Origin of the sequence: Shewanella sp. HN-41 (assembly GCF_000217915.1) — a bacterium.
Classification (GTDB): domain Bacteria; phylum Pseudomonadota; class Gammaproteobacteria; order Enterobacterales; family Shewanellaceae; genus Shewanella.
The window spans coordinates 1-100,455 of the sequence record NZ_AFOZ01000028.1 but is presented as its reverse complement, the minus strand read 5'-3'; the positions used below and the strand labels follow the sequence as shown (position 1 = coordinate 100,455).

Sequence of the window (100,455 nt, the reverse complement as noted above, 5' to 3'; positions counted from 1 at the left end):
AGTAAGAGTTTAAACATTGCAGTACCAAATAGATGGGTCGTTAGCTCAGTCGGTAGAGCAGTTGGCTTTTAACCAATTGGTCGAAGGTTCGAATCCTTCACGACCCACCACTCTTTATATCCCCAAGTAAAAATTCCCTTTCGCTATACATTCACTAAGCATTGCTAATTTGTTTCACGGCATTTTCTACTTTTGTCTCATAGACTTATTGCCAATGTTACTCCTTTGTTAAATTGTCCATATTGGCTGCGGACAAATAATAACAACTGGGGAGATAGAAAATGAAACAAGTAAAACTTAACTTGCTCTACACTGCAACTTTATTGGCACTTGCAAGCTCGGCCAATGCAGCTTCGTTAAAAGATACCGATATTGAATTTGGTGGCTATATTAAAGCGGACATCATGTTTAGTGATTATGGCAATGGTGCGCCGGATTCTGGCGATTTATCCCGCCAGTTTTATGTGCCAGGTACTATTTACGGTAAAGAGGGTAATGGCAATCAAGTCGTTGACTTTCAAGCCCGTGAAACCCGTTTCAACTTTAAAGCTGCGACGGATTTAGATGGCCATAAACTCTCTGGTTTTATCGAGTTGGATTTTATGACGCACACCGATGGTAATGAGCGCGTCTCCAATAGTTACTCGCCCCGTATTCGCCATGCTTTTGTTTCCTATGATAATTGGACCGTCGGTCAAACGTGGTCCACATTCCAAAATCCTGCTGCTTTGCCTGAAAACCTCGATTTTGTTGGTGCCGCCGATGGTACTCCCTTTGTGCGCCAATCTTTATTGCGTTATACCCAAGGTAATTTCCAAGTCGCGATTGAAAACCCTGAAACCACAATAACACCGTATCAGGGCGGGGCGCGTATCACCAGTGGTAATGGTGTGATCCCAGATGTGGTTGCTCGTTATAACCTTAAAACTGAAGGTGGCGCTTCTTTCTCCTTTGCGGGCATTGCTCGCCAGCTGGATTTAGAGACTAAAATCGGTGCAACTGAAATCGACAGTTCGGCACTGGGATATGGTGCGAGTGTGGCGGGTATTATTCCGGTTGGCAAAGATGATATTCGTTTTACTGCGACTTATGGTGAGGGATTAGGTCGTTATATGGCACTTAATTATATCAATGCGGGCGTGCTGGATGCCGATGGCGATATAGAATCCATTCGTACCTTTGGTGGCTTTGTCTCTTACCGTCACTGGTGGAATGAACAGTGGCGCACGAGTGTGACACTATCGGGGATGCAGGCGGACAATGATGTGACATTAACGGGGACTGGGGTGAATAAGGATGCTTATTCTGGCTATATCAACCTATTGTATTCTCCAAGTAAGCCGCTGACTTTCGGGGTCGAATATATTTATGCGAAAAATAGCAAAGAGAATGGTGATGACGGTGATCTAAGCCGCATTATGTTCTCTGCCAAATATGTGCTGTAAGTTTATTATTTCGCTAAACAAGAAGGAGACCTAGGTCTCCTTCAATTTATGGGATAGGCTTATTGATGTTACTTAGCCTAACAGATTGTTATCTCGAACATATTGTTCGAAGTCTGTACAGCCGCCCACGTGCTTTTCATCAACGAAAATCTGTGGAACGGTTTCCACTGGCTTACCCACTGTTTTTTCAAGATCCGCTTTAGAAATGCCTTCGGCGTGGATATCGACATATCTAAATTTGAAGTCATCACGTTTTTCAACGAGTTGCTCAGACAGTTGTACCGCTCGCACGCAATAAGGACAGCCGGGACGGCCAAAGATAACAACGAACATAATAGCTCCTTAGGATTACTTTATGCGTTTTATACCATAGGCATAGGGGAATTGATAATGTCAGCTCAGTTTATTTTCAGTTTGATAGCGGCCTTGATAATCAAAATAGCTTTCGACTAAATCCCAGCCTTTTTTATGCTTCTTTAACAGCAAAAGATCGGGCAGGCGGAATGTATCCGCATCGCGGATTAATTCGGTCACCTTAGTGTACTTTTTCGGTTTTAATCCCGGTGTACGGCTATGGGGAAAAATAAACAGCGCATACAGTGCCCGCCACTGGGCTGGCGTTTGCAGCTTAAAGCGACGAATAAAGCTATTACCATCGATATCAAGGTACTGGATCTTGAGATTGCCATCATCGTCAATGAGCAGCATATCTTGGCAGCGAAATAGGTGATGATGCTGCTTATTCAACACTTGCTTAAGGCGTTTATCTGGATCGATTAATGTGGACTGACAATGCTGACAAATACGCGCAGCGATATCATTCTCCCCACCGCAATCAGGGCAAGATTTAGCGCGAAATCGAAAATCACACTGCCGCTTTTGACCTTGGACCTCGACTATACCCTGACAGCGGCGACCATAGTGTTCGATAATGTCACCCTCATTATCCGTCAGTCCCCAGAAAATATTGGCAAAATGACATTCAGGGCAGTGAACTTGGACAGGGACCGACTTGCTATTTGGCTTAACTTGGCCGACCTCGGGGAAATATAAATCATAGCCATTTGCCGCATAATCAATGACTAAACAGTCTTTTTTCCCTTCGCTTATTCTGAGTCCTCGGCCAATCATCTGTTGAAACAAGCCCACTGAGGCCGTAGGGCGTAATATGGCGATGAGATCAACATGGGGAGCATCGAAGCCTGTCGTCAATACGGCTACATTGACCAGAAATTTAAGCGTTTGCGTCTTAAAGCGTTCGATTAAACGATCACGCTCACTATCTGGGGTTTGCGCCGTCACTATGGCGCTCTGTTGGCTATGTTCCTTGCAAAGCAGGGCGAAGATTTCTTCGGCATGGCGCACCGTGGCTGCAAAGATAATAATGCCCCTACGATGATGACTCAGTTCTATCAGTTGTTGCACGATAGCCGTTGTCGCTCGCCCTGCATGGTCAAGCAAGTCATTGACTTGAGTTTCGGGATATTCACCATTTTCATTGGGCTTAATGCGGCTGAAGTCATACTGGGCACTCAGACCATCAAATAATGTTGGTGGTGTTAAGTAACCTTGTTTTATCAACGGTCTTAGCGGCAATTCAAAAATACACTGTTCAAATACACCCAGTTCAGGGGAACCGACCTTGCCGTGGTAATGCTGCTTATAAATCCAACCTGTGCCAAGACGATAGGGGGTTGCCGTTAGGCCTAACAAGCGCAGCTGTGGATTTTGTTGGCGTAAATGTGTGAGCAGTTGTTGGTACTGACTGGTTTTTTCTAAACTGACCCTGTGGCATTCATCGATAATCACTAGGGAAAAAGCCCCATCAAATTGAGATAACGCCCTCGCCGCCGATTGAATACTGGCGACCACGGTTTTGCCATCGCTGGCTTTTTGATTGAGCCCTGCGGCATAGATGCTGGCCTCGGTAGTGAGCAAGCCAACTTTCTGAGCGTTTTGTGCGACGAGTTCCTTCACATGGGTGAGCACTAGCACTCGCCCTTTAGCAATGCGTGCAAGTTCGGCGATCACTATGCTCTTACCCGCACCTGTAGGCAATACTAATACGGCAGAATCAGTGCTTTGCCTAAAATGCTTAAGGGCAGCATCGACCGCTTGTTGTTGATAGTCTCTCAGTGTGACTGACATGCTGGGTTTGATGGACACGCTGGCGAAAAATCTATGTTGAAGATGAGTGAGTTGCCAAGCTTAGCATATAAGGTAAAAAAAATGCCCCTTGGTTGGAGGGGCAAGCGAGAGAAAGGGGCAATCAGCACTTTCTCAACAGGGTTGGATTAACTCAAGGTTACCCATGGAAATAGGCTGCGCTTAATCAAAAATGGTGAACGATTAAGCGCAGAGTTTGCTTGGTTACTCGGTACGATTTAAACGGGTTTCAATCAAGGTTTCGATAACCGCTGGATCGGCTAAAGTGGATGCATCCCCTAAATTGGTCACCTCGTTTGCAGCAATTTTACGCAGGAAGCGGCGCATAATTTTGCCTGAACGTGTCTTAGGTAAACCGCTTGCCCATTGAATGAGATCCGGCGTCGCCAGTGCGCCAATTTCTTTACGAACCCATTGACGCAGCTCCTGACGAAGCTCTTCACTCTCTTCGGTGCCACGGGTTAACGTCACATAGGCATAAATACCTTGACCTTTAATATCATGGGGATAGCCCACAACGGCGGCCTCTGCAACTAACTCGTGTGAAACGAGTGCACTTTCAACCTCTGCGGTACCCAATCTGTGGCCGGAGACGTTAATCACATCATCCACACGGCCAGTAATCCAGTAGTAACCGTCTTCATCCCTGCGGGCACCGTCACCGGTGAAATACATACCGCGGAAGGTTTTAAAGTAGGTCAGCACGAATCTGTCATGGTCACCATAAACAGTGCGCATTTGGCCCGGCCAAGAGTCGAGTAATACTAAGTTGCCCTCGGTCGCGCCCTCTAAAATATTCCCCATATTGTCCACGAGAGCGGGTTGCACGCCAAAGAAGGGGCGGGTCGCCGAGCCGGGTTTAGTATCGGTCGCGCCGGGCAGTGGGGTAATTAAAATACCGCCAGTTTCTGTTTGCCACCAAGTATCGACGATAGGGCAATGATCATGGCCAATGACTTCATGATACCAACGCCAAGCTTCAGGGTTGATGGGCTCACCGACCGATCCCATGATGCGTAAACTACTGCCATCAAACTTGTCGAAGTGCTGTTTGCCCTCCGCCATTAATGCGCGGATAAGGGTGGGGGCGGTATAAAGAATGTTAACTTTATGGCGGTCAATCATCTCGCCTAGACGAGCAGGGCTTGGATGATTGGGTACGCCCTCATGGATAAGCACTGTGGCGCCATTGGCGAGTGGGCCGTAGACCATATAGGAATGACCTGTGATCCAACCCACGTCGGCAGTGCACCAATACACTTCGCCGGGCCTGTAATCAAACACATATTCATGGGTCATAGAGGCATACACCATATAACCGCCGGTAGTATGCAGTACACCCTTTGGATTACCCGTTGAACCAGAGGTGTATAGTAAGAACAGCGGATCTTCTGCGCCCATTTCCTCTGCGGTGCAATGCTCCGATGCGGTTTCAACTAAAGAATGCCACCAGACATCACGGCCTTCAACCCAGTCAATTTTGCCGCCAGTACGTTTTAGTACAATCACTTTCTCAACGCTAGTCACATCGGGGTGTTTAAGTGCATCATCGATATTGCGTTTAAGTGGAATAGCACGGCCACCGCGCATCCCTTCATCGGAGGTGATGACTACCTTCGACTTACCATCGATCACGCGCGAAGCGATAGAGTCTGGAGAAAAACCGCCAAAGACCACAGAGTGAACCGCACCGATACGGGCACAGGCCAACATTGCCACGGCGGCCTCAGGGACCATTGGCATATAAATAGTTACTATATCACCACGGCGAACACCTTGACTGCGCAGGGCGTTAGCAAATTTGCATACTTGAGTATGTAGCTCGCCGTAGGTAATTTTACGTTGCTCGCTGGCATTATCGCCTTCCCAAATGATGGCGACACGGTCACTGTGCTCACCCAGATGGCGATCGAGACAGTTAGCGGATGCGTTGAGCGTGCCATCGTAAAACCAGTTGATGGAAAGGTTGTGATCGTCGAATGAGGTTTTTTTGATTTTAGTGTAAGGCTTTATCCAATCGATGCGTTTGCCCTGTTCCCTCCAGAAACCCTCTGGATTGACAATCGACTCTTGGTACATTTTTTTATATTGTTCGTTGTTTACAAGTGCATTGGCAGCGATATTGCCGGAGACTTTGTAGAGAGACTGCGAGCTCATAGGGCTTCCCTTTTGAAAAATTGCGTGGTCTGAGTATGGTATGCAAGGGGGAGACAACTCCATTAGACCTTGGTCTAGTTTTAAAATTTCCTTTATATTTAGACTGTTGCAGTTTAAATTCTGGCTAGATTTCAGCCATTTTTTATCGCACAATAACGGAAAAAAGAGCAAAATATGAATTTAACCTTAGTTGTTTCCGTTATTGCTGTTTGTTATGTATCACTTTTATTCCTACTCGCTTGGGGGGCTGAACGTTGGTTCAGTGGCGTAACCAAGAAACTGCAAGTGGGAATTTACGGCCTAAGCCTTGCCGTTTATTGCTCATCCTGGAGCTTTTTAGGCACAGTGGGGCAGTCGGCTAAGGATTTGTGGTCTTTCTTGCCGATTTTTATTGGCCCCATTCTGATCTTTACCTTAGGTTTTGGCATGTTGCGCAAGATGGTATTAGTGTCAAAGGCACAAAATATCACCTCTGTTGCTGACTTTATCGCCGCCCGTTACGGTAAATCGCAAACCCTAGCGGCCTTGGTCACTTTGATCGCGCTATTTGGCATCATGCCCTACATAGCGCTGCAGCTTAAGGCCATGGTCTTCAGTTTAAACCTCTTTCAACCCGCGGATGATCCCCTCGATGGTGTGACGGTTCCATTGTTGATCACTGCGTTGTTGGCTATTTTTGCTATTTTATTTGGTACCCGTAAGCTCGATGCCACCGAACATAATCCCGGTATGATGCTGGCGATCGCCTTCGAGTCTTTGGTTAAACTGGCGGCGTTTCTATTGGTAGGTATAGTCATCAGCTTTGGGGTGTTTGATGGTTTTGGCGATATCTGGCAACAGGCCAGCGCTAAGTCCTTAATCAATTATCCCAATCCGCGTATCGAAGCCTTAATGCCGGAGTTATTGGTCGGCATGGCGGCATTTTTATGTATGCCCCGCCAGTTCCATGTGATGGTGGTGGAGTGCGCCGATGAGTCTGTGCTTGCTAAGGGACGCTGGTTATTTCCGCTTTACCTGGCGCTGTTTGGATTATTTGTTGGGCCACTCGCCTTGGCAGGACAGATCATTCTTGGGGATACCGTTGCCGCCGATACCTATGTGATTAATCTTCCACTCACTTTAGAGCAACCGCTATTGGCGGTTATCGCGCTGCTGGGAACGTTATCCGCCGCCACAGGGATGGTAATAGTAGCTGTGGTGACCATCAGTGTGATGGTCAGTAATGAATGGCTCGTGCCTGTGATGCTGCGAACAGGGTATATCCGTGAGAAAAATTTTAGCCAGTTTTCCCAGTTGTTACTCAATGCGCGCCGTTTGGCGATTGTGATCATCCTCGGATTGGGTTATGGCAGTTATCTGGCGCTGGCTGACAGTGATTCACTGTCGCACCTTGGGATGTTGTCCTTTGGTGCGTTTGCCCAGCTTGCCCCTGCGCTGGTTGGTGGACTCTATTGGAAGCACGGTAATCGTGCCGGCGTCTTTTTAGGGCTTGGCGTCGGTTTTAGCCTGTGGTTTTACATCATGCTTCAAGGTATGACGGATAGCCATAGTGCGGCGGCGTTAGTTTCAAATGATTTTGATCTATTAGATGCCATTACCCCCAATGTGCGCGATGCTCTGACGGCATTATTGGCCAATATAGTCTGTTATGTTTTGGGGTCAATTTGGTTTAGGGCCGGGGTGGCTGAGCGTATTCAAGCCAGTGCATTTGTCAGCCCCGGTAAGTTAAGAAACAGTGCGAATAAAAAGAATGGCCCTATTTCCCAGCAGGATCTGCTGATCCTTGCTAGTCGCTTTGTGAGCCCAAGTCGCGCCTATGAAAGTTTTAGCCACTTTTCCAGCGATGCGGTGAAGAGTGATAGCTGGCATAAGGCGGCGCCACCGGAACTGATTTCCCATACTGAACGCTTACTCGCTGGGGTACTTGGAGCTTCAAGCGCGGCTTTGGTGATGGACTCTGTGCTGCAGGGGCGGGATTTAGCCTTGGATGAGGTCTTTAGTCTGGTCGATGAAGCCTCATCCAAAATTATGCTTAGCCAAGATATGCTGCGGGGCGCGATTGAGCATGCCTATGAGGGCATGAGCGTTATCGACAGCGATTTAAATTTGGTGGCATGGAATTATAAATATGTGGAGTTATATCAATATCCTGAAGGATTTTTACAGCAAGGAATGCCCATTAGCGAAGTGATCCGTTTTAACGCCGCTCGGGGGTATTGCGGCCAAGGCGATATCGAGTTGCAGGTCGATAAACGGGTACAACATATGCGAAATGGCACGCCCCACACCTCGGAGCGGCATCGTAAAGATGGCAAAGTGATCAAAATTCAAGGCAACCCTATGCCAGATGGTGGCTTTGTGATGACCTTTACCGATATTACCCAATATCGTCAGCAGGAGAGGGCATTGCTCGAAGCCAATGAGACCCTAGAAAGTCGGGTTAACGAGCGTACCTATGAGCTGGCGATGTTAAACAGTGAGCTGCTTGAGGCCAAGGCGTTAGAAGAAATGGCTAACGCCTCAAAAAGCCGATTTCTTGCTGCCGTGGGGCACGATTTAATGCAACCCTTAAACGCGGCAAGATTATTTACCGCGTCATTATCCCAGTATCCTAATCTTGACCGTGAGGCGCGTACGACCCTATCCCATGTGAATAGCTCGCTGAAAACCGCCGGTGAGTTGCTTACGGATCTGCTCGATATCTCAAAACTCGACTCTGGCATGGTAGAGGTTAATCGCCGTGATTTTGCCATATCGGAATTACTCAATGGCTTAGCCGTCGAATTTGAAGCTATGGCTGGGGATAATCATATTCGCTTTAAAATGTTGCCCTGCAGTGCAACGGTAAACTCGGATCCGTCATTGCTTAGACGTGTGTTACAGAATTTCCTCACGAATGCTTACCGTTATGCCCGTGGAGGGCGAGTGCTTTTTGGTTGTCGTCACCGTGGTAGCGAAATCGAAATTCAAGTGTTAGATACGGGCTGTGGTATCGATGAGCGTGAAATCCAAGAAATTTTTAAGGAGTTTAAGCGGCTGAATAATCCTAAGAGCAACAGTGTCAGTGGGCTCGGCCTAGGGTTAGCGATCGCCGATAGGATCAGCAAAGTGTTAGAGCACAGTATTCATGTCTCCTCGCAGTTAGGGCGGGGTTCGGTGTTTTCGATCAGAGTGCCAAGGGGAGAAACCGTGCGTCAGCCACAGGTTAAGGCCCTACCATCTCTGTTGCAGCCCTTATCAGGGATCAAGGTATTGTGTATCGATAATGAGGAAGCCATCCTCGCAGGGTTAGAAAGCTTGCTCAGTCGTTGGCAATGCGAGGTGATTTGTGCCAAGGATCTTGCCGATGCTCGGATTAAGCTTGGCCTTAAAGGGGTCGCTCCCGACATAGTGCTGGCGGATTTTCATCTGGATGATGGGCAAAATGGGGTCGATGCTATGGACGGCATTCGGGCCCTCTATGGACAAGATCTGCCGGGAATTTTAATCACCGCCAATACCCGTAAGGAGCTAATAGAAGATGTACAGCGCCGCGGTTATCACTATATGGCGAAAATGATTAAACCCGCCGCCCTGCGAGCCTTGATCTCCAGCCTAGTCAAGTCGGCTCGTTAATCACCAAAGCGCAGCAAGCTGCGCTTTAACCGTAGAATAGGTGAGTTTATAGCTTAAACACCGCCAACTTGCTGTTTAGGTGGAGAGATAATTCTGCCAGGCCTTCGCTTTCCTGCGCTAAGTAGGTTGCAGATCCAGAGACTTCCAAAGCGGAGTTGTTGATCCCGCATACGTTGCGATTCATATCTTCGGCGACCACACTTTGCTCTTCGGCCGCGGTGGCAATATGGGTTGCCATATCACTGACGTGTTTGATGTGATTAACGATCAGTGACAAATCGCTTCCGGCTTTTGCCGATTGACCCACACTTTTTTCGGCCAGTCCACGACTCGTATCCATGGCATTGGCTGCGCTGACGGCTCGTTGTTGTAAGCGTGAGATGGTATGTTGAATTTCTTCGGTTGACTGTCTTGTTCTACTTGCCAGTTGCCTGACTTCATCGGCAACCACGGCAAACCCACGCCCCTGCTCACCCGCCCGCGCCGCTTCAATGGCGGCATTGAGGGCAAGTAAGTTAGTTTGTTCTGAAATAGCACTGATCACGGCGGTGACTTCGCTGATCTGCATGACCTCCTCTTTTAACTTATTGACTTGTATAGTAGCTTGTTCCACTTCCTTGGCGAGGGAGTGGATGCCCTCAATGCTGGAATGGACATCCTGATCCCCAAGCCCAGCTTCTCTGGTGGCTTCTTTAGTGTCCCTTGCGGTACTTTCGGCATTATTGGCAACGTCGGCAATAGTCGCGCTCATTTCATTCATGGCGGTTGCCAGTTGGGCGAGTTGATCCCGCTGGTTATTGACTGCCTGATTGGTTTCCTCCGCACTTGAGGCGATGCGAGCCGACGCTTGTGCTACATTTTCGGCGCTGTGACTTGCTTCCATTAAAGCGGTGCGAACAGCATGCATGCTTCGATTGATATTGTGGGCCAAGATCCCCAATTCATCTTTGCCGTTAATAGTGAGTTGAGCCGTTAAATCTCCCTTAGCGATGGCTAACATGGCCTTATTAACATTCTCGAGTGGCCGAGTGATTGAGTGGCTGATCATATACCCTAACAATAACATGATGAGGATAAGCACAAAGGTAGTCCCCCCCATGAGCAGACATTGGTGCCAAATAGTGGCCTCGATGTCCTGCAGTAACATGCCAGAGCCTAATACCCAGCCCCAGGGCCGAAAGCCCATCACCAATGATAATTTTTGCGCCGATTCTCCTGAGCTGGTCATCCAAGGGTATTCTAATACCCCCTGTTGTCCATCGCGGCCAAGCTCCACCATGTTAAACCAATAATGCTCTTTGCCTTGGTCTCCCATTTGCTGTCCAACCAGTTCTTTTTTTATCGGGTGAACAACGACATGTCTCGATTCATCGATCACAAAAAGATAGTTATCACCATCGAAACGCATGTCATTAAGCATCTCCTTAGCGGCTTGTTGCGCTTGTTCCTGTGGGAGTGATTTTTCAAGGGCCTGAATACGGCTAATGGCTAAGGTGAGTACCGCATTGAGTCTTGCCTCTCGCTCTGCCATCAGATTTTGCTTCAGTGTGCTGATTGATAAAGCAAGCAGTATTATGGTTCCGGTCAGTGCTATCAGTGAGAGCAACGCGAGTTTGCGGTTAACGGGAATATTAGCGAGGGTAAACATGTGATCTCCTTGTCTTTGAAATAGTTGTCCTGCACTATTTTATCGATCTAGTTGTGACCTAATCTTGGTGTAAATGGACAATAACAATTGAGCGACATAAGCATTGCTGTATTTGCCAGATTTTCCAGTTACACACTGAAGTAAAATGAAAAAATATAAAAAATTATTAATAAATGTGAGCAAGATTACCATTATGGTCTTGCTCAATGTGTGAATGAGGGTTTTTAAGTGTGAGTTTTAACCGTGGCTGATAAAGGATGCCGTTGTCTGTTGCTCCGCCATGTCGTCAGTTAATGCTATCTTTGTGGCCACTTGTTTCATCGCACCTGTGAGTTGGCTTAATTGCGCTGGGGTAATGATATAGGGCGGCATAATGTAAATCAGATTTGCAAAGGGCCTAACCCATACACCTAAATCGACAAATTGCTGTTGCAGTAAGGCGGTATTGACCGGTGCAGTCATTTCTAATACGCCGACTGCACCGAGTACCCGCACATCCTTCACACTGGCGATGGTTATCGCGTCCCTAAGCTCAAGGTGCATTTGTTGCTCAATGGCGGCAACCTGTGAGCGCCACTCATTACGATTGATGATATCCAGACTGGCGCAGGCGGCCGCGCAGGCGAGCGGATTGCCCATAAAAGTGGGGCCATGCATAAACACTCCCGCCGGAGACTGGCTGATCCCTTGGGCCACTTTATCTGTGCATAGGGTGGCCGCGAGGCTGATATAACCGCCGGTGAGGGCCTTACCTAAACACAAAATATCTGGCGTGATATTGGCGTGCTCATAGGCAAACAGTTTGCCTGTACGGCCAAAACCAGTGGCAATTTCATCTAAGATCAGTAACACATTAAACTCATCACACAACTTGCGAAGGCCTAATAAATACTCTGGGCTGTAAAAACGCATTCCCCCGCCCCCTGCATAATGGGCTCGATAATTACGGCGGCAATTTCATGATGTTGCTCGCGTAATATGCGCTCCATTGGCGCTAAATCATCTTGGCGTAACGGCTCGCCGAAGAGCGTTTGCGGCGCGTCGACAAAACACTGCTTAGTCACGGCCTCGCCAAACATGGTATGCATGCCACCTTCGGGATCGCATACACTCATGGCGGCAAAAGTATCACCGTGGTAGCCCTTTTTAACGGTCAGGATCCGCTGTTTCTGTGTTCGTTCTTGCTGTTGCCCTTGCCAATATTGCAGTGCCATCTTGATGGCGACTTCGACCGCAATGGAGCCTGAATCACATAAAAAGACTTTGGTGAGCGGTTCACAGGTCATCTCAATCAGCTTTTTGCATAGTTCAATGGCAGGGGCGTGGGTAATGCCGCCAAACATCACATGGCTGAGTTGATGTAGCTGTTTTTCCATGGCGCCGATAATCTCAGGGTGTCCGTAACCGTGCACACAGGCCCACCAAGAACTCGTACCATCGACGAGTCTGCGACCATCAACGAGTTCCAATTCGCAACCCTTGGCACTGTGTACCCCAAAAACGGGAAGAGAATGGGTCATGGAAGTGTAGGGATGCCAGATATGGGCACTATCAAAGTCAAAATCGAGTAAATTGCGCATCATAGCTCACAGTGTTGGTGATAAAATCGCCAGTGGTAAACCTGTATCACTGGTTGGCGTTGACAGTTTAAGGGCTGAGGTTATCCTAGCCAAGGTAAAATACAAAAATAAAAGGGTGTTCAATGTCGCAGTTGCAAGTTCGTCATGATTGGAAGCGGGAAGAGATCGAAGCCTTATTTGCGCTGCCGATGAATGACTTATTATTTAAAGCTCACAGTATTCATCGTGAAGTCTACGATCCCAATGAAGTGCAAATCAGCCGATTGTTGTCGATCAAGACTGGTGCATGCCCTGAGGATTGTAAATATTGTCCCCAGAGTGCGCGTTATGATACTGGCCTTGAAAAAGAGCGCCTCTTAGCGATGGAAACCGTGTTGACCGAGGCGCGCAGTGCCAAAGCGGCGGGCGCTTCGCGTTTCTGTATGGGTGCCGCTTGGCGTAATCCCAAAGAAAAGGACATGCCTTACCTAAAGCAAATGGTGCAAGAGGTTAAAGCCCTCGGCATGGAAACCTGTATGACCTTAGGCATGCTCACCCAAGGGCAGGCCAATGAGCTGGCCGATGCGGGTCTTGACTACTACAACCACAATTTGGATACCTCGCCCGAGTATTATGGCGATGTGATCACCACTCGCACCTACCAAAACCGTTTAGATACCCTAAGCCATGTGCGCGCATCCGGCATGAAAGTCTGCTCCGGCGGCATTGTCGGCATGGGCGAGAAGGCCACAGACAGAGCTGGTTTATTGCAACAACTGGCAAATTTGCCCCAGCATCCCGATTCCGTGCCGATCAATATGTTGGTTAAAGTGGCGGGCACGCCCTTTGAAAAACTCGATGATTTAGATCCGCTCGAGTTCGTCCGCACCATTGCCGTGGCGCGTATTTTAATGCCAATGTCCCGCGTGCGTTTATCGGCGGGCCGTGAAAACATGACCGATGAGCTGCAGGCCATGTGTTTCTTTGCGGGCGCGAACTCGATTTTCTACGGCTGCAAGTTACTGACCACGCCAAACCCTGAAGAGAGTGATGATATGGGCCTGTTCCGCCGTCTGGGTTTACGCCCTGAGCAGGGCGCTGCTGCGACTATCGATGATGAGCAGGCGGTATTAGCCAAAGCGGCGGCCCATCAAGATAAAGCCTCGGCGCCTTTTTATGATGCGGCGGCGCTATAACCAACGACTATAACCAACGGCTATATCTCTGTGGAACTTGCGCTTCGTTAAATGGTGGAGCGCTTCTTCCAAAGGATTTACGGCGCTTACGCTGAGCAAGAAAAGCCTGAGCAAGACAAGCTGAGCAAGAGAAGTTGAGTAAGAATATGAGTTCATCACTCACATCAAAACTGGGTTCGAAAATACTTGCCCGTCAGCAAGCCTTAGCGGAACAAGGTTTGTTGAGGCAGCGTCTGGCACTATCGACAGAGACTGCGCTCAGTGAGGTCGGTCCCCAGTTTGGTTTAGCGGGTCAGTGTTATCTCAACTTCAGCAGTAACGATTACTTAGGGCTCACCCGTGCTCCCGAATTGGTCGAGGCGCTGCACCTTGGCGCTAAGCAATACGGCGTCGGTAGCGGCGCATCGCCACTGGTGACGGGCTACAGCGAGGCGCATTTAGCGCTCGAAACCAAACTGTGCCAGATAATGGGATTTGAGGCTGCACTACTCTTTAGCTCAGGGTTTAGTGCCAATACCACCTTGTGTAAGACATTGTTCGATAAGCAGGATGTGGTACTCGCGGATAAGCTAGTCCATGCATCTATTATCGATGGATTGCGCGACAGCGGCGCGGATTTTAAGCGTTTTTTGCATAATTCCACCGAAAGCGCCGCACGTTTATTAGTGAAGAACGCCGTTTCGGCCCTGATCACTGAGAGTGTGTTTAGCATGGATGGCGACATTGCGCCGATTTCGGCCTTATCCGCACTCTGCCGCGCACACAATGCCTGGCTGATTGTCGATGATGCCCATGGCTTTGGCGTTGTTGATGCTGTGAGCACTACGACTGAGTTTATTCCAGCTTCAAAACTTATCGATATTCAGATAGTGACCTTTGGCAAGGCATTAGGCTGTCAGGGGGCGGCGATTCTTGGTAGTCGACAACTGATTGAGTTTTTAGTGAGCAACGCGCGGGAATATATTTATTCCACCGCGCTGTCGCCCGCCAATGCAGCCTTGGCGTTGGCTGCGGTTGAATACGCTGAGGCCCATCCTGAGCTTAGGCAAAAATTGCAGAGCAATATCTCGCTGTTTAAGCAGTTGTGTTTCGATGCGGCCATTCCACTCCTTGGCAGTGACACGGCGATCCAGCCTTTGATTATCGGTGATGCGGCGCAAACCTTGCTGGTGGCGGAAAAACTAAAGGCATTAGGTATTTGGGTTGGGGCTATTCGTCCACCAACTGTGCCCGTCGGCTCGGCAAGATTACGTATTACCTTAAGTGCATCCCATAGCGAGGCGGCAATACGGCGCTGCGTTCACGGGATTGCGCAAGTGCTAGCCGAAGTTGCACTACCTAGGGTGTCTGAGCGTCCCGAGCGGTAAACCATGTTCGCGATACTGCTTATGACCGATGGCCGATGGTTTGATGATAGTCGCCCTGGCAGTGATGAATTAGGCTGCGACTAATTGTGGTTCGATTCTGATAATCCTGTTCAATGTCTTAATGTTGAGAGTTTGAATATCAGAGTTTGATTTTAAAGTGAGAATAATCTGTGATGTCTATGCCGCTTGGCGTTAGCCTTAATCCCCATGAGCCTGCGAGTAAGGTGGATCATATTGCGCAGCGCTTTTCCGCCGCCGCGAAGAGCTATCAAGAGCATAACTGTTTGCAGCGTTTAAGCGGCGCAAGTTTGTTGCAAGGATTTTCAGCCAAGGGCGCGATTCTCGATATAGGCGCAGGGCCGGGGACTGCATTTGCTAACAAGGCCACCGGCGACGATATCAGGGTTTATGCCCTCGATATCGCCTTAGGCATGCTGCAACAGCTTAAAGCGACTTTCCCTGAGCATTGGTGTATTTGCGGCAATGCCGAGCAATTGCCCTTTGCCGATGCGAGTATCGATAATATTTACTCCAATTTGGCACTGCAGTGGTGCCATGATTTTTCGGCAGCGACGAGCGAAATGGCCCGAGTGCTGAAAGTCGGTGGAGAAGCGCACCTGAGTATCGTAGCCGCGGGCAGCCTTGAGCAGCTATCGAACCTTGGCTTGCGGGTTAATGATTTCTTATCCCTTAAAAGCTTGCAAGCTGCCTTTGACTCCACGGATTGGCAACTTTTTGATGTCAAACTTGTGCCAATGACCGTCTATTTTCAAGATCTTAAAGCCTTACTCTATTCCATTAAGGGGGTAGGCGCATCGGTACAATCTTCAGTACAGACCGTCAATACTTCCGACCCTCATCCTCATTTGGGGCAATTGCGTGGCCGCCGAGATTGGCAGGCTCTACAACAACGCGCAGAACGATTTCGTGAATCACAGGGCCTGCCTTTAACCTATCAGATCGCCCAATTTCGTGTACGTCGCCAAGGCGGCTCGGTATAAGGCTCCAAGCAACGGTTTGGCGCGTGATTGGCGGCAGATTAACAAGGAAAAATCATGTTTTTTGTAACAGGAACCGATACCGACAGTGGTAAAACCTTAGTGTCAACCGCGCTCTTGACCGCCTTCAACCGTGAGGCTGCTCGCACAGGCGCCGCGCTCTTAAGTCTTGGGGTAAAACCTGTCGCATCTGGGTGTGAAATCACCGAGCTTGGTTTACGTAACAGTGATGCACTAAAGCTGATGTCGGCCTCCTCCCTTAAACTGACCTACGAGCAAGTCAATCCGATAAGCTTTGAACCTGCAATAGCCCCGCATATTGCCGCAAAACAGCTAGGCGTTAATTTATCCCCCGATGGGATTTTGGCAAAGTTGGATAGGCAGGCGTTTGCGCAGGCTGATTTTTGTTTGATAGAAGGCGCGGGCGGCTGGCGTTTACCCTTAGGGGAGGGGCGCTATTTATCCGAGTTAGTGCAACAGCTGAACTTGCCTGTGATCCTCGTTGTGGGGATGAAACTCGGCTGTTTAAATCATGCTTTATTAACCCAAGAAGCGATATTGGCCGACGGCTTAACTGTCGCTGGCTGGGTGGCAAATTGTGTCGTTCCGAATATGAGTGTGTTCGACGAAAATCTAGCCACGCTCAAAGAGATGATGACATCGCCTTTTCTCGGGTGTATTCCGCATCTTAAACAGGCGGATGCGGCGCATGCCGCCAATTTTATTGATATCCAGCCCTTATTAATGAAGTAGTGCAATTTAAGACAGATGTGTAATAGAAAACAGAGGCAATATCGCCTCTGTTTTTGTTAGTGTAGATTTAATTTTATGTGATTAAAATTTAACGCGATAGCCAATATTAAAAGCAATGTCGGTACTGTTATCCATATTGAAATAGTTTTCAATAATGGAGAACTCTATCGCACTATTATCTAAGTAGTAACGATAGCCGAGTAATATTTCATTCGAGGCTTTAGAAAAATCATTTTCGGTTTCGAGTAAGCCTTGGTAACGATGCAGCTCAATTAACCAGCCATGGTGCCCTGTGATATATTCGTAGCCGAGATTGATGGAATAGGCATGATTATCATAGCGGATCCCCGAAAGAACCTCATTACCCTGTCTAAAACTGACGGCTGCGGTAGAGTGAAAATGATGCTTTTCGTAGCGGAAACTGTAATTTAACTGTAAAGCTTGTTCAAAGGCCTCATTTTCAAAGGGGCCTGAGTCCACATAGTTATAATATAAACTCCCCCCCAGAGATAAACCGTGATATTGGTTCTCAAACACTTGATAACCAACATAAAGGGTAATTGCATTATTCAGGGTTTCCCCCGAAATATTGTGTTGATTTATCCCATCCTTCGAGAAAAGTTGATTCTGGTGTTTCCCCGCATCTTCACGACCATTTTGACTAAACCCAAATGCATCATGGAACCACATGGTCACTGAGTCTAAGTGATTATCGCCGCTAAAACGCCAATGATAGCTAGTGTCTATCATCCATTTATCATTGATTTGCCAAGTTAGACCGCCCACGAGGGTATTGTGGTAGTAGTCGGCAAAATAGTCATCGGTTTCCGCCCAAACACTGGCCGCACTGGCCGAGAGGTGCAACTCTTTTTGTCCTTCGGGCAAGGAAAAACCTGAACGCAGCATCGGGGTTAAACTGCCTGCTTGGGTAGGCGATTGCGCATAGGTCCGTAAGGGGCCGTAATCGCTAAAATTGACAGTGGTAGCAAAGGCATTAGGTGCAAATAGTAAAGAAAGCACGAGGACAGGTTTAAGGTTGGAAAACGGCATAGCTTAAATATCCATCTAGATTATTTATCGGTAACCTAGATTCGATGGGTTGATGAAACTTGGCATTATTGACCGATATTAACAATGAACATAATTGTTAATTAAAATGGCTAAGTTAACATATTATGAGTATTTAAATAAGCGTATGGCAGAGTAATACCAACGCGAGCCAAAACACACGTCCAATCATTGGCAGTGAACATAGGGCAAGTAAAATACCTATAATTAACAGTATCGTCGTCGGCTTACGAAAGTACGCAGCATTTAATGTGGATAAGTTCATTTTTTCTCTGACATATTCATGATGCGAAATATAACTAATACTGAATATGGTGAGCGCAATAGATGGATGTCCTGTAAGAAATAAGAGTCTGCAAATATTCAGTTTTTGTGAAGGGGTAATATAACGCTATGGAGTAGGTGAGTAAATCTCAGGAGAGTGCTAAGTAGGGGCAATAATTGGAACTGAAGTTCCCTATTTCTGTTAGACAAAATTAACCCTAGTTATTCCTAAGTAGTTATTCCGCAAATTAAGGTTATGTATAGAGAAAGATTAATAGTCTTGCATTGCGGCGAATATCGTAGGTAGGCTGAGCCAAGCATAATAAAAAAACGCCGTAAGTTCGGCGTTTTTTGGGTTTAACTTTTATCTAGCTTATTTTCCTAGGGCCAATCGTCGCTATTCCAGCGGTACAACCATGTGGCGGCGAGTGGTTTGTCATCCTTTTTCAGCTGTATACGCAGTTCGGCCACATTAGTGCTTTCGGGATCGAAGGTGACGAATACTCGAGCACCATTGATATCAGGATGGGCGACAATGCGAGTCGATAGAATTTTGCCTTTACTCATGCTGGCATCAACAACCGTTTTATCTAAGTCCTGCGCCTTGATATTGCTGTAATCGATCTGAAGCTCTTTACCTTTTGCCAGTTTTTGTCCCTTTGAGCTACGTACAATACGCGCTTTAGATGCGGCATTTGGACTGTCATTCGCGGCGGTAATGCGGTAGGAAAAATGATAGGTTTGATCCTTTTTAAGCCCGCCAAATGGCTCCCAATAGGTCACAATATTATCGTTAGTTTCAGCATTCGATGGAATTTCAACCAGCACCAGCTGACCCTTACCCCAATCATTGAGCGGCTCAATCCAAGCGGAGGGGCGCAGGTGGTAATTCGACTCTAGATCTTGATAGTCATCGAAGCTGCGATGGCGCTGGATCAAACCAAACCCTTTAATGTCTTCGTCACCAAAGGCACTGATCTGCAATTTGTTGGGGTTGTTTAATGGGCGCCATAGACGTTCACCATTGCCGCGATCGATTTGTAGCCCCTCTGAATTATGTACTGCAGGACGATAATCGGGTTTTTCCGGTGTGTCTAAACTACCGTATAAAAACATTGAAGTTAGCGGCGCGAGCCCGACATGGGCAATATCATTGCGAGGGAAAAGCGTGACATCCACTTCAACTCGGGTTGGCTCGCCGGGGTAAATTCCAAAACGATAGGCTCCCGTTACACTTTGGCTGTCTAAGAGTGCATGAACCACGATTGCGGTTTGATATTTCGAGGGACGTTCAACCCAAAAACGCTTAAACAAGGGATATTCTTCCCCCTTAGGCTGGGCGACATCAATGGCAAGGCCGCGGTTGGATAAACCGTAGGTTTGGCCCTTAGAGAGCGCACGAAAATAGCTAGCGCCTTGAAACATGATGAATTCATCTTTGGCATCATCGTCATTAATCGGGTAGTGGAGACGTATGCCTGCGTATTGACCCACCTGGGTTAGTAGCTTCTCGATGGCATCGCTGGGTACATCAAAGGAGGCTTCTGTTAGCTCAAGCGGGAAAGCGTGACTATTTTCTACCACATCGATATCGACGAGGTTTTTATATAAAAAACCCGGAGCAAATAGCTGGACGGAAAACTTTGTGGGAGTACCGCCCCAAATGGCAGCATTTTCTTGATAATTAATTTTGCCATAGGTGGCATAGTCTAAATCAATCAACTCCTTAGGTGCTTTTTTAGCCTCTTTAAAGGGCTTTTGAGCCAGCTGCTGGGCGAGGCTGATAACCGTCTCTTGGGAGAATGTTTTGGTTTTTTTAGCTTCATCGGTAGGCGTGGCAAAGGCAGGGCTCAGACTATGGGCGCCGATAAAACAGGCGAAAGCTGTGCCAAGCAAGCGCCTGTATTTATGAAGTGATTGCTTTGCTTTAAAAGCGGGATCGTGGTTTGGACGGTTGAATGTTAAATGCGGTCGCAAAATGGAAACTCCTCACTTTTATGATCGTAGCAATGCCAGTAAAGCATTTTTTGATCACTATAATCCTCAACGATAAATGGCTTATCTGGCAAATTTGCCATAGATGGGATTTGTTACTTGGAATGGATATCAGTTTCACTTTATATATCAAACTGATCGCTAACGAAATTAGTGCAGATGTTCCAGTGGTGCAAGCCTTTTCTTAGTTTTTAACCCATGCATAACATAATTAACGCTATATATGGACAGAACATCTGCATTAGTAACACTCAGCCTAGCATGCATAAAGTGTGTGGTAGATCTTACTTGAGTAAATGGGATAAATCGCTCCCTAGGGGGATAGGGATTTCCTGTTGTTCTCCACAGAATAAATAGGCTGGATTGTCACCTAAGAGCGATAGTTTATCTCCCTGGCGCCACAGTGCACTGCCTTCGACAATGCCGATGACTGGCGTTAGGGGATCGACACGAGTGAATTCGAATAAGCGCTGGGCGCGGGTTTCACCATTATGACCGGGCGCGCGGTAATTGGAATAATGTGGATTGAGTTGAAAAGGCACAATATTTAATGCGATGAATGAGGGCGGCTCAATAATCGGCATATCATTAGTGGTTCTGATGCTTAAACCCGCGATGTTAGAACCCGCGCTCCAACCAATATAAGGTTTGCCTTGACCGACTTCTTCACGAATAAGGTGTACAAGATCATATTTGTAAAGCTCGTGTAAGAGATGGAATGTATTGCCACCACCCACCATAATTCCATCGGCATCTTTGATCGCTTGGCGGGGATCGGGATGTTGGTGAATGCTGCTGATATCGAGTTGCAGCTCACTCAGTCCGGCGACGACTGAGGCTAAATAAGTGTCATAGCCCATGCTGACACCCGCATAGGGGATGAAGATCCACTTCTGGGCTTTTTCCGTTAGTGGTTTAATAAACGTAATAGCATGGTCAAGATAGGGAGTGTCACCGACACGAGAACTGCTCAGTAGTAAGGCGTTGATTGTCATTTTTTATCCTGAAATCCCGGGAGAGTGTCGGTATGTTAACAAAGATTAATCACGATAAACATACAGAAACCCACAGGAATGAGCCAGCAGCATAGGCTGCGCCTAGATTTAAGTTTCGATTAATCTACTGTCCCTAGACTCTCGAGCCATGAGAGACTGTGTCTAAATAAGAGAAAAATAACCTAATAGAAAAACTCTTTACTTTTATCACTTGAATTTCGATTATTTGGACATATTATGTCTGTAAGCAAAATGAAATGGCATATTCTTGCCCTAAAGGAGCTGAAATGAAGCGTATTTTTTTATTGATTGCGACTAACCTAGCCGTGCTGCTGGTCGCCTCAATTGTAATGTCTATTCTAGGCGTGAACACGTCGACCATGGGTGGACTCCTGGTATTCGCGGCGATTTTTGGATTCGGTGGGGCCTTTATCAGCTTAGCCATTTCCAAATGGATGGCGAAGAAAACCATGGGTTGTGAGGTGATCACCACGCCACGAGATAGCACTGAACGTTGGCTCGTTGACACTGTTGCCCGTCAAGCGCAGAAAGCTGGGATTAAAATGCCAGAAGTGGCCATTTATCAGTCACCAGAAATGAATGCCTTTGCAACTGGTCCGAGTCGAGACAACTCGCTAGTTGCTGTTAGCACGGGTCTGCTGTATGGCATGAGCCAAGATGAAATTGAGGGCGTATTGGCCCACGAAGTGAGCCATGTAGCCAATGGCGATATGGTGACCTTAACCTTGATCCAAGGTGTAGTGAATACCTTCGTTATCTTCGCCGCCCGTGTTGTCGCAGGTATTATTAACAACTTCGTCGCCAGCAGTGACGAGGAAGGCGAGGGTCTAGGCATGTTTGCTTATATGGCCGTTGTCTTTGTGCTGGATATGTTGTTCGGTATTTTGGCCTCGATCATCGTTGCTTACTTCTCACGGATTCGTGAGTATCGTGCCGATGAAGGTGCTGCGAGCCTAGCGGGCAAACATAAGATGATTGCAGCGCTGGAGCGTTTACGCCAAGGCCCAGAAAGCACGGCGATGCCTGCACAGATGTCAGCCTTTGGTATCAATGGTAAACGTTCAATGGCGGAAATGATGATGAGTCACCCACCATTGGAGAAACGTATTGCAGCATTGCAAGCCCGTTAATCACCCGTATTAACTAAAATGCCGCCCCAGATGGGGCGGCATTTTTTTGTGCTAAGGATAAGCGCTTAGCCTCGCGCTTTAATCCGCCAGTAGACCGCGACTACGCAACAGCGGCTCTATGCCAGCTTCCTTGCCACGGAAGTTTTTATACATCAGCATAGGATCATCGCTGCCGCCCTTTGACAGGATATTGTTATGGAAGGCATCTGCGGTGGCCTTGTCGAAAATACCATTTTCTTTAAAGGCTTCGAAGGCATCCGCCCCTAAAATATCCGACCAGAGGTAGCTGTAGTAGCCTGCAGAATAGCCGCCCGCAAAAATATGCGAGAAGTAAGTGCTACGATAACGAGGGCTGATTTCTTTAATCAATCCCATCGCCGTTAATGAGTCGGCCTCAAACTGCGCTGCATCCTTGGGGGTGGTATCCGTTAGCGTGTGCCAATCCAGATCGAGTTTTGTTGCCGCCATATATTCAACCGTGGCAAAACCTTGATTGAATTTGCTTGCCGCTTGGATTTTCTTCACCAATTCCTGTGGGATCACTTCGCCAGTTTTGTAGTGTTTGGCAAATTGCGCCAACACTTCTGGCTGGGTCATCCAGTTTTCGTTTACCTGTGAGGGGAATTCCACATAGTCACGTGGTACGGCGGTGCCGCCCTGCGAACGGTATTCCACGTTAGATAACATGCCGTGTAGGGCATGACCAAATTCGTGGAAGAGTGTGCTGGCTTCGTCGAAGGTCAGCAGTGCAGGTTCATCACCCACTGGGCGAGGGTAGTTTAATACGTTAACAATAATAGGTTTAGAATCAACACCATTCATATGGTATTGCTTACGGTAGGAATTCATCCAAGCGCCACCACGTTTGCTGTCGCGGGCGAAATAATCCCCCATAAAGATGGCCATTAACTTGCCATCTTTATCGTAAACTTCGAAGGTGCGTACCTCTGGATTGTACTTGGGTAAGTCGGTACGTTCTTTAAAGGTCAGGCCGTATAGACGGTTCGCTGTGTAGAACACACCTTTTAATGTACTGTCGAGGGAGAAATACGGGCGTGTCTGTTGCTCGTTAAAGCTGTACTTAGCCACTCGGATTTTGTCGGCGTAGTAATCCCAATCCCACGCTTGCAGTGTAAACTTGCCCCCTTGGCTGTCGATCAGGGCTTGCATATCCGCCACTTCCGCTTTGGCTTGGGCGAGTGCCGCTGGCCATACTTTATTCAGTAAGCCGTAGACATTCTCCGGGGTTTTAGCGGTGCGTTCTTCTAGGACAAAGTCCGCATGGGTTTTATAGCCCATTAACTGGGCGCGTTCGGCACGCAGGGCGGCAATTTTAGCGAGGATAATCTTGTTATCGTTGGCGTTATTGTTGTTGCCGCGTTCGATATAACCCTTGTAGATTTTTTCCCGTAACTCACGATTATCGGCGTAGGTTAAAAAGGGCGTGATGGAAGGGCGTGAAGTCGTAAATACCCATTTGCCTTCATGGCCGCGTTTGGTCGCAGTTTGGGCTGCGGTGGCAATCACATCATCGGGTAAACCGGACAGATCGTCCTTGGAGTCGATCACTAGTTCAAAGGCATTGGTCTCGGCGAGTAGGTTGTCGCCGAAGGTTAAATTCAGTTTACCGATTTCCTCATTGAGCGCACGCAGCTTAGTCTTATCCTGCTCGCTTAGGTTAGCGCCGCCGCGGGTGAAGGCTTTATAGGTATCTTCCAACAATTTGGCCTGTGACGTATTGAGCGCTAGGCTGCCTTTGGCATCGTAAACGGTTTTAACACGCTGAAACAGCTTATCGTTAAGCAGAATATCGTCTTCGGCGGACGATAGCATGGGTGACACTTCCTTCGAAATGGCTTGCAATGCTGGCGTGGTATCGGCACCCGTTAGGTTAAAGAAAACATTAGAGACGCGAGTGATGAGATCGCCAGAAAACTCCATGGCTTCAATGGTATTGGCGAAGGTGGGCTTATCTTTATTATCGACTAAGGCCTGAATTTCTTCGTGCTGCTGGGCTATCCCCGCTTTAAATGCAGGGAGGAAATGCTCTGGCTTAATTTTGTCGAATGCCGGAATTTCCATAAAAGTATCATAGGGTTTAAAGAATGGATTACTTGCATTTTCGCTGATGATCTGTGCCGACATGGCATTCGGCGCAGCGATAGCCTGCACAGCCGTATCACTTTGCTGGGCGCTGCAACCGCCTAAGGCTAAAGCGAGTGCGATAGCACTGAAGGTGAGTTTAGCTGCGCGCGGTTTGAGGGCTTGTGGTTTGAGTATTAGTCCCTTCATTATTTGTTCCCGTTCTGTCTATGGTGATAGAGGTTGCAATGGCGGATAGCCAGTAACCATTAAATTTATTTTAAGTTGTTTGTTTAACATGTATCGAGCGAGGGGTTCCATCGATTTTGTGTTTTGTTTGTAACAAATATTGAGTAACAGACTTTTACGCAAAGAACTATGGCAAACTTGGCGGTGCTTCTAAGCCTAATATGATAGCCGATGCTTCTCAGTTGCTTGTTGCACGTTCCTAAATCCCTCAAATAATAAATAGGACCCCTATGGATCTGCCTCTTTTTAACTATGCCAATAGCAGCAGAGCTTTTTCTTATTCAGTGTTAGCTGCTGCACTTTTTGTGTCGAGTCAAAGCGTTGCCTCTCAAACCGTTCAAACCGAAGCCGTTCAAACCCAAGCGCCGTCACTTAGTGCAAATGCACTCAAGGTCGCCGATTATGCGATCACTCAATACGATACGGCTATGGTGCAAAGCTTAGCTCAGTTAGTGAGCTTTAATACCGAGGCGGTAGCGGGACAGACTCCGGAGACTAACCCCGCATTTGTTGGCTTTAAGTCGAGTTTGAAGCAGCTGAGTAAAGCGCTTGGGTTAGATTATGCCGATCATGGTTATGTTGTGCTGATAGGTCTCGATGCCAATGCGGCGGATAATCAAACTCAAAAATTGGGAATAGTCACCCACGGTGATGTGCAGCCAGCCAATCCCGCACTCTGGGCACAAAGCCCTTATCTACTCGATACCCAATCCGAGCCCGGTAAGCTTATTGGCCGCGGCACCGAGGATGATAAGGGCGCGATTGTTACCGCCATGTATGCCATGAAAGCGATTAAAGATAAGCACATTAAGCGCGATAAACGCATTGAACTCTTAGTGTATTTAGCCGAAGAGTCCGACTGGGAACCCCTAAAAACCTTCTTAACCCAGTACACACCGGCACAGATAAATATCACTATCGATGCCGAATATCCCGTGGTGACCGCCGAAAAAGGTTGGAGCAAGATTACCTTTACAGTGCCCAACTTTACACTCCCCAATAGAGAGACTAAATCAGAGGCTTCAACTCAAACGCCAACATTAACGGCTTTCTCTGGCGGCTATTTTGCCAGCCAAGTGCCGCAGCAGGCAGAGGCTGAAATTAAAGCCGTTACCCCTGAATTACTTGCCAAGTTACGGGCAAGCGCCACGCATCAACAGGGGATGAAGTATCGCTTCGAACATAGCTGCGCCAACAGCCAATGTGATGTGCATATTTTTGCCGATGGCAAGGCGGCTCACTCTTCGACGCCGGAAGATGGTGTCAACGCCGTAACTCACTTAGCGGCTTTGCTTGAACCACACTCTTGGCCAAAAACGACCGCTTCTTTAACCCTTGCCGCCATGAATGAGTTAGTTGGGCTCGGGATTTATGCCGAGCAGTTTGGTGATTTGGCCTATAAAGATGACTTTATGGGCGCATTGACGCTAGCGCCGACAGTCGTTGCGCAGACACTCAAGGGCACTGAAGTCACCATTAATTTGCGCCGCCCAATCGGTAAGACCCCAGAGCTACTGTCTGCCCAAGCGCTGGAGGCATTAACAAAGTGGCAGGATAAACATCAGGTGAAACTGAGCGATATTGAAAGCTACTGGGGTGAGCCTATGGTGATGAAGGATGCGCCGCAGCAACAAACTCTGCTCGACGTGTTTGCTCACTTTACTGGCATAGCCGACCCTAAACCCGTTGCCATTGGCGGTTCAACCAACAGTAAACTGTTCCCCAATGCCTTAAGTTTCGGCCCCGCCATGCCGGGCGTGGAATACACAGGCCATACCGAAAAAGAGTTCATCACCCATAAGCAATTTATGCTGAACTTGAAAATGTACACAGCGGCATTTATCGAGCTATCGGCGGCGAAATAGTACTCTTTGTGAAAGTGATTTTGGGATGACACAAAAGTGTAGGAGAGTAATTAAAGTCTGATATCAAGTATTAAGCCAAGCATTAAGGCTTAACACGACAATGGCGGCTAAATCTTTGATTTCCGCCATTCCAATTCAAAATGCCACAAAGATTCAAAGCTAGTGAGATATTGTCAGTTGTGCTGCATGAGTTGTCATTGTTTCCCCAGTGACTCGCCGCCCTTTTATTTCACAACAAGTGTCCATATAGGCTCGACGGCGGCATTTATGCCGCCAACGGTCACTGGTGCAACAATGACAATTTTAGGTAAATTCTCAATATCCATGCCAGTCCTAAAAAGTTATTGCCCGAAAGCAAGACAGTTGAGCTACGCGCATTACGCATTAATTGACATTGCTTCCCCAGTGACACGCCATAAACTCGTCCCTGAGGGCTCGACGGCGGCATCCATGCCGCCAACGGTCACTGTTGCAACAATGCCAATCTTAACTACCCCTCTAGCTGTTCGTTTAGCTAAAAAGCTATTGCCCCAACGGCTCAAAGATTAGCCCTGTGTTGTCTGATAACTAGAGATACAAAAAGTAATAGATACTAAAAAGTAAGACCTAACCATGAGGGATTGCAAACATCGTTACAGTGAATCAGACTTGCCTAGTCTGATTCACGCGCGAACGCGATCATTTTCATGAGCTTTGGGCTAACAAATCTTTGCCTCATTCCGTGTTTCAGCTCGTTAGCTTAATCAAAAACTCCCGCTCCTGTTACCATACAAACTCTCGTCTTTTTTCCTAATGTTTGATCCTGCCGTAAATCGCCTAACAATGTATGGGTATACAGTCGTATTTAAATTTAGGTATTGGGGGATGATTTGAAGACAAGAACAGTGCGCACTAACTCCATCAGCAACAAATAAAACTCTATAAAATCAGGTGACTATAGTCGCTGACTTTTAGTTAATAGGTTTGGAAAACGCGCATGCGCGTTTTTCCAGATGGTTTATTTGGCAGAAAGCTGATAAGTTCTTTGCATACAAATAGTTAACCGTGCGCGTTTTCACAGGTCCAACGAGGTAAACGCGCATGCGCACGAATAAAATGTTAGCCTATCCCAGTAAACAGAGATTAGTGGGTTGTATGGAAACTGAAAATACATCAAGAAGCTTTATTGCAAGCAAACCTAGAACAGATTTTTGGCTACTTTTTAAAGTTGCTTCATATGACAGGTTAGTGCAAATGCAGAAAGGACTTATCTACATGAATAGTCTCGAGTACTTTTCAAGTTTAAAAGATGAGGAGAGTCTAGCTTTGCGAGCTGATGAACTTGAGAAAGTTTATGGAATACTTCGAGCAGGCAAAACCCCAACGGGTCATACCACGTTATCTTTGAAAATTCAGGATGAAGAAATTGATATGGGTCCCGAAGCGATTCTTACAGCTCATTTTCCAAGAGCTAAGAATACGATGTTATTTTGCATGGGAGCTCTGGCTGACGGCGAAGACGGCTTAATACCGGGAGAGGTAGATAATAAGATATATTTTGATAAACGATTTCTTGAGTTTGGCTCACATATTCTCCTTATAAAAAAGCCTTTGGATTTTTCAGAAAGAATAAACAAGGCAATAAAAAAGACATCTGGTGCCTTTAGCTCAAAGCTTTTTCATGATGGCTATGGGTTGGTTGAATATAAATCACTGGAGAATTTTTCTGGTCCAATTGGCCTATATATAAAAGATTCCAAATATTCGTGGCAAATGGAGTTTAGAATTTCATTTGGTGTCGAAGATTGTTGCCTAAATCCAAAAGGTGCGTTTGAGTTAGAAATTGGTGATATTTCTGACATAAGTAATATCATTCCAGTACAAGCACTCATTGATGAGCCGTTTTGTGTCAAAAGGCGAACATTCATAAAAACTGGTGATGATTATGAACAAGTCAATGGCTAACAAGACGCATCACTCGCGGCCTTTAGCCGCTGGGACGTCAAACGCTAACGCGTTTTTCCGCCCGTGTGCTTAGCGTTAGCAGGCTTAAATATGCCATGGATTGAATTCGAAAAATCAGAAAATGAACTGGAAGAGATGTTCACTCAAATCTTCGAAAGTCTCGAGTGCGTAATATTTGAGGCCTACTCCATTCCGAATTTCGAGATCGAAGAGTTTGATTCAGTGGAAAGCCTTAATATAAATGCTGGCTCACTAATTAAGAGTCATGGCACTCAACTATCAATATGGTGTTTTAGTGTTATGCCTCGGCCAAGGTTTCGAAACATTGAGCTAAGAGAGGGTGGTAGTCGCCAAGCAGTAGATGGTTGCGGTCTATTTAACATCCTGCTTGAGGGCTCCAGCGAAAGCAGTACCATTTTTGGCAAAATTGGTTATTTCACTGAAAGTGCCGCAAAGAATAAGTACACAGGTTTAAATGGCCCAGAATTAGTGAACTGGGAAAATCACAAGCAGGCAGTAAAGTTACTAAAAAAGGCCATAGTGCAAACTGGCCAGCCTGCTAACAAGTCAAGCAAGAAGGACGCGCCAAAGCGCGCCTCTTCTTGAGGCGTTATCTCCATAGAAATTTGAATCCGAAACTGACGAGTTAGAGCAAAGGGGCTATCACGCTTTTGTCCCAAAGCGTGCTGTGCAAGGCTCTTAAATCCACAGGTTACGCTAATGCCTCAAAGGTGAGCCATGGTGATTGGCGAGACGACCGTCCGCCCCATGGACGGGGCGGTCGAGCATCCCAGGAGGACTTGCTGCGTGTCGTTGAGCAATACCATGGTTCGCCCTTAAATATGGTCTGCATTCAATAACCAAGCAATGATATTTGTCTTTCAATATTTAACGCTCTTTTGTCCCAAAGTGTGTTGCGTATGTCTGTTAAATCTACAGGTTACGTGAATGCACGAAAGGTGAGCCATGGTGATTAGCGAGGCGACCGTCCGCCCCATGGACGGGGCGGTCGAGCATCCAAGGACGGACTAGCTGCGTGTCGGAGAGTTAATGCCATGGCAAGCCTATATGAGTAGATACCAGCCAACACTAATATCCCAATAACTGAATTTACCTACATGTCTTGAAGTGAGTGGTGTTTAGTATGATATTGCATGATTCAGTTGCAGCGTCACTAAAGTAAAAAACAATGCAAATCAGCACAATAACTTTTCCACGCAATAAAAAGCCCTGCTTATACTGTGATGTATAGCAGGGCTTTTTTGTAGCGAGTTTGCATTAGCTGAGCGGAAGTACAAGCTTTACTCAGGATTTATAATCTAGAACGAATAGGTTATAAACCCTTTTATCTCATTGACTTATTTCACTCATCTCTTTCACTAACATTGGCATCATGGATATGTTAGTAACCTATGGCTTCGCTACCCGAATGACGGGGGTCAGACGCGCCAAAAATCCCTTGGTCGGTCACCATAATCGATTGGGTGCTGCCCATGGCGGACTGCACCTTCACTTTATGGCCTTTGGCCTCGAGCAGGGAAATGGTATCGCGGTTTAAGCTGGATTCGACGCGCAGCTCATCGGGTAGCCATTGATGGTGCACCCGCGCCGCATTGCTGGCTTCGGCAATATTTAAACCGTGATCTATCACATTCATGATGATCTGTAAGGTTGTAGTGATGATCCGCGAGCCGCCTGGGCTGCCAGTGACGAGGAAGGGCTTGCCATCTTTCATCACTATAGTGGGGCTCATGGAACTCAGAGGGCGCTTATTGCCTTCAACCGCATTGGCATCGCCGCCAACTAAACCATAGCCGTTTGGCACACCCGGTTTGGCCGAGAAATCATCCATCTCGTTGTTGAGTAAAATTCCCGTGCCTTTCGCCACTAACCCTGAGCCGTAGCTGAAATTTAGGGTGTAAGTGTTTGAAACGGCATTACCCCATTTATCCACCACCGAGAAGTGTGTGGTTTGGTCGCTCTCATAGGGTGCGAGTTTACCTGGTTTGATTTCGGCGCTTGGGGTGGTTTTATTGATGGCGATTTTGCTGGCGATTTTTTGGGCGTAGTCCTTACTGGTTAAGGCTTTGACGGGCACCTTGTAAAAGTCAGGATCGCCTAAATATTCGCTGCGATCACTATAGGCTTGCTTCATGGTTTCCGTCATCAAATGAATGGTTTGTGCGGTATTATGGCCAAACTTATCGATGGGGAATTGTTGTAATACATTAAGCATTTCAATGATATGTACCCCGCCAGAAGATGGCGGTGGCATAGACACAACCTCGTAGCCACGGTATTCGCCGCGCACGGGTTCACGCTCTACAACCTTATAATTTTTAAGATCGTCTAAGGTCATAATGCCGCCAGCTTCCTGCACCGCATTAACTAGCTTGGTAGCCGTTTCGCCCTCGTAAAAACCTTTAGTGCCTTTTTCAGCGATAAGGCGTAGCGAATGGGCAAGCTCAGGTTGTTTAAGGATATCATCCACTTGATAATCACTGCCGTCGGCTTTGTAGAAGATGGTCGCCGTGGTTGGCCATTGGGTCATGCGGCGTTTTAGACCAGCAAGGGATTGTGCAAGATCTGGCGTAACGCTAATGCCTTCTTGCGCCATTTTAATGGCGGGCGCTGCGACTTGGGCTAGCGTCATTGTGCCATATTTTTCAAGGGCTAAGCTCATCCCCATTACCGTACCTGGGACGCCCACCGCAAGGCCGTGCTCGCGGCTTAGTTTAGGCACGGCATCACCATTTTCATCGAGGAAAATTTCTTTCTTCGCCTTGGATGGGGCCATTTCACGGTAATCGATGGCGATGGTTTTGTTTTCTTTGGCAATATGCACCAACATAAAGCCGCCGCCGCCGATATTGCCCGCCCGGGGTAAGGTGACGGCCAAACTGAACGCGACCGCCACGGCCGCATCGACGGCATTACCGCCTTGTTTTAGGATCTCAACGCCAGTGCGACTGGCGAGTGTTTCTTGGCTGGCAACCATGCCATGCTTGGCCCACACAGGTTGTGCGGTTGCCATCTGGCTAAAAATTGAGGGTTCATCGGCAAATAAACTGGGTGATGACAGTAGGGGAAGCGCCATGGCTATGGCGAGAATAAGAGGTCTAAAAGGTCTTGTTGGACGCATACTCAATCCTGAATTTATTTTCATTATGGCTATGCAATGTGCCGAGAATTAGGCTTAATTGCAACCTTGTATATGAGTTAAGATCCGTAAAGGACGAGAATTTACCCAATGAGACAGCTTATCTTGGCCTTTGCGAGTTCAATATCTGATATTTCATCCCATGGGTGGAATGCTGTAATGGGCGAGGCGAACCCCTTCTGTCGCTATGAGTTTCTGTTGGCGCTAGAGCAGAGTCATTCGGCCTGCGCTGCAACGGGTTGGATCCCTAGACATCTGTGTGTATTTGATGCCAGTGGGATTGCCAGTCTCGAGTATGGTGAGATTAACGGCGATAACATGGTCTTGAGTTCGCTGGGCGCCCAGCATTTTATCGATTTACCACTTTTAGCTGTGATGCCCTTATACCAAAAGTCCCACTCCTATGGTGAATATGTGTTCGATTGGGCATGGGCACAGGCCTATGAGCGCCATGATTTGGATTATTATCCCAAGTGGGTGAATGCGATCCCTTTTACCCCAGTGCAGGGGCGGCGACTGGGCATTAAGCCTGAGTTAGCCAATGTGGAGCAAATGCGCATAGCCGAACTCTTGTTACTGACATTAAATCGTCAACTTATGTTAGAGCGGGATGATATCCAGCTGTCTTCGTGGCACAGTTTATTTGTTGAGCCATCGCAAACCCCATTATTTGAGTGTTTGTCGGCTCCGCTCCTAAGGCGTTTGGGTACACAATTCCATTGGCATAATCGGGGTTATCGGGATTTTGAGGACTTTCTGGCGGGGTTTAGCTCGCGCAAGCGTAAAAATATCTTGAAGGAGCGGGCGCAGTTACAGCCGTTTAATCTTAAGTTTCATTTTGTCGAAGGTGGGCAGATTAGCCCTTCGCAATGGCAAACATTTATCCAGTGTTATCAATTAACTTATCTTAAGCGCTCAGGTCATCGGGGTTACTTAACTCCGGCATTTTTTCAGCAATTGGGGGCGCAGTTAGCCGCGCACATCCTACTGTTAGTGGTAGAAGATGCAAAGGGCGAGATGATAGCGGGTGCCTTGTATCTCAAGGGCGAGAATGCCTTAGGGCTGAAATGTTTATATGGACGCTATTGGGGCACGACGGTTGAACTCGACGGCTTACACTTTGAAGCCTGCTATTACCAAGGCATTCAATATTGTATTGAGCATGGCATTTACCTGTTTGATGCCGGCGCGCAGGGTGAGCATAAGGTGCTTCGTGGTTTTGAGCCCGTTGAGATCTATTCCTACCATAACATTGCCCATCCGGGATTTAAGGCGGCGATTGCGGATTTTGTCATGCAGGAAACGGAGCAAATGCAGCAATATATAGTGCAGATGCGAGATATTCTGCCCTATAAAAAAGCGACCTAATGGATTTGTAGATCGCTTCTCAAGCTATTTAACCTCGGTGTATTTAGCGGGTTGTTGTGCAGTGAACTTGGCCGGTTTAGCTAATGGCTAACCAAATACCAACTCCTATCATAAGGCTACCCGCAATACGGTTTAGCCAACGAATATTATCACCACGGCTTAGGAAGAGTCGCAGGCTTTTGCCACCGCTGGCGTAGGCGAGCATGGAAGTAAATTCTGTCATCATAATAATGCTCAGCAATGCGATAAGTTGGGGGGCAACGTCGCGCTCTGCATTGATAAAAGGTGGCAGTAGCGACACCATAAATGCCCATCCCTTAGGATTAGCAATAGCGGTAATAAAACCTTGGGAGATCAAGGTAAAATTGCTGGCTCTGGGGTTAGTGTCATCATCGCTTAACATGGCCATTTTGCCGCGGGCACGCCACATCTGTACGCCGATATAACCTAAATAAATCCCGCCAACCCATTTAAAGATTTGAAATACTTCCGGATAGTTGAGCATTATACTAGCAACACCCATCACGGCAGCGGTGGCGACTAATGCCACACCGACGAGTTCCCCTAACATCATCCACAGGGTGCGACGTACGCCTATACTCATACCCAGAGTCATGGCGAGTGTCATGCACATGCCTGGAGTGATAGAAACAAAGAAGAAAGTCGGGATAAACACCGCGAGTAAGGCAACATCTGGCATGGTTCGGTTCGTCTTGGGTCTACTCTAGAGGGGCGTTAGTGTAATAAAAATGGACGATTTAGCCAATGTGTGACACTTATGTTTAGGCAAGTAACTGTAACTTAGTGTGTAAATCATGCTACAACAATCATAAGCTAACCCTATTGGATACTCGCCAAGTTGCCAGTGGCATAAATAATTGTAAAGTGATGAAACCGTTTATACGAAACTGAGTTTTGGCGTCAGGCTTACTGAGTTTTCCAACTTGGCCTTTCATTCGCTATAGTGATATCGGCACATTAACGGAGTTTATATACGGATTGAAGACACTTTTATCAAGATACCTTCCCGCAAAGGAGGGGCTGTTATCGCTTATACTCGCGGCAGTTCTGTACTACAGCGCAGGTTTTATGGGGCAAACACTCTTTAGTTTGCAACCGTCGAATATCACCCTTATCTGGTTACCTTCGGGCATTGCATTAATCATGTTGCTCATATGGGGTTTTAGAGCCTTGGGGCTGATTTTTATCGGCAGTTTTTTACTCAATATTAAGGGTATGTTACTTCAAAATTCTGTAGCCTTATCTGTGCTGCACACATCGGTGGCGGCTTTAGTCGATGCGCTGGCGCCAACCTTATCTTTATTGTTACTACACCGTTTTTTACCCTATGGTGCCCGTAACGCTAATGATTTACTCAAATTTGTTGTACTGGCTGGGATAGTACCTATTTTATGCTCCAGCGGCCTATTATCGTGGAATTTAGTGCAAGGGCATTACATAGCGCCTTCGGCTTTTTGGGATATGGGGCAAATGTTCTTTTTCGCCGATATACTGGGTATCGTCTTGGTGTATCAGATCTATGCCGGTTGGATAGAAGTGCATTCCCTAAAGATTGAACGCAAGCGCCATATACTGCTACCACTTATTGGCTTACCCCTGTTTTGCATTGTGGGCGTATTGTTTGACTTGGGTTGGTTATTCTATGTTGTTCCTCCGCTTTTAGTGGTCTTAGCCTTCGAAGTCACTCGTTTTTACCTCGCAATATTTAGCAGTTTATCTATGTTGTTTATGATTTTAGCGACGGCGCAAGGTGTTGGGCCATTCATTAACCAAACACAAGTACAGACGAATGCAGAGATGATGGCCTTTGTCTTGTCTTCGGCATTGACCATTTTTGGAGTTTCACTGCAGCGGGCACAGTTGCGGCGTTCTGAAAAAGATAAGCAAACGGCTGAGAAAGAAGCCCAATACGATCCCCTTTCAGGTCTGATGAACCGACGTGCCTTTATGCCGCAACTGGCACAATTGACGACAGAAAATGCATATCAAGGTCGCTGCAGCGTGGCGATGTTGGATTTGGATAACTTTAAAGCGATCAATGATACCTATGGGCATAGAGTGGGTGATAGGGTGATCCAACTGCTGGCGCAGATCATTCATAACCATTGTCGTAGCCAAGATATTGCCGCGCGTTTAGGCGGGGAGGAGTTTGCCTTAGTGCTAAAGGATATCGACGAAGCGCAAGTCTTCCCTTTGCTTGAACGCATTCGCAGCAAGTTGGCGAATATGTCAATTGCCGCAGAGGATCGCACTATTTATTGCACCGTCAGTATTGGTTGGGCGGAAAGAAGTATTGGAGCAGAGGGCGAGGCCCTATTGCACTTAGCCGATAAAGCCCTGTATCAAGCAAAGGCGAAGGGGAAAAATTGCATTGTTAAATTCGAAGCGGCAACAGGCCTAGTCTGAATAGAGGGTTGGATCTCGGTGGGCATGGCGGCATAAGTTGACACGAATATCGTCAATGTATAGGACTGTCCCTGTACTCTGATTAACTTGCTCAGATGGGTTATGTTACTAATATAAAAAAACGGTGCGCAATGGGCACCGTTTTTATCTGAGGAACTTTACAGTACGCCGCGACGCATTTGATCCCGTTCAATCGACTGGAACAGGGCGGTAAAGTTACCTTCACCAAAGCCTAAGTTATTCTTACGTTGAATAATTTCGATAAAAATAGGTCCGAACAGATTCTTAGTGAATATCTGTAATAAATAACCGGATTCATCGCCATCGACTAAAATTTGATGGTGTTTGATACGTTCACGATCCTCAGTGACCTGCGGTAATTTATCGAAAATAGTGTCGTAGTATTCAGGGATAATGTCTAGGCATTGGATTGAACTGCCTTCCATCGCATCTAAGGATTTTACGATATCCCGGCTTCTAAAGGCCAAGTGTTGTACACCTGGGCCATTGTATTCCTTCAGGTATTCATCAATTTGGTTCTTATCGCTGCCTTTACCTTCGTTAATCGGAATACAGAAGCTGCCATCGGGTGAGCGCAGGGCATAGGACACGAGTGCGGTTTGTACGCCGCTGATGTCAAAGTAGCGAACCTCAGTAAAACCAAAGATATTTTTGTAGAAGTTGGCCCAATGTTCCATGGTGCCTTTGTAGACGTTGTTGGTTAAGTGATCGACTTCGATAAAGCCTTTCTCTTGGGTAATGATTTGCTCATCTAAATCTTCAAAATCAGTGGCATAGATATTGTTATCCGCACCGAAGGTGTCGATAAAATAAATCAAGCTGTCGCCAATGCCGTAGATGGCAGGATAGGGCAGATCTTTATTGGCATCATCGGCGGGTTTTGCTCCGCGCTCAACGGCAACCCGATAGGCAAAGCCCGCATCTTCTACACGCCAGCCCATAGAACAAATGGCCGGGCCGTGGGATTTGGCAAATTGAGCCGAAAATCCTTCGCGCTCAGTGTTGAGCAGGAAGTTAATATCATTTTGTTTGTAATAGAGAATGTCTTTGTTCTTGGCTTTTTTCAGCAGGGAAAACCAAAGTCGATAAAGACTTTGTGCATAAAATCGGTATCAGGGCTGGCGAATTCGGTGAATTCGATACCTAATAAGCCCAGTGGATTGAGTTCGCTTGCCATGATCTTTTCCTCGTTTATTTGTTCAACACGCCATCACTCTTATTGCTCCAGAGGGAGCCTTGGTGACTTAGGGCTAGTTTTCTAGCCAAGAGCGGTTGTAGTCTTTGCTCATGCAATTTTGTACATGTTCGGTTAATTTCAGTGGGGCGAAGGTGTCCACCATCACTGCATATTCATAGGTGTCTTTCTTGCCGATAGAGGCTTCGGTGCGACCCGGTTGTGGCCCGTGGGCAACACCTTTTTGATGTAAGGTGATATAACCCGCTTCTATCCCTGTGCGGCTCATAAAATCGCCGTCCACATAATATAGGACCTCATCACTGTCGATATTGTTATGGTAATAGGGTGCTGGAATGGCCTTGGGGTGGAAGTCGTATGGGCGTGGCACAAAATTACACACCACAAAATTATGGGCGGTGAACACTAAGTGATCCGACGGCGGCAAATGAATTTTACCTACCTTAGGGGCGTATTCGGTGATGTTGAATGCCCAAGGGTAGACACAACCGTCCCAACCCACTAAGTCAAAGGGATGCCACTCGAGTGTGGTGAGTTGGTACTTATCGCCAAATTTACACACTAAGGGGAAGGCGCCGCGTTCAACCACTGCCGCTTGTAAACTCGGTACACGAATATCCCGTTCGCAGTAGGGGGCGGATTCGAGCAACTGACCATATTCATTACGAAAATGTTTAGGCACTTCCACCATAGAGAATGCTTCGATCACAAATAAACGTACATTACTGTAATCATTGAATTTAAGCTGATAAGTCGTGCCGCGGGGGATGACTAAGTAATCCCACTTTTGTACGCTAATAGTGCCGTATTCACTCAGGAGTGTGCCTTCACCTTGATGAACAAAAACCACTTCATCGGCGTAGGCGTTACGGTAAAACTCATCGGTATCTGTGGTCACTTTAGCAGTATAAAGGGCCACATCATTGTTATAAAAAATCTTGTTGCGGGCGCTAAAGAAGTTGCCTTCATGATCGGCTTCACGGGAGTCGAGTTTATAGTTCTGCACCAGCGAGTCTTCCCAATTCGCACCATGACTTAGGCTGTAAGGGGCGACTTCCAACGCCTTGGTCGGCATATTGTGGTGGTATTTATTGGAATAAATATTGGAAAAACCATGGGTAGAGAAAAGCTCTTCACGGTATAGCTCGCCGTTTTCCTTTTCAAATGCGATATGGCGCTTTTGGGGTATTTGGCCTTGTTTCACATAAAATGGCATGGTGGATCCTTGATTTAGCAGCAGTATTCTCGATTTAAACGATGGTGTGAGTTGCCCTACATCGCTTGTCGTTATTGTTATGTGATCTTCTTATCAATTTAGTTGCTTAGATGAACAAAAAAAGAATAATAAATCTGTTATCTTAATCTAAAAATAGATGGTATTCTAATCTTTACGAATCGTAGTGTTTACGTGACGGCCAAGGAGTGAACATGCGTATCGATATTGAGGCTTTTAATGTGTTGCAGGTGCTGGTGGAAGAGGGCAGTTTTGCCAAGGCGGCGGATCGGTTACACAAGGCGCAATCGGCGGTGAGTTATCAAGTTAAAAAGTTAGAGGAGCACTTAGGCGTATCGCTTTTTAGTCGCGAACAATACCGGGCAGAATTGACATCAGAAGGACGGGTGATCTTGGCCGAAGGGCAAAGGTTATTGCAACACCTTGCAAATATTGAACATTTAGCTAGTCGTTTTAGTGAGGGCTGGGAGCCCAAGCTGGAATTAGTCATAGATGGAGCCCTACCCATGGAGCCGATAATGACGGCGCTTAAGCGTATGGCGGAGCATCAGATCCCTACAAAAATCCAACTCAATATGGAGTTTTTAGGCGGCGTACAGCATAGATTCGAACGGGATAATGCCGACCTTATGCTGGTGAAAGATTACCGTACTGGCCCTTACTACCATCCGCAGCCGTTGCCCGCAATCACCAGTATTCTCGTGGCGAGTGCATCCCATCCCCTCGCGGTAATTAAAGAAATTAGCTTGCCCGAATTGCAGCAACATGTGGAATTGACCATAGAAGACTCATCACCGAATAAAAGCTATCGGGATGAAATGCAGTTTGGCGGCGATAAAGTGTTTTATCTTTCTGGTTTTATTATGAAGAAAAACGCCTTATTAAAGGGACTGGGCTTTGGTTGGTTGCCGGATTTCTTAGTACAAGAAGAGTTAGCTAAGGGGGAATTAGTTGAAATTGATTTTGTCGGTGGGAGCCGTTACACCTTTATTCCACAGTTAGTTTCGACGTTAGAAAGGCCATTAGGGCGTGCAGGGCAACTCTTTACAGAATTGATTTTAGAGGAGTTTGCTAAGGCAGAGCAGTTTAATGGTGTCGGTTTAGGATAAATTAAGGTGCACGCCGATTGGGCGTGCTACCTGTAAGTTTTATTATCATTAATCGGTAATGATATTGACTATATCGAGAATTTGACGGCTTTTTTCATCTAACTTAATGATAGAACCTTCGACTTGAATGCTGATCCGGCCATCTTTATCTAAAGGAACGACAATACGGCCACGGTCATAGATGTCATAGTCAAGAATATCACCGCGGTGAAGTTTCTTCTGCCAACCCGGTGGCAGGGGCTCTCCACGATCAACTTTTTTCTGTAATCCTGGCGGTAAGTCTTTGTCTTTCTTGCCCTGTTCATTGTCATGTTTAGCAAAGGCTAGCATGGGGGCCATTAGGCTGAATGCTAGGCCTGTGATAATCACTGGGGTTAATTTATTCATCAATGCTCCAAAAGGCGTTTAGTTGATACAGTGACAATAGTTTAGTCTAAATGAATCTTAGCTGAACAGACTATGTCATCGGGTTTATTGGCGGGTCAACATGAGTACCGCCTGCCATTGTTCGGCCGTTACGGGTTGAATGCTAAGCCGAGCTCCCTTAGAGACTAAGTACATATCCGATAGTTGCGGCAGACTTTTAATCAGACTTAAGGGGATAATATGATTAAATTTTTCGACAAAACGAATATCGACTCTAAGCCATCTTGGCTTATCAGGAGCGGACTTAGGGTCGAAATATTTTGATTCGGGATCAAAGGCGCTACTGTCGGGATAGGCCTGTGTCACCACTTCGGCAACCCCCACAACTCCTGGGACCTTGCAACTTGAGTGATAAAAAAACACTTTGTCGCCAATTTGCATGGCGTCACGCATAAAATTACGTGCCTGATAGTTACGAATGCCAAACCAAGCTTCGGTTTGGTTCGGGCAAGCCTTAAGATCATCGATGCTGAATTCATCGGGCTCTGATTTCATAAGCCAATAGTTCATCTTGTTTCCTTCACGGCTCTTGTCAGTTAATCGCTTTAATGCCATTGAGTTTAACTTAATCTCACCTCGTACCCTAATTAACCGTATGTATGGCTATTGTTGGCTTGATTAAGTTGCTGTTCAGATAGCGCGGCTTACCCTGTGGACATCAATGATGTTTGGTATGCCTTATGCAGCTTTCAATGTATTAGACAAAACGTCAATTTCGAGCTGGTTCACTGGCTCTTTGATAACCCAAATCAATGAGGTGCACTATGGTAACTTCAACAATGACGGTAACTTCAACAATGACGTCTGACTGTGGTTTGTACGCTAAATATCTTAAAGATCTTACCGCGGGCGATGTGAGTTTACACCATGATCGCATGTTGGAATTCATCAACGATTTGACCACTCAAGGCTGGTTATTAGCGAATTTTACCTGGGATTATTGGTACAATAACAGTTACTTAGTCGACAAACCCGCCTATATTCGCGATGCAAGTATTGCCCAATGCAAACTGTTGTTAACCGCGATGACACGCTTAGAAGTCTTTAGTCCCGGCGTGTTAGAAAATATGCGTCGCCAAGGTATTTTGCTGGCAATTGTTGAACGGCTCCAAAGTTTGAATGTATCTAAATCGGATACACATTTTGAATTTATCAATCGTTAAACCTATGGCGAATGGATTGCCATATTCTTTAGTCTAATAAGGTGTTTTTTTACTTGTGACCTAATCCGTGGATTGGTTAGTTTGGTGTTCGCTAACCATAATAATAAATGCACGGAGGCCTAAATGTCTGTTTCAACTCACCAAGTAAGTGATTACCTCAAGCCAGTCTCACTCAAATACAGCGAGTTTCGTGGTGTAATAACCCCCGAGCTGGTCGATAAAACCATAGGCCAATATTTGGATGATATTGCTAAAGCTTACCCCGATCAGCTCGCCGTAGTGGTTCACCATCAAAATATTCGTTGGAATTATCGTCAGTATCTCGCGCAAATCGACGCGCTCGCGACGGGGTTGTTGAAGCTTGGGATCAAACCCGGTGATAGGGTGGGGATTTGGTCGCCTAATAATATTGAATGGTGCCTAACCCAATATGCGACCGCTAAAATTGGCGCCATTATGGTATGTATTAATCCTGCTTATCGTCCTGAAGAATTGCAGTATGCCTTAACTAATGTGGGGTGCCGTGCGCTAATTTGTGCCGCTAGGTTTAAATCCAGCAATTACCTCGAAATGCTATACGAATTAGCGCCTGAGCTAACTTCTTGTCCCGCGGGTAAATTACAAGCTAAAGCCGTTCCTGATCTCGAGTTTGTGATCCGCATGGGCGCTGAAAAATCCGTCGGCATGCTGAATTTTGATGACCTGCTCGTCGATGTGACCGCCGATGACAAGGCAACGCTCGAGAGGATAGGTAAGGAATTAAGTCCGCTCGATGCCATTAATATTCAGTTTACATCAGGCACCACGGGCAGCCCGAAAGGCGCGACCCTATCGCACCATAACATTTTGAATAATGGTTATTTAGTCGCAGAGGCGATGAAATTTACCTGTCACGATAAACTTTGCATCCCCGTTCCCTTATACCATTGTTTTGGCATGGTGCTTGGTAACTTAGTGTGTCTAGCTAAGGGGGCTGCGGCCGTGTTCCCAGGGGAGTCCTTTGATCCGCTTATTACCTTGCAAGTTGTTGAAAATGAACGCTGTACTGCCTTACATGGTGTACCAACCATGTTTATTGCCGAACTTGAACACCCAGAATTTACGCGTTTTGATTTGCGTTCTCTGCGAACTGGTGTCATGGCGGGGGCAACTTGTCCAGAAGAGGTGATGCGCCGGGTACAGAACCTGATGTATATGCAGGAGGTACTTATTGGTTACGGCCAGACTGAATGCAGTCCGCTCAATCATATTACTGAAATTGATTCCCCCGTCGAAAAACGGGTGTTGACTGTGGGACGTGCATTGCCCCATACCGAAGTGAAAATCGTCGATGAATTTGGTGAGGTGTTGCCGATTAATCAACCCGGTGAAGTCTGTAGTCGCGGGTATTGCATTATGCAGTGTTATTGGAACGATCCCGACAAAACGGCGGCCACCATTGACAGTGAAGGTTGGTTGCATTCGGGTGATATTGGCCAAATGGATGAGCAAGGCTATGTGCAAATTGTTGGCCGCATTAAAGATATGATCATTCGCGGTGGCGAGAACATTTATCCCCGTGAAATTGAAGAGAAGCTCTACACCCATAAAGATGTTCAGGATGCGGCGGTCTTTGGGGTACAAAGCGATAAATATGGTGAGGAAGTCTGTGCTTGGATCAAGGTTCGCTCAGGGGCAACGATTTCTGAGGCGGATATTCGGCATTTTCTCACCGAGAAGTTTGCCTACTTTAAGGTGCCGCGCTATATCAAATTTGTGGATCAGTATCCTATGACTGTCACTGGTAAAATCCAAAAATTCAAAATGCGTGAGCTTATGTATCAAGAACTACATCAAGACATTAATGCGTAAACGCTACCGCGTTTAACCTGATACTATTTTGATGATGCCCTTTTCAAGCCGCATCATGCGGCTTGAGTTCTATAATTTGTCATAAATCTTCACTTTCCCATAGTGACGACAGGCTTATACTAAACGAGGAGAAGTATTTCTCGATGTTAACGATTACTTAAAGTAGATAAGCCCATTATGGTAAGGAGTTAGTATGGTTAGACGGTGTTTAGCACTCCTTTGTCACGCCTTGTTTTTCATTGGCTTGTCTATGACTGCTGCTAGGGCCGACACCTTAGTGCTGACCTCTTTGCTTTGGCCCCCTTATTCAGGACAACAATTAACGCAGCAGGGCGCGAGTATTGCGGTTACACGAGCGGCACTTAAAGTCATGGGGCACGAATTAAAAGTGGACTTTTATCCCTGGAGTCGCGCGGTTAAATTGGCCACTATGCCTAGCACAGATTACCTAGGTTATTTTCCTGAATACTACTATGAGACTGAAAAGTTTATTTTTTCTAAATCCATTGGCACTAGCCCATTGGGATTGGTTGAGCAAAAATCCCATCCTATCAGTTGGCATCATGTGGCAGATCTTAATCGCTACACTTTAGGTGTCGTAAAAGATTATGTGAACACTGATGTGCTCGATAGCATGATTGTTTCGGGTGTCCAACCCGTAGAAGCCGTCACTTCGGATGAACATAATATTAAAAAAAGTGGCCGCAGGCCGTGTTGATGCAGCAGTAATCGATGTGAATGTGCTGTATTACTTATTGAAACAGAAAACCCTGCAGCCAGTGGTCGATAAGCTTCAAATCAATCGGCAGCTTCTTGCAAATAAACAGCTTTATATTGCCTTTAGAAACAATGATGAAGGTCGTCGTTGGCGGGACATAGTCGATCGCGGGCTAGCACAAATTGATGCCGAAACCTTAGCCAATGATCTGCTCTACCATGATGACGCTGTTACTGAATAGTGATTTTGTATTTACTCAAATTCGTTGAAATTTCTTTTGCCAGTGAAATAAGATCTTCACTGGTGCTTTGAGTTTGTTCGGCACTGGATTGAACCGTTTGCCCTAAGGTCTGGAATCCATGGACGAAGTCTTTTGCTTTCGATGTGTGATGCTGCGATAAAGACACCTGTTGAGACGCTTCTTTACTGGTATCGGCTAAAGATAAAATGACTTGTCGTCCATTACCCAGACTTGTCACTAAGGTGTTCGTTAAGACAACAGATTGCTGAGCCTTCTCTCTATTATTATTCATATTATCAACGGCTTCTTTGATTGAACCGACAATCCCTTCAAGCAAAGCGTTAATTTCATTCGTTGATTGCGCCGTTCTTATCGCAAGGGTACGCACCTCATCTGCAACCACAGCAAACCCTCGTCCTGACTCTCCAGCCCTTGCGGCTTCAATTGCGGCATTTAGTGCTAATAGATTTGTTTGGGATGCGATATTCGCGATGGTTTCCACCACATTTGATACTTGGCTTCCCGATGACTGCAATGAGACGAGAATGGAGGACGTGGTTTCAATATCGTTCGAAAGTGCATTAATACTTTCAGAGGCGAGTCGCACTTGAATTTGACCCTCGGCCATATTTGCGGCGCCTTGCTCTGCAAAATGTGCAGCGGATTCTGAATGATTTAGACTCTGTTGCATGTAAGTTTCTAAGTCATCCATGATATGAATCAAGCTCTCAATTCCGTCACTCAGATTAGTCACAGCTTGATTTGATGATGAGGTGCTTTTGCTTAGCTGTATCACAGCGGCATCAATGTGTTGGACCACATTGCGCATATCCAACATTCCACCATTAAACATGCTAACCAAGCCATTAACACTGGTTGCGACTGTGTTTATCTCTGTCACATTCTCATCAGGGAGTATTTGAGTCAGATCCCGCATTCTCGAAATATCGATTAGCTTAGTGGCCAAGAGTTGGATAGGTTTTGCTATCTGCTTCTGGGCAACGATATAGGCAGCAATAGCAACAAAAACCATCACAAACACTAATAAAAAAATGAGCAGCGTATTGTTTTCCAAGCTCGCTTCTATATTTCTTGAGCGAGATTTGGCATTTTCAGACACCTCAATGGCGAGCAAATCTAATGAATCATTCAATTGTTTAGCAGCCATGCTCAAAGAATTCAGATTTTCCCGTGCTAAATCCCAATCGACTGATTGGTCACCCATCACATCCGCGAGAGAAATTAATGCTTGATGCAGGCCTGCAAATTCTTTAGTGAGCTGTTTATTCTGAATGTCAGCTAACTTTGTTTGTTCTATCTGGAGTTGTTGTTCAAGCTGTTGCTTTAGCTGGTTAAAATCATTTATATCAAGCGTAGTGCCGTACAACGAGTATCCGGCAAGCACTTGTTCTTTAGCGATATGCTGAAGTTTGGAAATAGCGTCTAAGGTTGGAAGTGTATTTTCAATAAATTCGCTGACATTATTTTTTATATTCTTGTTGCTACTCGCCAATAAACCAGATGTTATCAACGTCACACAGAGTATTGCGGCATAACCGAGAAAGATATTTGATTTTATCGACTTTAAAAACAATAACATATGTAATCTCTCTTCTAATTGGCTATCAAGCCTTAACACTATTCACAGAGTATAATCTTAGCGTGTAAAGAAATATTTGAGCGCATGCTCGCTCATTAACTGCATTGTTTCCTGTGACTGGCCCGTCTGAGCATATGTTTTTAATCCAATCACTAAAGCCTGAAACTCTTTCGCCATTACCCGTGGATCTTGGTCTAACAATTTGCCTTGCTGTTGTAGGTGTAAGAAAAGTTCAAAAAAAGCATTTTCCATTCGAACTAATTGCTGCTTTGCAAGTATGGCGAGGGAATGCCCTTCATCTCCAAGCTCGGCAATGGTTTTCACTAGCATGCAAACATGGCTAGGTTCATCCCCACCTCTATTCACGGCAAGAAGTAAAAATTGTGCTAACGATTTTTCGGCATCACCCGTCTCTTCAAAACATTGCTGTAATGCTTGATATCCCTCATCGGCATATCGCGTTAGTGCCGCGCTATAGAGCTGTGACTTATCACCAAAACTGGCGTAGAGACTACCAGGACGTAAATCTACTGCTTGTTGTAGATCACGCATTGAAGTGCCATTGAACCCTTTTTGCCAAAATAATAATTTTGCAGCGTCAATAACCTTATCACGCTCAAACTTAAATGGTTTCACCTTTAAAGGCCTCACTTGAACATTTGCTCAATAATAGCTTGAACGATCGTTCAATTGCAATTATATTCAACTGCATATGCAGTTAAATTTCGGAGATAAATGATGTCGTCTTACATGCTACATACTCTTGAAACAGCACCCGCGGCAAGCCTACCTTTCTTAGAAAAATCCTTGAAAGGCTTTGGAAGCATTCCAAACTTACATGCGGTGATGGCTGAATCACCCAAAGTGCTGGAAGCCTATCAAACCCTACATGAGTTATTTAACCAGAGTTCACTCAATGCAATCGAAAAAACCATTGTGTGGCAAACCATTAATATTGAACACCAATGCCATTACTGCGTCCCTGCACATACCGCCATTGCTCATATGATGAAAATTGATAGCACTATCATTGACGCTCTGACTCATAAGCGCCCATTACCCACCCACGAACAGCAAGTTTTACGGGAAACAACGCTAGCCCTAGTGAGAAACAGAGGTCAATTAAGCCATGAGCAGAAACAAGCTTTTTTTGATGCGGGTTATACGAAGCAACAGCTACTAGAGATCGTACTTGGGATTAGCCAAAAAGTGATGAGTAACTATATAAATCATATTGTAGATACCCCATTGGATGACGCTTTTAAGGCATTTCGTTAAGCAATAAAAATTTTTGCAAGTAAACACCTTGAATTAAGGTCTATTTTGCTAGATTTAGGTAATAAGATTAGGTACTGGATGTTAACCCATTATATTTCAACAATAGACCAAGGAGTTGCATTTCTTGCGCGGCTCAAGGAACATGAATACTGTCAACTTGCAGACGGGATCCCCAGCTCCATCGGTAGTCATACCCGCCATATTTTGGATCATTTTATATCCTTACAAACGAGTCTTGATACTGGGGTTGTTGATTATGAAGTGCGGCAACGAGGAGCGTTACTTGAGACCTCACTAACTGAGGCATTAAGCCAATTTGCTGAGGTAAGACGCTGGATTTTAGGTCTTAATGCGATGACGATAACAAAAATTGTGCGTGTGAATGCCGATATTGGGATCCATGAGTCGCATATTATCCAAGTTGATAGCACCCTGTCTCGAGAATTGATGTTCGCCTGTAGTCACGCCATTCATCACTATTCGACATTAAAAACGATATATCAGTTAATGGGTGGGGTGACTTCCGCTGAATTTGGCTTAGCCCCCTCGACGGCAAGTTTCAATAGAAATCAATGTGCACATTAACTTGGTTAATCACCCCTGAGGGGTATGAAGTTTTTTTTAATCGGGATGAGCAAAAAGTACGTCCTCAAGCGATACCGCCAACATGGGATCCTGCTCTCAAGGCCATTTTTCCAATTGATCCCCAAGGAGGGGGCACATGGATAACCTTAACTCAACGGGGAGAGGTTTTTTGTCTCCTCAACAATTACCAAGCAGCGAAGCATTTTTCTGCGGCTAGCCCAGCCTTGAGCCGAGGTTCGATCATTCCCACCATACTCAAGCTTGATGGCCCTATTGATGCGAGAGCCCAAGCTCTGCCATTAACCCGTCTAGCTCCTTTTTTACTCTGTTATTTCCCTGCCCATGTGCAAGATGATAGGGATATACAAGTCGTCAGTTGGGATGGCCTAAATTTAACAACACAAACAGCAGTCTCACCCATCACCTCATCCGGCGTCATGCTAAAGGAAGTTCGTCGCTGTCGGCAAGAAAGCTACCAAAGGATCGATGGGCATCGCCAAGGGCACTTAACTTACCATCAGTCTCACTATGGTCATCCGTCTGCACACAGCGTATGCATGCATAGGGAAGATGCGAATACCGTCAGCCTGAGCCATATTATGGTCAACGCAGCAACAATGCGGTTTGATTACTACTCAGGATCGCCTTGTCAAAATATGACTCCAACGGCGTTAATGCTGTCATGATATAACCTAAGCACACCGACGGATCAGCGATCTCAACCGGCACAACAGGACAGCTGTTTGATAGTAGGCTGATGTTTAACGCCTACAGTGACTGATTGAATACAGCGTTGATTTACTCTCCTAGATTGTACACAAGCATTTGAATCAACAGACGTTGATTCAAAAACGCTTTAGCACCTAACGTGACCTAACGTGAGTATCAATGGGTAACAAACCACCGTTAGCCATTGTGCTTTTGTAAGTATGCGTCCGCCCCTTGTCCCAGATACAATTTCAATAATCGCTCCGGAGCCTTAGGTAAATCCACGCTTAATAATAATCCCGGCGTATCGGCAAAATTAGGGTCAATACCGACACAATAGAACCGAGCACCGAGTTGGTGGTATTGCTTTACCAGTACCGGCAAACCTTTGCCATCGGGTTCAATTTGCTTAACTAATAATTCCAACACTTCAATATCGTTAGGATGATTCGCCAAGTAATGCTGAATATCAGCAGGAACCTTTAGATCGAATGGTTTTTTGGCCTTAACCTGTGGCGATGCTGTCACCAGAAATTGTTCGATTAAGATTACGCTCAAAGGGGTGTATTGCTTACTCAATGACACTGTGCCGTACAAGGTTCGGTAGCGAGGGAATTTACACACAAAAGCACCAATCCCTTTGAAGAGTAACAGTAATCCATGAAAGCTCCGCTGATGGCTGGCGATCACAAATGAGCGACCCATTTCAAGGCATGGTTGAACTTGATTAATAAATTCGGCGCTGAAGTCGAACATACGACTTAAATACAAGGGTGCAATATCACCCCGTGCCAATAAGTTATCGGTTTGGCCCATACGATAAGCCCCGATGATCGCCTTGGTTTGGCTGTCATACACAAATAGATGTGTGTAAGTATCATCGAAAGCATCACCATCTTGAGGTAGGCCACTACCTTCATCAAACAATCTAAAATTCTCTTCACGCAGGCGCCTGATCTCTTCGATGACGAATGGGCATTGCGCCCTTGAGGCATAGTAGACCTCAAAATGCTTATACCGGAGCAGACATTGCTCATCTGGTAATTGGCTTATCTCAGCCTGCAAATTTTCGGCTAATTGAGGGGATGCTAAGGGTAACAGCACTGGCGTTTGATACGTTGACCATTGGTATTGATACTCTGGGGCCTGCAAATATGTCAGTAAACGGGCAATGTCAGTTGTCATTTGGGATTTCTCTAAAAAAGGGGGAAATAAGACCGGCTGACCTAAGGTTATCTCAACGGTTCGACCTTTGCTTTTAAGCATTTCTTTGATTAGCAGTAGCATTCTAAAACGAAAGTAAATTTCCCCCATTAAATAGAACACGTTGCTATTTTTTCCAGAGATAAAGCAGGGGATTATCGGGGCTTTCGTATTGGCGGCAAGCGACCCCGCCATACGATTCCATTGATGATCAGTCACTTGACCATCGCTATTGGGATAGCTAACTCGGCCAGCAGGAAAGAGTACTAAGAGTCCCCCTTTGTCCAAATGTGCCTTGCAAGCCCTTAATGATTGAGCATTGCCCTTTGCTCCTGGAGCTAGGGGATTGGTAAATATAAAAAATCAGCTAATTCAGGAATAATTTTCAACGCTTGATTAGCAAGTATTTTGACATCACTCCTGCTTGAAGATAATAAGGACGCGAGAATAACACCTTCAATGCCGCCATAAGGATGATTAGCAACAACAATCGCAGCACCATGCTGTGGAATACGCATCGATAAATCTAACGGTGAGTTAATCTCCAACTCAAAAATTTCTACGAAACGCGCAGCGAAGGCTTCCTTTGTTAATCCCTTCATTGCGGAACGTTCATACAGGCGATTGAGCTGGCTAATGCCTAAAAGATGATCGAGCCCAATCATACATAACTTAGTCAAAAAAGTGCTTTGGGGTAATAGATTGTTAAGACTCAACTGCGGCATACATCATATATCCTATGGTAAAAAACATAACTCATTCAGGCAGAGCATTCATATCTCAGTGATGGCCGGAGCATTAGCCTTTTGGTATAGAAATGCTAAAAAATCAGCGGATTGAAGTGGCTTACTGTAGTGGTAGCCTTGAATCACATCACATTGGTACTGATTTAATATCTCAAGCTGCTCACTGTATTCGACCCCCTCGGCAATAATTTCTAATGATAAATTCTTCGCAAGCTGACAGATGCTCAATACTATCGATTGGGCGGAGGTATCTAGATGAAGATGTTTAATAAAGGATTGATCTATCTTTAATTTATCGACTGGGAATTGACGTAAATAAGCCAATGACGAGTAACCCGTGCCAAAATCATCAATGGCAAGTGATACGCCAATCTTCTTCAATTCATTTAGCACATGGAGGCTAGTAAGATGATTTTCCATCATCATACCCTCGGTAATTTCGAGCTCTAATGTATGGGGTGGAATATGATAATGCGCCAATAGCTCAGTAACTTGTGTGACAAAGTCTGGTTGGATAAATTGCCTTGGGGAAATATTGACGGCCAAACAAAATGAACTGTGTCCCATTGCTTGCCATGCCGCCAAGTTTTTGCAGGCTTGCTCTAAGATCCACTTGCCTAACGGCAAGATAAAACCACTCTGCTCAGCTAAGGGAATGAACTCGGCGGGTGATATGACGCCCATATCCGAGTGCCAACGGATTAACGTTTCGGCCCCCATTAAACAGCCACTCTTAAGATGCAACTGAGGTTGAAAAACTAACCTACATTCACCGCGCCCAATCGCATTCACCAGACGTTGCTTCAGATCCTGTTGACGCTTATGTAGCGAGCCCAGTTGATGATCGAAGTAGCTAACGGTTGATAATTGCTGATTATGATCTACGGCAATTTGAGCATGTAACAGCAACTCGTTCGCGTTTTTACTGCAACGAGGATATTCGGTAACACCCAACTGCAACTGTATATGGATCTCTCCAAGATCGGTTTCTATCGTTTTTTCAAATCGTTTTTGAAGTTGAGCCAGAAATGATCGTAAACTTTCAGATGAATTAACATCTTCAATCAATAGGCTGAAACTCGCATCGGCAATATGAAACAAGTTTACCTGACAGGTGAGTTGTTTTTTGTTTTACTGAATAACCGCTCAAGTTCATGTGCTACACAGATAATGGCTTCTGTTGCACCTGAAAGACCAAAGTCTCCGACTAACTTTGAGTAATGAGTCACTTCCACCAGCACTAAACTAAATGCTATTTCAGCTTCAATGGCAGCCTCGACATGCTGCAAAAAACTGACGCGATTATTTAAACCAGATAAATCATGATGATATGCTTTATAGTGTAAATTATTTTCAGCTATTTTTTGCTCAGTGATATCCTGCATGTGAATATCAAAAGCCTGTTGGTCTTTCAACCAATGTATTTCATAAGTGAGAAATGCACTATCCACATAATGTTGAAACGTTTGTACTGGCGGGACACTGCTCTTTGTCTCTTCAAGCTGTCGTTTAATTTCACTCGCAAGAAGGGCCAATGGCGTTTCGGGTAAATTGAGAGTCTTAAGTAAAATGAGAGTGGCAGGATTATGGTAAAGCACTTCTAAGTCACTGTTTAATGTCAGTACAGGATGGGGATTTCGCTGTGGAAACATAGCTAAACGCTCATTAGCTATGCTTAATTCGATATAATTTTTAATATAACGCCCCAATATAATCGAAATCCCAAATAACCCCAGGCTGAAAATAATCACGCTCCATGCCGTTGTGGATAGCTGTTGCTTTGTCGCGCTGTAGCCTTCTGAAACATGATGATTCACATTAGACATCAAAGCATTAAGCTGGGGTTCCATCAAACGCCTTTGCTCACTAATCTTTTCTAGCTGCTCGCGAGCCTGATCCCAGTCGATACTGCCACTGGACATGTTTAGATGAAATGCTTGACTCAGCTGTTGAATCGCTTGCAGTTCACGCATCAAATCCAGCTGAATAGTAAGGTTAGTATTAATATCTTTAAGTAACTCAATTTTTTGATATAAAACCTGACTGCGAGAGAGATAATTATTTTGATAAAGCTCGGGTTTAATTGTGGCGTAGTACTCGTAAAGTACACGTTCTTGTTCACTCAAATTTAAAGCGATATCTCGAGCGATACTCAAGCTAGGCAGTTGTTTCTCGACTAACGTTGTCGTGGTTTGTTTAACGTCCTCCATACCAATATAAACCGACCAAGCCAAACCAAGACCAATCATTGCCACCAGTCCATACAGAAAAAATGACAAAAATTGCAGCCTTTTTACTCGATTTGCCATATTAAAATCCCTGTGAAAATTAGCACCAGCAAGTACGATGGAGAACGCTGCTAATAGCTGTAACAATCTTGCCCATAGTTGTATTTAATGACTAATATAAGACTAGCTCTAAATAATAATCCGTAAATCAAAAACATATAACAAACTTAACGCAATTCAATAAAGTGGAAATCCGTTATGCCACCGATAGGAAAAACGCTTTTACAACAGCTTCAAATGAATCTACTTGCAATGATCAGTCTCGTCGTCGCTCTGAGTAGTCTCAGCTATAACACTTGGCGTAATGAGCAAACCGAAGCGAATCGAAACCAACGCACAGCTGCTTTTGAGATGATCCACAAACTCAACGAGTTACAAGAAATCGTATTTTATTTGCATTACGACAAAGATATCGATAATAAAGGAAATCCTCGTAGGGGTTGGGTTACCCTTCTAACAATCAAAGATTTAGCTCAAATCATGCAAGAACCCATTCCGCAACAAGCCGAAAATCTAGCTTTAGTCTGGCAATAAAACTGGGCATCTCTCGAACAGGATAAACTAAGTCTAGAGCGTGTGACCAACGAAATTGACCGACTCCGCCATACCTCGCTAAACGTCTTAACTACCCTCAAGTAGAATCATCTCTTCAAATCTTAAGCTACAAAATAGCGGTTTAGTAAGCGAGTCAGTATCTTCCATAATGAAATATCTTTTTTGATATTTTTTTTAACATCGCGTTTAAGACCTAGACGTTGCTCACGAATGCTTCGGCGCTCATCGGCGCGATTCGCCACCTCGGCAAATTTATGTCGTTGTTCAAGCGTCATGCTCGCCATAAAACTGCGAAAAGGGATCTTGGGTGGCATAGCCGCCGAATTAGTCTTTGGTGTACTACACATAATTTGCACTTCCAATGGTTAATCATTCATCTAATGATCAAGACCCGCTACAAGAGAGAATCCTTTCACACTGATGATACTTTTATCAGCAGTTGAGGTTAGAGCTTCTCTAACAAATTGAAATAAATGGTAATGCTTTTTACTGATTCCTGCGTAACGACATGACCACTATGTCACTAGCGCTATACTCACTCAGCTTATTCAAATAAATATCGATATTGAACAATTGTTCAATTACATATAGAATCGTAGCACAAAGTTTATAAAACGCCATAAACTCAATAAGTAAGTGTGCTAGCAGAACTCGCGTCACAACGTGCGCACCATTCAATTGGATTTGATATGTACAATGACCACCTCAAACTGCGCACTGTCCGTTACCAAAAACTCGTCGCTTTGTATCATGCTGATTTATTTCGTTTTGCTTATTGGTTGAGTAAAGACAAAAATGCAGCAGAAGAGATCATCCAAGAATCCTATTTGAGGGCTTGGAAATATCTCGATAAGCAACTTGACGAAAATGCTGAAAAATCATGGTTGCTTACTATCGTTAGAAGAGAAAATGCACGTTACTTCAGTAGGAAAACATTAGATATTGATGACGTAGAGCAGAATGACTTAGTTGATACGAGTTCTCTCTCAGTAGAACAAAATGCCGAATACGAAAATATCAGGAATCAAATAGCACTTCTCGCGCCTGAGTACAGGGAGCCCTTAATCATGCAAGTATTATTGGGTTTGAGTAGTCACGAAATTGCAGAGCAGCTGATGCTAACAACCAATACTGTAAACACACGATTATTTCGGGCTCGAGAGCAACTCAAACATTGTCTTTCTTGAGCCAACGAAATTTGACAATGGCTTTATCAGAGTTAACTCTAACTCGCTTTCAATTCAAATTATCTAAAATAGTCGTTCCGAATAGGGGCATTTGGCGCGATGGAGTCATCAGGGAAGCTTCTGGTGAGATCAAGCGCTGGTGTGCCTGAGTGCGATATGAAGGTGCATATTTAGGTCAATTTGTCATACCGCTGTCGTAATTTGCCATTAGCATCAGCTTAACGGTATGAGTCATTGCTCATCTCATTATTCTGGATGATATGGATAAACTTCCCTTTGAGTTGGATACACTGCAACAACTGATAGATACTCATCATCTTAAGTTGCAGTACCAAATCCTCGCCGACATTCCCTTTCGAAATGAGCATTTCCCCCTTTATAGCGTTGAACTTGGGGTGATTGCCGAGCCTTGTCCAACCGTACTGTTTGTTGGTGGTGTACACGGCGTTGAGCGCATTGGTGCTCAGGTGATATTGGCGCTGCTGAACAGCTTGCTGCAACGCCTTGTGTGGGATAAACATTTACAGCAACTGTTGAGCGGAATACGGCTCGCCTTTGTCCCTGTGGTTAATCCGGTTGGTTTGTTTTTGGGAACTCGAGGTAATGGCAATCAAGTGGATTTGATGCGCAATGCCCCGATAGACTCCGCTGAAAAAGTGTCTTTTATGGTTGGGGGCCAGCGTTTATCCCCCCGTCTGCCATGGTTTCGCGGCATTGGCGGGATGGAGCTTGAGACCGCAGGTGTGGTTGCCTATGTGCAGCAACTACTTAAGCGCAGTACGAGTCTGATTTCATTAGATGCCCATTCGGGTTTCGGCTTGACCGATCATATTTGGTTTCCCTATGCCCATACCCGCGCTGCCTTTGAAAATGCCCATTTTATCTTTCACCTTAAGCAATTGTTTGAAATGAGCTATCCGCATCACGGCCATTATCGATTAGCGCCACAGAGTCAATTTTATCGCACCCACGGGGATATTTGGGATTATCTCTATCGCCAGCATCAGGGGGAGACGTCGAATGCGGCAGTGCCCTTTTTGCCCCTGACACTTGAAATGGGATCTTGGGCATGGATAAAGAAAAACCCAAGGCAGATTTTTAATTTTGCAGGTTTTTTTAACCCGCAGAAAACCCACCGTCACCACAGAATTTTGCGCAGGCACACAGTGCTGATGCAATTTTTGATGGAGGCGGCCTATGCTAAAGAATTAGAGCAATTATCGCCAGAGCGTTTAGCCGAATTGGCCCATAGCGCACAGCATTTTTGGTATCGGGAGGCTAAGTCATGACGACTTGGGTATTATTACGCGGCTTAATGCGAGATCAGCGTCATTGGCATGGTTTTGACCAGCGGCTTCGGCAGAAGGGGTTGAGAGTCTTAACGCCCGATCTTCCCGGAAATGGTCGCCTCACACAGATAACGAGTCCGCTGAACATCGCCGACTATGCCGCGGCGGTCTGGCAGCAAATCGATGAGCACTGCAGTGACGCTGAACCCTTTTATCTGCTCGGTTTATCCATGGGAGGAATGCTGGCAATGGAGATGGCACGCCAGCGGCCATGGCAGATAAAACAGATATTTATCCTTAATAGTAGCGCTGCTAATTTATCTCCTTGGTATCAAAGATTTAATCCAATTAATGCAGTTAAAGCTATTTTCTTGAGGAAAAAAGGCAAAGATTTAAATGCGATAGAATCGACCATTGTGCGTTTGACCAGTTTTCGCCACCGCAATGATAGGCAGCTTATTGCCCATTGGAGTCAATTGCGTAGGGCATCTTGCCCCAGTTTGAGTAACACATGGCGCCAGCTTTGGGCGGCATTGATATATCAATGCCCAGCCACACTTTTTGTCCCGGTTAGCGTACTTTGCGGTGACCGTGATGCCCTAGTGAGCATTGAGTCCAGTCGAGCTTTGGCAAGGCATTTTCAAACTGCATTAATTGTCTTGGCCTATTGTGGCCATGATGCGGCCATCGATGTGCCAGCTAAGTTGGCACATTACCTGTTGGCATTGGCGCAGTCGGTTACGATCCCAAAATCCACTTTACAGGTTGAAACAAGCGTCAAAAATGTTCACATATTGGATGAAGAACGAAGGCAAGATGAGACTGGGCTGCTGGAATGGGATAAAAAAGCGCTATCCAACGTCGAATGTGAATAGCGCCGATCCACGTTAAGTTGCGTTGGTCGTTAAGCTTTAGCCACGACGGTCTGACCTATTGGGGTGAGGCTTAACAGTGCCAATTTAATATGTTGGATCCCAAATGGGATGCCGATTATGGTCACAAAGCAGGCGAGGGCATGGGCTAAATGGCCTATGGCTAACCAGATCCCGAAGAGTAAGAACCAAATGATATTGCCTATCATACCAAAGGCGCCTGTGCCTAAATCTTCACGCCCCGTTAGATGGCGGCGATTCATTTGCTCTTGACCGAAGGGCCAGAAGGTCATTTCGCCAATCACAAAACAGGCGCGGCCAAAGGGAATACCGATAATACTAATAAAGCACAAAATACCGGCGAGCCACCAAGCCAGTCCCATCACAAACCCTCCTAGGACAAACCACGCAATATTGAATATTAAGCGTAAAAGCGCCATGGAAAACTCCTTATTATCTTGCAGACTTATTTTATTGGCCTACGGCTTGGCAGGTACCTATGCCATCACCGAGTGTTAATATTGATATAGCGAAAATTGTGCCAGTTATTTTATGACTAATAATCAGTCTGTTACATTACTTTATCAAGTTGCTGATTGTGAGATCCACCAAAAAGTCGTGAAATTGCTAACTTCTTAAGGACATGTTTTATAAAGGGACGTTACACTAGCTCATATCTTTGAAAGACCAAGACGTCTATTGTTTGAGTGCCCCGATGTTTGCTAATACCCCCGTAGAAAAGATGTTTTTTGCTGGCCGTGACATTTTTCTAAAACGTGATGATTTATTGCATCCGGCCTTTAGTGGTAATAAAGCCCGTAAGTTTGCCTATTTTTTAGCACATGAGTTTGCTGGCATTAAAAAAGTGATTGGTCATGGTTCTCCACAGGCCAATTCCCTTTATTCGCTCTCGGCCCTTGCCAAAATCAAAGGTTGGCAGTGTGATTTTTATGTCGATCATATCGCTAGCCATATCCTTAACCATCCTTCGGGAAATTATGCTGCAGCCGTGGAGAATGGCGCCAATATCATTGACTTGAGTCGGTTAGGGGGGCGCTCATCCCCTAATGCTGGGGGGCGGTGTCAAGAGTATATCGAGCAGCAGGTATTACCCTATGAGCCGACAGCACTTTTTATCCCCGAAGGTGGACGCTGTGGTTATGCCGAATATGGCGTGAGCATACTCGCAAAAGAGATAGTCATATGGTCCAAAACAAATAATATCTCCAATTTAAAGGTGTTTTTACCTTCGGGAACAGGGACCACCGCGCTGTTTTTAAATCAGTATTTTATTCGCGAACAGACGGATATACGTGTTATTACCTGTGCCGCCGTTGGGGGGGATGCCTATCTGCGTCAGCAGTTTTCGATGTTGAATTCAGATATCAGCGAACATCCACAGGTAGTGAATGTGGGAAAGAAATACCATTTTGGTAAACTCTATGCTGAGCTTTATACCATGTGGCAACGAATATGTGCCAGCGGTGTTCAGTTTGAGCTGCTCTACGATCCCTTAGGTTTTATTGTGCTTGAGGATTATTTACAGGCGAGTGATCAGGGTTCTGTGATGTATTTACATCAAGGTGGTTTGCTCGGTAATGACACTATGCTACCGCGCTATCTGCGTAAATTCGCGAGTGATATTTAAGAAGGCAGTGCAATAAAACCTTAGGGGACGAGGTGATTTCGTTTTAGGATTTTATAAGTTCGAATACTCATCTTTTCGAGATTTTTTTAAGTCTTTTAAACTAGGGGACTGCTCGCTGTATTGCCAGTAACTTATCTCTGCATCGAGCATTTCAAGCATTTTCTTCGAGCAACCTAAGCATTCTCCCTGACACATTTGAGCTTCATCTAAATGAAATGGAATACTGTCTTTAATTAAGTTAACCATGTCTTGCATAGCGACTTTAGTGTTGGGTTTTGGCATGACTCAGTGTGAAATGGGGAGCTTATTGTGGGAATATTAGCGGATGCGAAAATGAAAAGAGGTGATCAGGATCTGATATACACATTTGGTTCGGCAGATATCTGTGTGAGTAAGATATAGCCAGAACCAAATGAGTTGCGTCAAAGAGACGTAGTGGGATAGCAAGTTGTGACATTTCGCTATCGGCTGCTTAAGTTGTCGGTACGGCGAGGGAAATGGAAACCGGATTAACCCAATTTAAGCAAGCGGTATTACAGTATTAATGTGACTTATTTGTTCGCTGACAATAACCATTTCATAAAGCTAATGGCTTCTGTGCGCTTAGAAAAAGTCTGCCTATTTTTACCTTGTCTATCGGTAAAAGCAATCGAGGTTTTGTTTACTGAGATTGAATCAACAGGAAAGTTCACTGTGATTTCATGTCCGTTAATTTTGTATGACATAAGCCACACTCCTTTTATTTAATTCACCCTTAGGTGAGAGAGTTATAACAATAAAATATCCTTAGCAACAGTGCGAAAGATGGTTCTAATAGTGTCGAGGTTACCCCATCTCTTAACAGTTGAGCAAGAGATGACTCATCGATAATTAATGTATCTCATCGATTATGTCAATGGATTCACTCAATTAAATCAGTTGAACATAGCTTAATGACAATACTATGACAACAATAAATTTAATAAGTTCATTGGACAAAATCAAATGCAGCTAACACTAATTGATTGAGTTTACGGGGTTTTGCTTGTAGTAGGCTTTCTTCGTGAGGACCAAGGTTTGACAAATATCGATCAAACTGGATTAAAAAGGTAACAACAAGGTGGATCTCAAAACGAAGCGCAGTATACCAGTAAAATTAGCGTAAGCAAGTTTATTTTTTACCCAGTGATATTATGAATCGCAATATATTAAATTTATGTTAACAATTTTAACCCGGTTATAGGGTAAACATAAAAAATAAGGTCGTTAGTACTTCAGTTCTAGCATTAATAAATCAGTTCACCTATAGGGTTAAGTAGCTTACTCAGGCCCTTAGTAAAATGCAGGGGAGCGTCTAATACTGTGTAGCATAAACAGCCCGTTTTTGTTTTCGGGGCATGATGGGTTTGATTATCTAACAGAATAAAATCCCCTGGCACATATTCACCATTAATATCGGTAAATTCACCCGCGAGTAATAGGGTTAGCTCATAACCTTTATGGGTATGTTGGGGGATTTCCCCGAGCGCATCTATGTGTAATAAGCTGGCGCGGGTGTTTAATTCGTCCACATCGAAGCGCATGCGACAAACTTTGCCGAGTTGTTGCCATGGCCGCGTTAAGTGCTGGCGAAATACTGCTGGAATGCTATAGGTTGTGGTTCTTACTGAGAGCGATATAGGCGCATGGCTTGGTATAACGTTAGCCTCTGGCTGACTAAAAATATGTGCCAACATGGCTTGTAACTCGCGTGGAAGCGGATCCGGCACTAAGGTCATATCAGTCTCTGATGCTGTTACCCGATCCTCTGGGCTCCCCGCGCTCAATGTTGCTTGAGCCTCCTGTTCAGTCAATGCTGCGACAATAGCGGTGCATTTCGCACACAGAGTGCAGTGGGCCGATACCGCAATTGCCATTGAGAGTGGGAGTTCGCCTTTTGCATGGGCCAGCAGTAGTGCTTCCTGTGGATGATGTTTAATCATTATGTGTCTCCAAAAAGCTCTTTAGCTTTTCTAACCCCAATCGTAGGCGGGATTTGATTGTGCCAATGGGGACATTTAAGGTGTCTGCTAATTCTTGCTGAGTGAGTTCATGCATATAAATGCCTTGTAGCACTTGGCGTTGTGGAGGGGGAAGTGCGTCCATATGCTCAAGTAATTTTGCGGTAAGGTTATGATCGGGTTCTATATCGTGACTAACTGCATCGCAAAGTGGCCATATATCATCACCAAAAACATCTTCTTTATTGTGCTGGACTCGCCTCAACATATCAAAACACTGATTGCGCATTATGGTAAAAATCCAAGTGGTAACAGATCCTTTATCAGCATTGTAAAGATGGGCTTTTGTCCATACGCTGGTCATGGTTTCTTGTACCAGATCCATCGCCAGTCCCTGTTGATTTAGACGCTGTAAGCCGAAGGCTCGGATCCTAGGCATAAAATGAGTGAACAAATCGCTAAAGGCGGCTTTGTCTCTTTGATTGGCAACTTTCAACATAGCGACGGCCAATCGATCCATTTCTACCTGCTGCTCAGTTAAATCTTGAGCATGAGTTTCATTATCCATAGCCGTGTTAATCAGGGATGAGATGGGTCTATGATACCGATTTTGCTTAGGTAGTGATTGAATATTTTCCATTATTTTACCCTTAATCTAAGGTTTATCCCCTGCGCAGATATCGGTGGTGGATCATTATCCCCATTAAGTGTTGAGTGATACGTTAGTAACGAGATAAAAGATCACTGGATCATTATTTGATGACGGCTCGTAGTAAGTTCCGCGCCATAGTGTGGTCTTGGCTATTGATGCAAACGAATTTTTCAGCGGCATGCACGGGCAGTATTTCTAACCAACGCTGGCAAACCCAGGCGATGTCTTCAAATTGCTCCGCTTGGTAATGCTGTAAATGTTGAGGATATTCCTTAAGAATATTTTGTAGCATTTGGCTAAGATAGCGTTCATCAGTGGCGATGGGGACAGCAGGCCAGTTATCGATGAGCGTGATGTCTCCGCGCTTTAATCCATCGCTTTCAATCTCGATATGATTAAGTTTAAAGCGCTGACTACCTTGAATGCTGATCCCTAGGGTGCCATCGGCTAAGGTTTCAAAATCGATGATATGCACTAAAGTACCAATCGGTTGGATGGTTTTTCCATCTTCACCTGTCATACATAGACCGAATCCTTGTCCGGTTTTTAACGACTCTGCCACTAAGCGTTTATAGCGAGGTTCAAAGATCCGCAGTTGGGTGTATCCCTCGGGCAATAAACAGATAGGCAATGGGAAAAGAGGTAATTTCATTGTGGCCTCGGGTGAACTTATGTCTATATCATTACGTAACATAGCGGAAATTTGATCAGTTATTCATACAAGAGTTTACTCACACTAAGGGGATGATATGAAGCTAAATCCATTTGAGAAGAAGATAGTCCGACATCCACTGCGATTTTGGCTACAGAATCATATCGAGGCCCCATTATTGACGTCCATGATGCGAAAGCCTATGGCGTGTTTTGAGCAGGCGCTCGAAATCGGTTGTGGTTTTGGTAACGGTATTCATTTGATCCGTGAGCATTTTGGTGCAGGACGAGTCACCGCCGTGGACATTGATCCCGAAATGGTGGCTGCGGCAAAGGGGCGATGGCAACGTTCACCTAATGGATTAAAGGATGTCGATTTTGCCATTGCTGATGCGACTCGGCTCCCCTTTGGTGATGCCCAGTTTGATATAGTGTTTAACTTTGCTGTTTTCCACCATATTCCCGATTGGCAAATGGCCATCGAAGAGGTCGCCAGAGTGTTAAAACCCGACGGTTTTTTTGTGGTGGAAGACTTGTATCGCGCGGCGATCTGCAATCCGCTCAGTCGCAGATTATTTGAGCATCCACAGCAAAACCGCTTTAATCACCATGAACTGTTGGCTGTATTACGCCAGATGGGCTTTTTGATCGTCTGTGAGAGAAATGCGTTTAATCTTGCGGGTATGGTGCTTGCACAAAAAACACTGCGTTTGTGATACGTTGTCTTTAAACTCCGCAGGGGAAAAGTGAGCTGGTCTATACCTCACACTGGTTTTTCTATTGCACGAGAGTGATTGTAATTTTTAGATAAAAGCGAGCCTTGGCATAGTTCTCATCCTTAGTTTACCGCTATAATTTAGCTTCATCCTTAGCATGTGAGGAAAGGTTTTTCCTCCAGAGTAGAGAAGCAGCATTATGGCAAACGTACTTGCAACCGTAGATCAACGTACCAAACTTGTCGGTGAAAACCGGCTTGAGTTGTTGCTTTTTCGGATTAACTCTACACAGCTATTTGCTATTAATGTCTTCAAGGTCAAAGAAGTTGTCAAACTGCCGCCACTCAATGCGATGCCAGGGAGCCATCCGCATATTTCTGGCGTAGCGAATATTCGTGGCATGTCTATCCCTGTGATTGATTTACGCTCGGCGATAGGCTTTAGCCCCATTCCCCCAGGGGATGATGCCAACATGATCATCACAGAATATAACCGCAGCGTGCAGGGTTTTTTAGTCGGAAAGGTTGAGCATATTATCAATATGACTTGGAGCGATATCATGCCGCCGCCGAAAACGGCTGGGCGGAATAATTATCTGACGGCCATCACCCGTATTGAGTATCAGGGGCAATCCCATTTAGTCTCTATCATCGATGTGGAAAAGGTGTTGGCGGAGATCATTCACTACGATGTACGCCTTTCCGAAGGGGTTCTGGATGAAAACTTAGTCCATGAAATGTCTGGACGAAAAATACTGATTGTAGATGACTCCTCTACAGCAAGGAGACAAGTTAGAGAGACACTCAGTCAGTTAGGGATTGATATTATTGAGGCTTCCGATGGTCTACAAGCCCTAAATCTGCTGCAAAAGTGGCGTGATGAGGGCAAACAAGTCTCCAAAGAGTTGTTAATGATGATAACCGATGCGGAAATGCCGGAAATGGACGGTTATAAACTGACCTATGAAGTGCGTAACGATAAAGCCATGGCGGATTTATTTATCACCCTCAATACCTCGCTGAGTGGCAGTTTTAATAATGCCATGGTTGAGAAGGTCGGTTGTGATCGTTTTATCTCTAAATTCCAACCCGACTTGCTGGTGGAGGTCGTGCAGGAAAGATTAAGGCAAGTCCTCAATAGCCAAGCCATGTCTTAATGACGAGGTTCAGGTGTTAATGGGAAATTCAGCTTGCTAATTCGGCTTTGATATCGGCTAACACTTGCTGCTTCATCTCCTTGGCGGCAGCAATATGGATGCGAGCAAGTTTGAGGGCATAGTTAAATCGCCCCCGACCAAGGAGTCGAACCAGTTCGGCAAAAAAACGAGGGTCTAGGCAAAATTGGCTACTGTAATAGTGAATGGCTGCGTGTAGCGAAGTATAAATTACCCCATCAAATTCAAAGCCTGCACTATACCCTTGATCATCAATAGTGATGCCCTCGAGCACAATTGGCCAACCGGGAGCATTTATCCTGTCACGGGCGATTTGATACATCATCCAAGCACTTTTCTTAAATCCTCCAAAGACGTTACAGGAGAACTCCGACTCGGCCAGTTCTTCTTCGGTCCAGTTGATCCCTATGGCAAGGTGTTTGGCATAAATGCGCATCAAGGCATCCTTTACCGCCACACGGCAATCCCAAATTGATGTGAGCTTATGTTGCTTAGCCAGTGCTAAACATTCGCCACAGGCGGGCACAGCTAAGGAAGGATGGGGGGTATGAACTTCACTGTGATATTCAAAATGCCGATCACAGGGTTCACCACAGAACCAACAGGAATGTCGTTTATCGAAGGGAGTATCAATGGGCGTGACAGTTGACATCAAGGTTTGAGCGCCCCAGACCTTGATGTCAACTCACCTAAGCTGAAGTGCTTAAACCTCTTCAACATCAACTAAATCTTTGGCTAAAACGATAGGATCCAGCTCTAAACATTCTTCATCGGTTTGCCAATCTACACCGATTAATACACCGTCATCATTCAGATCAGAAACCCAATACTCTAAGAACTCTTCGAGTGAAATGGAGACGGCTTGGTAATCATGCCATTCCTCACTGCAGTGGGATTTTGCTGCAGCTTCACTTGACCATAATGGCATCACATCTGTGTCTTCAAACTCACTGGAGTCACAAACGACCCAGCCTTCGCCAGTTTCATCCATTAGACCCCAAAGCGTCTGATGTTGTTTTACATTTTCGATAAAGCCAGCCAAAGCCGCATTGATTTCAGTCATGATAGGTCTCTTTGAAGTGTGCTGTTAACTTACCCATTATACGGTAACATCGACATAGGCCAAGGGATTCTTTGTTAAGATTTTTCTTGTGTTGGTTAACTGAGCAATAAGTCAGTTTATCCCAGTATTTGTCGTCATAAGGATTGTGTTAGCAGGCGCTATGGGTCAGGATTGCTATCGTTTCAACGCGTATTGCTATCGTTTTTAACGCGCGTTGCTACCCTAGGATCAAATATTGGAGTTATAGGTTTGATTAGAATCAAAGGAATTACCTACCTTGTCGCTAGCCTTGCCGCCGGTGTGAGTTTAAGTGCTTGTTCGAGTGCTCCAACATCGAGCCCAAGCAGCAATACCGCCGTAGCCGATGTGAGGTCCCTGAGCCGTGAGGTGGATATAAATGCCACTATCCAGGCTAATGCCGATGCCTTTGCGGGTTGCATCATCACTTTACAGGCAAGGGCACGCAGTGAAGGCCTGTCGGACGATACCATTCATTCCACCGTCGCCAATTTGCAATTTGTGCCCAAGGTGATTGAGCTTGATCAGCAGCAGCCAGAATTTAGCCAAACCTTTGCCAATTACTTTAACAAACGCGCCACCGATTGGCGGGTTAATGAAGGCCGGCGTTTACTGCAAAAACATCGAGTATTACTGGATAAACTCGCCAAGGAATACGGTGTACCGCCGCAGTATGTGTTGTCGTTTTGGGGATTAGAAACAAACTATGGTTCTTATAAGGGGAAGATGTCGGTACTCGACTCCCTTGCAACCTTGGCTTGTGAGCCGCGTCGTAGCGGTTATTTCACCACAGAGTTGATGCAAGCACTTAGATTAAAAGAAAAATATAATTTTGATAAAGAGACCATGGTCGGATCTTGGGCGGGGGCGATGGGACATACGCAATTTATGCCATCGGCCTATGCCAAGTACGCCGTTGATGGCGATGGCGATGGTAAGGCCGATCTCTGGAATAGCACTGCAGATGCCTTAACGTCGGCGGCGAATTTTTTACAGCACTTAGGTTGGCAACGCAATCAGCGTTGGGGGCGTGAAGTGTTGCTACCAGCGCATTTTAGTTACGATCATTTAGGGGCTAAGCAGGCATTACCACTCTCAACGTGGGCGACGCAGGCGGTTGTCCAAAGTAATGGCCGGCCATTACCTGCGGTGGATATTAATGCCGCGTTGTATTTGCCCGCAGGTCATACAGGACCTGCGTTTCTAGGTTATGAAAACTTTAATGTGATAATGCGTTGGAATCGCTCTGAATTCTATGCGATTACCGTGGGTCATTTAGCCGACCGCATTAATGGTGGGCTGCCCCTGAAGGTGAGCCCACCGGAGCAGCCGCGTTTAAGTCGTGAACAAGTTAAGCAATTACAAGCGAAACTGAACGAGGCGGGTTTTGATGTGGGCAAGCCAGACGGTGTTTTAGGACGCAATTCTATCGCGGGGATCCAAGCCTTCCAGCGTAGCCAAAAAATGGTTGCCGATGGTTTTCCAAGTCCTGAGGTCTTTATCGCCCTCGGTATCACGCTTTAAGCTCGGTACCGAACTGCTTGTGGGATAAAAAAGTGGAGTGAATAGGCCAGTTTTGTTAAGCTCGGCCGACATTTGAAATCGAAGTAAATCAAAGGATATTCGATGAGCATTAAAGACGATATGGTGGTGCAGTTTAATTACACTCTGCGCGACGAAAAAGGCGAAGTGATTGAAACCAATGAAGGCCGTGAGCCTATCGCTTATTTACATGGCCATGACAACATGATGCCTGGTGTTGAAAATGCCATTGATGGTAAAGCGATTGGTGAAAAATTCACTGTGACTTTACCCGCGGCCGAAACCTATGGTGAGCGTGTAGCCGATGCCGATGCGCATCAACGGGTGTCGGTAAAGCATTTATTAGGGGCGAGCGTATGGAAGCCGGGCATGACTGCCGTGGTGAATACCGACCATGGCCAACGCCAAGTGACTATCGTTAAAGTGGGTAAATTTATGGCGACTGTGGATGTTAACCATCCTCTGGCTGGCCGTGAATTGACCTTCGATATCGAAGTTGTCGGTGCCCGCGAGGCATCCGCGGAAGAAATTGCCCATGGTCACGCCCATGGTGCTGGTGGACACCACCACTAATTTTGAAGCCGCGAACTCGGCTCTTGTTTGACTCAATATGAGTTCAATATAAGTTGAATGTATCGCGTGTGAAGACGCAAAAAATAAGCCCAAACCTAGGTTTGGGCTTATTTTTTATCTGCTGTTTTGATGATATCAGCCGCTATTTTGTGTACTAATGGCTAGAAGAATGTGCCATAGGTTTATCGGCAAACATCATATCAAGGCTGGCTTGGGTTTGTGGGTGATAGCCAGAACGGGCACTGAGATACACGCCCTTGGCCCAGTTGTAATGCTCTGTGCTGGCGAGTTTTTGGTATAAGGGCACAATCAGTCGGCGGCGGCCAATCTCAGTAAGATGCTGTTTTAAATCGGGGAGTACATGATAATAGCCACTATCTAAAGCAAGTGAATACCAAGCAAAGGCGATCTCGTTGTTATTCGTCCCGGTAAAATGGAATGCGCTATCCAACTCCGCCAGTTGGGCCTGGCTTAAATTGAGCCTAGGCATTTCATTAATAAAGCGCAGCCATTGATGCACAGTCCAAGTGTGAGTGCTTAAGGCTGCTGCCGCCACTTTCCCTTCCAACCAAGCTTGTCTCTGGTTATCGATATCATCAAAGGCGTGGGAATTAGGGGGCACTAAGAATGAGGGTAAGCCCTGGCCTTCAATCCATGTATCGACTTCTGCTTCGCTGACCATATTCGGGTACTTCTGGAGCAAATTTAGCGTTAGGTACTGACGGAACTGTGCCGTGGTAATACTTTGAAAGGCAAAATGATTAAAGTAGTTTTTGACGAAGGTATCGAAACGCTCACGGCCAAATTTGTGCTCGAGGAAGCGTAAAAATAGTTGCCCTTTCACATAGGGCACACCGCTAAAGGCATCGTCTGGATCCCGCTCGCCAAGTGTAATATGCAGCACCGAATCCTCGAGGGGAAGTTCCTCAAGTTCGGCAAGTAATTCTGAGTAACCAATGGTTTGCTCCATCAGTGCACGGTCTTGGCCGTAGAGATCTTCCATGATGCGGTTTTCGACATAGGTCGTAAAACCTTCATTGAGCCACAGATCGCGCCAAGTCGCGTTAGTCACTAAATTGCCGGACCAAGAGTGGGCAAGTTCGTGGGCGATAAGACTCACTAGACTTTTATCACCGGCGATAACGGTCGGAGTAATAAACGAGAGCCGTGGGTTTTCCATGCCACCGTAGGGAAAACTTGGCGGCAAGATCAGCAAATCATAACGTCCCCAGCGATAATCACCGTAACGTTTCGCCGTGATGCTGATCATTTCAGGGGTATCGATAAATTCTTTGCTCGCATTGTCTAGCATTTCAGGTTCTGCCCAAATCCCAGAGATCTTGTCTAGGGGAGCAAACTGTAAATGTCCGGCCGCAATGGCGATCAAATACGCAGGAATGGCCTGCGGCATAGTGAACTGGGTCTGAGTGGTTGAAAGTGACTTGCGATCGGCACTCATCACGACGGTAATGGCCTTGTCGGCGGTGATCGTCGCGCTATAGGTTTGGCGCACCGCTGGCGTATCTTGCAATGGGATCCAGCTGCGGGCATGGATAGCCTGACTCTGACTGAACATAAATGGCAACTGTTTGCCTTGGGTTTGGGCAGGTGTTAGCCATTGAATGCCAGAAGGATTCTCGGATGTATGGTAATTAATTTTAACCTTTTGGGTCTTTTCATCGGCAAGCTCGATGGTCAGCGCCGCGCCTTTTACCGCATCCGTTTCAGCCAGACTGAAGGGCACCTTTTGCCATTGCCCCTTGGCATTTAATGCACTGACATGGTTAATGGTGAGATCTCGCGTGTCTAACTTCAACGTCTGACTCGGCCTATGCCAATCTAAGCTGAGGGTCACATCCCCGGACAGTCTATTAGTTTCAAAATCGAGGCGCAGGGCGAGATCCACATGGTTGACACTCACTTCATCATAATTGGCATAGGTCAGTGTATCCCTATTTTGTTGCCTATCGGCTGGATTGGACGTTGGCGCTAAGCTGTCAGTACTTGCTGTGTGAGTATTTGTAGTGTCTACATGCGGCGCTGCAGAGGTATAAGAAGAACAGAGTAGTGTCAGTAGTAATACACAACTTAGGGTGGAACGATAACGGGGATACATATGAAAAACCTAATTAAGTGATTATTTTTATTTGGGTTAGGGGAAATTATATGCCCATGCTTGGGCTGAAACTGTATTCATCCTTTCGCAGGCTAAGGACGAGAGTGTACCTGAAGTTTTGCAATCCTTGTTAAGTTGGGTTCAATAGAAATGTAATCAAACTTTAATCGTGGGGGAGTAATGACCTGTGGCGGAATGGTGGGTGGCAATGCTCACATCGATCGCTAAGTGAGATAAGGCAAATTGCCATCGGTTAAATACAACAAGTTTGTTATCATGGCGCGTTTTTCACAAACGGTGTCCAACATGGTCATAGATTTCTCACAGGGTAAGTTAATTGTCACTGAGTTCGAAGTGCAGGTAAGGCTCAACGCCGCCAGCATTGTGCTGCTGGCTGGGGCGGAAGATATCGCTTTAAGACGGGAACCGCCCATGTTGATCGCCAACGGTGGCGCCGTGCGCTGGAGTGTAAAATTGGATAACGAAACGCAGCTCCAATCAGTACAAGAGATTTTAGGGATAGATTGCGAGTAGCGTTCGTCGGCCTTTTTTAGCCCCGTATTGGTTTAATGAACAGCCATTAAGCTAAGACAATCACATGTGCTTTGGGGCGCTACGGTGGATTTTTTATTGGATTAGATTAGGAATAGTTAAGCATGTCTAACACTCTTGAATGTATTGTCGTTGAACCTCGAACGCCTGCAACGGCCGCAGTGATCTGGTTACATGGTCTAGGGGATTCAGGCGCCGGATTCGCACCTGTGGTGCCTGCGTTAGGTTTACCGAGTGATCACAGTATTCGATTTATTTTCCCCCATGCTCCAGAGCAGGCGGTAACGATCAATGCTGGCTATGTGATGCGGGCCTGGTATGACATTAAAAGCATGGATCTTCACGACAGGGCAGATATGCAGGGCGTTATCGCATCGGAAGCCAGTGTTAAGGCGCTTATCAATGCACAAATCGCCGCTGGTATTCCAAGTGAGCGTATTGTATTAGCGGGATTTAGCCAAGGTGGGGTGATGAGCCTTTTCTCGGGTCTACGTTTTGAGCAAAAATTAGCGGGTATTATGGCGCTATCCTGTTATTTACCTACGGGTGATGTACTACCTGCTCAATTAAGCCCTGAGAATGCACAAACCCCAATATTACAACAACACGGTATACAAGATGATGTAGTGCCATTATCTGCGGGCATATTAGCGAAAGAAGCGTTAATGGCGGGAGGATATAAAGTGCAATGGCAAACTTACCCAATGCCGCATTCCGTCATCCCTGCACAGCTAAAAGACATTAGTCAGTGGTTATTACAGTGTTTTGAAATGTAGGTAAGTCTAATTGCAGATAAAAACGGCATGCGGTAAGCAAAATGTCACCCATGCCTGTTTTTTATTGTGAACAATCATATTTTCTCTCTGCTAAATCTAAGTTGTTTATATTGAATGATTTAGCCAGCTTTTTTTTATCGGTAGTTACCTATATTTCAATATTTAAAATTAGGTCTATTAGCTTATTTTTTATTTGAAACAAAAGTGTCTTAAATAATTCCAAAATCCCACATTAAAGTCACGTTTATTAATAAAAATGACACAATTCGTCTTTATTCTTTGATATTATGCATGGCGTGAACTTGATGGAGTTCGCGCCAATTTATCTATGATAAAATAATTAAAATCAAGGGGTTGATGTAATGAGAAATAAGCTTATTAAAGGATTAGTTGCCACTGCTGTTCTCGCAGCTCTCGCAGGTTGTAATAGTGATGATGACAACACTAAAGTGCCAACAAGTTGTGCCGAAGCGGGCAGTGCTTGTAAAACTTTTACCGTATTACACACTAATGATAACCATGGCCGTTTCTGGGAAAACAGTGATGGCGAATATGGTATGGCTGCTCGTAAAACGTTAATTGACCAAATTCGTGCCGAAGTGAGTAAGAATGGCGGTCAAACTTTATTGTTATCTGGCGGTGATATTAATACCGGTGTACCAGAATCGGATTTACAGGACGCCATTCCTGATTTTACAGGGATGAATAAAATTGGTTATGACGCTATGGCGGTTGGTAACCATGAGTTTGATAACCCATTATCTGTTGTAGATATGCAGCGCCGTCTTGCTGAATTCCCTATGCTGGCTGCAAACATTTATCGTAAAAATACTGATGGTACTCAAGGCGAGCGTTATTTTGAAGCCTATAAGATTTTTGATATTAACGGTCTAAAAGTGGCTGTTATTGGTTTAACGACGGAAGATACCGCTAAGATTGGTAACCCAGAATTTATTAGCGATTTGCTCTTCACCGATCCAAAGACTGAAGTGGCTAAAGTCATCAAAGAAATTAAAGACGCAAAATCTGCCGATATTATTTTCGCAACGACTCACATGGGTCACTACGCCGATGCTCAGAACGGTAGCAACGCCCCAGGCGATGTTGCTATGGCTCGTGCTTTAAACAAAGGTGATTTGCAGGTTGTGATTGGTGGTCACTCACAAAACCCTGTGTGTATGGAACCCGGTACTGATAACAAAGCCTATGCCACGTTCAAACCTGGCGATGATTGTGCACCGGATCAGCAAAATGGTACGTGGATTATGCAGGCCCATGAATGGGGCAAATATGTGGGGCGTGCGGATTTTGAATACTTCAATGGTGAACTCCATTTAGCCAGCTATAAGCTTGTGCCTGTTAACATGCGTAAACTCGATGAGGCTGGTAAGAAAACGGCTGATTTAGCGGGTGCTAAGATTGAGCCGGATGCTGAGTTAAAAGAATTACTGTCTTACTATCAAGAGAAAGGCCAAGCTAAGTTAGACGAAGTGATCGCTACCACAGATGCATTGCTCGATGGCGAGCGTGCCAATGTGCGTAATAAGCAAACCAACTTAGGCCGTATGTTAGCCATGGCGCAAAGCGGCAAAGTGTTCGCCGATTTTGGGGTGATGAACTCTGGCGGTGTGCGTGCATCGATTCAGCCAGGCAACATTACTTACCGTGACGTTTTAACGGTACAACCATTTGGTAATATGGTCACCCTGAACGAAATGACCGGTACTGAAGTGGCGGCATACTTAGGGGCTGTGGGCAGTATCCAAATTGGTTCTGGCGGTTATGCACAAATCACTGGGGTGAAAATGACCATCGACTGTGTGGCCAAGACAGCCAATATCAGTGAGATCAATGGCCAAGATTTTAGCCCAGCAGGAAACTACAAATTCACTGTACCTAGCTTCAATGCTGCGGGCGGTGATGGTTATCCAAAACTGACAAGCCCAATCCAAACGGGTTATGTGGACGCTGACTTGTTGTATTCTTTCTTGAAAGAGAAGCAAGCGATTGTTGCGGCAGATTATAACCCAGTCGGTGATATAGTTTATGAAAACTCTTCTAGTGTTGAAGGTTGTAAGCTCTAACGCTGAATTTATATTACATAGGTAAATCTCAATGCCACTCATTCGAGTGGCATTTTTATTTTTTGCTATCAAATTTTCTGCTATTTATATTTTAATGATACATGTTGAATTATTTGTTTATTAAAATGAGTGTTTTAACGATATTTAAATTGCTAGTAACAAATAAATTGCATTGTATCGGATTGTACATCTTGCCATGTATCAAATTGTTTTAATTGTACTGTTTGTTGTTTTTAGTTGTTGACTAAAAATTGCTTAATTAACACTATCTCTACAGCAAGGATGTGCTTGCTGTATCAATATAAAAATAACAACGATAGATTTTTAATATAAATCTGAAGGAGAGATAGATGCGTTATTTAACCCTTACGGCGAAAGCTGTTCGAACAAGTTTAATGACAATTGCAACAACAGGGGTTTTGTCTGGATTGGGATATTCTTCAGCAGGATATGCGGCTGAAGAAAATTCAAAAGTAGAGCGTATTGAAGTAACAGGTTCACGAATTAAACAAGTCGATATGGAAACTGTTTCACCCGTAACTGTGATTAATGCTGCCGATATTGCCATGACAGGTGAAAAAACCGTTGCAGATGTTTTGAATAATTCTGCGATAAACAGTTTTGGGTCTTGGCGTGGTATTTCAGGATATGGTTCTGGTGCGAGTTCTACCAGTAATGTCAATTTACGTGGCTTAGGATCTTCTGCGACATTAGTGTTATTAGATGGACGCCGTATGCCCGGCACCAGTTCAAGCTCTGGCTCGGTAGCGGATACATCTTCAATCCCAATGGCTATTGTTGAGCGTATTGAAATCCTGCGAGATGGCGCGTCGGCGGTATATGGTTCCGATGCGGTTGCAGGCGTGATAAACATTATCACTAAGAAAGAGTTCGAAGGGTTTCAACTCGATTACAGTACTGAGCAACCAAGTGTCGAAGGTGGCGATGCCAACCGTTTATCGATTGCCACAGGGTATAATACTGATAAAGGCAATATCACTTTAACCTATGAGTATTATGATACTAAAGCCGTAATGGACCGCGATATTTGGAATATGGATGATCCTAGCTATTCGGCTTATAGTAGTTTTAGTTCGGTTCCTAATGGTAGTTCTACTTCGGGCTGGTATAGCAATTCGGATATTTGTGAGCAAGCCGAAAATACAGTAGACAGCACTGATGGCAGTAACAATGGTCGCTGTTTATATAATCATGGCAATGTCACTAAATTATTTGGCGACCAAACTCGTAATTCAGTGCTCTCCAATTTTTCCTACGAAATTTCAGATAATATTCAGTTTAGAGGTCGAGCTTCAGCTTCACTTGCTGAAACTGAAACCCGTTATGCGGGAACACCAGTATCAACAAATTATCCTGTGATGGCCGCAGATAATAAATTTAACCCCACTGGTGAGGATATGACCCTCTATATGCGTTCTGCTCAAATAGGCGAACGCGATACATTAACTGAAACAAATAACTTTGATATTTTAGGCGGCTTTGTTGGGACGATTGATATTGGTAATGGTCTCGATTGGGAGTTAAATGCTCAACATTCAACGTCGACAACAAATTCATTTAATTATAATTTGGTCAACGATGAGATCATTCAGCAAGAAATTGATTCGGAGGAATATGATATCTTCAATACCTCTGGAATGAGTTACGAGCAGTGGGATCAACAAATGACAGAGTTGTATCGTAACGCTGCGCATACTGGGGTGTATCAAGGTAAATTTGAAAGTACCCAATTTGATGGACTCGCTTCAACCTTACTCGTGGATGATGGCGATTTTTCGGTCGCTATGGTAGGCGGCCTTGAATATGAGATGATCAAATTCAAGCAAACCAGTGATCCTGAGTCGGCTGCGGGGATTATCTCTGGAGGTTCGGGTGGCGATGATGTTGATGCCACGCGTGACCGCAGTGCCGCTTATTTGGAATTCCAAGTGGGCTTACCTGCCAATGTCGAGTTATCGGCCGCCGTTCGTTACGAGCGTTATGAGCAGGAAGGCACTCTTAGTGGGCCAGAGGGACAAGTCGTAAATACATCGACCTTCGATGCAGTCGTCCCTAAATTGGGTTTAAGCTGGCGCCCTGTGGATAGCTTATTACTGCGTGCCAGTTATGGCGACTCATTCCGTGCGCCGAATATGAGTGAAATGTTCTCGTCTCAATCCTTGAGTTTTGAGAAGGCGGTTGATTCCCTATGGTGTAATGAGCCTGGTAATGTGGATGCCATATATTGCGCCACCAATAACCAACATAAAACCTGGTACGGCGGCAACCCAAACTTAGAGGCGGAGGAGGGGAACTCGTTAACCCTAGGCGGTGTGTGGAACGTTACTGACGCTTGGAACCTAGAGTTATCTTATTATTCAATTTCCTACGACAATAAAATTGAGTCGGTAGAAGTTGACGATATCCTGCGTGATGAAATCAAGAATGGATCATCTCCCTATGTGACCCGTGGACCAGATGGCAAGATTGAGTATATTGAGGCGGGGGTTCGTAACTTAGCCACGGTGGAAACCTCGGGTATTGATTTTGTCACTGCCTATAACTTAGAGACGGGTTTTGGTGATTTCAATTTCAAATTGGATTTGACCCATGTGCTCGATTTCAAGAAGCAAGATAATGCCGAAGCAGAGATGATCGATTATGCAGGAACGACAGATTCACCGGATTGGCGCGGTAATTTCGTGACGAGTTGGAAATACGATGATTTCTCTGCCGCATGGACAGTTGTTTATATCGGTAGTCAATCAGCAAGTTATTTCAATGAGTTAGAAGAGACCGATCGTTACATCGATTATTCAAATTACTTTAAACACAATATTCAATTTGCCTATAACCATGCCTACAACGGCTCTATCACTGTAGGGGTGAATAATGCGTTTGATGCCGATGCCCCCAATTACTATACCTATGCGGACTATCGTGATGTGAACGTGGGTTTATATGATGTGTTAGGTCGTACTTACTACCTGAGAATAAACCAGAAGTTTTAAGTTATCCCCTCCCTGGATAACTCAAACCTCCGCTTGCGGAGGTTTTTTTGCTTTTATGGAAAAGCATCCCGCGAATGGCTGAAACTGGGCCCACTCAATGGGTGAGACGTAATTCGTGGCGGTGCTCATGTAAGTAGTGTTCGGCACACGCACTGCAACGCTGTTCGGTCGGATCTTGGTTTAAACGCCCCGATTCAATTTCAGCCTCACAGTCTGAGCAGAGACCGTAGAGTCCTAAGTCAAGTTGGCAGAAGGCGGCATCGAGTTTATTTAAACGGCAAAAGAGTGAATGCTCAGCCAAAGGCGTTAGGGCTAATTTATCGATCAACTCACCCAAACTTAGGTTGGAAAAATGTGCCCCTAGCACATCGAGAAACTCGGGATGCACGCCGATTTCTTTCCTTAGACTCGCTTCAAGCTCTGACAATTCTTGTCTGATATGGATGGTGCTCACGTAAAATCGCCTGTTTTATCTGACTCTAGGCGTTTAGTCTAATAGTTTCACTATCAACGACTATGATGAAGATCAAGTATCAGCGCGATTTTTCGTGTTGTTGAGCCATTTAAAACAAAAAAGTAGTTCATTTATATTGGATTATTGCTGCAGCATCCCTTGCGTTCTTTCTAACACTCGCACTATTTCTTCGGTCGTTTTATAGATCCTCAGTTCCCTAAAGAGGGTATCTGCTTCGGGATATTGGCGATTGAGATAGCTGAACCATTGTTTAATCCGAGCGGGATAATAATCGCTCTTACGGCCGCTAAGCTCCCTTTGGGTATAACTTAGCATCAAGCCTAATGTTTGGGCCCAAGTGTAAGGCGTGGCACCGGTTTTGATGGTATCGGCTAAATTGGGCAGCGAAATCGCGCCGCGGCCTATCATGATACTGTCGCAGCCCGTTACCGCGATGCAACGTTTGGCATCGTCACTATTCCAAATTTCCCCGTTAGCAATCACGGGGATAGGCAGACGTTTCCTCACCTCGGTAATGTATTCCCAATAGGCTGGCGGTTTATAACCATCGACTTTGCTGCGAGCATGAATCGCCAGTTCGGTTGCACCGGCCTCATAAACGGCGAGGGCATTTTCCATAAATAGCGACTTATCCTCATAGCCTAAACGGATCTTAGCCGTAACAGGTTGCTCGCTTGGGACGGCTTGGCGCATAGCGCGGACAATATCGTGAATACTATCGGGGTATTGCAATAAAACGGCCCCCCCTTTGCTGCGGTTGACCATTTTGGCTGGGCAGCCAAAATTCGCGTCCACACCGTGGGAGCCGAGTTCAATCGCACGAAGGGCATTGTCACCCATGCATTGGGGCTCTTGCCCAAGCAACTGCACTCGCACCGGGGTTCCCGAAGGTGTTTTGCCACCATTGAGTAGTTCAGGGCAGAGTTTGAGAAAAACTTTTTCAGGCAGCAGTTGGTCAACCACTCGAACGAATTCAGTGACCAGCAAATCATAGGGATTGATAGTCGATAGGATGTCACGCATCAAATCGTCTACTACGCCTTCCATTGGAGCCAAAATCACTCGCACAGCCAGTTAACCCGTATCAATTCTCAAAGGGCGTGCATTCTACCCTATCGCTCCAGAGTTACAAAGTGCTGGCGTTAACCCGTCTGACATTAACCAGAATGCCTATAGTGCAAAACCGAATATGGCCAATAAATCTCTTACCTAGCAGGATATTTTGATTATTTCTGTGATTTAGTGATATTTTTTGCAATAGAATCGAAACGGCGCAGGTCTTTTGCTATAAGCCAGCGACTCAAGCTGTTGTTGGTCACTATTTATCAATAAACAAGAAGGGATCGGATATGAATTCAGTTAAAAAAGCAGCGGTAGCAGTTGCACTCGGTACTGTGGTTGTGGGTTCTGCTTTTGCCGTCAATGCGCAAACCAATCCGTTTGGATTTGAAGCCATGGATACGGGTTATCAAATTGTGGGCTCGGAAGGTAAGTGTGGTGAGGCAAAATGTGGCGCAGACATGAAGAAAGCGGCAGCAGAGAAAGCCAAAGAAGGCAAATGTGGTGAAGCTAAATGTGGCGCCGATATGAAAAAAGCCGCCGATAAGGCCCATGAAGGCAAATGTGGTGAAGCTAAATGTGGCGCGGATATGAAAAAAGCGGCCGATAAAGTAGAAGCAAAGACCGAAGCCGTCAAAAAAGAAATGAAATAAGCGATCAAGTCGCGCTTATTCATCTCGCGCTTGAGAGACGTGGCCAGCTTATGCTGGCCTTTGTTTAGCGATTTCCCTTAATGGGTGCATCTGGTGAAAGGGGGGGGTAAATGCAAAATCATGGATTGGTTGGATTAGGTTTACGGCGAGAAATGCTCGATGAGTTTTGCCAGCATGTCCCCAGTGAGATCCATTTTTTCGAGGTCGCCCCAGAAAACTGGATGACTCTCGGCGGCAAATACGGTCGGCAATTTCGCCAGCTAACGGAGCAGCATGAGTTTTATTGCCATGGTTTGAGTTTATCCATAGGTAGCCCAGCGCCTTTAGATGTCGACTTTGTACGCCGTATCAAAGCTTTTATGGACCTACATCAAATTCAAATCTATTCCGAACACTTAAGTTACTGCTCTGGCCAAGGTCATATGTACGATCTGATGCCGATCCCTTTTACCGACGAGGCGGTTAAGCATGTGGCCTCTCGGGTAAAACAAGTGGAGGATATTATAGAGCGACCGCTTATCCTCGAAAATGTCTCCTTTTACGCGGAGCCGAGCGCACAAATGAGTGAGCAGGAATTTGTAACGGCAGTGCTCGAAGAGGCTGACTGTAAGCTACTGTTAGATGTTAATAATATTTACGTGAATTCGATAAATCATCGTTACGATGCGAATGCCTTTTTAAGGGCCATGCCAAGTGATCGTATTGCTTATCTGCATATTGCAGGTCATTACCAACAGGCCGAAGATCTGCTTATTGATACCCATGGTGCAGACATCAATGACCCTGTATGGACGTTGCTTAAAGCGTGCTATGCCCAGCATGGTGTATTTCCAACCTTACTCGAACGGGACTTTAATTTGCCAAGTACGGCGCAATTGCTCAGGGAAATGACCCAAATCCATGATTATCAAAGGGAGGCTCTTAAACTTACGTCCACTCGGAGGATGGCCTAATGGATTTTAAACAAGTACAGCAATCCTTTATTGATTATATCCGTGATCCCGAAAAGCCATTGCCCGCAGGTGTGCCCCTTGAAAGGATGCAGGTTTACCGTGAATTGTTTTTTAATAATGTGATGGGGTTTGTCTCTAATGCGTTTCCGGTGCTTAAGACTGTGTACTCAGAGAAAGATTGGCAGGCATTAGTACAGGCATTTTTTAGTCAGCATGATTGTCAATCGCCGATTTTTATCGATATTGCTGGGGAGTTTTTACATTTCCTGCAACAGGAATATCAACCCAAGGATAACGACCCTCCGTTTATGCTAGAACTGGCCCACTATGAATGGCTCGAATTAGTGGTGGCCGTTGCCCAGCAAAAAAGCGATGAGCAGCCTATCCTGGCAGAACAAATCTCCCATATTCCCCTGTGTTTAGCTGCAACGGCGAGGGTGGCACAGTATCATTTTCCCGTACAACATATACGCCAAGACTATCGCCCTGAGAAAGCGCTCGATACACCCGTATTCTTTTGCCTCTATCAAGACAAGGATGGGGAAGTGTGTTTTCTGCAATTAACTCCCCTGAGTGCCCAGGTCTTGGCCTATATAGTTGAGCGAGGGAAGGTGATGTTTAATGACATACTCAAATGGTTAACAACCACTTATCCGCAGATGGCGCAGGAGGTACTTGCAAAAGGATGTTTAGATCTACTCGAGCAATTGGCAATAAAAGGCATAGTACGTGGTCGGCACTAATAAGGTGGTATAAATCATCAAAATAAATGCAATAACCTTACATAAAAAGGGTTTTTGTTGATTTGACAAACCGCTACAATGTCGCCCGTTTTGTGATCTTCATCACTGTAGGATCCCGTACACTAATACTTGCCCATACTTGAGGAGCTGTAATGAGTAGTCAGCCATTTAAAGACCCATTTAACTTTATGTATTTTATTGGTTTTATTTTAGTCTTATTGTTGCCGACACTGCCAGCAAGCCTGACTTGGTTAAAACACGTAGGTTTAATTTAAGCAGGATTTAAGCTCGAGTTGATATACAATTGCCACTCTTTGAGTGGCTTTTGTTTTTTAGATAAGGGCATTATCGGCTTATGGTATTGAGGCGCGGATTATTTTTAGTCGTGGGATTAACGGCTTTAGCCCTAGGGCTACTCGGTATTGTGCTGCCCCTATTACCGACGGTGCCATTTATTTTGCTTGCCGCCTTTTGTTTTGCTCGCTCGAGTGAACGTCTGCACAACTGGCTGATGGCACATCCATGGTTTGCCGATGCATTGACCCAATGGCAGCAGCAAGGAGCAATACGCAAGGGATTGAAGCGAAAAGCCATGATGCTAAGTGCCCTCAGTTTTAGCCTCAGTATTGTGCTGGTACCACTCCTGTGGGTAAAGGGACTATTATTTACCATGGCCTTGCTTTTACTCTGGTATCTTAGCCGTATTCCTGAAATTGAATAATGGCTCGTGCGTGGCCCTTTTGTGATGAGTTTTACCTTGTGTGAATAGGGTTTGATCTAAGGCACAAATTGATAACCAATTCATCACTTGAGCGCAGTGCCTGTTGCAACTCAAATCAAAGCGGCATAAGCTTTGTGTGACTTTTCAACGCTCGTCCACACTCGATGTGGACGTTTTGTTTTTACCGTCAGTATTGGCGAACAGATTAAGTAACTTATTAAGTAAATATGATGGCTATGAATACAGAAACCTTATCCTTGATAAAGCAAAGCATTAAAACGATTCCGAATTATCCTAAGGAAGGGATCCTATTTCGTGATGTCACTAGTTTGCTTGAGAATGCCGTAGCCTATAAGGCGACTATCGATCTGTTGGTTGAGCATTACCGTGGCAAAGGTTTTACCAAAATTGTTGGTACCGAAGCCCGCGGTTTCTTATTTGGCGCGCCATTAGCCCTAGAGCTAGGGGTTGGTTTTGTGCCAGTTCGTAAACCGGGCAAGTTGCCCCGTGCAACCATTAGCCAAAGCTATGAGCTTGAATATGGGCACGATAGTTTAGAAATCCACATTGATGCCATTGTTGCCAATGATAAAGTATTAGTCGTTGACGATTTACTGGCAACGGGCGGCACCATAGAAGCGACGGTTAAGCTTATCCGTCAACTGGGGGGAGAAGTGAAGGATGCTGCCTTTGTGATCTCCTTACCTGACTTAGGTGGCGAGCACCGTTTAACGGCATTAGGGCTTGAGTTGGTTAAACTTTGTGAGTTTGAAGGCGAATAATTCTTCAGCCAAAGGCGCCTTGGGATAGTTTAATAGCATGTCACACCATGACATGTTATCTTTCAAAGTTCCCGGGGCGCACGCTCCCATTTTTGTATCACACACTCTGGGGAGTTCCATGTCATATCAGGTGTTAGCCAGAAAATGGCGCCCTGCCACATTTGAACAAATGGTTGGTCAAAGCCATGTATTGCATGCTTTAACCAATGCGTTAAGTCAGCAGCGTTTACACCATGCCTACCTGTTTACAGGGACTCGGGGCGTGGGTAAAACCAGCTTAGCGCGACTCTTTGCCAAAGGTTTAAATTGCGAACAAGGTGTCACTGCAACACCCTGCGGCGTCTGTGGTAGTTGTGTTGAGATTGCCCAGGGTCGGTTTGTCGATCTGATCGAAGTCGATGCCGCCTCCCGCACTAAGGTCGATGACACCCGCGAGTTATTAGACAATGTGCAATATCGTCCGACCCGTGGTCGTTTTAAGGTTTATCTTATCGACGAAGTGCATATGCTATCGCGCAGCAGTTTTAACGCACTGCTAAAAACCTTAGAAGAACCCCCCGAGCACGTTAAATTTCTTCTGGCGACAACTGATCCACAGAAACTGCCTGTGACTGTCTTATCCCGCTGTTTGCAATTTAATTTAAAAAGTTTGACCCAGCAGGAAATTGGCACTCAACTCAATCATATCTTGACCCAAGAGCAACTGCCCTTCGAGTCTGAAGCGTTAACACTCCTTGCCAAAGCTGCCAATGGCAGTATGCGGGATGCATTGAGCTTAACGGATCAGGCCATTGCCTTTGGTGGTGGCACTGTGATGCTTAAACAAGTGCAGACCATGCTCGGCAGTATTGATGAGCAGCATGTGGTGGCCTTACTGAAAGCTTTAACCGATGCCGATATTGGCGTGCTAATGCAAACCTGTGGTCAAGTGCTCGCCTATGGTGCGGATGCCCAAGAAGTGCTGCGCAGTTTGCTCGAGTTATTACACCAGATCACCTTAACGCAATTTGCCCCCGCTGCGGCCCAGCAATCCTTATACAGTGCGCAAATTCGCGCCTTTGCCGAGCAACTGGCCCCAGAGCAAGTGCAGTTGTACTACCAAATTCTATTAACCGGACGCAGGGATTTACCCTATGCACCGGATCCTAAATCGGGTCTGGAAATGGCATTACTGCGCGCCGTTGCCTTTGTGCCTGAAAAAAATGTTAAACGCTGGCAAGTCGATACACCTGCTGAGGTGAGTCTGCCTTCGGGGCAAACCCCGATATCGACTGTGGCTGCCGTCCCTGTGGCTGAAACAATGGCTGAAAAAAAACAGCATTAATTGAGTCCGCCGTAGCAGAGCCCATTGTAGTTGAGCCCGCCGTCGCTGAATTCATTGCCCCTCAAACTGCGGTGGCTCCTCAAACTGGAGTTGTTGCCGATGAAGTTCGGTCCGATGCAGCCCTCAATGCGGCACTAGTCGCGGAGCAGTCGCTGATCATCAGCCAAGCGCAGAGTCAGGGATTTAGTCCGAAAATCGAACGGTCTGATGTGGCTACGGCGTTGACATTAGCAACACAAGACTTACCCACCAACACCTTACCTAGCGTCGACGTTCAGCCTGTTGGGTTGGGTGATGACAAGACCGATAGCACAGATGCAGATAGCGCCACGAGTCCAGAGATCCCTATCTCTGCAGATAACGGCCCGCTCGATTACGCCTACGGTGAATATGAACATTATGCCGAAGATCCCGCACTACTGGATGCTTATCAAGATGATTATGCTCAATTTTTGTGTGGTGATGACTCGGGACTAGGGCTGGAAAACACGGCTGTGCCAGAGGCGAGTTCAACCACTCAAACGCAGCAATCCCCTGTATCTAGTTCGGCAGGCCAGCAATTAGGGGCACAAAATCATCCCAATCCAACCGCGACCGTATCCCTCGAGGATGACGATATTTTATCGGCGGTGCTCGCTGCGCGGGACTCGCTTCTGTCAGATCTCGATGCCTTGAGTGCTAAGGACGGTGATGAAAAAAAGCCATCACTAGATCAAAAGCTGAAAATACCCGCCGTCGGTAAGAGTGCAGCTAACCCTAGTGTTGGTTCTCGGCCCGTATTGAGCCCCCAGCAAACGTCATCGATAATACCCATTTCTGAATTAACGGTTGATTATGATGGGGCTGATTATGATGAGGCTGATTATGATGGGGCTAGTGTCGATGAGCTTGGTCGTGATAATAGGCCGAGTGCATCCGCAAAGGTCCAGCTAGAGACTAACGATCGTCCACCTTGGGAAGAGGCACCCGCAGCGACGGTCAGCACTGAGGTTGAGTCATGCTTACCCGTTGAAGTCAGTGTTCAGCCGCCTTTGCAAAGGGAGAATGCGGTCAAAACGCTGCCAGCTCAAGCCCTTATCATGGAGGCAAATACCGCTGGCAGCCCTGAAACGGGGCTCAGTGTGGCTGAACCTATTAGCGGTGATCCGCTGGATTTGCACTGGTATAAATTAATGGCGAGTTTAGAGGTGGGCGGCCGCGTTCGCCAATTGGCGGTGAATTCTGTGTGTCAGGCACTCGAAGATCCCTTGCCATTACTGTTAAAACCCGATCAGAAGCATTTAGCGGCCGATATCGCCATAGAACAACTTGAACAGGCACTTACCTCGACGCTTGGGAACCCAAGGCGGGTACAAGTGGTCATAGGAAGCGATCCAAAGCGGGAAACACCACTCGAATTGCGTAAGCGTTTCCACCAAGAATTATTGCAACAGGCGCAGCAATCCTTAATTAAAGACGATAATGTTCAATGGCTTATTCAGCGTCTTGGCGCGGAGCTTGATACCGATACTTTAGTGTATCCACCTGAACTGTTAAACCAACGCAGTCAGCAGATCCAAGCATTGCCCGAGTCTAAGTGATGTCGGTACTTCAGCCATCAAGCGAATGCTATGGCGCGTGATTAGCTTGGATTATGTCTAAAACTGCGTATCAAGATCATAAGTTTATTAACGGGATAACGGCATAGATTGCCAATCCTATTTATTTCAGTAAGATTAGCCAGCTTTAAAGCTTGCGACTCACCCTAATAGAAGAGAAATGACTATGTTTGGAAAAGGCGGTATGGGCAATCTGATGAAACAAGCCCAGATGATGCAAGAAAAAATGGCGAAAATGCAGGAAGAAATTGCCCGCATGGAAATGGTTGGTGAATCGGGTGCCGGTCTGGTTAAAGTTACTATGACGGGCGCGCACACAGTGCGTAAAGTTGAAATCGACCCAAGTTTGATGGAAGACGATAAAGAAATGCTAGAAGATTTGATTGCTGCGGCGTGTAACGATGCTGCCCGTCGAATCGAAGAGAATCAAAAAGCAAAAATGGCTGAAGTCACTGGCGGTATGCAATTACCACCAGGCATGAAAATGCCGTTTTAACTGAGATAAACAATGAAATTTAGTCCACTGCTTGACGAGTTAATTCAGTCCCTGCGTTGTTTACCTGGGGTTGGGCCTAAGTCGGCACAACGTATGGCGTTTCAGTTGCTTGAGCGCGATAGAAAAGCCGGGCTTAAATTAGCCTCGGCGCTGTCCAGTGCCATGAGCGATATCGGCCATTGTCAGTCCTGCCGAACCTATACTGAAGAGACTCTGTGCCCCATTTGTGCAAGCCATAAGCGCGGGACGTCTTCCACTATCTGTGTGGTTGAAACCCCAGCAGATGTGTTAGCCATTGAGGCGGGTGGACATTTCAGTGGTCGCTATTTTGTATTGCTAGGTCATTTGTCTCCCCTCGATGGTGTAGGGCCAGACGAGTTAGGGCTTGCCTTACTCGAACGTCACTTAGCCTCGGGGGATGTTTCTGAGCTGATCCTCGCCACTAACCCCACGGTTGAAGGGGAGGCAACGGCACATTTTATCGCCGATATGGCCAGGCGCCATAGGGTGATGATTAGCCGTATCGCCCACGGCGTTCCCGTTGGCGGTGAGTTGGAATATGTGGATAGCACAACCTTGGCACTGTCCTTTAATGGCCGCTTGCCGTTGTAACTGACGGTTTATCAAAAAGATCATTGTTTTTCAAACCCGCCCTGTACAGCTTGTGCGGGTTTTTATTTGCCTGTTACGCCCTTCAAAATGCCTTATTTTTCACCATTCACGACTCGTTTTATCCCTTGCCCTTGAAAAGCCAATTTGCAGCCCCATTTAAGTAAACACTGAGCGTTATTTTTAGCAAATTGCGTAACAAATAAGGAAAATTTCATGTCACAACAAGAAACTCATGGTTTTCAAACTGAAGTCAAACAGCTGTTGCATTTGATGATCCATTCTTTGTATTCCAACAAAGAAATTTTCTTGCGTGAACTGGTCTCCAACGCTGCGGATGCGGCCGATAAGCTGCGTTACCTCGCGTTGACCAATGACGCATTATACGAAGGTGACGGTGAGCTGCGGGTGCGCATCAGTGCTGATAAAGACAAAGGTACTGTGACCATCGAAGATAACGGTGTGGGTATGACCCGTGATGGCGTGATTGAGCATTTAGGCACGATCGCCAAATCGGGCACCGCCGAATTCTTCAAAAACCTCTCAGGCGAAGCCTCGAAGGATTCGCAACTCATCGGTCAGTTCGGTGTGGGCTTCTACTCGGCCTTTATCGTAGCGAAAAAAGTCACAGTCCGCACCCGTGCGGCAGGCCATAAGGCCGATGAAGCCGTGCTGTGGGAATCCGAAGGTGAGGGCAGCTTCACCGTCGAAACCATCACTAAGGCGGGCCGTGGTACAGAAATCACCCTGCACCTACGTGATGAAGAAAAAGAATTTGCCGACGATTGGCGTCTGCGCTCGATCATCACTAAATACTCGGATCATATTTCAGTGCCCGTTGAAATGTGGCAGGAAGGTACCCCAGAGCGTGATGGCCCAGACGGTGAAAAAATTCCGGCGACCGAGGGTTACTGGAAAGTCATGAACAAGGCGACCGCCCTGTGGATGCGCAATAAATCTGAGATCAGCGACGAAGAATATCAAGAGTTCTATAAGCATATTTCCCACGACTACACAGACGCATTATTGTGGAGCCACAACCGCGTAGAAGGTAAACAAGAATATACTAACCTCTTGTATATCCCTGCAAAAGCGCCCTGGGACATGTGGAACCGCGACCGTAAACATGGCCTAAAGCTCTTTGTTCAGCGCGTGTTTATTATGGACGATGCCGAGCAGTTTATGCCATCTTACCTGCGCTTTGTGCAGGGGTTGATTGACTCGAACGATCTGCCGCTAAACGTCTCCCGTGAAATTTTGCAGGACAACCACATCACCAAAGCAATGCGTACCGGTATTACTAAGCGCGTGCTCGGTATGCTGGAAAAACTGGCGAAGGACGATGCGGAAAAATATCAAAAATTCTGGGCCGAATTTGGCCAAGTGTTGAAGGAAGGTCCAGCGGAAGACTTTGCAAATCGTGAGCGTATCGCGGGTTTACTGCGTTTTGCGTCTACCCATACGGGCAGCGCGGCACCGACAGTATCACTCGATGACTACATCAGTCGCATGAAGGAAGGCCAAAGCAAGATTTACTATATCGTTGCCGACAGCCACGAAGCGGCGGCCAACAGCCCACACTTAGAACTGCTGCGTAAGAAAGGCATCGAAGTCCTATTGATGTCAGAACGTATCGACGAATGGTTAATCAACCATTTAACTGAATACAAAGAGAAACAACTGCATTCAGTGACCCGTGGCGAGCTGGAATTAGGTGAGCTTGAAGATGCGGCCGAGAAGGAAGCGCAGGAGAAACTTGCCGAGGAATCTGCACCTCTGATTGAGCGCATTAAAGCGGCATTAGGTGCAAGTGTGGCCGATGTGAAAGTCACCTCACGCTTAACCGACACCCCAGCCTGTGTGGTGACCGGGGAAGGCGAAATGTCGACCCAGATGATCAAATTGATGCAGGCGGCTGGGCAGCCTGTGCCAGAGGTTAAGCCGACGTTTGAGATCAATCCCGCGCACCCATTAGTGTCGCGTTTGAATGATCTTCAGGATGAAGCCGCCTTTGCAGATTGGTCTAACCTATTGTTGCAACAGGCGCAGTTATCGGAAAAGGGCAGCCTTGCGGATCCATCGGCCTTTATTAAGCTGATGAACCAAATGTTACTGGCGAATTTGAAGTAAAAGGTGTTTGGGCCCATAGATTTCTATACTCTATGGGCCTTATTTTTTAGCACTTATTTCAACGTTAGATGCTTTTGATATTAAGGGAACATCATGGACAATATCCTCGATCTGACTAAAGACAATATCCAGCAAGTGGTTGATGCTTCGATGCAACAGATCGTGGTGTTAGCATTTTGGGCGCAGTCTCAAGCACAAAGTGTGACTCTGGTGCAGACGCTAGAACAACTTGCGTTGCAACATGCTGGGCGTTTTGTGCTGGCTAAAGTGAACTGCGAAACTGAACTGGAAATTGCCAATTATTTCCGTATTCAAAGCTTACCCACCACCTTAGTTCTGGATAAAGGCCAACCGATCGACGGTTTTGCTGGAATGCAGGAGGCGTCACAGGTGAATGCCATGCTGGAGAAACACCTGCCGCCATTGTGGCAACTGCAGCTTGAGCAAGCTAAAGCCTTATTGGCCTTAAGCCAAGTTTCAAGTGACGATTTAGCCACGGCCGCCGTGTTACTCAAAGATGCCTATAGCACCTCAAACCATGCGGGTGAGGTGAGCTTAGTGCTTGCCGATGTGTACTTGATGCAGGGTGAACTTGCCCAAGCACAAGCCTTACTCGAGCAAATCGGGCTTGCGGATCAAGACGGTTATTATCAGAGCTTAAAGGCAAAATTAACCCTTGCCTTAGATGCCGCGGATACGCCAGAAATTCGCGATCTACAGCAAAAATTTGAGCAACATCCACAGGATTTAGTGCTATTACTCGAGTTAAGCAGGGCACTCCATTCAGCCCACCGAGATGAGGAAGCATTAGCGCTGTTATTCAGTGTGATCAGTAAGGATCTTGGGGCTGAAAATGGCACTGTAAAACAAGTGTTTATGGAGATTTTAACCGCGCTTGGCCAAGGCAATGCCTTAGCTAACCAATATCGCCGTAAGCTCTATACCTTGCTCTATTAATGCGTAAAATTGCCGATGATCCGCAGTTTATTTGCACTTTCTGAGGCTAAAGTCGAAGCTAAAACCCTTCTCAATGGCGGCCAGATGTGCGAAGATCGCCGCCCTAAGAAGAATATCAATGCGAAAAAGAGGACTCTTGAGATGCGCATTATCCTATTGGGCGCCCCAGGTGCCGGTAAAGGTACCCAGGCCCAGTTCATTATGGAACAGTATGGTATCCCACAAATTTCTACTGGCGACATGTTACGCGCCGCCGTTAAAGCTGGCACTCCGCTGGGTTTAGAAGCGAAGAAAGTGATGGATGCGGGCCAACTGGTTTCTGATGATCTGATCATTGGACTGGTTAAAGAGCGTATCGCACAGGACGACTGTGCTAAAGGGTTTTTGTTAGATGGTTTCCCACGTACCATCCCACAAGCGGATGCGATGGCGGCCAACGGTATTAGCATTGATCACGTGATTGAAATCGATGTGCCAGACGAAGAAATCGTTAAGCGTATGAGCGGTCGCCGTGTTCACTCAGGTTCAGGACGTGTTTACCATGTGGTGTTCAATCCACCTAAAGTGGAAGGTAAAGACGATGTGACGGGTGAAGATTTAGCGATCCGTCCTGATGATGAAGAAAGCACTGTGCGTAAACGCCTGGCGATTTACCACGAGCAAACAAAGCCGCTAGTAGAATACTACGGTAAAGTGGCTGCCGCTGGCGAAACGCAGTACAACAAATTTGACGGTACTCAATCGGTTGCTGCCGTGAGTGAACAGCTTGCCAGTGTATTGAAATAAGCGAAAAAGCTTAATTTACGAGAACAAGTTCTCATATTAGAAAAAAGCCTGCCAACGCAGGCTTTTTTTATGGGTATCTGAATGTTAGCCTGCCAATGAATACCACTAACTATGGGTCTTATCTTGAATTCTCCTTCCCCTGCTTTCGGTGTATTATTGGTCAACCTTGGCACCCCCGATGAACCTACCCCTAAGGCCGTTAGGCGTTTTCTTAAACAGTTTTTAAGCGATCCCCGGGTCGTCGATCTTTCACCTTGGCTTTGGCAACCTTTGCTCAATGGGGTTATTCTCAATACCCGCCCCGCTAAAGTGGCTAAGTTATACCAAAGCATTTGGACTGATGAAGGTTCGCCCCTAATGGTGATAAGTGTACGCCAAGCCCAAAAGCTGGCGGTGGATCTGAGTGCAACCTTTAATCAAACTATCCCCGTTGAACTGGGGATGAGCTACGGTAATCCATCAATCGATAGCGGTTTTGTCCGGCTTAAAGCCCAAGGGGCAGAGCGGATTGTGGTCTTGCCACTCTATCCGCAATATTCCTGCTCAACGGTAGCAAGTGTGTTCGATGCCGTTGCCAGTTATTTTAAAACCGTACGTAATATTCCAGAGCTGCGTTTTAACAAACAGTATTTCGACCATGAGGCCTATATCGCAGCTTTAGCGCATTCAGTAAAACGCCATTGGAAAACCCATGGGCAGGCCGACAAGCTGCTGCTGTCTTTCCACGGTATTCCACTGCGTTATGCCCATGAGGGCGATCCATACCCAGAGCAGTGTCGCACTACGGCCAAGTTACTGGCGCAGGCTTTAGGATTAACCGATAGCCAATGGCAGGTGTGTTTCCAATCCCGTTTTGGCCGTGAAGAATGGTTAACCCCCTATGCCGACCAGTTGTTGGCTGAGTTGCCTGCGCAAGGGATTAAAAGTGTCGATGTGTTCTGTCCAGCCTTTGCGACCGATTGCCTCGAAACCTTAGAGGAAATCTCCATCGGCGGTAAAGAAACCTTCTTACACGCGGGCGGTGAGGCATACCGCTTTATTCCCTGTCTAAATGATGATGAACTGCATATCGAATTGTTGAGGCAGCTCGTACAAGAGCAAGCCCTGTCTTGGGATTGACGTTGGATTACCCCTTAAAAATCTGCACTTGAAACACTAACACGCCCTAGTTTCATGCTGATTTTATGGTAGAATCTGCGCCCTTGTGGCTTGGGAGTGGATTTTTTGTCTCGCTAGCCTAGACTCATTATTTTTAGGACGCTGGCGAGTACGTGCTCGTCATAACGCCAATTAGCATGGATGCCAGGAAAAGAGAACCACTATGAAGTTTCCCGGTCAGCGCAAGTCGAAACATTATTTTCCGGTCAAAACCCGAGATCCACTGCTTGAGCAGCTGACTCAACAACCTCAACCCTTTGCCACTTATATCAGCGGTATAGATCAAACCTTAGTGGATATCGAAGCGAAAGTGGAAGATGAACTGCTCAGTCGCTATGGATTGCCTAAGGGAAATTCGACCCTGATCAATGATGAGCAAGCCCATCAACTCTATACCGAACTTAAGCTTTTGGGGTTGATCAGCGATGAGTTTGCCGGCGGCACTATCGGCAATACAGTGCACAATTATTCTATTTTGGCCGATGATCGCTCTGTGCTGTTTGGGGTGATGAGCCAAAATATTGAGGTGGGCAGTTACGCCTATCGTTACCTTTGCAATACTTCTTCAAAAGTTGATCTTAACTTCCTACAACCCGTCGATGGGCCTATTGGCCGCTGTTTTACCCTGATTTCTGAGTGCGGTGAGCGCACATTTGCGATCAGTAAAGGGGCGATGGATAAGTTAACCCCAGAATATATTGATAAAGACGTAGTGCAGGGCAGTTCGGCCTTAGTGTTAACCGCTTACTTAATGCGGGCGAGTGGCGGGGATCGTATTACCGATGCGGCTATGTGTGCCATTGAGTATGCGAAAGCGGCCGAAGTGCCTGTGGTACTGACATTGGGCACCCGTTTCTTGATTGAGGAAGATCCACTTTGGTGGCAAAACTTTATTCAAGAACATGTGACTATCCTAGCGATGAATGAGGATGAAGGTGAGGCCCTAACGGGATTTCGCGATCCTCTATTGGCCAGTGAAAAGGCACTAGAGTGGTGCGATATGGTGTTAACCACCGCAGGTCCTATAGGTTTGTATACTGCGGGTTATGCCGAAGACTCAGAAAAGCGCGAAACGACTCATACGCTGCTGCCCGGTGCTATCCCCGAATTTAACCGTTATGAATTCTCGCGGCCCAAATTGAAAAGTGACTGCGAAACGCCGATTAAAGTATATGCCCACATTTCCCCTTATATGGGGGGGCCTGAAAAAATCGGCAACACTAACGGCGCGGGGGATGGCGCCCTATCGGCGCTGTTACATGATCTGGCGGCTAATACTTTTCATAAAGCGAATGTGCCAGGTTCGAGCAAGCATAAACGTGATGGCCTGTGTTATTCGTCATTCTCGCAAATTTGTAAGTATGCTAACCGTGTCGCCTATGAGGTGTTAGCCCAGCACAGTCCGCGTCTTTCCCGCGGTTTACCCGAGCGGGAAGACAGCTTAGAAGAATCCTACTGGGAAAGATAAGTCTGTACCAGCTGAGTTAGTAAGGGCAATAGCGGTAAACCGTTATTGCCCTTGTTGTTTTTGGAATGGCGTAAAAATCGGGAAGCTGACGTTTTATCAACAATTAACCGCATAGAGGTTAATTTTTGCTACAGACAGACTCGAATAAGTGATAACGTTAGCCGAATCACTGCTCCCAATAACAGCGAATATTTAAGGTGGAATTTTCGGTGAAAGCGCAAATCTTAAAAGAAATGAAAGTGCTCAAGACGATTGAGCCAGAATTTGAAGTGCAGCGCCGTGTGGCGTTTATCAAGGCAAAACTGAAAGAAGCCCGTAGCAAAGCCTTAGTGTTAGGGATCAGTGGTGGTGTTGATTCCTCCACCGCTGGGCGTTTATGCCAGTTAGCCGTGGATAGCCTTAATAGTGAAACTGCCGAAGGTGGTTATCAATTTATTGCGGTGCGCTTACCCTATCAAATTCAAAAAGATGAGCACGAAGCCCAGCAAGCTTGCCAATTTATTCAGCCGACCAAATTAGTCACCATCAATGTGCACCAAGGGGTTGATGGCGTGCATCAAGCCACCTTAACTGCCTTTGTTGAGGTGGGACTGCGTTCACCGGATGCGGCTAAAGTCGATTTTATCAAAGGTAACGTCAAAGCGCGGATGCGGATGATTGCCCAGTATGAATTGGCGGGATTAGTGGGTGGCTTAGTGGTCGGTACTGATCACAGCGCCGAAAATATTACCGGTTTTTACACTAAGTGGGGCGATGGTGCCTGCGATCTCGCGCCTTTATTTGGCCTCAATAAACGCCAAGTGCGCCAAGTGGCGGCTTATTTGGGCGCGCCAGATTCCTTAGTCTATAAGGCGCCAACGGCGGATTTGGAAGACAATCAACCTTTACTGGAAGATGAGGTGGCGCTTGGACTGACCTACGAGCAAATTGATGATTTCCTTGAAGGGAAAGAGGTCGATAAAACGGTTGAAGACAAGTTGATTAATATCTATAAGGTGACGCAACATAAGCGTCAGCCAATTCCGACTATTTACGATTAATTTAAGACGGTTACCGTCTTAATATGAGCGAAGAAGCACCCAGAATTTGGGTGCTTTTTTATGCGCAAAGGTTAAAGGTGCGCATCTTGGATGTGTGCGCGCGTCAGTGTTATCAAGGCATTCGAATATTGGCGATAGTCTAAGTAGGGCGTGAGCAGTACATGCTTCGAGTACGGATATTGCGCCTTCACTATCGCAGTGACATCCTGTAGCTTACCTTGAGAGTCTCGCATCAATTGTTGCTTCGCCAGTTGCTGATTTCGTGGGGCGATATGGATGTCATCAATATCTAACCCTAATGGCTTGGCGACGGCTTGCCCACAAAGAAGATGAAGACTGGCATTGGCCGAGAGGGTATTAGCACCTATCAATAGCATCTCGTGATTTTTGAGTAATAAATTGTCGCGATAATGGCGCCAGTCCTCTCCGCTTGCACAAATTTTTGCCATAATTGTGAAGATTTTACGCCAGTGGTTACCATTTAAGACGATGAGTTTTGCAATCGCATCATCCTGTTGCCAATGCCAATTTTCGGGTATGAGTGGGGCATTGGGGAGATAAAACGCATAGGGCGCAGCTATCGGGCCAAGGTGCATATGAGTTGAGTTCGTTAATAAAAGTGGGGCAGATATTAACCTAAGAGGGGAGCACCGCCGAAGCTAAATTATCGCCAGAGCAAATCTTAAACATGAAAGTTGAGATTTTTTATCTAACCTTATAATCTGCTTGCACATTTTATGGGATCCAAGGGACTAGCATGAAAGCCATTATCATAGGCTCGACCAAGCATTTATTTTTTGCTGCATTTTATGCCTGCTTGGGGATTGCCGTTGCCCTGTTACTGACAGGTATATACTTTCTCAATGCCAGACCCGATCTGTCCCTTTGGCATACCACTGAACTCAAAAACGAGTTTCATTACAACACCAAATTCGACAAGTTTAGTGATTACATTGCCTTAGAAGATAAGTTATTTGCCGAAGTGGACAATAAGGTGCTTAAAAAAGTCTCGGCGACAGATGCTTCGCCCGTAAATCGTTATGTTAAGGACAGTCTGTCGGATCCCGCCCGTTGGTCTAATAACTGGAATCGCAGCTTCGAGTGGCCCAAGGCCAATGCTCCCTTTGGCGTATTGCTGCTACATGGTATGTCGGATTCGCCCTATGCCATGTCAAATCTGGCTGCGCATTTTAAGGATAAAGCCCATGTGCTTGGATTAAGACTCCCTGGACACGGCACCATCCCGAGTGGTCTCACTAGCCTATACTGGCAGGACTTAGCGGCAGCGGTGAATCTGGCAACGGCGCATATGAAACAAGAGCTTAAAGGTAAGCCTCTGTTTGTCATTGGCTTTTCAACGGGCGCGGCGGTAGCACTTAACCATGAGCTTGAGCTAATCAATCAAGATAAAGCACCTGACTATGCGGGGATGATCTTTATATCGCCCGCCATCGGTCTGACCCCGATTGCGGCAGCGGCGCGTTGGCAGAACTGGATTGGCCAACTATTACAGTTGAATAAATTACAATGGAACAGTATTCAAGTGGAGTACGATCCCTTTAAATACATGTCTTTTGCGGTGAATGCAGGGGATGTCGTATACCAATTGGCATTGCATAATCAGGGATTGCTCGCGGGATTAACGGCTTTGCAGCGAGAACAGATCCCATCGATATTAACCTTTCAATCCGTAGTTGATGCGACGGTTTCAAGCCGTGCCGTGGTCAATACTCTCTATCAAGTATTACCTGCAAAAGGTCACGAATTAGTTTTATTTGATATGAATCGCACCTCGATTAATCGCAATATGATGCTCAATGACCCCCTTCCCGAGCTGTTACCGACCAATCCGGACAGTGTGCATTATCGAGGCACTTTGATCGAAAATATCAATGCTGAGACCACACAGGTACAGGTTCGGGAGTTTGGAGTGTTACCTCGTCAACAAGAAGGGGGGGCATCATCGACTATTGCGCCCTTGACCCTGTACTGGCCTGCAGAGGTGTATTCCTTATCCCATGTAGCCCTTATTTTTGCCGAGGATGATGGACTCTATGGCCTAAAAAACAATACAGATAAACACCGCATTCAAATTGGTGGGGCGGCTGCCCGTGGCGAGCGCGGTGTGCTGAGTGTTTCGGCAGTTGAAATGCTCAGGCAAAAATGGAATCCGTTTTTCCCCTATATGTTGTCACGAATTGACCAATATCAAATGGCCCATATCAAGCCATAACATGCTACTAGGCTATTTCTAGATGGGTTCGATAATATGCGTGCAGACGACGCAATTGCGACCCCGATCTTTTGCCTTATATAGATTTTCATCGGCTTGTTTTAGCCAAACGTCTAGGGAAGCATTGTAGGAGGCATCAGCGATCAGTGCACCAATACTTACCGTGACACTGAAGCTGTTTTGGGTCGCGGGATCGGTAATGATTTGTTTTGCGAGCCGTGTGCGGAATTGATTGAGATGTTCCTCGACATTTAAGGAGTTGCACATAGGCAACACTAATACAAACTCTTCCCCTCCGTAGCGGCAAAGCAAGTCGACATCCCGTTTAAAATGACTCGATAGTACTTGAGCCATGACTTTTAAACATTCGTCCCCCGCTAAATGACCATAGGTATCATTCACTTTTTTGAAGAAGTCTAGGTCGAGCAGTACCACGGCAATCGTATCCTGGCCACGCTCACACAGATCTTGGATTTTCAGGAATTGTTTCTCGGTATAACGGCGATTATACAAGTTAGTTAGTGAATCCCGCTCTGCCATGTCCTTGAGTTTGCCGTTAGCAATTTCTAAATCGATAGTGCGTTGCTTAACTTTATCTTCTAACTCGAGTTGATGACTAAGCAGTGTCTGTTGATTCGCCTCTAAACTCTCGTACAGGCTATAGATTTCTTGAGGCGTACTGCTATCCAATAGCTCGTGTTCAAACTTTTCATCATTGAAACTACCATCTTTATTTTGGCTAAAATGCTGCGCCAGTAAGGCGAGGGGAGTTGTCGTTAAACGGCTGATGGCTTTAGCGATAATGATAGCGCCGACCATACTCAGTAACAGCAGTATTATCGTTTTAGTGTATTGATTTTGCGCTAAGGTCAGTAGGGGAACAAAGGGTTCCAACACATACAAATGCCAGCCGTTTTTTAGTTGATGGTGGGCGTAAATAAATTCAGGAGTATCAGCTTCCTGCTGATTGATATCCATCAGTTTTAATCGGGTATGGTATTCAGTGCTACCCGTGACGTAGTTGAAAGGGGCTAAGGGTTGTAACCCGAGTCTTTCGGAGGCATAAACGATATTCTGTTTTTCATCCAATAGGATGATGGATTGTGTTTCGTGGTGTTGATTTTGGTTATCAATATTGGAGAAATAACTTAAGTCTAAGCTACCTTGCACTATGCCTATGGCGGTATTCGAACCTTCTTTAAAAATCGGAGCACTGATGGCGATGATGATGTCTTTATTGACCCCGTGGCCGATAAATACGGGTGAGACAAAGGTGTTATGGTGAATAAAGGCTTGGATAAAATAATCTCGGTTTTGCACATTCACTTTTTGTGGTAACTGATTCACTTGATGAAGCTTTTCCAGCGGACTTCCCGCCACTATCTCGCCATCTTGATTGGCAATAAACATATTAGTAAAACTAGGGGTTAGCCCTTGGACACTATCGAGGACCAGTTGCCATTGTTCGAATGGCAAACCCGATACGCTGATAAATTTACCGACACTAGCAATGGTACGGGTATTGGTGCTGATATAGGTTTCGGTGGCGTGGCTTAGGGAGATACCTGTATCATCCAGATTTTGATTAATTAACACCTGTTGTTTATCCATAAAATAATGATTAAACACTAAGGATGAGGCCAGTAAGCTGATGGTCGTGATCAAAATAAACAGGTAACTGAGCTGCGAACTCATAGTGCGGCGTGTGTGATTAACCAGTCTGTCTTTTAAATGCCATAAACTAGGCAGTGCCACCACACAAAGCTCGCCCAAGGTGGTGTAAAAAATGCCATTAAAGGCTTGTTTTATCGTGGTAAAGGGGATGTGGTAAGCTGGCATACCCGTGATTAACCAAAGGTATAGCCCCATTAATGGCAAGCCCAGCAACAGCCAATAGCAAATGCTGGCATAGAGTATGGGGAAGTCTCTGCGCCGTGCAAAACCCAACCACAGCGCCTCAAGCAAAAACACCAGATATACGTGGGCACTGGACCAAGCCAGCATCAAACCCGTTGCGGTAAATAGGGCCGTAAACAGGGCATACCAAGGCCCGAGTAAGATGGCCACGATCACCACAGCCGCGTTGCCTAAAATAAGCTGCACGTTGGCAAAGAGCGGAATAGGGTAAAGGTTCAGCACCAGACCGAATAAACCGAGAAAGGTAGCTAACTTTAGATGGGCAATATTCAGAGCTGGTACACGCAAAGATAAGTCCCTTTAGTCAAAATTATGCTTAAAAAGCAAGCGATTGCACTGAAGCTATAAATTATCTCTAGCTTAGCAGAAGTTTCTTAATTAGATATTGAATGGATCACTTAAGTTTGGTCTTAGCTCACAGTCTGGTACTTGCCATGGTTTTACGCGCCAGAAGCCGTTTAGTTTCTGGCAAAATTTAACCATACAGACTAGAAACTAAGCAGTTAATCAAAGAGATGTCACTAAGCACTTGCACAGAGGCGAGGCAATTGCTAAAGTCTGGCTCACTTAAGGTGAACCCCAATCAATAGCATCTTAAGTAACAAGTGCTTAAGCTTATCTAAGGTAAATTATTTAAGCACGACATTTTCGGTATGTAGCGCAGCCCGGTAGCGCACTGTCATGGGGTGTCAGGGGTCGGAGGTTCGAATCCTCTCATACCGACCAAATTTCTCTTATTAAGAGTATAAAAAGCCTCACTTTTATAAGTGGGGCTTTTTAGTTTTTAGCTTCTCAGGCTCATCATCCACAAGATCTCTTCTTAACACTAATGACTCCCAGTTCGACATAAGCATGGCTGTTTGTCACACTATTGCAAAAGTGAGAAAGTTCCACGTCGATTATTTAACGCTTTCTTGGCAGATGAGGGCAGGATATGCCTATAGAGAAAGGACCGCAATGATCATAGACGTATGGATAGTGTAAGTTGTAATTTGGCTGTTTGTGGGAGGTTATACTTCACTCATACTAATAGCTAATCTAGATCTTAATTGATTGCATGGGAGATTATTATGGCCTTACCGTTACTTTGGCTTGGTGGTGCTGCCATTGGAGCTGCGTTCTTGGCGGATGAACAGCAAAAGCGCCTGCAGCTTGAGCGTGACAGATTACTCGGTCGAGCTCCCAAGCAAGCTCTTGCCAATCGCGCTATGCTGGCGTCGCCGAGCCAATGGCAGAAGGGCTTTAAACAAGTGCTGCCTGAGCCTGGCAGTATCGTTTGCTGTTATGTCTTTGGCGTGATAGAGCATACGGGTATTTGGCTCGGTGATGATTGTTTGGTGGAGCTTCATGGATCTGGTCTGGTACGAGCCGTATCGATAAAGCGCTTTTTAGCGGGACGTACGGGGAGCCAAATCTATCTTGCCTGCAATCATCAACATCAACCTTTGGTTTCTGGGTCAGTACTAAATCGTGCCCAACAGGCTATCTATCAATACCGCGAATACGATCTATTCGACAATAATTGCCATCGTTTTGTTTGGTCATGCATTAGTGGACATGAGGTTTCAATCAAGAGCTTTAACGAATTAAATCAGAGGCTGGCGGCGCATTTTAACCAAGGGATTTATTGGGATGAAATGCAGTTACCACAATTGAGCGATTAACTCTGGAAAATAAAAAGCCATCCGAAGATGGCTATGTCACTAGTACAGCACTCGGATTATTGACAAAAATAGTCCACTGCACGTTTAACCAATTCAATACCGCTTTTATCGCAAGGTGGCAATTGAGCATCGCTCTGTTTAACTGGTGTCACTCGCTCGCCCCATTTCAATAACAGTGCCGCAGATGTTAAACCTGCCCCGAACGCACAAGAGAGTATGGTTTGGTGCGGTTTGATAAGGCCTTTTTCCAATGCATCACAAATTGCAATGGGGATCGTCGCCGCCGAGGTATTGCCATAGTTAGCGATATTCACAAAGGCTTTTTCTTTCGGAATTTTCATTCGACTGACGAGGGTATCAATAATGCGCTCATTTGCTTGATGTGGAATAACTAAATCCACTTCATCCTTATTTACACCACATTTTTCAAGCACTTGAGTGCTCAGTTTGTTCATGCCATTAATTGCGCGCTTGAAGATTTCTTGGCCATCAAATTGGATATAAAAATCCAACGACTCGGCTGAGAATCTATCCATTGCAGTACCAAAGCCTGCCTTAAGAATATCACGTCCATCGGGATCGTTATTGAGCTCGTAGCCCAATATGCCGCCTGGAATATCAGAGGCTTCAATCACGACGGCACCCGCACCGTCACCGAAGAGCACTGCCGTTTCGCGGCGTGACCAATCGAGATAAAAAGAGAGGCGCTCTGCGCCGATAACTAATACTTTTTTGCACTGGCCGCTCTTAATTTGCGAACTGGCTAAACCTACGCCGTAGAGGAAGCCGCTACAGGCAGCGTTAATATCAAACGCGGCACAGCTAGCACCAATATTAGCCTGTACGGTTGAGGCGATATTCGGGATCAAGGTATCTGGGCTTGCGCTGGCGAGAATGATCATGTCTATTTCGCTGCCATCAATGCCCGCAGCCGCGAGGGCGCGTTTAGCGGCAACGGATGCCAACTCAGACGTATTCACATGGCTGATATGACGCTGACTGATCCCGGTGCGTGACTTAATCCATTCATCGGATGTTTCTATAAAGGTCGCAAGATCATCGTTAGTCAGTGTGGCAGGTGGAACGCATTTCCCCCAACCAGTGATAGTGGCGTACTGCATGGTATTTTCTCTCAAATAAAAAAGGCAGAACCTGAAGTGCTGCCTTGAATCGACAACAAAGCTTATCGGTATAACGAATGGCTTTCCGTGATCTATACCACCTGTTTGGCGACGAGATCACGAATAGTCATTGCGGCATGCAAAATATGATGTCGCAGTAACGCCGTGGCTTTTTCTGTTTCTCTTAGCTTGCAATAATTTAATAGAGCGCGGTGCTCATGCTCTGCAGCCGGGATCCCCCCTGCTAACAGTAATTGCAAACGAATATATCTATCACAGTTTGTATTGAGGCCATGAACAACCTCAAGCGTATGTGGGCGATTAGCAGCCTGGTATAAACACGTATGGAATTGAGTATTTAGCTCACTCCAACTGGCAACGGCATCTTCATGTTTAAAGGCCGACTCTAATTGCTCCAGTACCCGTTCTGCTTTAATTAAATCCTCTTCTGCGAGCCGTGGAATTGCTTTGGCGAGCAGATCGGTTTCTATCATCGCACGTAATTCAAAAAGTTCGGTAACCTGTTCGACGGATAACACTGTCGCAGTCGCCCCCTTATGGGGTTCAAATTTGACTAAACCTTCAGCCTCAAGTTGCAACAATGCTTCTCTTACCGGGATCCTGCTGACATTTAAGGCTTCGGCCAAAGCACTTTGTCTGAGTGGTTCTCCTGCGGCTATGTCACCTGAAAGAATTTTCTCTCTGAGCACTTCTACAACGAGCTGAGTGCGGGTTTTATGGACTATAGGCGTAGTTCGACTCATTATTTCCGTCTATTTCGGGTGTTTTATCATTATCCGCACAAGATTACCGTTAAAAACACCACAAATAAAGGGGAATGCTTGATCGAATACTATCGCTTGCTCCCTAAAAGACCGATGAGCGGAGGCGTTACTGCTTTAAAAAGCCATCTTCATTGTTTGCAATTTCGAATAAAAGATGTGTGGCCTTGCACGACTCTTCTTTTATCCAGCGATGGGAAAACTAAAACTGTCATTATGCCGCTATGCTTAAATCACTTGTCTTTGAAGGTACTTGTTAACCTGCAGTCTTAGGTGGGATGCTGTAAATCTGTCAAAGATAAACTTCGCGGTGCAATTTATTACAATGAATGAAATAATACTCGCCATAACGCATTAGGCGATGTTTTGAGTGAGTTTTTGAGTGAGTGGAGTAAGTACTGTGATTGCAGTCAATCGAGCCGTTTTTTTAGATCGTGATGGTGTCATTAATAAAGACCATGGTTATGTACATCAAGTCGATGACTTCGAATATATAGAAGGTGTGTTTGAGGCCTGCCTTGCGTTAAAGCAAATGGGTTATAAGCTCGTCGTAGTCACAAATCAATCGGGCATTGCCCGTGGCATGTACAGTGAGGACCAATTTCATAGTCTGACCGAATGGATGGATTGGAACTTTGCCGATAAAGGTGTTGAGCTTGACGGCATCTACTATTGCCCACACCATGCAGAAAAGGGCATAGGTGAATACAAAGTCGATTGTGATTGCCGCAAGCCAAAACCAGGCATGCTTAATGATGCCGCTAAATTCTTAAAGATCGGCCTTGCACAGTCTGTGATGGTGGGTGATAAAGCCGAAGACATGCAAGCGGCAAAAGCGGCAGGTGTGCCAACCCGTATATTAGTGCGTAGCGGTAAGGTTATTGCAGACAGCAGTGATGCGACAATAGTGCTCGACAGTATTGCCGATGTACCTCAATACTTGAAAAGCCTAGGTTAGATTTCACGCTAGACTCAGCAAAAGAGTCGGTTAAATACACATTTAGTTTAAAAAATGTGCGCTTGAATCGTTTTTTGCCAATATTCGCTAAAAAGGGGTTGCGGTAAAATCTGACATCCCTATAATGCGCATCCACTGACCCAGCGGGGTCAAGGTTAACCGCTGAATAAGCTGATAACCATGCTCTTTAACAATATATCAAGCAAATCTGTGTGGACACTCACAGGTGTTGAGTTAATCGAAACTGCTTAGCCTTCGGGTTGGCAGTCAAAGAATTAAATCAATGATTCCTATCACTTCGGTGAGAGTGTTCATAGCAATATGTACATAATTTTGATTTCGCTTTTAAGCGAAAACAAATGACAGAATTCATTGAGCCGTTTGATGTAAGTCAAACACCAAAACTTTAATTGAAGAGTTTGATCATGGCTCAGATTGAACGCTGGCGGCAGGCCTAACACATGCAAGTCGAGCGGCAGCACAAGGGAGTTTACTCCTGAGGTGGCGAGCGGCGGACGGGTGAGTAATGCCT

84 protein-coding genes, 2 tRNA genes, 1 rRNA gene and 5 pseudogenes are annotated in these 100,455 nt (G+C 45.8%); 54 read left to right on the top strand and 38 right to left on the bottom strand.

Going from position 1 to position 100,455, the window contains the following annotated elements:
- Positions 1-34 precede the first annotated feature (34 nt).
- Together SOHN41_RS11095 and SOHN41_RS11090 are read left to right on the top strand one after the other, a co-directional pair.
- A tRNA-Lys gene (locus SOHN41_RS11095) sits at positions 35-110 on the top strand.
- Positions 111-281: 171 nt separating this feature from the next.
- Positions 282-1,445 carry a DcaP family trimeric outer membrane transporter gene (locus SOHN41_RS11090; protein WP_007648924.1) on the top strand — a complete coding sequence of 388 codons (1,164 nt, stop codon included), beginning with the start codon at positions 282-284 and terminating at the stop codon, positions 1,443-1,445.
- Between the two features lie 72 nt (positions 1,446-1,517).
- Here SOHN41_RS11090 and SOHN41_RS11085 read toward each other — a convergent pair whose 3' ends face one another.
- The 3 genes from SOHN41_RS11085 to acs all read right to left on the bottom strand — a co-directional run bounded on the left by SOHN41_RS11085 (position 1,518) and on the right by acs (position 5,768).
- Positions 1,518-1,778 carry a GrxA family glutaredoxin gene (locus SOHN41_RS11085; RefSeq protein WP_007648921.1) on the bottom strand — a complete coding sequence of 87 codons (261 nt, stop codon included), beginning with the start codon at positions 1,776-1,778 and terminating at the stop codon, positions 1,518-1,520.
- A gap of 60 nt (positions 1,779-1,838) precedes the next feature.
- Positions 1,839-3,593, bottom strand: coding sequence for a DEAD/DEAH box helicase (locus tag SOHN41_RS11080; RefSeq protein WP_007648916.1), 1,755 nt, complete (start codon positions 3,591-3,593; stop codon positions 1,839-1,841).
- 222 nt (positions 3,594-3,815) lie between these two features.
- Positions 3,816-5,768: an acetate--CoA ligase gene (gene acs, locus SOHN41_RS11075; protein ID WP_007648911.1), complete on the bottom strand. Its 1,953-nt coding sequence runs from the start codon at positions 5,766-5,768 to the stop codon at positions 3,816-3,818.
- A 174-nt stretch (positions 5,769-5,942) separates the two neighbouring features.
- Here acs and SOHN41_RS11070 point away from each other — a divergent pair, with 174 nt between their 5' ends.
- Positions 5,943-9,383, top strand: coding sequence for a NahK/ErcS family hybrid sensor histidine kinase/response regulator (locus SOHN41_RS11070; RefSeq protein WP_007648902.1), 3,441 nt, complete (start codon positions 5,943-5,945; stop codon positions 9,381-9,383).
- Between the two features lie 46 nt (positions 9,384-9,429).
- Here the strand turns inward: SOHN41_RS11070 and SOHN41_RS11065 are convergent, their stop codons facing one another.
- Both SOHN41_RS11065 and bioA read right to left on the bottom strand, forming a co-directional pair.
- Positions 9,430-11,031, bottom strand: coding sequence for a methyl-accepting chemotaxis protein (locus tag SOHN41_RS11065; protein ID WP_007648900.1), 1,602 nt, complete (start codon positions 11,029-11,031; stop codon positions 9,430-9,432).
- Positions 11,032-11,268: 237 nt separating this feature from the next.
- Positions 11,269-12,611, bottom strand: a pseudogene (gene bioA / locus SOHN41_RS11060) (adenosylmethionine--8-amino-7-oxononanoate transaminase).
- Between the two features lie 122 nt (positions 12,612-12,733).
- Here bioA and bioB point away from each other — a divergent pair.
- From bioB to bioD, 4 genes are all read left to right on the top strand, one after another.
- Complete coding sequence (bioB, locus tag SOHN41_RS11055; protein ID WP_007648886.1) at positions 12,734-13,786, top strand: biotin synthase BioB; 1,053 nt, start codon at positions 12,734-12,736, stop codon at positions 13,784-13,786.
- A gap of 146 nt (positions 13,787-13,932) precedes the next feature.
- Positions 13,933-15,153 carry an aminotransferase class I/II-fold pyridoxal phosphate-dependent enzyme gene (locus SOHN41_RS11050; protein ID WP_007648884.1) on the top strand — a complete coding sequence of 407 codons (1,221 nt, stop codon included), beginning with the start codon at positions 13,933-13,935 and terminating at the stop codon, positions 15,151-15,153.
- A 173-nt stretch (positions 15,154-15,326) separates the two neighbouring features.
- On the top strand, positions 15,327-16,154 hold the full coding sequence (gene bioC / locus SOHN41_RS11045) for a malonyl-ACP O-methyltransferase BioC (protein ID WP_007648882.1): 828 nt from the start codon (positions 15,327-15,329) through the stop codon (positions 16,152-16,154).
- 54 nt (positions 16,155-16,208) lie between these two features.
- Complete coding sequence (bioD, locus tag SOHN41_RS11040; protein WP_007648880.1) at positions 16,209-16,904, top strand: dethiobiotin synthase; 696 nt, start codon at positions 16,209-16,211, stop codon at positions 16,902-16,904.
- A gap of 81 nt (positions 16,905-16,985) precedes the next feature.
- Here bioD and SOHN41_RS11035 read toward each other — a convergent pair whose 3' ends face one another.
- The 3 genes from SOHN41_RS11035 to pepE all read right to left on the bottom strand — a co-directional run bounded on the left by SOHN41_RS11035 (position 16,986) and on the right by pepE (position 21,226).
- A complete protein-coding gene (locus SOHN41_RS11035) occupies positions 16,986-17,954 on the bottom strand; it encodes a DUF3187 family protein (RefSeq protein ID WP_007648878.1) in 969 nt (322 codons plus the stop codon).
- A 663-nt stretch (positions 17,955-18,617) separates the two neighbouring features.
- A complete protein-coding gene (locus SOHN41_RS11030; RefSeq protein ID WP_007648877.1) occupies positions 18,618-20,213 on the bottom strand; it encodes a glucan biosynthesis protein G in 1,596 nt (531 codons plus the stop codon).
- Between the two features lie 302 nt (positions 20,214-20,515).
- Entirely contained in the window at positions 20,516-21,226 is a 711-nt protein-coding gene (pepE, locus tag SOHN41_RS11020) for a dipeptidase PepE (protein ID WP_007648873.1), read from the bottom strand.
- Between the two features lie 287 nt (positions 21,227-21,513).
- Between pepE and htpX the strand changes: the two genes are divergently transcribed.
- Positions 21,514-22,377: a protease HtpX gene (htpX, locus tag SOHN41_RS11015; RefSeq protein WP_007648871.1), complete on the top strand. Its 864-nt coding sequence runs from the start codon at positions 21,514-21,516 to the stop codon at positions 22,375-22,377.
- Between the two features lie 78 nt (positions 22,378-22,455).
- Here the strand turns inward: htpX and SOHN41_RS11010 are convergent, their stop codons facing one another.
- Positions 22,456-24,669 (bottom strand): M3 family metallopeptidase, encoded by a 2,214-nt coding sequence (locus SOHN41_RS11010; RefSeq protein WP_007648869.1) that lies wholly within the window; start codon positions 24,667-24,669, stop codon positions 22,456-22,458.
- A 269-nt stretch (positions 24,670-24,938) separates the two neighbouring features.
- Here SOHN41_RS11010 and SOHN41_RS11005 point away from each other — a divergent pair, with 269 nt between their 5' ends.
- Positions 24,939-26,573: a dipeptidase gene (locus SOHN41_RS11005; protein WP_007648868.1), complete on the top strand. Its 1,635-nt coding sequence runs from the start codon at positions 24,939-24,941 to the stop codon at positions 26,571-26,573.
- 377 nt (positions 26,574-26,950) lie between these two features.
- Here the strand turns inward: SOHN41_RS11005 and SOHN41_RS20205 are convergent, their stop codons facing one another.
- Complete coding sequence (locus SOHN41_RS20205; RefSeq protein WP_192825507.1) at positions 26,951-27,115, bottom strand: hypothetical protein; 165 nt, start codon at positions 27,113-27,115, stop codon at positions 26,951-26,953.
- 538 nt (positions 27,116-27,653) lie between these two features.
- Between SOHN41_RS20205 and SOHN41_RS11000 the strand changes: the two genes are divergently transcribed.
- The 3 genes from SOHN41_RS11000 (at position 27,654) to SOHN41_RS20200 (ending at position 29,377) form a co-directional block, all read left to right on the top strand.
- A complete protein-coding gene (locus tag SOHN41_RS11000; protein ID WP_007648863.1) occupies positions 27,654-28,517 on the top strand; it encodes a hypothetical protein in 864 nt (287 codons plus the stop codon).
- Between the two features lie 90 nt (positions 28,518-28,607).
- Positions 28,608-29,123, top strand: coding sequence for a hypothetical protein (locus tag SOHN41_RS10995; RefSeq protein WP_037458890.1), 516 nt, complete (start codon positions 28,608-28,610; stop codon positions 29,121-29,123).
- Positions 29,124-29,188: 65 nt separating this feature from the next.
- On the top strand, positions 29,189-29,377 hold the full coding sequence (locus SOHN41_RS20200; protein WP_083820766.1) for a hypothetical protein: 189 nt from the start codon (positions 29,189-29,191) through the stop codon (positions 29,375-29,377).
- A gap of 542 nt (positions 29,378-29,919) precedes the next feature.
- Here the strand turns inward: SOHN41_RS20200 and ggt are convergent.
- Positions 29,920-31,659, bottom strand: a complete 1,740-nt coding sequence (ggt, locus tag SOHN41_RS10990) for a gamma-glutamyltransferase (RefSeq protein WP_007648859.1) — start codon at positions 31,657-31,659, stop codon at positions 29,920-29,922.
- A gap of 108 nt (positions 31,660-31,767) precedes the next feature.
- On the opposite strand from ggt, the gene SOHN41_RS10985 reads away from it, so the two are divergent.
- Complete coding sequence (locus SOHN41_RS10985; protein WP_037458888.1) at positions 31,768-33,045, top strand: GNAT family N-acetyltransferase; 1,278 nt, start codon at positions 31,768-31,770, stop codon at positions 33,043-33,045.
- 76 nt (positions 33,046-33,121) lie between these two features.
- On the opposite strand, the gene SOHN41_RS10980 is transcribed toward SOHN41_RS10985, so the two are convergent.
- On the bottom strand, positions 33,122-33,745 hold the full coding sequence (locus SOHN41_RS10980) for a LysE family translocator (RefSeq protein WP_007648855.1): 624 nt from the start codon (positions 33,743-33,745) through the stop codon (positions 33,122-33,124).
- Positions 33,746-34,044: 299 nt separating this feature from the next.
- Here SOHN41_RS10980 and SOHN41_RS10975 point away from each other — a divergent pair, with 299 nt between their 5' ends.
- Positions 34,045-35,472 carry a diguanylate cyclase gene (locus tag SOHN41_RS10975; protein WP_037458886.1) on the top strand — a complete coding sequence of 476 codons (1,428 nt, stop codon included), beginning with the start codon at positions 34,045-34,047 and terminating at the stop codon, positions 35,470-35,472.
- A gap of 158 nt (positions 35,473-35,630) precedes the next feature.
- Here the strand turns inward: SOHN41_RS10975 and hppD are convergent.
- Together hppD and SOHN41_RS10965 are read right to left on the bottom strand one after the other, a co-directional pair.
- Positions 35,631-36,670 (bottom strand): annotated as a pseudogene (gene hppD, locus SOHN41_RS10970) (4-hydroxyphenylpyruvate dioxygenase).
- Positions 36,671-36,743: 73 nt separating this feature from the next.
- Complete coding sequence (locus tag SOHN41_RS10965) at positions 36,744-37,904, bottom strand: homogentisate 1,2-dioxygenase (protein WP_007648847.1); 1,161 nt, start codon at positions 37,902-37,904, stop codon at positions 36,744-36,746.
- 212 nt (positions 37,905-38,116) lie between these two features.
- On the opposite strand from SOHN41_RS10965, the gene SOHN41_RS10960 reads away from it, so the two are divergent.
- Positions 38,117-39,031, top strand: coding sequence for a LysR family transcriptional regulator (locus SOHN41_RS10960; protein WP_007648845.1), 915 nt, complete (start codon positions 38,117-38,119; stop codon positions 39,029-39,031).
- A 48-nt stretch (positions 39,032-39,079) separates the two neighbouring features.
- On the opposite strand, the gene SOHN41_RS10955 is transcribed toward SOHN41_RS10960, so the two are convergent.
- Complete coding sequence (locus SOHN41_RS10955; protein ID WP_007648843.1) at positions 39,080-39,418, bottom strand: hypothetical protein; 339 nt, start codon at positions 39,416-39,418, stop codon at positions 39,080-39,082.
- 84 nt (positions 39,419-39,502) lie between these two features.
- On the bottom strand, positions 39,503-39,967 hold the full coding sequence (locus tag SOHN41_RS10950) for an EVE domain-containing protein (protein WP_037458883.1): 465 nt from the start codon (positions 39,965-39,967) through the stop codon (positions 39,503-39,505).
- 254 nt (positions 39,968-40,221) lie between these two features.
- Here SOHN41_RS10950 and SOHN41_RS10945 point away from each other — a divergent pair, with 254 nt between their 5' ends.
- The 3 genes and pseudogenes from SOHN41_RS10945 (at position 40,222) to SOHN41_RS10935 (ending at position 43,430) form a co-directional block, all read left to right on the top strand.
- The gene (locus SOHN41_RS10945; protein ID WP_237703917.1) at positions 40,222-40,620 is read left to right on the top strand and encodes a DUF6508 domain-containing protein; all 399 of its coding nucleotides are present in this window, start codon (positions 40,222-40,224) and stop codon (positions 40,618-40,620) included.
- A 123-nt stretch (positions 40,621-40,743) separates the two neighbouring features.
- The gene (locus tag SOHN41_RS10940) at positions 40,744-42,471 is read left to right on the top strand and encodes an AMP-binding protein (protein WP_007648835.1); all 1,728 of its coding nucleotides are present in this window, start codon (positions 40,744-40,746) and stop codon (positions 42,469-42,471) included.
- A gap of 250 nt (positions 42,472-42,721) precedes the next feature.
- Positions 42,722-43,430, top strand: a pseudogene (locus tag SOHN41_RS10935) (substrate-binding periplasmic protein).
- Here SOHN41_RS10935 and SOHN41_RS10930 read toward each other — a convergent pair.
- Both SOHN41_RS10930 and SOHN41_RS10925 read right to left on the bottom strand, forming a co-directional pair.
- Positions 43,420-45,030 carry a methyl-accepting chemotaxis protein gene (locus SOHN41_RS10930; protein WP_007648828.1) on the bottom strand — a complete coding sequence of 537 codons (1,611 nt, stop codon included), beginning with the start codon at positions 45,028-45,030 and terminating at the stop codon, positions 43,420-43,422. The pseudogene SOHN41_RS10935 and the gene SOHN41_RS10930 overlap by 11 nt on opposite strands.
- A 57-nt stretch (positions 45,031-45,087) precedes the next feature.
- Positions 45,088-45,666: a TetR/AcrR family transcriptional regulator gene (locus SOHN41_RS10925; protein WP_007648826.1), complete on the bottom strand. Its 579-nt coding sequence runs from the start codon at positions 45,664-45,666 to the stop codon at positions 45,088-45,090.
- Between the two features lie 102 nt (positions 45,667-45,768).
- Between SOHN41_RS10925 and SOHN41_RS10920 the strand changes: the two genes are divergently transcribed.
- The 3 genes from SOHN41_RS10920 to SOHN41_RS10910 all read left to right on the top strand — a co-directional run bounded on the left by SOHN41_RS10920 (position 45,769) and on the right by SOHN41_RS10910 (position 47,579).
- Entirely contained in the window at positions 45,769-46,308 is a 540-nt protein-coding gene (locus SOHN41_RS10920; protein WP_037458881.1) for a carboxymuconolactone decarboxylase family protein, read from the top strand.
- 78 nt (positions 46,309-46,386) lie between these two features.
- The gene (locus SOHN41_RS10915) at positions 46,387-46,893 is read left to right on the top strand and encodes a hypothetical protein (RefSeq protein WP_007648824.1); all 507 of its coding nucleotides are present in this window, start codon (positions 46,387-46,389) and stop codon (positions 46,891-46,893) included.
- Positions 46,881-47,579, top strand: a complete 699-nt coding sequence (locus SOHN41_RS10910; protein ID WP_007648823.1) for an NRDE family protein — start codon at positions 46,881-46,883, stop codon at positions 47,577-47,579. The genes SOHN41_RS10915 and SOHN41_RS10910 overlap by 13 nt, the downstream gene beginning before the upstream one ends.
- A 220-nt stretch (positions 47,580-47,799) precedes the next feature.
- Here SOHN41_RS10910 and SOHN41_RS10905 read toward each other — a convergent pair whose 3' ends face one another.
- The 4 genes from SOHN41_RS10905 to SOHN41_RS10895 are packed head-to-tail and all read right to left on the bottom strand — an operon-like array spanning position 47,800 to position 51,859.
- Complete coding sequence (locus SOHN41_RS10905; protein ID WP_007648822.1) at positions 47,800-49,092, bottom strand: lysophospholipid acyltransferase family protein; 1,293 nt, start codon at positions 49,090-49,092, stop codon at positions 47,800-47,802.
- Between the two features lie 50 nt (positions 49,093-49,142).
- Complete coding sequence (locus SOHN41_RS19625; protein ID WP_007648821.1) at positions 49,143-49,529, bottom strand: hypothetical protein; 387 nt, start codon at positions 49,527-49,529, stop codon at positions 49,143-49,145.
- A 48-nt stretch (positions 49,530-49,577) separates the two neighbouring features.
- The gene (locus SOHN41_RS10900) at positions 49,578-50,651 is read right to left on the bottom strand and encodes a putative bifunctional diguanylate cyclase/phosphodiesterase (protein WP_007648820.1); all 1,074 of its coding nucleotides are present in this window, start codon (positions 50,649-50,651) and stop codon (positions 49,578-49,580) included.
- A 2-nt stretch (positions 50,652-50,653) separates the two neighbouring features.
- A complete protein-coding gene (locus tag SOHN41_RS10895) occupies positions 50,654-51,859 on the bottom strand; it encodes a GGDEF domain-containing protein (protein WP_037458880.1) in 1,206 nt (401 codons plus the stop codon).
- A 177-nt stretch (positions 51,860-52,036) separates the two neighbouring features.
- On the opposite strand from SOHN41_RS10895, the gene SOHN41_RS10890 reads away from it, so the two are divergent.
- Positions 52,037-52,372 carry a hypothetical protein gene (locus SOHN41_RS10890; RefSeq protein ID WP_007648818.1) on the top strand — a complete coding sequence of 112 codons (336 nt, stop codon included), beginning with the start codon at positions 52,037-52,039 and terminating at the stop codon, positions 52,370-52,372.
- Between the two features lie 122 nt (positions 52,373-52,494).
- Here SOHN41_RS10890 and SOHN41_RS10885 read toward each other — a convergent pair whose 3' ends face one another.
- A complete protein-coding gene (locus tag SOHN41_RS10885) occupies positions 52,495-52,740 on the bottom strand; it encodes a hypothetical protein (RefSeq protein ID WP_139058370.1) in 246 nt (81 codons plus the stop codon).
- A gap of 342 nt (positions 52,741-53,082) precedes the next feature.
- Between SOHN41_RS10885 and SOHN41_RS10880 the strand changes: the two genes are divergently transcribed.
- The 3 genes from SOHN41_RS10880 (at position 53,083) to SOHN41_RS10870 (ending at position 55,744) form a co-directional block, all read left to right on the top strand.
- Positions 53,083-53,580 (top strand): sigma-70 family RNA polymerase sigma factor, encoded by a 498-nt coding sequence (locus SOHN41_RS10880; protein ID WP_007648816.1) that lies wholly within the window; start codon positions 53,083-53,085, stop codon positions 53,578-53,580.
- A 260-nt stretch (positions 53,581-53,840) separates the two neighbouring features.
- Positions 53,841-54,869, top strand: a complete 1,029-nt coding sequence (locus SOHN41_RS10875; RefSeq protein ID WP_007648815.1) for a M14 family zinc carboxypeptidase — start codon at positions 53,841-53,843, stop codon at positions 54,867-54,869.
- Positions 54,866-55,744 carry an alpha/beta fold hydrolase gene (locus SOHN41_RS10870; protein WP_007648814.1) on the top strand — a complete coding sequence of 293 codons (879 nt, stop codon included), beginning with the start codon at positions 54,866-54,868 and terminating at the stop codon, positions 55,742-55,744. Before SOHN41_RS10875 ends, SOHN41_RS10870 begins: the two co-directional genes overlap by 4 nt.
- A gap of 29 nt (positions 55,745-55,773) precedes the next feature.
- Here the strand turns inward: SOHN41_RS10870 and SOHN41_RS10865 are convergent, their stop codons facing one another.
- Positions 55,774-56,181 carry a YccF domain-containing protein gene (locus SOHN41_RS10865; protein WP_007648813.1) on the bottom strand — a complete coding sequence of 136 codons (408 nt, stop codon included), beginning with the start codon at positions 56,179-56,181 and terminating at the stop codon, positions 55,774-55,776.
- Between the two features lie 275 nt (positions 56,182-56,456).
- Between SOHN41_RS10865 and SOHN41_RS10860 the strand changes: the two genes are divergently transcribed.
- A complete protein-coding gene (locus SOHN41_RS10860) occupies positions 56,457-57,389 on the top strand; it encodes a pyridoxal-phosphate dependent enzyme (RefSeq protein WP_007648812.1) in 933 nt (310 codons plus the stop codon).
- Positions 57,390-57,409: 20 nt separating this feature from the next.
- Here the strand turns inward: SOHN41_RS10860 and SOHN41_RS10855 are convergent.
- From SOHN41_RS10855 to SOHN41_RS10835, 5 genes and pseudogenes are all read right to left on the bottom strand, one after another.
- Positions 57,410-57,671, bottom strand: a pseudogene (locus tag SOHN41_RS10855) (hypothetical protein).
- Positions 57,672-57,940: 269 nt separating this feature from the next.
- On the bottom strand, positions 57,941-58,114 hold the full coding sequence (locus tag SOHN41_RS10850; RefSeq protein WP_006082106.1) for a hypothetical protein: 174 nt from the start codon (positions 58,112-58,114) through the stop codon (positions 57,941-57,943).
- 540 nt (positions 58,115-58,654) lie between these two features.
- Positions 58,655-59,350, bottom strand: a complete 696-nt coding sequence (locus tag SOHN41_RS10845; protein ID WP_007648795.1) for a ChrR family anti-sigma-E factor — start codon at positions 59,348-59,350, stop codon at positions 58,655-58,657.
- Positions 59,343-60,008, bottom strand: a complete 666-nt coding sequence (locus SOHN41_RS10840) for a sigma-70 family RNA polymerase sigma factor (RefSeq protein ID WP_007648793.1) — start codon at positions 60,006-60,008, stop codon at positions 59,343-59,345. The genes SOHN41_RS10845 and SOHN41_RS10840 overlap by 8 nt, the downstream gene beginning before the upstream one ends.
- 112 nt (positions 60,009-60,120) lie before the next feature.
- The gene (locus tag SOHN41_RS10835) at positions 60,121-60,672 is read right to left on the bottom strand and encodes an LON peptidase substrate-binding domain-containing protein (protein ID WP_037458874.1); all 552 of its coding nucleotides are present in this window, start codon (positions 60,670-60,672) and stop codon (positions 60,121-60,123) included.
- 97 nt (positions 60,673-60,769) lie between these two features.
- Here SOHN41_RS10835 and SOHN41_RS10830 point away from each other — a divergent pair, with 97 nt between their 5' ends.
- Together SOHN41_RS10830 and SOHN41_RS10825 are read left to right on the top strand one after the other, a co-directional pair.
- Positions 60,770-61,387, top strand: a complete 618-nt coding sequence (locus SOHN41_RS10830) for a class I SAM-dependent methyltransferase (protein ID WP_037458872.1) — start codon at positions 60,770-60,772, stop codon at positions 61,385-61,387.
- A gap of 199 nt (positions 61,388-61,586) precedes the next feature.
- Entirely contained in the window at positions 61,587-62,543 is a 957-nt protein-coding gene (locus tag SOHN41_RS10825; protein ID WP_007648786.1) for a chemotaxis protein CheV, read from the top strand.
- Positions 62,544-62,571: 28 nt separating this feature from the next.
- On the opposite strand, the gene SOHN41_RS10820 is transcribed toward SOHN41_RS10825, so the two are convergent.
- Together SOHN41_RS10820 and SOHN41_RS10815 are read right to left on the bottom strand one after the other, a co-directional pair.
- Complete coding sequence (locus tag SOHN41_RS10820; protein WP_007648784.1) at positions 62,572-63,213, bottom strand: hypothetical protein; 642 nt, start codon at positions 63,211-63,213, stop codon at positions 62,572-62,574.
- A 51-nt stretch (positions 63,214-63,264) separates the two neighbouring features.
- A complete protein-coding gene (locus SOHN41_RS10815) occupies positions 63,265-63,624 on the bottom strand; it encodes a DUF2750 domain-containing protein (protein WP_007648782.1) in 360 nt (119 codons plus the stop codon).
- Positions 63,625-63,873: 249 nt separating this feature from the next.
- On the opposite strand from SOHN41_RS10815, the gene SOHN41_RS10810 reads away from it, so the two are divergent.
- Both SOHN41_RS10810 and SOHN41_RS10805 read left to right on the top strand, forming a co-directional pair.
- Complete coding sequence (locus SOHN41_RS10810) at positions 63,874-65,166, top strand: lytic murein transglycosylase (protein WP_007648780.1); 1,293 nt, start codon at positions 63,874-63,876, stop codon at positions 65,164-65,166.
- Positions 65,167-65,268: 102 nt separating this feature from the next.
- On the top strand, positions 65,269-65,757 hold the full coding sequence (locus tag SOHN41_RS10805) for an FKBP-type peptidyl-prolyl cis-trans isomerase (protein ID WP_007648778.1): 489 nt from the start codon (positions 65,269-65,271) through the stop codon (positions 65,755-65,757).
- 154 nt (positions 65,758-65,911) lie between these two features.
- Here the strand turns inward: SOHN41_RS10805 and SOHN41_RS10800 are convergent, their stop codons facing one another.
- A complete protein-coding gene (locus SOHN41_RS10800) occupies positions 65,912-67,873 on the bottom strand; it encodes a M1 family metallopeptidase (protein ID WP_007648768.1) in 1,962 nt (653 codons plus the stop codon).
- Between the two features lie 306 nt (positions 67,874-68,179).
- Here SOHN41_RS10800 and SOHN41_RS10795 point away from each other — a divergent pair, with 306 nt between their 5' ends.
- From SOHN41_RS10795 to SOHN41_RS10780, 4 genes are all read left to right on the top strand, one after another.
- Complete coding sequence (locus tag SOHN41_RS10795; protein WP_007648766.1) at positions 68,180-68,407, top strand: DUF3389 family protein; 228 nt, start codon at positions 68,180-68,182, stop codon at positions 68,405-68,407.
- A 122-nt stretch (positions 68,408-68,529) separates the two neighbouring features.
- Positions 68,530-69,201: an alpha/beta hydrolase gene (locus SOHN41_RS10790; RefSeq protein ID WP_007648763.1), complete on the top strand. Its 672-nt coding sequence runs from the start codon at positions 68,530-68,532 to the stop codon at positions 69,199-69,201.
- Positions 69,202-69,563: 362 nt separating this feature from the next.
- Positions 69,564-71,285, top strand: coding sequence for a bifunctional UDP-sugar hydrolase/5'-nucleotidase UshA (ushA, locus tag SOHN41_RS10785; protein ID WP_007648762.1), 1,722 nt, complete (start codon positions 69,564-69,566; stop codon positions 71,283-71,285).
- A 350-nt stretch (positions 71,286-71,635) separates the two neighbouring features.
- A complete protein-coding gene (locus tag SOHN41_RS10780) occupies positions 71,636-74,296 on the top strand; it encodes a TonB-dependent receptor (RefSeq protein WP_007648761.1) in 2,661 nt (886 codons plus the stop codon).
- Positions 74,297-74,390: 94 nt separating this feature from the next.
- On the opposite strand, the gene SOHN41_RS10775 is transcribed toward SOHN41_RS10780, so the two are convergent.
- Positions 74,391-74,750: a TraR/DksA family transcriptional regulator gene (locus SOHN41_RS10775; RefSeq protein WP_007648759.1), complete on the bottom strand. Its 360-nt coding sequence runs from the start codon at positions 74,748-74,750 to the stop codon at positions 74,391-74,393.
- A gap of 141 nt (positions 74,751-74,891) precedes the next feature.
- On the bottom strand, positions 74,892-75,839 hold the full coding sequence (locus tag SOHN41_RS10770) for a tRNA-dihydrouridine synthase (protein WP_037458869.1): 948 nt from the start codon (positions 75,837-75,839) through the stop codon (positions 74,892-74,894).
- Positions 75,840-76,120: 281 nt separating this feature from the next.
- On the opposite strand from SOHN41_RS10770, the gene SOHN41_RS10765 reads away from it, so the two are divergent.
- The 15 genes and pseudogenes from SOHN41_RS10765 (at position 76,121) to nadE (ending at position 91,248) form a co-directional block, all read left to right on the top strand.
- Positions 76,121-76,483 (top strand): hypothetical protein, encoded by a 363-nt coding sequence (locus tag SOHN41_RS10765; RefSeq protein ID WP_007648755.1) that lies wholly within the window; start codon positions 76,121-76,123, stop codon positions 76,481-76,483.
- Positions 76,484-76,593: 110 nt separating this feature from the next.
- On the top strand, positions 76,594-77,436 hold the full coding sequence (locus tag SOHN41_RS10760) for a DUF692 domain-containing protein (RefSeq protein WP_037458867.1): 843 nt from the start codon (positions 76,594-76,596) through the stop codon (positions 77,434-77,436).
- A complete protein-coding gene (locus tag SOHN41_RS10755; RefSeq protein ID WP_007648753.1) occupies positions 77,436-78,179 on the top strand; it encodes a DNA-binding domain-containing protein in 744 nt (247 codons plus the stop codon). Before SOHN41_RS10760 ends, SOHN41_RS10755 begins: the two co-directional genes overlap by 1 nt.
- 152 nt (positions 78,180-78,331) lie before the next feature.
- Positions 78,332-78,454 carry a hypothetical protein gene (locus SOHN41_RS20520; RefSeq protein ID WP_007648750.1) on the top strand — a complete coding sequence of 41 codons (123 nt, stop codon included), beginning with the start codon at positions 78,332-78,334 and terminating at the stop codon, positions 78,452-78,454.
- A gap of 80 nt (positions 78,455-78,534) precedes the next feature.
- Positions 78,535-78,900: a YbaN family protein gene (locus tag SOHN41_RS10745; RefSeq protein WP_007648745.1), complete on the top strand. Its 366-nt coding sequence runs from the start codon at positions 78,535-78,537 to the stop codon at positions 78,898-78,900.
- 230 nt (positions 78,901-79,130) lie between these two features.
- Positions 79,131-79,682, top strand: a complete 552-nt coding sequence (apt, locus tag SOHN41_RS10740; RefSeq protein ID WP_083820769.1) for an adenine phosphoribosyltransferase — start codon at positions 79,131-79,133, stop codon at positions 79,680-79,682.
- A gap of 118 nt (positions 79,683-79,800) precedes the next feature.
- Positions 79,801-82,586, top strand: a pseudogene (gene dnaX / locus SOHN41_RS10735) (DNA polymerase III subunit gamma/tau).
- A gap of 184 nt (positions 82,587-82,770) precedes the next feature.
- On the top strand, positions 82,771-83,100 hold the full coding sequence (locus tag SOHN41_RS10730) for a YbaB/EbfC family nucleoid-associated protein (protein ID WP_007648738.1): 330 nt from the start codon (positions 82,771-82,773) through the stop codon (positions 83,098-83,100).
- A gap of 12 nt (positions 83,101-83,112) precedes the next feature.
- The gene (recR, locus tag SOHN41_RS10725) at positions 83,113-83,712 is read left to right on the top strand and encodes a recombination mediator RecR (RefSeq protein WP_007648737.1); all 600 of its coding nucleotides are present in this window, start codon (positions 83,113-83,115) and stop codon (positions 83,710-83,712) included.
- A 213-nt stretch (positions 83,713-83,925) separates the two neighbouring features.
- The gene (htpG, locus tag SOHN41_RS10720; protein ID WP_007648736.1) at positions 83,926-85,839 is read left to right on the top strand and encodes a molecular chaperone HtpG; all 1,914 of its coding nucleotides are present in this window, start codon (positions 83,926-83,928) and stop codon (positions 85,837-85,839) included.
- A gap of 93 nt (positions 85,840-85,932) precedes the next feature.
- On the top strand, positions 85,933-86,796 hold the full coding sequence (locus tag SOHN41_RS10715) for a co-chaperone YbbN (protein WP_007648734.1): 864 nt from the start codon (positions 85,933-85,935) through the stop codon (positions 86,794-86,796).
- Between the two features lie 141 nt (positions 86,797-86,937).
- Positions 86,938-87,582 (top strand): adenylate kinase, encoded by a 645-nt coding sequence (adk, locus tag SOHN41_RS10710; RefSeq protein WP_037458895.1) that lies wholly within the window; start codon positions 86,938-86,940, stop codon positions 87,580-87,582.
- Positions 87,583-87,693: 111 nt separating this feature from the next.
- The gene (gene hemH, locus SOHN41_RS10705) at positions 87,694-88,701 is read left to right on the top strand and encodes a ferrochelatase (protein ID WP_007648732.1); all 1,008 of its coding nucleotides are present in this window, start codon (positions 87,694-87,696) and stop codon (positions 88,699-88,701) included.
- Positions 88,702-88,903: 202 nt separating this feature from the next.
- The gene (locus tag SOHN41_RS10700) at positions 88,904-90,208 is read left to right on the top strand and encodes an inosine/guanosine kinase (RefSeq protein ID WP_007648731.1); all 1,305 of its coding nucleotides are present in this window, start codon (positions 88,904-88,906) and stop codon (positions 90,206-90,208) included.
- Between the two features lie 209 nt (positions 90,209-90,417).
- Positions 90,418-91,248, top strand: a complete 831-nt coding sequence (gene nadE, locus SOHN41_RS10695; protein ID WP_007648728.1) for an ammonia-dependent NAD(+) synthetase — start codon at positions 90,418-90,420, stop codon at positions 91,246-91,248.
- A 71-nt stretch (positions 91,249-91,319) separates the two neighbouring features.
- Here the strand turns inward: nadE and SOHN41_RS10690 are convergent, their stop codons facing one another.
- Positions 91,320-91,844: a DUF6942 family protein gene (locus tag SOHN41_RS10690; RefSeq protein ID WP_007648725.1), complete on the bottom strand. Its 525-nt coding sequence runs from the start codon at positions 91,842-91,844 to the stop codon at positions 91,320-91,322.
- 161 nt (positions 91,845-92,005) lie between these two features.
- Here SOHN41_RS10690 and SOHN41_RS10685 point away from each other — a divergent pair, with 161 nt between their 5' ends.
- A complete protein-coding gene (locus SOHN41_RS10685) occupies positions 92,006-93,481 on the top strand; it encodes an alpha/beta hydrolase (protein WP_007648724.1) in 1,476 nt (491 codons plus the stop codon).
- Positions 93,482-93,499: 18 nt separating this feature from the next.
- On the opposite strand, the gene SOHN41_RS10680 is transcribed toward SOHN41_RS10685, so the two are convergent.
- A complete protein-coding gene (locus SOHN41_RS10680) occupies positions 93,500-95,686 on the bottom strand; it encodes a diguanylate cyclase (protein WP_007648722.1) in 2,187 nt (728 codons plus the stop codon).
- A gap of 361 nt (positions 95,687-96,047) precedes the next feature.
- Here SOHN41_RS10680 and SOHN41_RS10675 point away from each other — a divergent pair.
- Positions 96,048-96,124: transfer RNA gene (locus SOHN41_RS10675), tRNA-Pro, on the top strand.
- A gap of 344 nt (positions 96,125-96,468) precedes the next feature.
- Complete coding sequence (locus tag SOHN41_RS10670; protein ID WP_007648721.1) at positions 96,469-97,062, top strand: lecithin retinol acyltransferase family protein; 594 nt, start codon at positions 96,469-96,471, stop codon at positions 97,060-97,062.
- A gap of 56 nt (positions 97,063-97,118) precedes the next feature.
- Here the strand turns inward: SOHN41_RS10670 and SOHN41_RS10665 are convergent, their stop codons facing one another.
- Together SOHN41_RS10665 and SOHN41_RS10660 are read right to left on the bottom strand one after the other, a co-directional pair.
- Entirely contained in the window at positions 97,119-98,183 is a 1,065-nt protein-coding gene (locus SOHN41_RS10665; protein WP_007648719.1) for a ketoacyl-ACP synthase III, read from the bottom strand.
- A 92-nt stretch (positions 98,184-98,275) separates the two neighbouring features.
- Entirely contained in the window at positions 98,276-98,947 is a 672-nt protein-coding gene (locus SOHN41_RS10660) for a GntR family transcriptional regulator (RefSeq protein WP_007648718.1), read from the bottom strand.
- Positions 98,948-99,365: 418 nt separating this feature from the next.
- Between SOHN41_RS10660 and gmhB the strand changes: the two genes are divergently transcribed.
- Positions 99,366-99,923: a D-glycero-beta-D-manno-heptose 1,7-bisphosphate 7-phosphatase gene (gene gmhB, locus SOHN41_RS10655; RefSeq protein WP_007648716.1), complete on the top strand. Its 558-nt coding sequence runs from the start codon at positions 99,366-99,368 to the stop codon at positions 99,921-99,923.
- Between the two features lie 407 nt (positions 99,924-100,330).
- Positions 100,331-100,455 (top strand): 16S ribosomal RNA (locus SOHN41_RS10650); the annotation flags it as partial.

What these genes read in the sequence shown, in the direction of transcription:
- SOHN41_RS11090 (WP_007648924.1), top strand. Translation starts at nt 282, where the DNA reads ATGAAACAAGTAAAACTTAACTTGCTCTACACTGCAACTTTATTGGCA.
- SOHN41_RS11085 (WP_007648921.1), bottom strand. Translation starts at nt 1,778, where the DNA reads ATGTTCGTTGTTATCTTTGGCCGTCCCGGCTGTCCTTATTGCGTGCGA.
- SOHN41_RS11080 (WP_007648916.1), bottom strand. Translation starts at nt 3,593, where the DNA reads ATGTCAGTCACACTGAGAGACTATCAACAACAAGCGGTCGATGCTGCC.
- acs (WP_007648911.1), bottom strand. Translation starts at nt 5,768, where the DNA reads ATGAGCTCGCAGTCTCTCTACAAAGTCTCCGGCAATATCGCTGCCAAT.
- SOHN41_RS11070 (WP_007648902.1), top strand. Translation starts at nt 5,943, where the DNA reads ATGAATTTAACCTTAGTTGTTTCCGTTATTGCTGTTTGTTATGTATCA.
- SOHN41_RS11065 (WP_007648900.1), bottom strand. Translation starts at nt 11,031, where the DNA reads ATGTTTACCCTCGCTAATATTCCCGTTAACCGCAAACTCGCGTTGCTC.
- bioB (WP_007648886.1), top strand. Translation starts at nt 12,734, where the DNA reads ATGTCGCAGTTGCAAGTTCGTCATGATTGGAAGCGGGAAGAGATCGAA.
- SOHN41_RS11050 (WP_007648884.1), top strand. Translation starts at nt 13,933, where the DNA reads ATGAGTTCATCACTCACATCAAAACTGGGTTCGAAAATACTTGCCCGT.
- bioC (WP_007648882.1), top strand. Translation starts at nt 15,327, where the DNA reads ATGTCTATGCCGCTTGGCGTTAGCCTTAATCCCCATGAGCCTGCGAGT.
- bioD (WP_007648880.1), top strand. Translation starts at nt 16,209, where the DNA reads ATGTTTTTTGTAACAGGAACCGATACCGACAGTGGTAAAACCTTAGTG.
- SOHN41_RS11035 (WP_007648878.1), bottom strand. Translation starts at nt 17,954, where the DNA reads ATGCCGTTTTCCAACCTTAAACCTGTCCTCGTGCTTTCTTTACTATTT.
- pepE (WP_007648873.1), bottom strand. Translation starts at nt 21,226, where the DNA reads ATGACAATCAACGCCTTACTACTGAGCAGTTCTCGTGTCGGTGACACT.
- htpX (WP_007648871.1), top strand. Translation starts at nt 21,514, where the DNA reads ATGAAGCGTATTTTTTTATTGATTGCGACTAACCTAGCCGTGCTGCTG.
- SOHN41_RS11010 (WP_007648869.1), bottom strand. Translation starts at nt 24,669, where the DNA reads ATGAAGGGACTAATACTCAAACCACAAGCCCTCAAACCGCGCGCAGCT.
- SOHN41_RS11005 (WP_007648868.1), top strand. Translation starts at nt 24,939, where the DNA reads ATGGATCTGCCTCTTTTTAACTATGCCAATAGCAGCAGAGCTTTTTCT.
- SOHN41_RS11000 (WP_007648863.1), top strand. Translation starts at nt 27,654, where the DNA reads ATGCGCACGAATAAAATGTTAGCCTATCCCAGTAAACAGAGATTAGTG.
- SOHN41_RS10995 (WP_037458890.1), top strand. Translation starts at nt 28,608, where the DNA reads ATGCCATGGATTGAATTCGAAAAATCAGAAAATGAACTGGAAGAGATG.
- ggt (WP_007648859.1), bottom strand. Translation starts at nt 31,659, where the DNA reads ATGCGTCCAACAAGACCTTTTAGACCTCTTATTCTCGCCATAGCCATG.
- SOHN41_RS10985 (WP_037458888.1), top strand. Translation starts at nt 31,768, where the DNA reads ATGAGACAGCTTATCTTGGCCTTTGCGAGTTCAATATCTGATATTTCA.
- SOHN41_RS10980 (WP_007648855.1), bottom strand. Translation starts at nt 33,745, where the DNA reads ATGCCAGATGTTGCCTTACTCGCGGTGTTTATCCCGACTTTCTTCTTT.
- SOHN41_RS10965 (WP_007648847.1), bottom strand. Translation starts at nt 37,904, where the DNA reads ATGCCATTTTATGTGAAACAAGGCCAAATACCCCAAAAGCGCCATATC.
- SOHN41_RS10960 (WP_007648845.1), top strand. Translation starts at nt 38,117, where the DNA reads ATGCGTATCGATATTGAGGCTTTTAATGTGTTGCAGGTGCTGGTGGAA.
- SOHN41_RS10955 (WP_007648843.1), bottom strand. Translation starts at nt 39,418, where the DNA reads ATGAATAAATTAACCCCAGTGATTATCACAGGCCTAGCATTCAGCCTA.
- SOHN41_RS10950 (WP_037458883.1), bottom strand. Translation starts at nt 39,967, where the DNA reads ATGAACTATTGGCTTATGAAATCAGAGCCCGATGAATTCAGCATCGAT.
- SOHN41_RS10945 (WP_237703917.1), top strand. Translation starts at nt 40,222, where the DNA reads ATGGTAACTTCAACAATGACGGTAACTTCAACAATGACGTCTGACTGT.
- SOHN41_RS10940 (WP_007648835.1), top strand. Translation starts at nt 40,744, where the DNA reads ATGTCTGTTTCAACTCACCAAGTAAGTGATTACCTCAAGCCAGTCTCA.
- SOHN41_RS10930 (WP_007648828.1), bottom strand. Translation starts at nt 45,030, where the DNA reads ATGTTATTGTTTTTAAAGTCGATAAAATCAAATATCTTTCTCGGTTAT.
- SOHN41_RS10920 (WP_037458881.1), top strand. Translation starts at nt 45,769, where the DNA reads ATGTCGTCTTACATGCTACATACTCTTGAAACAGCACCCGCGGCAAGC.
- SOHN41_RS10915 (WP_007648824.1), top strand. Translation starts at nt 46,387, where the DNA reads ATGTTAACCCATTATATTTCAACAATAGACCAAGGAGTTGCATTTCTT.
- SOHN41_RS10910 (WP_007648823.1), top strand. Translation starts at nt 46,881, where the DNA reads ATGTGCACATTAACTTGGTTAATCACCCCTGAGGGGTATGAAGTTTTT.
- SOHN41_RS19625 (WP_007648821.1), bottom strand. Translation starts at nt 49,529, where the DNA reads ATGCCGCAGTTGAGTCTTAACAATCTATTACCCCAAAGCACTTTTTTG.
- SOHN41_RS10895 (WP_037458880.1), bottom strand. Translation starts at nt 51,859, where the DNA reads ATGGCAAATCGAGTAAAAAGGCTGCAATTTTTGTCATTTTTTCTGTAT.
- SOHN41_RS10890 (WP_007648818.1), top strand. Translation starts at nt 52,037, where the DNA reads ATGCCACCGATAGGAAAAACGCTTTTACAACAGCTTCAAATGAATCTA.
- SOHN41_RS10885 (WP_139058370.1), bottom strand. Translation starts at nt 52,740, where the DNA reads ATGTGTAGTACACCAAAGACTAATTCGGCGGCTATGCCACCCAAGATC.
- SOHN41_RS10880 (WP_007648816.1), top strand. Translation starts at nt 53,083, where the DNA reads ATGTACAATGACCACCTCAAACTGCGCACTGTCCGTTACCAAAAACTC.
- SOHN41_RS10875 (WP_007648815.1), top strand. Translation starts at nt 53,841, where the DNA reads ATGGATAAACTTCCCTTTGAGTTGGATACACTGCAACAACTGATAGAT.
- SOHN41_RS10870 (WP_007648814.1), top strand. Translation starts at nt 54,866, where the DNA reads ATGACGACTTGGGTATTATTACGCGGCTTAATGCGAGATCAGCGTCAT.
- SOHN41_RS10865 (WP_007648813.1), bottom strand. Translation starts at nt 56,181, where the DNA reads ATGGCGCTTTTACGCTTAATATTCAATATTGCGTGGTTTGTCCTAGGA.
- SOHN41_RS10860 (WP_007648812.1), top strand. Translation starts at nt 56,457, where the DNA reads ATGTTTGCTAATACCCCCGTAGAAAAGATGTTTTTTGCTGGCCGTGAC.
- SOHN41_RS10850 (WP_006082106.1), bottom strand. Translation starts at nt 58,114, where the DNA reads ATGTCATACAAAATTAACGGACATGAAATCACAGTGAACTTTCCTGTT.
- SOHN41_RS10845 (WP_007648795.1), bottom strand. Translation starts at nt 59,350, where the DNA reads ATGATTAAACATCATCCACAGGAAGCACTACTGCTGGCCCATGCAAAA.
- SOHN41_RS10840 (WP_007648793.1), bottom strand. Translation starts at nt 60,008, where the DNA reads ATGGAAAATATTCAATCACTACCTAAGCAAAATCGGTATCATAGACCC.
- SOHN41_RS10835 (WP_037458874.1), bottom strand. Translation starts at nt 60,672, where the DNA reads ATGAAATTACCTCTTTTCCCATTGCCTATCTGTTTATTGCCCGAGGGA.
- SOHN41_RS10830 (WP_037458872.1), top strand. Translation starts at nt 60,770, where the DNA reads ATGAAGCTAAATCCATTTGAGAAGAAGATAGTCCGACATCCACTGCGA.
- SOHN41_RS10825 (WP_007648786.1), top strand. Translation starts at nt 61,587, where the DNA reads ATGGCAAACGTACTTGCAACCGTAGATCAACGTACCAAACTTGTCGGT.
- SOHN41_RS10820 (WP_007648784.1), bottom strand. Translation starts at nt 63,213, where the DNA reads ATGTCAACTGTCACGCCCATTGATACTCCCTTCGATAAACGACATTCC.
- SOHN41_RS10815 (WP_007648782.1), bottom strand. Translation starts at nt 63,624, where the DNA reads ATGACTGAAATCAATGCGGCTTTGGCTGGCTTTATCGAAAATGTAAAA.
- SOHN41_RS10805 (WP_007648778.1), top strand. Translation starts at nt 65,269, where the DNA reads ATGAGCATTAAAGACGATATGGTGGTGCAGTTTAATTACACTCTGCGC.
- SOHN41_RS10800 (WP_007648768.1), bottom strand. Translation starts at nt 67,873, where the DNA reads ATGTATCCCCGTTATCGTTCCACCCTAAGTTGTGTATTACTACTGACA.
- SOHN41_RS10795 (WP_007648766.1), top strand. Translation starts at nt 68,180, where the DNA reads ATGGTCATAGATTTCTCACAGGGTAAGTTAATTGTCACTGAGTTCGAA.
- SOHN41_RS10790 (WP_007648763.1), top strand. Translation starts at nt 68,530, where the DNA reads ATGTCTAACACTCTTGAATGTATTGTCGTTGAACCTCGAACGCCTGCA.
- ushA (WP_007648762.1), top strand. Translation starts at nt 69,564, where the DNA reads ATGAGAAATAAGCTTATTAAAGGATTAGTTGCCACTGCTGTTCTCGCA.
- SOHN41_RS10780 (WP_007648761.1), top strand. Translation starts at nt 71,636, where the DNA reads ATGCGTTATTTAACCCTTACGGCGAAAGCTGTTCGAACAAGTTTAATG.
- SOHN41_RS10765 (WP_007648755.1), top strand. Translation starts at nt 76,121, where the DNA reads ATGAATTCAGTTAAAAAAGCAGCGGTAGCAGTTGCACTCGGTACTGTG.
- SOHN41_RS10760 (WP_037458867.1), top strand. Translation starts at nt 76,594, where the DNA reads ATGCAAAATCATGGATTGGTTGGATTAGGTTTACGGCGAGAAATGCTC.
- SOHN41_RS10755 (WP_007648753.1), top strand. Translation starts at nt 77,436, where the DNA reads ATGGATTTTAAACAAGTACAGCAATCCTTTATTGATTATATCCGTGAT.
- SOHN41_RS20520 (WP_007648750.1), top strand. Translation starts at nt 78,332, where the DNA reads ATGAGTAGTCAGCCATTTAAAGACCCATTTAACTTTATGTATTTTATT.
- SOHN41_RS10745 (WP_007648745.1), top strand. Translation starts at nt 78,535, where the DNA reads ATGGTATTGAGGCGCGGATTATTTTTAGTCGTGGGATTAACGGCTTTA.
- apt (WP_083820769.1), top strand. Translation starts at nt 79,131, where the DNA reads ATGGCTATGAATACAGAAACCTTATCCTTGATAAAGCAAAGCATTAAA.
- SOHN41_RS10730 (WP_007648738.1), top strand. Translation starts at nt 82,771, where the DNA reads ATGTTTGGAAAAGGCGGTATGGGCAATCTGATGAAACAAGCCCAGATG.
- recR (WP_007648737.1), top strand. Translation starts at nt 83,113, where the DNA reads ATGAAATTTAGTCCACTGCTTGACGAGTTAATTCAGTCCCTGCGTTGT.
- htpG (WP_007648736.1), top strand. Translation starts at nt 83,926, where the DNA reads ATGTCACAACAAGAAACTCATGGTTTTCAAACTGAAGTCAAACAGCTG.
- SOHN41_RS10715 (WP_007648734.1), top strand. Translation starts at nt 85,933, where the DNA reads ATGGACAATATCCTCGATCTGACTAAAGACAATATCCAGCAAGTGGTT.
- adk (WP_037458895.1), top strand. Translation starts at nt 86,938, where the DNA reads ATGCGCATTATCCTATTGGGCGCCCCAGGTGCCGGTAAAGGTACCCAG.
- hemH (WP_007648732.1), top strand. Translation starts at nt 87,694, where the DNA reads ATGGGTCTTATCTTGAATTCTCCTTCCCCTGCTTTCGGTGTATTATTG.
- SOHN41_RS10700 (WP_007648731.1), top strand. Translation starts at nt 88,904, where the DNA reads ATGAAGTTTCCCGGTCAGCGCAAGTCGAAACATTATTTTCCGGTCAAA.
- SOHN41_RS10690 (WP_007648725.1), bottom strand. Translation starts at nt 91,844, where the DNA reads ATGCACCTTGGCCCGATAGCTGCGCCCTATGCGTTTTATCTCCCCAAT.
- SOHN41_RS10685 (WP_007648724.1), top strand. Translation starts at nt 92,006, where the DNA reads ATGAAAGCCATTATCATAGGCTCGACCAAGCATTTATTTTTTGCTGCA.
- SOHN41_RS10670 (WP_007648721.1), top strand. Translation starts at nt 96,469, where the DNA reads ATGGCCTTACCGTTACTTTGGCTTGGTGGTGCTGCCATTGGAGCTGCG.
- SOHN41_RS10665 (WP_007648719.1), bottom strand. Translation starts at nt 98,183, where the DNA reads ATGCAGTACGCCACTATCACTGGTTGGGGGAAATGCGTTCCACCTGCC.
- SOHN41_RS10660 (WP_007648718.1), bottom strand. Translation starts at nt 98,947, where the DNA reads ATGAGTCGAACTACGCCTATAGTCCATAAAACCCGCACTCAGCTCGTT.